At 61.3% G+C, this 115,059-nt stretch carries 106 protein-coding genes, 1 tRNA gene and 2 pseudogenes (1 of these 109 running past the window's edge); 40 read left to right on the forward strand and 69 right to left on the reverse strand.

The window, feature by feature from the left end:
* The 3 genes from DQ393_RS08350 to DQ393_RS08360 form a co-directional block, all read left to right on the forward strand.
* A protein-coding gene (locus DQ393_RS08350; RefSeq protein WP_112341297.1) for a cell division protein FtsX crosses the window boundary here: on the forward strand, positions 1–464 show its 3' portion. It extends 484 nt beyond the left edge of the window; 464 of the gene's 948 nt are visible here — the last part of the coding sequence; the start codon falls outside the window, past its left edge; its stop codon occupies positions 462–464.
* A 74-nt stretch (positions 465–538) separates the two neighbouring features.
* Positions 539–1,255 (forward strand): YdcF family protein, encoded by a 717-nt coding sequence (locus DQ393_RS08355; protein WP_432421993.1) that lies wholly within the window; start codon positions 539–541, stop codon positions 1,253–1,255.
* 99 nt (positions 1,256–1,354) lie between these two features.
* Complete coding sequence (locus tag DQ393_RS08360) at positions 1,355–2,158, forward strand: lysophospholipid acyltransferase family protein (protein ID WP_112341299.1); 804 nt, start codon at positions 1,355–1,357, stop codon at positions 2,156–2,158.
* 32 nt (positions 2,159–2,190) lie between these two features.
* Here DQ393_RS08360 and DQ393_RS08365 read toward each other — a convergent pair whose 3' ends face one another.
* Complete coding sequence (locus tag DQ393_RS08365) at positions 2,191–2,763, reverse strand: gamma-glutamylcyclotransferase (protein WP_112341300.1); 573 nt, start codon at positions 2,761–2,763, stop codon at positions 2,191–2,193.
* Between the two features lie 11 nt (positions 2,764–2,774).
* On the opposite strand from DQ393_RS08365, the gene DQ393_RS08370 reads away from it, so the two are divergent.
* Positions 2,775–3,788, forward strand: a complete 1,014-nt coding sequence (locus DQ393_RS08370; protein ID WP_112341301.1) for a DUF2125 domain-containing protein — start codon at positions 2,775–2,777, stop codon at positions 3,786–3,788.
* A gap of 101 nt (positions 3,789–3,889) precedes the next feature.
* On the opposite strand, the gene DQ393_RS08375 is transcribed toward DQ393_RS08370, so the two are convergent.
* The 3 genes from DQ393_RS08375 to DQ393_RS08385 all read right to left on the reverse strand — a co-directional run bounded on the left by DQ393_RS08375 (position 3,890) and on the right by DQ393_RS08385 (position 6,808).
* The gene (locus DQ393_RS08375; RefSeq protein ID WP_112341302.1) at positions 3,890–4,819 is read right to left on the reverse strand and encodes a prephenate/arogenate dehydrogenase family protein; all 930 of its coding nucleotides are present in this window, start codon (positions 4,817–4,819) and stop codon (positions 3,890–3,892) included.
* Positions 4,816–5,925 carry a histidinol-phosphate transaminase gene (gene hisC, locus DQ393_RS08380; RefSeq protein ID WP_112341303.1) on the reverse strand — a complete coding sequence of 370 codons (1,110 nt, stop codon included), beginning with the start codon at positions 5,923–5,925 and terminating at the stop codon, positions 4,816–4,818. Before hisC ends, DQ393_RS08375 begins: the two co-directional genes overlap by 4 nt.
* Before the next feature lie 103 nt (positions 5,926–6,028).
* Positions 6,029–6,808: a class I SAM-dependent methyltransferase gene (locus DQ393_RS08385; RefSeq protein WP_112341711.1), complete on the reverse strand. Its 780-nt coding sequence runs from the start codon at positions 6,806–6,808 to the stop codon at positions 6,029–6,031.
* Between the two features lie 53 nt (positions 6,809–6,861).
* Between DQ393_RS08385 and gloB the strand changes: the two genes are divergently transcribed.
* From gloB to DQ393_RS08405, 4 genes and pseudogenes are all read left to right on the forward strand, one after another.
* Positions 6,862–7,632: a hydroxyacylglutathione hydrolase gene (gene gloB, locus DQ393_RS08390; protein WP_112341304.1), complete on the forward strand. Its 771-nt coding sequence runs from the start codon at positions 6,862–6,864 to the stop codon at positions 7,630–7,632.
* Positions 7,632–8,057, forward strand: coding sequence for a cupin domain-containing protein (locus DQ393_RS08395; protein WP_112341305.1), 426 nt, complete (start codon positions 7,632–7,634; stop codon positions 8,055–8,057). The genes gloB and DQ393_RS08395 overlap by 1 nt, the downstream gene beginning before the upstream one ends.
* 134 nt (positions 8,058–8,191) lie before the next feature.
* The gene (locus DQ393_RS08400; RefSeq protein WP_112341306.1) at positions 8,192–9,349 is read left to right on the forward strand and encodes an esterase; all 1,158 of its coding nucleotides are present in this window, start codon (positions 8,192–8,194) and stop codon (positions 9,347–9,349) included.
* Positions 9,350–9,490: 141 nt separating this feature from the next.
* Positions 9,491–9,927, forward strand: a pseudogene (locus DQ393_RS08405) (VOC family protein).
* A 47-nt stretch (positions 9,928–9,974) separates the two neighbouring features.
* On the opposite strand, the gene yddG reads toward DQ393_RS08405, so the two are convergent.
* Both yddG and DQ393_RS08415 read right to left on the reverse strand, forming a co-directional pair.
* Complete coding sequence (gene yddG / locus DQ393_RS08410) at positions 9,975–10,874, reverse strand: aromatic amino acid exporter YddG (protein ID WP_112341307.1); 900 nt, start codon at positions 10,872–10,874, stop codon at positions 9,975–9,977.
* Positions 10,875–11,010: 136 nt separating this feature from the next.
* A complete protein-coding gene (locus DQ393_RS08415) occupies positions 11,011–11,787 on the reverse strand; it encodes a DUF3108 domain-containing protein (RefSeq protein WP_112341308.1) in 777 nt (258 codons plus the stop codon).
* Positions 11,788–12,024: 237 nt separating this feature from the next.
* On the opposite strand from DQ393_RS08415, the gene rpmB reads away from it, so the two are divergent.
* Together rpmB and DQ393_RS08425 are read left to right on the forward strand one after the other, a co-directional pair.
* Complete coding sequence (gene rpmB / locus DQ393_RS08420) at positions 12,025–12,324, forward strand: 50S ribosomal protein L28 (RefSeq protein WP_069612914.1); 300 nt, start codon at positions 12,025–12,027, stop codon at positions 12,322–12,324.
* Positions 12,325–12,441: 117 nt separating this feature from the next.
* Entirely contained in the window at positions 12,442–13,077 is a 636-nt protein-coding gene (locus DQ393_RS08425; protein WP_112341309.1) for a queuosine precursor transporter, read from the forward strand.
* A 46-nt stretch (positions 13,078–13,123) separates the two neighbouring features.
* Here DQ393_RS08425 and DQ393_RS08430 read toward each other — a convergent pair whose 3' ends face one another.
* From DQ393_RS08430 to DQ393_RS08445, 4 genes are all read right to left on the reverse strand, one after another.
* The gene (locus DQ393_RS08430) at positions 13,124–14,155 is read right to left on the reverse strand and encodes an esterase-like activity of phytase family protein (RefSeq protein ID WP_210260644.1); all 1,032 of its coding nucleotides are present in this window, start codon (positions 14,153–14,155) and stop codon (positions 13,124–13,126) included.
* Between the two features lie 74 nt (positions 14,156–14,229).
* Complete coding sequence (gene cobT, locus DQ393_RS08435; protein WP_112341311.1) at positions 14,230–16,131, reverse strand: cobaltochelatase subunit CobT; 1,902 nt, start codon at positions 16,129–16,131, stop codon at positions 14,230–14,232.
* Positions 16,132–16,250: 119 nt separating this feature from the next.
* A complete protein-coding gene (cobS, locus tag DQ393_RS08440; RefSeq protein ID WP_106999201.1) occupies positions 16,251–17,240 on the reverse strand; it encodes a cobaltochelatase subunit CobS in 990 nt (329 codons plus the stop codon).
* A gap of 308 nt (positions 17,241–17,548) precedes the next feature.
* Positions 17,549–18,169: a J domain-containing protein gene (locus DQ393_RS08445; RefSeq protein WP_112341312.1), complete on the reverse strand. Its 621-nt coding sequence runs from the start codon at positions 18,167–18,169 to the stop codon at positions 17,549–17,551.
* Between the two features lie 107 nt (positions 18,170–18,276).
* On the opposite strand from DQ393_RS08445, the gene DQ393_RS08450 reads away from it, so the two are divergent.
* The gene (locus DQ393_RS08450) at positions 18,277–18,564 is read left to right on the forward strand and encodes a BolA family protein (RefSeq protein ID WP_112341313.1); all 288 of its coding nucleotides are present in this window, start codon (positions 18,277–18,279) and stop codon (positions 18,562–18,564) included.
* Between the two features lie 19 nt (positions 18,565–18,583).
* Here the strand turns inward: DQ393_RS08450 and DQ393_RS08455 are convergent, their stop codons facing one another.
* The 3 genes from DQ393_RS08455 to DQ393_RS08465 are packed head-to-tail and all read right to left on the reverse strand — an operon-like array spanning position 18,584 to position 21,614.
* The gene (locus DQ393_RS08455) at positions 18,584–19,894 is read right to left on the reverse strand and encodes an HlyC/CorC family transporter (RefSeq protein WP_112341314.1); all 1,311 of its coding nucleotides are present in this window, start codon (positions 19,892–19,894) and stop codon (positions 18,584–18,586) included.
* Positions 19,894–21,024 (reverse strand): 3-dehydroquinate synthase, encoded by a 1,131-nt coding sequence (gene aroB, locus DQ393_RS08460; protein WP_112341315.1) that lies wholly within the window; start codon positions 21,022–21,024, stop codon positions 19,894–19,896. Before aroB ends, DQ393_RS08455 begins: the two co-directional genes overlap by 1 nt.
* Positions 21,021–21,614 carry a shikimate kinase gene (locus tag DQ393_RS08465; protein WP_112341316.1) on the reverse strand — a complete coding sequence of 198 codons (594 nt, stop codon included), beginning with the start codon at positions 21,612–21,614 and terminating at the stop codon, positions 21,021–21,023. Before DQ393_RS08465 ends, aroB begins: the two co-directional genes overlap by 4 nt.
* Positions 21,615–21,774: 160 nt before the next feature.
* Here DQ393_RS08465 and DQ393_RS33375 point away from each other — a divergent pair, with 160 nt between their 5' ends.
* From DQ393_RS33375 to DQ393_RS08485, 5 genes are all read left to right on the forward strand, one after another.
* Positions 21,775–21,942: a hypothetical protein gene (locus tag DQ393_RS33375; RefSeq protein WP_162943920.1), complete on the forward strand. Its 168-nt coding sequence runs from the start codon at positions 21,775–21,777 to the stop codon at positions 21,940–21,942.
* A complete protein-coding gene (gene xerD, locus DQ393_RS08470) occupies positions 21,939–22,928 on the forward strand; it encodes a site-specific tyrosine recombinase XerD (RefSeq protein WP_112341317.1) in 990 nt (329 codons plus the stop codon). Before DQ393_RS33375 ends, xerD begins: the two co-directional genes overlap by 4 nt.
* A gap of 63 nt (positions 22,929–22,991) precedes the next feature.
* The gene (locus DQ393_RS08475; protein WP_112341318.1) at positions 22,992–23,945 is read left to right on the forward strand and encodes an acetyl-CoA carboxylase carboxyltransferase subunit alpha; all 954 of its coding nucleotides are present in this window, start codon (positions 22,992–22,994) and stop codon (positions 23,943–23,945) included.
* 230 nt (positions 23,946–24,175) lie between these two features.
* Positions 24,176–25,471, forward strand: coding sequence for a L,D-transpeptidase family protein (locus DQ393_RS08480; RefSeq protein WP_112341319.1), 1,296 nt, complete (start codon positions 24,176–24,178; stop codon positions 25,469–25,471).
* Positions 25,464–25,697, forward strand: coding sequence for a sulfurtransferase TusA family protein (locus DQ393_RS08485; protein ID WP_112341320.1), 234 nt, complete (start codon positions 25,464–25,466; stop codon positions 25,695–25,697). The genes DQ393_RS08480 and DQ393_RS08485 overlap by 8 nt, the downstream gene beginning before the upstream one ends.
* A 158-nt stretch (positions 25,698–25,855) precedes the next feature.
* Here the strand turns inward: DQ393_RS08485 and DQ393_RS08490 are convergent, their stop codons facing one another.
* Together DQ393_RS08490 and DQ393_RS08495 are read right to left on the reverse strand one after the other, a co-directional pair.
* Positions 25,856–27,052, reverse strand: a complete 1,197-nt coding sequence (locus DQ393_RS08490) for a CobW family GTP-binding protein (RefSeq protein WP_112341321.1) — start codon at positions 27,050–27,052, stop codon at positions 25,856–25,858.
* A 15-nt stretch (positions 27,053–27,067) separates the two neighbouring features.
* Positions 27,068–28,234 carry a D-alanyl-D-alanine carboxypeptidase family protein gene (locus DQ393_RS08495; protein ID WP_112341322.1) on the reverse strand — a complete coding sequence of 389 codons (1,167 nt, stop codon included), beginning with the start codon at positions 28,232–28,234 and terminating at the stop codon, positions 27,068–27,070.
* A 193-nt stretch (positions 28,235–28,427) separates the two neighbouring features.
* Here DQ393_RS08495 and DQ393_RS08500 point away from each other — a divergent pair, with 193 nt between their 5' ends.
* The 3 genes from DQ393_RS08500 to DQ393_RS08510 all read left to right on the forward strand — a co-directional run bounded on the left by DQ393_RS08500 (position 28,428) and on the right by DQ393_RS08510 (position 30,418).
* Positions 28,428–29,588 (forward strand): M20 aminoacylase family protein, encoded by a 1,161-nt coding sequence (locus tag DQ393_RS08500; RefSeq protein ID WP_112341323.1) that lies wholly within the window; start codon positions 28,428–28,430, stop codon positions 29,586–29,588.
* Between the two features lie 122 nt (positions 29,589–29,710).
* Positions 29,711–29,787: transfer RNA gene (locus tag DQ393_RS08505), tRNA-Arg, on the forward strand.
* 124 nt (positions 29,788–29,911) lie between these two features.
* A complete protein-coding gene (locus tag DQ393_RS08510) occupies positions 29,912–30,418 on the forward strand; it encodes a GNAT family N-acetyltransferase (RefSeq protein WP_245430288.1) in 507 nt (168 codons plus the stop codon).
* A 61-nt stretch (positions 30,419–30,479) separates the two neighbouring features.
* Here DQ393_RS08510 and DQ393_RS08515 read toward each other — a convergent pair whose 3' ends face one another.
* On the reverse strand, positions 30,480–30,746 hold the full coding sequence (locus DQ393_RS08515) for a BON domain-containing protein (RefSeq protein ID WP_112341325.1): 267 nt from the start codon (positions 30,744–30,746) through the stop codon (positions 30,480–30,482).
* 199 nt (positions 30,747–30,945) lie between these two features.
* On the opposite strand from DQ393_RS08515, the gene dxr reads away from it, so the two are divergent.
* Entirely contained in the window at positions 30,946–32,139 is a 1,194-nt protein-coding gene (dxr, locus tag DQ393_RS08520) for a 1-deoxy-D-xylulose-5-phosphate reductoisomerase (protein WP_112341326.1), read from the forward strand.
* 105 nt (positions 32,140–32,244) lie between these two features.
* On the opposite strand, the gene hemA is transcribed toward dxr, so the two are convergent.
* The 4 genes from hemA to DQ393_RS08540 form a co-directional block, all read right to left on the reverse strand.
* Positions 32,245–33,456 carry a 5-aminolevulinate synthase gene (gene hemA, locus DQ393_RS08525; RefSeq protein WP_112341327.1) on the reverse strand — a complete coding sequence of 404 codons (1,212 nt, stop codon included), beginning with the start codon at positions 33,454–33,456 and terminating at the stop codon, positions 32,245–32,247.
* A gap of 218 nt (positions 33,457–33,674) precedes the next feature.
* On the reverse strand, positions 33,675–34,469 hold the full coding sequence (locus tag DQ393_RS08530) for an FAD binding domain-containing protein (protein ID WP_112341328.1): 795 nt from the start codon (positions 34,467–34,469) through the stop codon (positions 33,675–33,677).
* Positions 34,470–34,483: 14 nt separating this feature from the next.
* The gene (locus DQ393_RS08535) at positions 34,484–36,829 is read right to left on the reverse strand and encodes a xanthine dehydrogenase family protein molybdopterin-binding subunit (protein WP_112341329.1); all 2,346 of its coding nucleotides are present in this window, start codon (positions 36,827–36,829) and stop codon (positions 34,484–34,486) included.
* Positions 36,830–36,913: 84 nt separating this feature from the next.
* Complete coding sequence (locus DQ393_RS08540; protein WP_112341330.1) at positions 36,914–37,402, reverse strand: (2Fe-2S)-binding protein; 489 nt, start codon at positions 37,400–37,402, stop codon at positions 36,914–36,916.
* A 294-nt stretch (positions 37,403–37,696) separates the two neighbouring features.
* Here DQ393_RS08540 and DQ393_RS08545 point away from each other — a divergent pair, with 294 nt between their 5' ends.
* The 5 genes from DQ393_RS08545 (at position 37,697) to DQ393_RS08565 (ending at position 46,480) form a co-directional block, all read left to right on the forward strand.
* Entirely contained in the window at positions 37,697–37,996 is a 300-nt protein-coding gene (locus tag DQ393_RS08545; protein WP_069612891.1) for a glycine zipper domain-containing protein, read from the forward strand.
* A gap of 319 nt (positions 37,997–38,315) precedes the next feature.
* Positions 38,316–40,241 (forward strand): autotransporter assembly complex protein TamA, encoded by a 1,926-nt coding sequence (locus tag DQ393_RS08550; protein ID WP_112341331.1) that lies wholly within the window; start codon positions 38,316–38,318, stop codon positions 40,239–40,241.
* A gap of 65 nt (positions 40,242–40,306) precedes the next feature.
* A complete protein-coding gene (locus tag DQ393_RS08555; RefSeq protein WP_112341332.1) occupies positions 40,307–44,491 on the forward strand; it encodes a translocation/assembly module TamB domain-containing protein in 4,185 nt (1,394 codons plus the stop codon).
* A 326-nt stretch (positions 44,492–44,817) separates the two neighbouring features.
* Complete coding sequence (rocF, locus tag DQ393_RS08560; RefSeq protein ID WP_112341712.1) at positions 44,818–45,753, forward strand: arginase; 936 nt, start codon at positions 44,818–44,820, stop codon at positions 45,751–45,753.
* Between the two features lie 250 nt (positions 45,754–46,003).
* A complete protein-coding gene (locus DQ393_RS08565; protein ID WP_069612887.1) occupies positions 46,004–46,480 on the forward strand; it encodes a chemotaxis protein CheW in 477 nt (158 codons plus the stop codon).
* Between the two features lie 70 nt (positions 46,481–46,550).
* Here the strand turns inward: DQ393_RS08565 and DQ393_RS08570 are convergent, their stop codons facing one another.
* The 9 genes from DQ393_RS08570 to DQ393_RS08610 all read right to left on the reverse strand — a co-directional run bounded on the left by DQ393_RS08570 (position 46,551) and on the right by DQ393_RS08610 (position 56,844).
* The gene (locus DQ393_RS08570) at positions 46,551–48,212 is read right to left on the reverse strand and encodes an OFA family MFS transporter (RefSeq protein WP_112341333.1); all 1,662 of its coding nucleotides are present in this window, start codon (positions 48,210–48,212) and stop codon (positions 46,551–46,553) included.
* 103 nt (positions 48,213–48,315) lie between these two features.
* The gene (locus tag DQ393_RS08575; RefSeq protein ID WP_112341334.1) at positions 48,316–48,582 is read right to left on the reverse strand and encodes a formate dehydrogenase subunit delta; all 267 of its coding nucleotides are present in this window, start codon (positions 48,580–48,582) and stop codon (positions 48,316–48,318) included.
* Positions 48,572–49,399 (reverse strand): formate dehydrogenase accessory sulfurtransferase FdhD, encoded by an 828-nt coding sequence (gene fdhD / locus DQ393_RS08580; protein WP_112341335.1) that lies wholly within the window; start codon positions 49,397–49,399, stop codon positions 48,572–48,574. Before fdhD ends, DQ393_RS08575 begins: the two co-directional genes overlap by 11 nt.
* Positions 49,400–49,586: 187 nt before the next feature.
* The gene (fdhF, locus tag DQ393_RS08585; protein WP_112341336.1) at positions 49,587–52,466 is read right to left on the reverse strand and encodes a formate dehydrogenase subunit alpha; all 2,880 of its coding nucleotides are present in this window, start codon (positions 52,464–52,466) and stop codon (positions 49,587–49,589) included.
* A 5-nt stretch (positions 52,467–52,471) separates the two neighbouring features.
* A complete protein-coding gene (locus DQ393_RS08590; RefSeq protein ID WP_112341337.1) occupies positions 52,472–54,028 on the reverse strand; it encodes a formate dehydrogenase beta subunit in 1,557 nt (518 codons plus the stop codon).
* Positions 54,025–54,504 carry a formate dehydrogenase subunit gamma gene (locus DQ393_RS08595; RefSeq protein ID WP_112341338.1) on the reverse strand — a complete coding sequence of 160 codons (480 nt, stop codon included), beginning with the start codon at positions 54,502–54,504 and terminating at the stop codon, positions 54,025–54,027. The genes DQ393_RS08590 and DQ393_RS08595 overlap by 4 nt, the downstream gene beginning before the upstream one ends.
* A gap of 161 nt (positions 54,505–54,665) precedes the next feature.
* Positions 54,666–55,562: a LysR family transcriptional regulator gene (locus DQ393_RS08600; RefSeq protein WP_112341339.1), complete on the reverse strand. Its 897-nt coding sequence runs from the start codon at positions 55,560–55,562 to the stop codon at positions 54,666–54,668.
* Between the two features lie 70 nt (positions 55,563–55,632).
* Positions 55,633–55,971, reverse strand: a complete 339-nt coding sequence (locus tag DQ393_RS08605; RefSeq protein WP_112341340.1) for an ArsR/SmtB family transcription factor — start codon at positions 55,969–55,971, stop codon at positions 55,633–55,635.
* Between the two features lie 102 nt (positions 55,972–56,073).
* Positions 56,074–56,844 carry an SDR family NAD(P)-dependent oxidoreductase gene (locus DQ393_RS08610; RefSeq protein ID WP_112341341.1) on the reverse strand — a complete coding sequence of 257 codons (771 nt, stop codon included), beginning with the start codon at positions 56,842–56,844 and terminating at the stop codon, positions 56,074–56,076.
* A 99-nt stretch (positions 56,845–56,943) separates the two neighbouring features.
* Between DQ393_RS08610 and DQ393_RS08615 the strand changes: the two genes are divergently transcribed.
* Positions 56,944–57,717 (forward strand): DeoR/GlpR family DNA-binding transcription regulator, encoded by a 774-nt coding sequence (locus DQ393_RS08615; RefSeq protein WP_112341342.1) that lies wholly within the window; start codon positions 56,944–56,946, stop codon positions 57,715–57,717.
* 115 nt (positions 57,718–57,832) lie between these two features.
* A complete protein-coding gene (gene glpD / locus DQ393_RS08620) occupies positions 57,833–59,344 on the forward strand; it encodes a glycerol-3-phosphate dehydrogenase (RefSeq protein ID WP_112341343.1) in 1,512 nt (503 codons plus the stop codon).
* 9 nt (positions 59,345–59,353) lie between these two features.
* On the opposite strand, the gene soxR is transcribed toward glpD, so the two are convergent.
* Positions 59,354–59,818 (reverse strand): redox-sensitive transcriptional activator SoxR, encoded by a 465-nt coding sequence (gene soxR, locus DQ393_RS08625; RefSeq protein WP_112341344.1) that lies wholly within the window; start codon positions 59,816–59,818, stop codon positions 59,354–59,356.
* A gap of 74 nt (positions 59,819–59,892) precedes the next feature.
* Between soxR and DQ393_RS08630 the strand changes: the two genes are divergently transcribed.
* On the forward strand, positions 59,893–60,468 hold the full coding sequence (locus DQ393_RS08630; RefSeq protein WP_112341345.1) for an NADPH-dependent FMN reductase: 576 nt from the start codon (positions 59,893–59,895) through the stop codon (positions 60,466–60,468).
* Positions 60,469–60,638: 170 nt separating this feature from the next.
* Positions 60,639–61,850 (forward strand): acyltransferase family protein, encoded by a 1,212-nt coding sequence (locus DQ393_RS08635; protein WP_112341346.1) that lies wholly within the window; start codon positions 60,639–60,641, stop codon positions 61,848–61,850.
* A gap of 232 nt (positions 61,851–62,082) precedes the next feature.
* On the opposite strand, the gene DQ393_RS08640 is transcribed toward DQ393_RS08635, so the two are convergent.
* From DQ393_RS08640 to DQ393_RS08650, 3 genes are read right to left on the reverse strand one after another with little or no spacing between them, the layout of a single operon-like run.
* Entirely contained in the window at positions 62,083–63,204 is a 1,122-nt protein-coding gene (locus DQ393_RS08640) for a mandelate racemase/muconate lactonizing enzyme family protein (protein WP_112341347.1), read from the reverse strand.
* Positions 63,205–63,225: 21 nt separating this feature from the next.
* Entirely contained in the window at positions 63,226–64,725 is a 1,500-nt protein-coding gene (locus DQ393_RS08645) for an aldehyde dehydrogenase family protein (RefSeq protein WP_112341348.1), read from the reverse strand.
* A gap of 1 nt (position 64,726) precedes the next feature.
* Positions 64,727–65,872, reverse strand: a complete 1,146-nt coding sequence (locus DQ393_RS08650; RefSeq protein WP_112341713.1) for an iron-containing alcohol dehydrogenase — start codon at positions 65,870–65,872, stop codon at positions 64,727–64,729.
* A 116-nt stretch (positions 65,873–65,988) separates the two neighbouring features.
* On the opposite strand from DQ393_RS08650, the gene DQ393_RS08655 reads away from it, so the two are divergent.
* Positions 65,989–66,894: a LysR substrate-binding domain-containing protein gene (locus tag DQ393_RS08655; protein WP_112341349.1), complete on the forward strand. Its 906-nt coding sequence runs from the start codon at positions 65,989–65,991 to the stop codon at positions 66,892–66,894.
* Positions 66,895–67,130: 236 nt separating this feature from the next.
* On the opposite strand, the gene DQ393_RS08660 is transcribed toward DQ393_RS08655, so the two are convergent.
* The 6 genes from DQ393_RS08660 to DQ393_RS08685 form a co-directional block, all read right to left on the reverse strand.
* On the reverse strand, positions 67,131–67,538 hold the full coding sequence (locus DQ393_RS08660) for a F0F1 ATP synthase subunit epsilon (RefSeq protein ID WP_095436050.1): 408 nt from the start codon (positions 67,536–67,538) through the stop codon (positions 67,131–67,133).
* A 77-nt stretch (positions 67,539–67,615) separates the two neighbouring features.
* Positions 67,616–69,046, reverse strand: coding sequence for a F0F1 ATP synthase subunit beta (atpD, locus tag DQ393_RS08665; RefSeq protein ID WP_069613407.1), 1,431 nt, complete (start codon positions 69,044–69,046; stop codon positions 67,616–67,618).
* Between the two features lie 24 nt (positions 69,047–69,070).
* Complete coding sequence (locus DQ393_RS08670) at positions 69,071–69,955, reverse strand: F0F1 ATP synthase subunit gamma (RefSeq protein ID WP_015341388.1); 885 nt, start codon at positions 69,953–69,955, stop codon at positions 69,071–69,073.
* 28 nt (positions 69,956–69,983) lie between these two features.
* The gene (gene atpA, locus DQ393_RS08675) at positions 69,984–71,513 is read right to left on the reverse strand and encodes a F0F1 ATP synthase subunit alpha (RefSeq protein ID WP_069613405.1); all 1,530 of its coding nucleotides are present in this window, start codon (positions 71,511–71,513) and stop codon (positions 69,984–69,986) included.
* Positions 71,513–72,079: a F0F1 ATP synthase subunit delta gene (locus DQ393_RS08680; RefSeq protein ID WP_112341350.1), complete on the reverse strand. Its 567-nt coding sequence runs from the start codon at positions 72,077–72,079 to the stop codon at positions 71,513–71,515. Before DQ393_RS08680 ends, atpA begins: the two co-directional genes overlap by 1 nt.
* A 262-nt stretch (positions 72,080–72,341) precedes the next feature.
* On the reverse strand, positions 72,342–72,725 hold the full coding sequence (locus DQ393_RS08685) for a DUF4345 domain-containing protein (RefSeq protein WP_112341351.1): 384 nt from the start codon (positions 72,723–72,725) through the stop codon (positions 72,342–72,344).
* A gap of 259 nt (positions 72,726–72,984) precedes the next feature.
* Between DQ393_RS08685 and DQ393_RS08690 the strand changes: the two genes are divergently transcribed.
* Positions 72,985–74,040 (forward strand): nucleotidyltransferase family protein, encoded by a 1,056-nt coding sequence (locus DQ393_RS08690; RefSeq protein ID WP_112341714.1) that lies wholly within the window; start codon positions 72,985–72,987, stop codon positions 74,038–74,040.
* Between the two features lie 2 nt (positions 74,041–74,042).
* On the opposite strand, the gene DQ393_RS08695 is transcribed toward DQ393_RS08690, so the two are convergent.
* The 3 genes from DQ393_RS08695 to DQ393_RS08705 are packed head-to-tail and all read right to left on the reverse strand — an operon-like array spanning position 74,043 to position 78,431.
* Entirely contained in the window at positions 74,043–76,274 is a 2,232-nt protein-coding gene (locus DQ393_RS08695) for a primosomal protein N' (protein ID WP_112341715.1), read from the reverse strand.
* 49 nt (positions 76,275–76,323) lie between these two features.
* Entirely contained in the window at positions 76,324–77,460 is a 1,137-nt protein-coding gene (locus DQ393_RS08700) for an AAA family ATPase (protein WP_112341352.1), read from the reverse strand.
* A 26-nt stretch (positions 77,461–77,486) separates the two neighbouring features.
* The gene (locus tag DQ393_RS08705) at positions 77,487–78,431 is read right to left on the reverse strand and encodes a GNAT family N-acetyltransferase (protein WP_112341353.1); all 945 of its coding nucleotides are present in this window, start codon (positions 78,429–78,431) and stop codon (positions 77,487–77,489) included.
* Positions 78,432–78,678: 247 nt separating this feature from the next.
* Here DQ393_RS08705 and DQ393_RS08710 point away from each other — a divergent pair, with 247 nt between their 5' ends.
* On the forward strand, positions 78,679–79,614 hold the full coding sequence (locus DQ393_RS08710; protein WP_112341716.1) for a tyrosine recombinase XerC: 936 nt from the start codon (positions 78,679–78,681) through the stop codon (positions 79,612–79,614).
* A 148-nt stretch (positions 79,615–79,762) separates the two neighbouring features.
* On the forward strand, positions 79,763–80,854 hold the full coding sequence (locus DQ393_RS08715) for a TraB/GumN family protein (protein WP_112341354.1): 1,092 nt from the start codon (positions 79,763–79,765) through the stop codon (positions 80,852–80,854).
* Here the strand turns inward: DQ393_RS08715 and DQ393_RS08720 are convergent.
* From DQ393_RS08720 to sdhC, 19 genes are all read right to left on the reverse strand, one after another.
* On the reverse strand, positions 80,832–81,344 hold the full coding sequence (locus DQ393_RS08720) for a DUF2867 domain-containing protein (RefSeq protein WP_169645136.1): 513 nt from the start codon (positions 81,342–81,344) through the stop codon (positions 80,832–80,834). The genes DQ393_RS08715 and DQ393_RS08720 overlap by 23 nt on opposite strands.
* 101 nt (positions 81,345–81,445) lie before the next feature.
* Positions 81,446–84,307 (reverse strand): M16 family metallopeptidase, encoded by a 2,862-nt coding sequence (locus tag DQ393_RS08725; RefSeq protein ID WP_112341355.1) that lies wholly within the window; start codon positions 84,305–84,307, stop codon positions 81,446–81,448.
* A gap of 113 nt (positions 84,308–84,420) precedes the next feature.
* Entirely contained in the window at positions 84,421–85,827 is a 1,407-nt protein-coding gene (lpdA, locus tag DQ393_RS08730) for a dihydrolipoyl dehydrogenase (protein WP_112341356.1), read from the reverse strand.
* A 28-nt stretch (positions 85,828–85,855) separates the two neighbouring features.
* Positions 85,856–86,494: a LysE family translocator gene (locus DQ393_RS08735; protein ID WP_112341357.1), complete on the reverse strand. Its 639-nt coding sequence runs from the start codon at positions 86,492–86,494 to the stop codon at positions 85,856–85,858.
* An 18-nt stretch (positions 86,495–86,512) separates the two neighbouring features.
* Entirely contained in the window at positions 86,513–87,268 is a 756-nt protein-coding gene (locus tag DQ393_RS08740) for an SDR family oxidoreductase (protein ID WP_112341358.1), read from the reverse strand.
* Positions 87,265–87,786: a hypothetical protein gene (locus DQ393_RS08745; RefSeq protein ID WP_432421996.1), complete on the reverse strand. Its 522-nt coding sequence runs from the start codon at positions 87,784–87,786 to the stop codon at positions 87,265–87,267. The genes DQ393_RS08740 and DQ393_RS08745 overlap by 4 nt, the downstream gene beginning before the upstream one ends.
* Positions 87,787–87,788: 2 nt before the next feature.
* Positions 87,789–88,538: a DUF4241 domain-containing protein gene (locus DQ393_RS08750; protein ID WP_112341359.1), complete on the reverse strand. Its 750-nt coding sequence runs from the start codon at positions 88,536–88,538 to the stop codon at positions 87,789–87,791.
* Between the two features lie 15 nt (positions 88,539–88,553).
* Positions 88,554–89,789: a 2-oxoglutarate dehydrogenase complex dihydrolipoyllysine-residue succinyltransferase gene (gene odhB, locus DQ393_RS08755; protein ID WP_112341360.1), complete on the reverse strand. Its 1,236-nt coding sequence runs from the start codon at positions 89,787–89,789 to the stop codon at positions 88,554–88,556.
* Positions 89,790–90,034: 245 nt separating this feature from the next.
* Positions 90,035–93,019, reverse strand: a complete 2,985-nt coding sequence (locus DQ393_RS08765; protein ID WP_112341361.1) for a 2-oxoglutarate dehydrogenase E1 component — start codon at positions 93,017–93,019, stop codon at positions 90,035–90,037.
* 176 nt (positions 93,020–93,195) lie between these two features.
* Complete coding sequence (gene sucD, locus DQ393_RS08770; RefSeq protein WP_095432963.1) at positions 93,196–94,098, reverse strand: succinate--CoA ligase subunit alpha; 903 nt, start codon at positions 94,096–94,098, stop codon at positions 93,196–93,198.
* A 12-nt stretch (positions 94,099–94,110) separates the two neighbouring features.
* Positions 94,111–94,602 carry a DUF1579 family protein gene (locus DQ393_RS08775; protein ID WP_112341362.1) on the reverse strand — a complete coding sequence of 164 codons (492 nt, stop codon included), beginning with the start codon at positions 94,600–94,602 and terminating at the stop codon, positions 94,111–94,113.
* Positions 94,603–94,607: 5 nt separating this feature from the next.
* A complete protein-coding gene (gene sucC, locus DQ393_RS08780; RefSeq protein WP_112341363.1) occupies positions 94,608–95,801 on the reverse strand; it encodes an ADP-forming succinate--CoA ligase subunit beta in 1,194 nt (397 codons plus the stop codon).
* Between the two features lie 27 nt (positions 95,802–95,828).
* Positions 95,829–96,791 carry a malate dehydrogenase gene (gene mdh, locus DQ393_RS08785; RefSeq protein ID WP_015341411.1) on the reverse strand — a complete coding sequence of 321 codons (963 nt, stop codon included), beginning with the start codon at positions 96,789–96,791 and terminating at the stop codon, positions 95,829–95,831.
* A 180-nt stretch (positions 96,792–96,971) separates the two neighbouring features.
* Positions 96,972–98,135, reverse strand: coding sequence for a cell division protein ZapE (zapE, locus tag DQ393_RS08790; RefSeq protein WP_112341364.1), 1,164 nt, complete (start codon positions 98,133–98,135; stop codon positions 96,972–96,974).
* Positions 98,136–98,196: 61 nt separating this feature from the next.
* Positions 98,197–98,724 carry a protease inhibitor Inh/omp19 family protein gene (locus tag DQ393_RS08795; protein WP_112341365.1) on the reverse strand — a complete coding sequence of 176 codons (528 nt, stop codon included), beginning with the start codon at positions 98,722–98,724 and terminating at the stop codon, positions 98,197–98,199.
* A gap of 325 nt (positions 98,725–99,049) precedes the next feature.
* Entirely contained in the window at positions 99,050–99,829 is a 780-nt protein-coding gene (locus DQ393_RS08800) for a succinate dehydrogenase iron-sulfur subunit (RefSeq protein ID WP_004107862.1), read from the reverse strand.
* A 17-nt stretch (positions 99,830–99,846) separates the two neighbouring features.
* The gene (sdhA, locus tag DQ393_RS08805) at positions 99,847–101,703 is read right to left on the reverse strand and encodes a succinate dehydrogenase flavoprotein subunit (RefSeq protein ID WP_112341366.1); all 1,857 of its coding nucleotides are present in this window, start codon (positions 101,701–101,703) and stop codon (positions 99,847–99,849) included.
* Positions 101,704–101,710: 7 nt separating this feature from the next.
* Positions 101,711–102,091, reverse strand: coding sequence for a succinate dehydrogenase, hydrophobic membrane anchor protein (gene sdhD / locus DQ393_RS08810; RefSeq protein WP_112341367.1), 381 nt, complete (start codon positions 102,089–102,091; stop codon positions 101,711–101,713).
* A 65-nt stretch (positions 102,092–102,156) separates the two neighbouring features.
* Positions 102,157–102,555 (reverse strand): succinate dehydrogenase, cytochrome b556 subunit, encoded by a 399-nt coding sequence (gene sdhC / locus DQ393_RS08815; RefSeq protein WP_112341368.1) that lies wholly within the window; start codon positions 102,553–102,555, stop codon positions 102,157–102,159.
* Between the two features lie 302 nt (positions 102,556–102,857).
* Between sdhC and DQ393_RS08820 the strand changes: the two genes are divergently transcribed.
* Entirely contained in the window at positions 102,858–103,256 is a 399-nt protein-coding gene (locus DQ393_RS08820; protein ID WP_112341369.1) for a hypothetical protein, read from the forward strand.
* A 6-nt stretch (positions 103,257–103,262) separates the two neighbouring features.
* On the opposite strand, the pseudogene DQ393_RS08825 reads toward DQ393_RS08820, so the two are convergent.
* From DQ393_RS08825 to tsaD, 7 genes and pseudogenes are all read right to left on the reverse strand, one after another.
* Positions 103,263–103,913 (reverse strand): annotated as a pseudogene (locus tag DQ393_RS08825) (class I SAM-dependent methyltransferase); the annotation flags it as partial.
* A 16-nt stretch (positions 103,914–103,929) separates the two neighbouring features.
* On the reverse strand, positions 103,930–104,361 hold the full coding sequence (locus DQ393_RS08830) for an EVE domain-containing protein (RefSeq protein ID WP_112341371.1): 432 nt from the start codon (positions 104,359–104,361) through the stop codon (positions 103,930–103,932).
* 3 nt (positions 104,362–104,364) lie between these two features.
* On the reverse strand, positions 104,365–104,658 hold the full coding sequence (locus DQ393_RS08835; RefSeq protein WP_112341372.1) for a YciI-like protein: 294 nt from the start codon (positions 104,656–104,658) through the stop codon (positions 104,365–104,367).
* A 65-nt stretch (positions 104,659–104,723) separates the two neighbouring features.
* A complete protein-coding gene (locus DQ393_RS08840; RefSeq protein WP_112341373.1) occupies positions 104,724–105,158 on the reverse strand; it encodes a PIN domain-containing protein in 435 nt (144 codons plus the stop codon).
* Positions 105,155–105,454, reverse strand: coding sequence for a hypothetical protein (locus tag DQ393_RS08845; RefSeq protein WP_112341374.1), 300 nt, complete (start codon positions 105,452–105,454; stop codon positions 105,155–105,157). The genes DQ393_RS08840 and DQ393_RS08845 overlap by 4 nt, the downstream gene beginning before the upstream one ends.
* A 52-nt stretch (positions 105,455–105,506) precedes the next feature.
* Positions 105,507–106,496: an NAD(P)H-dependent glycerol-3-phosphate dehydrogenase gene (locus DQ393_RS08850; RefSeq protein ID WP_112341375.1), complete on the reverse strand. Its 990-nt coding sequence runs from the start codon at positions 106,494–106,496 to the stop codon at positions 105,507–105,509.
* Positions 106,493–107,590 (reverse strand): tRNA (adenosine(37)-N6)-threonylcarbamoyltransferase complex transferase subunit TsaD, encoded by a 1,098-nt coding sequence (tsaD, locus tag DQ393_RS08855; protein ID WP_112341376.1) that lies wholly within the window; start codon positions 107,588–107,590, stop codon positions 106,493–106,495. Before tsaD ends, DQ393_RS08850 begins: the two co-directional genes overlap by 4 nt.
* Before the next feature lie 84 nt (positions 107,591–107,674).
* Between tsaD and hemC the strand changes: the two genes are divergently transcribed.
* The 6 genes from hemC to DQ393_RS08885 all read left to right on the forward strand — a co-directional run bounded on the left by hemC (position 107,675) and on the right by DQ393_RS08885 (position 113,625).
* Positions 107,675–108,604, forward strand: a complete 930-nt coding sequence (hemC, locus tag DQ393_RS08860; protein ID WP_112341377.1) for a hydroxymethylbilane synthase — start codon at positions 107,675–107,677, stop codon at positions 108,602–108,604.
* 6 nt (positions 108,605–108,610) lie between these two features.
* Positions 108,611–109,339, forward strand: coding sequence for a uroporphyrinogen-III synthase (locus tag DQ393_RS08865; RefSeq protein ID WP_112341378.1), 729 nt, complete (start codon positions 108,611–108,613; stop codon positions 109,337–109,339).
* Between the two features lie 80 nt (positions 109,340–109,419).
* Positions 109,420–110,685: a COG4223 family protein gene (locus tag DQ393_RS08870; RefSeq protein ID WP_112341379.1), complete on the forward strand. Its 1,266-nt coding sequence runs from the start codon at positions 109,420–109,422 to the stop codon at positions 110,683–110,685.
* 15 nt (positions 110,686–110,700) lie between these two features.
* The gene (locus tag DQ393_RS08875) at positions 110,701–112,308 is read left to right on the forward strand and encodes a heme biosynthesis protein HemY (RefSeq protein WP_112341380.1); all 1,608 of its coding nucleotides are present in this window, start codon (positions 110,701–110,703) and stop codon (positions 112,306–112,308) included.
* Positions 112,309–112,421: 113 nt separating this feature from the next.
* Positions 112,422–112,907 carry a TerB family tellurite resistance protein gene (locus DQ393_RS08880; protein ID WP_112341381.1) on the forward strand — a complete coding sequence of 162 codons (486 nt, stop codon included), beginning with the start codon at positions 112,422–112,424 and terminating at the stop codon, positions 112,905–112,907.
* Positions 112,900–113,625, forward strand: a complete 726-nt coding sequence (locus DQ393_RS08885; RefSeq protein ID WP_112341719.1) for a glutamine amidotransferase — start codon at positions 112,900–112,902, stop codon at positions 113,623–113,625. Before DQ393_RS08880 ends, DQ393_RS08885 begins: the two co-directional genes overlap by 8 nt.
* A 67-nt stretch (positions 113,626–113,692) precedes the next feature.
* On the opposite strand, the gene DQ393_RS08890 is transcribed toward DQ393_RS08885, so the two are convergent.
* Positions 113,693–114,949, reverse strand: coding sequence for an MFS transporter (locus DQ393_RS08890; protein WP_112341382.1), 1,257 nt, complete (start codon positions 114,947–114,949; stop codon positions 113,693–113,695).
* Positions 114,950–115,059: the final 110 nt, after the last annotated feature.

The following is a 115,059-nucleotide window of genomic DNA, read 5'->3' on the forward strand; positions in this document are numbered from 1 at the left end:
ATACCACGGTCCTCATCGGCACCGGCGTACTGCTGCTGGTCTTCACCGCCATGGTGCTGACGGTGGTCTTCGCCACGCGCGGCGCCCTGTCAGGCAATCGCCACATCGTCGAAGTGCTGCATTTCGTCGGCGCCGAAAGCACCTTCGTCGCCAATGAATTCCAGAAGCACTTCCTGAAGATCAGCCTGAAAGGCTCCGCGGCCGGCAGCGCGCTCGCCGCCCTGTTCTTTGCCACCGCCGGCCTCCTGCAGAGCCATACGATCGCCACGCCGCAGACCGATCAGGCAACGGCATTGTTCGGGACGTTCTCCGTCGGCGCGCTTGGCTATATCGGCATCCTCGCCACTATGATCATCATCGCCTTGCTGACGACGCTGACCGCCCGTTTCACCGTCATGCGCACGATCTACGAGATCGACCTGATCCGTTCCGATCCCGGCAGGACGGATAGTGTCCAGAATTGACGCTTTGCGATGTTTTTTTACCGTCCGCCAGCCCGTTCCTTGCCGCAATTGGCGTATAGTACCGAATCATGAGCATGGATCTGACGACTCGCAAGACCGTGAGTTCGCAGCCGTTGCAGGAGCAATCCCGCAGCGATAGACCCGTGCGGCGCAGCTTGTTTCGCCGTCTCCTACGCTGGGGCGGGTTCGCCTTCATTTTCCTCGTCGCCATCGTTTTCGGCGGCTTCCTGCATTTCGCCGATTCGATCACCACCCTGAAGCCGCCGCTCGACCCCAAGGCCGATGCCATCGTCGTGCTGACCGGCGGCTACCAGCGGATCGATCAGGCGGTCGAGTTGCTGCGCACCGGTGCAGGCAACCGCCTGCTGATCTCAGGCGCACATCCGACCACGACGCCGTCGCAGATCCGCAAGCTGACACAGAGCTCCGTCAATCTGTTCAACTGCTGCGTCGACATCGGCTATGATGCCCTCGATACCATCGGCAATGCGCGCGAAGCAGCAAAATGGATCCATGCCAGAGGCTACAAGAGCGTTCTCGTGGTGACGAACAATTACCACATGCCCCGCAGTCTTGCGGAACTGAAATATGTCGATCCATCGACCGATTTCATCGCCTATCCGGTCGTCAACTCCGATCTCAAGACCAAGAACTGGTTCACGGATCCGAATGCATTGCGCACGATGATCTCCGAATATGCCAAGGTGCTGCTCGCGGGCGCCCGCAATCTGACCGGTCTCGGGCGGCCAGCCGGCTTGCGCTCGCGGCAGCCGATCGGTGACGATGACTAAGGTCGAAGCGAAACCACGCACCGACTTTTTATTGACGCCGTAATCGTGTAGGCAGACCTTCGAATGCCGGTGCCAAGCCGGTGCGCTGGGAAAGCCTCGATGATTATCTTGCGTTCGGTCCTGTTCAATACCGTCTTCTATGCCAATCTGATCATTCGCATGATCGTATTGACGCCGATCTATTTCCTGATGCCGCGCAAGGCGGCTTACGCGATTCCCAAGGCATGGGCGAAATCCAGCACCTGGCTGATGGAGAAGATCGTCGGCACCACTTTCGAGATCGAGGGCTTGGAAAATATCCCCAAAGGCAGCTTCATCTTCGCGCCCAAACACCAGTCTTTCTGGGACACGTTTGCGCTGCTCCCTTACCTCGACGATCCGGTCTATATCCTCAAGCGCGAGCTGATGTGGATTCCGCTCTTCGGCTGGTACGCGAAGAAGCAGCGCATGATCCCGGTGGACCGCAGCGCGCGCGGCAAGGTGATGTTCGACGTGTTGAAGCGCACGCGCGAAGAACTCGCCACCGGCCGCCAGCTCATCATCTACCCGGAGGGAACGCGCCGCCCGCCGGGCGCCGAGCCCATCTATAAATACGGCATCGCCCGCATGTATCGCGACCTTGGAATACCCGTCGTCGCCGTTGCCATGCATCCCGGCCTGTTCTGGCCGCGACGGACCTTCCGCAAATATCCGGGCCACTTCAAGGTACGCATCCTGCCGCCGATCGAGCCCGGATTGGATCCGGATGCCTTCTTCGCGCGTTTGATCGAAGAAACCGAAAAGGCGAGCGACGAACTGCTGGTCGAAACGATCACCGAAAACCCGCATCTGCCCATCCCGCCAACCGCGGCCCAGCGCCTGGCGGAGATCGGCAAGACGAAGCAGGTGACCGCAGCGGTTTGAGCTTCTGCGATGGCCCGCATGGGAAAGAATGGCTAGGAAGCTTTTCGCATCCGCTCCACTTCACCGACGACTTGTTCAAGCCAGTGATCGCGGATACCCATGTCGCGCAGATGCGTCAGCGTATTGAAGACATAGGCGTCGTTCGGCCCGGAGCGCCCGCTGGCGGCTTCCACCACGTGGGCCGCCTCGACCGCATCCAATGCGCCGGCATATTGCCTGTGGGCGCGATCGACGACATAGGTGACGGCTGCGGCGCGCCGGCCATCGGCGAGCCGGATCGGCAGCGTCTTTTCAAGGTAGACATTGGTGACCAGCTCACGCTCGCGCAGATAGGTCAGCACCTCCTCCCAATCGGAGGCCGGGACACGGAAGGCCATGCCGCGGCAGGAACCGCCACGATCGAGGCCGAGGACCAGGCCGGGGCTCGCCTCTGTGCCGCGATGGACCCAGGAACGGACGCAGAGTGAGCGACGATAACCGAAAATAAGGGCCTCGGCCCGTTCGTCATAAGCAAAGCCCGGATTCCACATGAGGGATCCGTAGCCAAACACCCAAAATTCGTCCATATCCAACGCCAAATCACTGTGAAGCTTCAGTCCAACCATTGGAGAACAACATGGCGGCGTCAAGCCAGAGCGTAACGACCGGTCGAGGCAAGCGTCTGTGGTTCATCCTGCTGGGGCTGGTGGTGGTCCTGGCCGGCCTCTACACCGGCGGGTGGTATTACGCGACCAATTTCGTCAGGACCAATGTCCTGAAGGCGCTCGGCCAGCAGAACAGCGCCGGCGTTGCCGGCAAATGCGAAAACATGGCCTTCAACGGCTTCCCCTTCTCCATCGGTCTGACCTGCGACACGGTGACGGTCGATAATCAGACGCGTGGCGTTTCGGCCAGTTTCGACACGCTCAGCGCATCCGCGCCGGTCTTCCAGCCCAACCATGTCAGCTGGAGCCTGAAATCTCCGGCCGAATTGCGCACGACCGCGGGCCTGACCGTATCGGCGGAATGGGCCGATCTGCAATCGAATCTCGTCGCCAAAGGCCGCGGCGTGGCGCAGACTCAGACCGTTATCAATGGGCTGAAGGCGGGCATCGTCTCCTCCTTCACCGGCCAAAGCGTGAATGTCACCGCCGCCCATACCGAGATGCATGCCAGCCAGAACGGCAGCGACTTGGATTTCGCGATCGGCGTCGAGAACGCCAATGCCGTCATCAAGGACTTTCCGCAGACCTTGCCGACCGCATCGACCAGCGCCAATGTGACGCTATCAGGCAAAGCCGGTCTGCTTGACGGCAGCGACCGCGAGGGGCTCCGCGGTAGCGCGGGCGTGCTGCATCAGGCGGTCATCGATATCGGTGACGGCCGTATCATGACGCTTTCCGGACCCTTCAATTTCGACGATGAAGGCTTTCTGTCCGGCCAGTTCAAGCTGGAGATCAATCAGATCGGCCCCTGGGGCGATAGCCTGACCGCCACGCTTCCCGCCGCCAAGAACATCATCAAGACGGCCACGAAGATGCTGAAGGCCCTTGCCAACGGCGCCGATAAGGTCTCCGTCGATCTCACCGCCGATCGCGGCCGCCTCTCGCTCAGCGGCTTCATCCCGCTCGGCAAGATCCCGCCGATCTGAAGTGTGAAGCTTTCCGCCTGGTGGATCGCGCCCTGCAGCGATGCGAAAATCCTGCGAGAAACCCAACACCTTCTCCCCGAGGGGAGAAGGCAGAAGAAGAGCTATTCCTTCGCATCCAGGGCATGACGGCCGAAGTCAGGCACGTCGACATCCTGTCCGGCTTCGACGATCGAGCGGCGAATGGCGCGGGTGCGGGTGAAGAGCTCAAAAATCTTGTCGCCGTCACCCCAGCGGATCGCACGCTGCAGCGATGCCAGATCCTCGGAGAAGCGTGACAGCATTTCCAGGATGGCATCGCGGTTGTGCAGGCAGACGTCGCGCCACATGGTCGGGTCGGACGCGGCAAGGCGCGTGAAGTCGCGGAAGCCGGACGCCGAATATTTGATGACTTCCGACTCGGTCACCGTCTCCAGATCATCGGCGGTCCCGACGATATTGTAGGCGATCAGGTGCGGCAGATGCGATACGATCGCCAGCACCTTGTCGTGATGTTCCGGATCCATCTCGTCGACACGGGAGCCGAGAGTTTCCCAGAAGGTACGCAGCGTCTTGATCGCGGCCTCGTCGGTGCCCGGAACGGGCGTGAAGATGCACCAGCGTCCCTTGAACAGCCCGGGGAAACCCGCATCCGGACCTGACTTTTCCGTACCTGCGAGCGGATGGCCCGGAATGAAATGCACGTTGGAGGGCATATGCGGCTGCATCTGCGCGATGACCGACGCCTTGGTCGAGCCGACATCGGTGACGATGGCGCCCGGTTTCAGATGCGCAGCTATTTCCTTGGCGACACTCTCCGAAGAGCCGACAGGCACGGAAACGATGACAAGATCGGCATCCTTGGCCGCTTCGGCCGAGGACAGCGTATAGCGGTCGCCGAGCTGCAGCTCCTCGGCACGCTTCAGCGTTTCGGCGCTGCGCGTCGAGATCACCACATCCTTGGCAAGGCCCAGCCGTTTGATGTCATGGGCGATGGAAGAACCGATCAGGCCGATGCCGATCAGCGCGATGCGGTCGAACTGGATCGTGCTCATGCCTTGCGTCCCATAAATTCCGTCAGCGTGTCGATGAGGCCGAGATTGGCCTCTTCCGTTCCGATGCTCATGCGCAGCGAATTCGGGAACCCATAGGCCCGGACGGCTCGCACGATATAACCTCGGCTGGTGAGGAAATCGTCGGCCTCGCCAGCGCGCTTGCCCTCGCTATCCGGAAAATGGACGAGAACGAAATTCGCGACTGATGGCGTGACCCTGAGCCCTATCGCCTCAAGCGCAGCAGTCACCTTCTCGAGCCAAAGCGTATTGTGCGCGACGGCCTTCTCCGTGAAAGCCTGGTCGCGAATGGCAGCGGCACCCGCAGCGATGGCAGCCGTGTTCAAGTTGAACGGAGCGCGCACGCGGTTGATTGCGTCGACGATATCGACGGGTCCGTACATCCAGCCGATGCGAAGCGCCGCAAGACCATAGACCTTTGAGAAGGTACGGGTCATGACAACGTTCTGATTGGCCGAAACGAGCTCAAGGCCTGCCTCATAATCGTTGCGGCGGACATATTCGGCATAGGCGGCATCAAGCACGAGAATGACATGCTTCGGCAGGCTTGCGTGCAGGCGGCGGATCTCGCTGACCGGGACATAGGTTCCGGTCGGATTGGCGGGGTTGGCGATGAAGACCATCTTGGTCTTCTCCGTGACGGCGGCGAGGATCGCGTCGACGTCGACGGTGCAATCCTTTTCCTTGACCGTGACAGGCGTCGCGCCGGCGGCCATGATCTGGATCTTGTAGACCAGGAAGCCGTGCTCGGTGATGATGCCTTCATCACCGGTGTCGAGATAGGTGTGGCAGAGCAGGCCGAGCAGCTCGTCCGAGCCGGCGCCGCAGAGGATATTGGCCACATTCAGCCCATGCACGTCGGCGATCGCCTGGCGCAGTTCCTTGGCCTGTCCGTCCGGATAGCGTTCGAGATGCCCGGCAGCGCCGCGGAAGGCTTCGATGGCTTTGGGGCTGGCCCCAAGCGGCGTCTCGTTAGAGGAGAGCTTGAACACGCGCGCAACGCCCGGTGCATGCTCCTTGCCCGGCACATAGGCAGCGATATCGAGAATGCCGGGACGCGGGACAGGCTTGCTCATTTCCATGCTCATGGGATCGACCTTGGGAAAGACCGGAAAAGTCCGGGTTATGACACCCCGTCGCATTAATGCGGAAACGCGGTTTTGTCGAGTGTCGGCGCTTAGCTGAAACCTATCAGGGGATGTCGCGCGTCGTCGGTATGCCGCGCGGTGCCAGAACCGGCACGAAGACGCGGCGCGAGGCACGGACGGCAACCGGCAGCCCCTGATAGAGCCGTTTCTGCGCCTCGACGATGATGACGCCGGAGAAAGCGGGCCAAAGGGTGCGGCCGACCCGCTCGAAGGCGCGGCGCAGCCGCAGCACCGTGCGCAGTTTGGAGGGCGGGAAGAACAAGGCCTCCGCCGTCGCACCCGGCGTGAAATTGGTCTCGCGCAGCAGCGACGTCAGCTGGCCGCGCGAATAGGGCCGGCCGGAGCCGAACGGCGTATGCTCCATGCGCGCCCAAACGCCGGTACGGTTCGGCACCACAATGACCAGCCGACCGCCCGGCGCCAGAACCCGCCAAAGCTCCTTCAGGGTCTCGCGCGGACTTTCGGCGAATTCCAGCGAATGCACCATCAGCACCCGATCGATCGAACTATCCGGCAACGGCAGTTCTTCGTCAAAGACCAACGCCGTCGACGATGCCGATCCCATCGGCCAGTTCACCGCACCCTGCCCCGCCGGCATGAAGGCGAAGGTGCGCTCGGTATCGGCGCGGAAGCGATCGAGATAGGGAACGGCATAGCCGAGGCCGACTAGCCGCTCCTCCGGCATGCGCGCCCAGATGGAGGAAAGCGCCATGGCAATCGACTGCTCCGCCAAGCGACCGAGCTCGGAATGATAAAACTGGCGGAGATCGACGATATCGGTATGCATCGAAACAAATGTTATCAGCCGAACGTTGGACTTCAAGGCCGATCGGCTTACATTCTGTACCAACGGAAAAGACGAGGACGATTTCGATCATGAAACCATTGGAGTTAGAGATATTTATCTGCCGTTCCGACAATTACGGCGTCTTGGTCCATGATCCCGAAACCGGGTTAACGGCGTCGATCGATGCTCCGGAGGCAAATGCGATCCTGAAGGCCGCCGATCGCCGCGGCTGGACGATCAGCCATATCCTGACGACCCATCATCACACCGATCATGTCGAGGGCAATCTGGCGCTGAAGGAACAGTTCGGTTGCGAGATCATCGGCCCGATCAACGAGGCCGTTGCCATTCCCGGCCTCGATCGTGCCGTCGCCGACGGCGATACGTTCGAGTTCGCCGGTCATACGGTCAATGTCATCGAAACGCCTGGCCACACCGCCGGCCATGTCTGCTATAACTTTGCCGACGACAAGCTGCTCTTTGCCGCCGACACGCTGTTTGCGCTGGGTTGCGGCCGACTGTTCGAACGGCCGGCAACGGATATGTGGGCCTCGCTGCAGAAGCTTGCGGTTCTGCCGGACGAAACGGCCGTCTATTTCGGCCATGAATATACCCTCTCCAACGCCCGCTTCGCGCTGACCATCGATCCCGCCAATGAGCGGCTGAAGGCGCGCGCCGCCGATATCGAGGCCTTGAGGGCGGAAGGCAAGTTCACCATTCCGACGACCCTGGCATTGGAGAAGGAAACGAACCCGTTCCTGCGCCCCGCCGATCCGGCGATCCGCCGCCATCTTTTGATGGAAAGCCGCAGCAATGACGAGGTCTTTGCCGAGATCCGCAAGCGCAAGGATAATTTCTGATGCAGGCAAAAGAGATTATCGAAACGCTTTCCATGCAGCGGCATCCGGAAGGCGGCTGGTACGTGCAGACGTTCCGGGACGAGAACGGCGGTGCGCGCGGCCACTCGACGGCGATCTACTATCTGCTTGAGGCCGGCGATCGCTCGCATTGGCATCGGGTACGCGATGCCGCCGAGGTCTGGCACTACTATGCCGGCGCACCGCTCGCCCTGCATCGTTCGGCCGACGGCAAGGCCAGTGAAAGGCTGGTTCTCGGCATGGACCTGGCGAAAGGCGAGCGCCCGCAGGCGATCATTCCGGCCAATTGGTGGCAATCGGCCGAAAGCCTCGGACAATTCACGCTTGTCGGCTGCACGGTCGCCCCCGGCTTCGAATTTTCGAGCTTCGAGATGGCCGCGCCGGACTGGAAACCCACCTCAGGCTGAACCTCCCTTGCCTTTGATTGACATCACGCGGCATGCGGCCAGACGGCGCGGGGCAACGGCCTTGAAAAAGCGTTGCGCTGTGTCAGCTTTACACGGGGGGAGTGAAAATTGATTCATCTGGAGGAGGTTTTTTCGTGCGTTTGTTGTTTCCTTTGCTCGTCGCGGCAGGCTGTGTCATGAGCGTTCCTGCCCTTGCCCTTGATGCACCGGCTTCGCCGCCGGCCAGCCAGCCCCTGAAAAACTTTGTCACCTCGGTCGAGAAGGATGGTTCGATCACCTTCCGCCTTTATGCGCCCTCGGCAAAGGCCGTTTCCGTCGTCCTCGGCTCACGCGATCCGATCGACATGCAACGCGGCGACGATGGCACCTGGAGTGCCAAATCCGGGGTCCTGAAGCCCGATCTCTATGAGTATTATTTCAACGTCAATGGTTTCCGCAGCATCGATACCGGCACCAACGCGCCGAAGCCGCAGCGGCAGGTCAATACCAGCCTGATCCTGGTGCCCGGCAGTATTCTTGATACCCGCAACGTGCCGCATGGCGACTTGCGGTTGGTGACCTTGCATTCCAAGGCGCTGGATTCGGAACGGCAGATGTATGTCTATACGCCGCCCGGCTATACCGATTCCTCCAAGCCGCTGCCGGTGCTCTATCTCTATCACGGCTTCGGCGACACCGTGGGGTCCTGGGTCCTCCAGGGCCGCGCACCGCAGATCCTCGACAACCTCCTTGCCGAAAAGAAGATCGAGCCGATGATCGTCGTGATCCCGGATACGGAAACCGACGTGCCGAATGCGATCGCCGAGAACTTCCCCGCTGCCGATCGTCGCGCGAATTTCTATCCGGCCAATGCCGAGGCGGCCGATCGCGAACTGACCGAAGATCTCATTCCATACATGAAGAAGCATTACCGGGTGCGGAACGACACCGATGGCCGTGCCGTTGCCGGCCTGTCACAGGGCGGATATCAAGCCCTCGTGTCAGGCCTTTCGCATCTCGACACCTTCGGCTGGGTCGCTACCTTCAGCGGCGTCAGCACGACGACCGTTCCGAACAAGAGCGTAGACACCGTGCTGAACGAGCCGGAAAAGATCAACAAGGCTCTGCGCAATTTCACCGTGACGGTCGGCAGCAAGGATCAGGTCGTCGGCAAGGATGTCGCCGGCTTGAAGGCGACGCTGGACGAGAAAAAGATCAAGCACGAATACCACGAATATCCGGATCTCCAGCATGAGATGGATGTCTGGCGGCCGTCGCTCGCAGCCTTCCTCGAAAAGGTCTTCAAGAAATAACAATCGGATCTGGCCGTAGACTCCTCATAGGCCCGTGCTCGCCTGGGGCATTTCCAGGAAGGTGCGAAGCGGTTTCCATTCGGAATGCGTAGCAAGCAGCTTGACGAGTTTACGGCCCAAGAGGCACTGGAGATTGGAAACATGGCACTCAAGCGGATGGACAACGTCGGAATCGTCGTCGAAGACCTCGAAGGGGCTATTGATTTCTTTCGCGAACTTGGTCTCGAGCTCGAAGGACGGGCCATGATCGAAGGAGAATGGGCCGGCGCATCACTGGACTGGGCGATCAGCGTGTCGAGATCGCCATGATGCACACACCGGACGGGCATAGCCGGCTCGAGCTCTCCCGCTTCCTCACGCCCCCTGTCGTCGCAGATCACCGCAACGCCCCGGTCAACTCTCTCGGGTACCTCCGCGTCATGTTCGCCGTCGACGACGTCGACGAGACGCTTGAAAGGCTCCGCACGCGCGGCGCGCAGCTTGTAGGCGAAGTGGTCCAATATGAAGATGCATATCGGCTCTGCTATATCCGCGGGCCTGAAGGGCTTCTCATCGGACTCGCTCAAGAACTCAGCTGACCGCAATCCGACGACAATGGGGAAGGAGATGACAGCGCGCGGCGGAGCTATTCCGCCGCTTCCGCCTGTGCCCGCAGGGCATCGTCCCGGCGCAGGATCATGCGATGGGCGGCCAGCACGGCGCCGCCGGTAATCAGCAGGCAGGCAAGCGCAATGCCCCAGCTCGGCGCGGCAAAACCGAAAAGCGTCAGGATCAGTGTCGATAGCAGCGGTGCGGCATAGCTTGCCGCGCCGAGGATCTGGATATCGCCATTCTTGACGCCGTAATCCCAGGCGTAGAAGGCGGCGCCGACCGGAAAAAGGCCAAGGCCGAGAACGGCGATCCATTGCGGTACGCCCTCGGGCCAGATGGTCTCCTCCAGACCAAGATGGCAGAAAAAGGAGAGAATCGATGTCGCCAAGCAGAAGATGGTAACGACATCGGTGGAAGCGGCCTCGAAGCGGCGCGTTATTAAGGAATAACCGGACCAGGTGAAGGCGCAGAGAAAGGCTGCGCCATAGCCGATCGCATAGGCGCTCTCGAAGTGAAAACCATTGCGACCGACGATCAGAACCGTGCCCGCAAGCCCCATCAGCGCGCCGACAATATGATACCAGCGCAGCCGCTCGCCGGGCAGCAGCGCCGAGCCGACGACAATCAACAGCGGCCACAGATAGGCAATCAAGCCCGCCTCCACGGCCGGCGCATGGCGCAACGCGGTGAAATAAAGGAAATGATAGCCGAACAGACCGGCAATGCCTGTGATCCAGACCTTGGCCGGCTGACGCAGGAGCTTCACTCGCTCAGGTCTCAGCAGGAGCACGACAATACCGGGGAAGCTGCCGATGGCAAAGCAGATGGCGAGCAGCTGAAAAGGTGGCATCGTGCCCGAGGCCACCGTCAAAAGCGCCAGAAACGACCACATCACAATGGCCGAAAAGCCCATCAATGTCGCGCGAAATTTCATCCCTGCCCTCAGCTTGCCGCTGCGGACGTCCCAAGCCCGCTAAAGCAACTCCACGAAAAATGCACAGCAATTTTCGTGGAGTTGCGTAGAAATAACTACGGGAATCGTCAAGCTTTTCCGTGAAACAGCAGCCGGTCTAGCTGCCGTATTTTACAGCCGTAATCGTCACCGTTCCGTATTGCGTCGGGATGCGGACGTAGACAGGAGCGTAGACATTCATGGTATCCGCCTTGGCGAACCAGATCTCCATATCATCGCTCTTCGCAAGATAAAGATAGTCCTTGCGGGTGCTCTTGTAGCCGCTCTTCGGCGTGAAGCGCACGCCGCAGGCAATGGTCTTGCCCTTGAAGCCCTCGGTCGAGAACGGATGCGATCCCTTCGGCGACAGCTTCAGATCCATGCGCATCTCGCCGTCGAAGACGGCCAGCGTCTGGTTGCAGAGGTTGAGGCTGGGCGTGATCGGGAAGATCATGCCGGAAATCGGATCGAGCACGGATTTCAGGTCGCCTTCCGTGATGGGAACCCAGGTGTCTGGCCGTTTCGGCTCGGGCGTGATCGTGTTCGACGTCACATTGCCATTGGTATAGGCGACATCATAGGTGCGCTCTCTCTTGCCGCTCTTGTAGAAGAGCGTGTAGTGCGTCGCCTGCAGCTTGGTGTCGTTGACGACGCCGGCCACATCCGTCCTGGCGTCGATGGAGGTGACAAGATCGGCAAGACCCGCGGACGTGATATCGCCGCGGATAGTGAACTGCTTGCCGGTGACTTCCGTCTTGAAATCCGCCCTGGCGATCGGCAGGCCGGCCAGCGAAACGCGATAACGCGTTTCATGCCGCAGCACATCGGCCAATGCCATCGACGGCATCGACGCGATAATCGCTGAAATGAGAAGCCACTTCCGAATTTGAACCATGATCAAGGCCTTCAACGAGGATCAGGCAAGTTATATAGTTGCTTTGCTCGCCTGCTGCGAGCGTCAGACAACAGCAGCTTTTTGACGGAATTGCGGGAAAAGACAAGGTTTGGCTTGACGCGGCCGGCCTCTCTGACTATAGAACCGCAACTTTCCAATTATGGCCTGTTGGATTGCGCGTCGGGCTTTGCCCGGGATGTCTACCCGATGGCCAAGAAAAACAAAAGTAGGTGTACCATGTCCCGCATGTGCGAATTGACCGGCAAGGCCGTCCTCGTGGGCAACAACGTTAGCCACGCCAACAACAAGACCAAGCGTCGGTTCCTGCCGAACCTCTGCCAGGTCACGCTGATTTCCGACGTTCTCGGCCAGCGCTACCGCCTGCGCGTTTCCGCTGCAGCGCTCCGCTCGGTCGAACATCGCGGTGGTCTGGACGCTTTCCTCCTGAAGGCAAGCGAAAACGAACTCAGCATGCGCGCTCGCCTGCTGCGTCGCCAGATCGTCAAGAAGTCTGCTGAAGCTGCTGTTGCTGCGTAAGCAGCTCTAGTACTTCACGATTTCATACCGACTAAAAGGCTTGCACGGATGATATCCGGACAAGCCTTTTTCCATGTTCGGTTTGTTTCAACTGGTGGCATCTCCCAGGATAAAAAAATGCTGACGATACGTCATACCCTTATCTACGTTCTGCTGATGACGCTGGTCGTCGTCGCCTCCAACATCCTCGTGCAGTATCCGCTGCAGGCGACACTCGCCGGCATCAATCTTGCGGATATTCTCACCTGGGGTGCCTTCACCTATCCGGTAGCCTTCCTCATCACCGATCTGACCAACCGCCAGTTCGGTCCCAAGGCCGCGCGTAAGGTCGTCTTCGCTGGCTTCGTCGTCGGCGTCGCGCTGTCCTTCTATACGGCGCAGCCGCGCATCGCGATCGCCTCCGGTTCGGCCTATCTTGCCGGCCAGCTGCTCGATATCTCGGTCTTCAATCGCCTTCGCCGCATGGCCTGGTGGCGCGCGCCGCTGTTCGGCTCGCTTATCGGCTCGATGCTCGATACGCTGATCTTCTTCTCCTTCGCCTTCGCACCCTTCTTCGTCTTCTTCGGGCCGAACGATCCCTTCGCGATCGAATGGGCTCCGATCCTCGGCGCGTTCTCTTCGTCGGCGCCTCGCTGGATCTCCTGGGCCATCGGCGATTTCTCGGTCAAGACCACGGTCGGCCTCGTCATGCTGCTGCCCTACGGTGCGCTGATGAACGTGCTGAAGCCGATGTCGCAGGCGCCCACCGCCTAACGGCGATGATCGGAAGCGCGCCGGCATCGGCGCGCGACGACATGTTTCAGTTCTGGCTGAGAAGATTTTCCTCGTGCAGGCGAAACTCCAGCATCAGGCTGCGCTGCAGGATCGAATGATTGTCATCCGAGACCAGGATGAGATGCAGTGAGCCGTCGGCGGCGCGGAAGACGTCTATGCCCTCCATATTGTCGATCTGATCTCTGCTCCCCGCCTCGAAGATCACATCGCCGTCCACGACTGTACCCGGCTTGATATCCGCACCGGCGATACGGCGGATACGCAAGCCAAGGCCATGTATCAAGCCGAAGCGCCGCTCCAGCAGCAAAAGATCCCCATCAGGCAAGAAGACACCGTCGCTGACATTGAAGCCATCATGATGCCGAACGGCAAACCGGCCCTGGAATGGCCCATCCAGAACGGCAGCCGGCATATTGCCCTGATCGTCCAGACTGTCTTCAGCGACGACGACGGCGCCCCCCGCAAGCGGGCCTGACTTTGGAGCGATCATCAGCGCCTCGAGGCTTCGATTGGCGCGCAGCTGCCATCTCGGGATCGGCAGCGGGATGGTGCCGTCAGGCGGCGAAATCTCGAAGCCCGGATCGGGATAGATATCGACACGATGATATTGCTCGTAGCTGACAAGGACACGGTCGCCGCGCAACGCCAGCCCTTCGGCATCCAAATCCCCTTTACCGGTATCTGTGCCGCCGTCACGGTCGATCATCGGCAAGATCTGCACATCACCGATGCCCCTCAGCCGGCCCGCCTCGTCACGTTCGACAGCGCCAGTGAGCCAGTGGCCGGTATCGAGCACAGAGATGAAATGCCGTTGGTCGGCGCGAAAGCGAATGGCCGAGATGGCGCCGAGAAGCGGATTGTCCGAACTGAGCTCAAGGCCGCCGAGGAACTCCAGCGAACCGAAGTGTGATTGATCAGAGCCGGACCTGAAGGTGGAAATCACCTTTGCCTGGACGGCAGCCGGACCAGCCTCGTCGGAATCACTCGCGAAACTGCAGCCTGCAAGCAGGCCGGCAAGCACGGCTATCAGGCAGGCCCATCGCCCGGCAACGGGCAAGCCCCAGGGACCAGCGATGCCGGATGGAAAGGGCAGCGGCCATGAGGCCGATGCCACGGGACGCCGAGGCGGGCTCAGCTGGCGCGACGCATGCGCGAGCGCGGCATGCTCGTCTGATCTTCGAACAGCGAGGCAAGCTGTTCCGTCATGGCGCCGGCAAGCTCGTCGGCATCGACGATGGTGACGGCGCGGCGATAGTAGCGCGTGACGTCGTGGCCGATACCGATCGCCAACAACTCCACAGGCGAACGCGTCTCGATCTGATCGATGACGGCACGCAGATGCCGCTCCAGATAATTGCCCGGATTGACCGACAGCGTGGAATCATCGACCGGCGCACCATCCGAGATCATCATCAGGATGCGGCGCTGCTCTCGGCGCCCGAGCAGGCGATTATGTGCCCAGATCAGCGCCTCGCCGTCGATATTCTCCTTGAGCAGCCCCTCGCGCATCATCAGTCCGAGATTGCTGCGCGCCCGCCGATAGGGCTCGTCCGCGGACTTGTAGATGATATGGCGCAGATCATTCAGCCGGCCCGGCGTCTGCGGCTTGCCGCTGGCAAGCCACTTTTCGCGCGCCTGTCCGCCCTTCCACGCCTTGGTGGTGAAACCGAGGATCTCGACCTTGACTCCGCAACGCTCCAGCGTACGGGCAAGAATATCGGCGCAGGAGGCGGCGACCGTAATTGGGCGGCCACGCATGGAGCCGGAATTGTCGATCAGCAGCGTCACGACCGTATCGCGGAACTGCGTATCGCGCTCCATCTTGAAGGACAGCGCCTGCATCGGGTCGATGATCAGACGCGGCAGGCGTGCCGGATCGAGGTAGCCCTCTTCCAGATCGAAGTCCCAGGAGCGGTTCTGCTGCGCCATCAGGCGACGCTGCAGACGATTGGCGAGCCGGCCGACGGCGCCCTGCAGATGCGCAAGCTGCTTGTCGAGGAAGGCGCGCAGGCGCTCGAGCTCTGCCACGTCGCACAGTTCCTGTGCCGTCGTGGTTTCGTCGAACTCCTCCGTATAGACGTGATAGTCGACCTTCTCGTTGAAATCGGCAAAGGGCGTATTCGGACGGCGGGTTTCACCCGGCGTTTCCGAGTCTTCATCACCCTCTTCGCTCATGTCGTCGTCGGAGATTTCGCCGCCGTCTTCGGTCGCGCCATCTTCCATCTGCTCGTCGGAGGCTTCGCTATCCTCGGCCGGAGCGGCATCGGCGCCTTCGTCTTCCTTGACGTCGTCGTCGTTCTGGTCCTCGCCGTTCGGCTTGTCCTCTTCGCTCTGCTGGTCTTCGCTGTCGGGCTCCGACTGCTCGTCACCATATTCCTCGGCCATCTCCATGGCCGTCAGCATGTTGCGCACGATACGGGCAAAGCTCTGCTGATCGTTGATGGACGACAGCAGAGTGTCGAGCTCGCCGCCGGTCTTTTCCTCGATGAAGGGGCGCCAGAGATCGAGCACCTTGCCGGCGCTTTCGGGCGGCTTCTGCCCGGTCAGCTTCTCGCGCACGATCATCGCCATGGCTTCGCCGATCGGCGCATCCTCGCGCCGCTCGATGCCGGAAAAATTCGCCTTGGCGTATTTTTCCGTATTCATGGAGTTGAGGTTGGCGGCAACACCGCTCATGCGCAGCGAGCCAATCGATTCGACACGCGCCTGTTCGACCGCATCGAAGATCGAGCGGGCGTCCGCGCCTTGCGGCGCCATGACGGCATGCACGCGGGCATCGTGACAGGCAAGCCGCAGGGCCATCGAATCGCCAAGGCCGCGGGTCACCGCGAGCTCATGGGCTGTCGGCCGTTTCGAAAGCTCCGGCAAGCGGATGCGCTCGCCGGTCATCCCCGGGCGTTCATTGGCAAAGGCCACCTCGACCTCGGCATCGCCGGCGATCGAGCGGACACAACCGGTGATCGCCCGGCGCAACGGCTCCATGTCCACCGGGGCACCCGGCTTCGCTTTGGAATTATCTCCGCGACCTGACATGATGTATCGGCTTTTCCCTAAAGCAATTCCAGAAAAAATGCAGAGCATTTTTCTATCCGGAGTTGCGCCAAAACAAAAAGATAGAACGTTTTCGCGATTCGAAGAAAAGCGGAAATGTTCTAGGCTTCCAGCACGATATTGGCGGCACTTTCCTTCAGCTCGACGCCGAAGGCGCGCTGATAATGCTCAGCAACGAGCGGACGCTCCAGCTCGTCGCACTTGTTGAGGAAGGTGACGCGGAAGGCAAAGGCGACATCTCCGAAGATTTCCGCATTCTCGGCCCAGGTGATGACGGTACGCGGGCTCATGACGGTCGACAGATCGCCGTTCATGAAGGCCGCACGCGTCAGATCGGCGACGCGCACCATCTTGGAAACGGTATCGCGGCCCTTGTCGGTACGGAAGGACTTCACCTTCGCCAGCACGATATCGACTTCGTTGTTGTGCGGCAGGTAATTCAGCGTCGTCACGATCGACCAGCGGTCCATCTGCGCCTGGTTGATCTGCTGCGTGCCGTGATAAAGGCCGGTCGTATCGCCCAGGCCGATCGTGTTGGCGGTCGCGAACAGGCGGAAGGCCGGGTGAGGACGGATGACGCGGCTCTGGTCGAGCAGCGTCAGGCGGCCAGAGGACTCCAGCACGCGCTGGATGACGAACATCACATCCGGGCGGCCGGCATCATATTCGTCGAAAACGAGCGCGACATTGTGCTGATAGGCCCAAGGCAGGATGCCGTCCTTGAATTCGGTAACCTGCAGGCCGTCCTTGACGACGATCGCATCCTTGCCGACGAGATCGATACGGCTGACATGGCTGTCGAGGTTGATACGCACGCAAGGCCAGTTGAGGCGCGCGGCGACCTGCTCGATATGCGAGGACTTGCCGGTGCCGTGATAGCCCGAGATCATCACGCGGCGGTTATGCGCGAAGCCGGCGAGAATGGCGAGCGTGGTCTCGCGGTCGAAGAGGTAGTCCGTATCCAGATCGGGCACGTAGGCGCTGCCCTGGCTGTAAGCGGGCACGCGGATATCGGAATCGATGCCGAAGACTTCACGGACCGAAACGGTGGTATCGGGGATCTCGGAAATATCAAGGTCAATCTTGCTCATCATGTCTCCAGGGCGGGTGCCTCTGACCCTACCATATCAAACTCAGCCGATTTATCCGAAACGCCGCAGCTTATTGCCCGCATCCGTTCGGTCGGAACAGCGGCGATACTTCTCCGGGACTAAAGCAAAATCTCGGCGCGATAATATGATCGCTTGCGAGCATCCTTGAACAGAGTCCCGGACAAGAAACGCCGCGTCCGGAAAGTTGGCCGAGGTGCAGCCAGCCAAATGCGCACCCTGCCGCGGTTGCCCGCAGCTTCAGCCGATTTGGACCATACCTGATTGAATGCGGAGAGCAAGGACAGGAATTAACAAAAACCGTTCTGCTTCAATAATTGATAGGCCTGAATAACCGCGCGAAAACGCTCCTCCGAGCCGCGGTCGCCGCCATTGGCATCGGGGTGGTGCATTTTCACCAATTCCTTGTAGCGGCGCTTGATCTCCGGCGCCGTGGCGGTGGCGCCAAGCCCCATCGTATCGAAGGCCTTCGCCTCCAGCGTCTTCAGCTTGCGCTGCTGGGGGAAACGCGGCCCCCGGCCCTGCCCCTCCCCTTCCTTGACGAAACCGAAGGGATCGCGGACGCGGGAATAGGAGCCGGAGCGGATATCGGATTGAAGCGGGCTGTTGCGGGCAGCCTTGTTGACCCCGACCGTCCAGGTCGGACGATGGCCGGTAATCGCTTCCTTCTGGTAGCGCGCGATCTCGCCGTCCGAGAGGCCGGAGAAATAATTGTAGCCCTTGTTGTATTCCTTGACGTGCTCGAAGCAGAACAAAAAGAACTGCCCTTCCGCATTGCGCCCGACCGGGGCGCGATGCGTACCGTGCTTGTCGCAGCCGTCCCACTGGCACGTCGGCGGACCCTGCTCGGGCTCCTGCGCGCGCTTGCGGCGAGTACGGATGCGATCGAAATATTTTGAATCAAGTCTCATGGCGTCCTAATTATGGGGCCTTGGATACCCCACAACAAGAATTGACAAACAGGAATGTTACAGGCTTTGTGGGAGCCTTTTTTCGAGAGCGAGGTCGACGCGGGAATATGGAAACGACACTGCAATCCCGCATTGAACGGAAGCTCAGCGACGCTTTCGCGCCCGAGCGCCTTATCGTCATCAATGAAAGCCATCTGCATGCCGGCCATCAGCCCGACATGACAGGAACCGGCGAGACCCATATAAGAATTCGCATCGTTTCTGCCAAGTTCACGGGCATGCCGCGCCTTGCGCGCCATAGGGCGATCAACGAATTGCTGAAGCCGGAGCTTGATGCCGGCCTGCATGCATTGGCCGTAGAGCCGGCAGCTCCAGGCGAGGCTGTGCGCTGGTAGTCCATCGATGAGATAGCTCCTACGGAGCCTTCGCCTCTTCCGTCTCGGCGGGACGGATGCGCAGTTTGGTAATGCGGTTCTTTTCCCGCTTCATAACGATGAAGCGCTTGCCGTAGAAGGTGAACGCCTGACGCTCTTCCGGAATGGTCATCGATTCGTGGATGACGAGACCGGCAATCGTCGTCGCCTCTTCGTCGGGCAAGTGCCAGTCGAGCGCACGATTGAGGTCGCGAATCGGTACGACGCCATCGACGACGATCGAGCCGTCGGCCTCCTGCCGCACGCCCTGGATGTCGAGGTCGTGCTCGTCGGCGATATCGCCGACGATCTCCTCCAGAATATCCTCCAGGGTAACGATACCCTGCACCTCGCCATATTCGTCGACGACGACGGCGAAATGCTGTTTGCGGCGCAGGAAGGCGTTGAGCTGATCCTCGAGATTGGTGCTGTCGGGCACGAACCAGGGTTTTTGCGCGATCTTCACGATATCGAGATTTTCCGGCTCGATATTACGTTCCGCCAGCGCCCGCAGCAGGTCCTTGGCGTGCACGACGCCGATGATGTTGTCGATGGTGCCGCGCCAGAGCGGCATGCGCGTATAGGGGCTGTCGAGGATCGCACGCACGACCACTTCTGGCGGATCATCGGCATTGATGGCGCGCATCGCCGTGCGATGCACCATGATGTCGGACAGTTCCAGCTCGCCGAGGTCGAGGACGCCACCCAGACGGTCACGGTCGGCCTTGACCACGGAACCCTCACGGTGAAGCAGGTCCACGGCGCCGCGCAGCTCCTCATGCGCCGACAGCATCGACACTTCACGGGAGAGATTGACGCCGAAGATGCCCAGGATCTGGCGCACGATGGCATTGACGACGCTCGAGACAGGCCCGACGACGACGACGAAGAGGCGTATAGCGCTGGCGACGTTCAGCGCGAAACGGTCCGGCGTCGCAATGGCCCAGCTCTTCGGCAGAACCTCCGCGAAAATGACGAGGATAACAGTCATGGCGGCGGTGGCGATCGCCACGCCGGAATTGCCGAACAGACCGAGGAACAAGCTGGTCGCAAGCGAGGACGACAGGATGTTGGCGAGATTGTTGCCGATCAGCAGCGCGCCGATCAATCGGTCTCGACGCTCTATCAAGAGCCGCACGATGCCGGCCCGCCTGTCGCCGTTGGCTTCCAATGTGTGGATACGGCTGCGCGAAGCCGCCGTCAGCGCTGTCTCCGAGCCGGCAAAGAAGGCGGAAAGCAGCACCAGGGCCACGATCGATATAATCTCGGGCCAATATTCCCACAGAACAGCCAGCGTGCCCTCGACGGTCATCAGGGATGTTTTTCCTTCAGGAAGCTCAGGACTTCGGACGACGGCACATCGTCCGCAACGAAGGACTGGCCGATGCCGCGCGTGAGGATGAAGGTGAGCTTGCCGCTCTTGACCTTCTTGTCCTGCGCGATCGCGTCCATCAGCGTTTCGGCCGGCGGCAGCGCGCCGGGAATATCGCCCATCCGCGTTGGCAGGCCCACGGCCTTCAGATGCGCCTCGACGCGCTTGGCATCATCTGGGCTTGCGAGATTAAGGCGCGCGGAAAATTCATGCGCCAGCACCATGCCGATCGCAACACCCTCGCCATGCACCAGCCGGCGGCTGTCATAGGCGGTGGCTGCTTCGAGCGCGTGGCCGAAGGTGTGGCCGAGATTGAGCAGGGCGCGAGGCCCGTTTTCGCGCTCGTCGGCGACGACGACATCGGATTTCGCCTGGCAGCTTGCAGCAATCGCCTCGATGCGGGCCGCCCCGCCGGCAAAGACTTGCCTCCAATTGGCCTCGAGCCAGGCGAAGAAATCCGGCTTGTCGATCAGGCCATATTTGGCGACCTCGGCGTAACCGGCGCGGAATTCACGTTCGCTGAGTGAATTCAGCACATCGGTATCGGCAAGGACGAGATCCGGCTGGTGAAAGACGCCGATGAGGTTCTTGCCGTGACGGGTGTTGATGCCGGTCTTGCCGCCGACGGACGAATCCACCTGCGACAGCAGCGATGTCGGCACCTGGACGAAACGAACGCCGCGGCGAACGATGCCGGCGGCAAAGCCCGAGAGATCGCCGATGACGCCGCCGCCAAGCGCGATGACCGCATCGTTGCGCTCCACACGTGCCGTCAGCACCGCATCGCAAACGGTAATCAGATGCTCGAAGCTCTTGGTCTTTTCGCCTGCCGGCAAGACGAGGCTGGAGGCCTGGATGCCCGCAGCCTCGAGGCTGGCGACCAACGCATCGAGATAGTGTGGCGCAACATTTTCATCCGTAATGACGGCGGCCTTGCGGCCCTTCAGCCGCGCGGCAATCTCACGCCCCGCGCGGGCAATCAGGCCGGGGCCGATCAGGATGTCATAAGCGCGCTCGCCGAGAGGCACGCGCACGAGACGCTCTGACGAGGCCGGTGTGATCGCATTCATGGTATTTTGCTTTCTGCTTTCTTTCCCTCGGCGATGGCGGCAAGGACTTCCTTGACCATGATTTCCTTGCTCACATCGCGGGACAGAACCGTAAAATCGGCTTCCGCATAGATGGGGTAGCGCGCATTCATCAGGTTCTCGAGGGTTTGTTTCGGATTCTCGGTCTTCAGCAACGGCCGTGTGTCGCGCTTGTTGACGCGCTCCCACAAGACGTCGAGATCGGCCTTCAGCCAGACGGAAAGGCTGCCGCGCTTGACGTGCAGGCGCGTGCTCTCATTGATGAAGGCGCCGCCGCCAGTGGAGACGACACGCGGTCCACCCTTGAGGAGCCGCTTGATGACGCGAGTTTCCAGCGCCCGGAACTCCTGCTCGCCATAAGCAGCAAACAGTTCGGCGATGGTCATGCGCGACACGCGCTCGATCTCGACATCCGTATCGACGAAGGGAATGCCTAGCTGCTGTGCCAAAAGCCGGCCGACCGAGGATTTGCCCGCACCCATCAATCCCACGAGGACAAGATTGCGCTGACCCAGCGCAGCGCGCGCCTTGTCTTTGAGGCTTTCGGCAAGGGTCAGGACTTGTTCACTCATCGGCCCATTCACAATTTCTTTGGAAACGGTATCGTCAAATGCACCGGTAGCGTCAAGACGCCGCTATCGTAAACATGTCTGCAATATCCTTCAGCTAACCCTTGAAGGACATAATTATTGCGCATCGCCGCGCCAATGAACGGCGAAGGAGATTTTTCGAATGCCAACCCTGTTTCGCTTCCTTGTCATCTGCGCGGTCATCGCCGGATCGATATATGGAGCGATGTGGGCACTCGTGCTCTTTGTCGATCCGCAGCCGCGCGATGTGACGATCCGCATTCCGCCGGAGCGCCTCAATCCGCCGACGACGGGATCGCTGAAGCCATGAGCACACCGGCCACGAACGCAAAAACCGGCGCGCGCGATCTGGGGCGCGTGCACCTGGAGGCCTTCCTGGAAATGATGAGCGCCGAGCGCGGCGCTGCGGTCAACACGCTGCAATCCTATCAGCGCGATCTCGACGACCTCCATTCCTTTCTGTCCGGCCTCGGCGTCCGTTTGGCCGAAGCCAGTGCCAACGATCTCGGCGCCTATCTTTCCAGCCTGTCGAGCCAAGGCTTCAAACCCTCGTCGCAGGCACGACGGCTCTCAGCCATGCGCCAGTTCTACAAGTTCCTTTATGCGGAAGGGTTGCGCACGGACGATCCCACCGGAATTCTCGATGCGCCGAAGAAAGGCCGCGCCCTTCCGAAGACGATGGGCGTCGACGAGGTGACGAGGCTTCTGACCCAGGCCGAGCAGGAAGCGGCGGTCGAAGGACCGGACCGGCTGCAGCGACTGCGCATGCTGGTGCTTCTGGAAATGCTTTATGCCACCGGCATGCGCGTCAGCGAGCTCGTTTCTCTGCCGGCGAAGGTGCTGGATCAGGAGGGGCGCTTCCTGATGATCCGCGGCAAGGGAAACAAGGAACGGCTGGTGCCGCTGTCGCAATCCGCCATTTCGGCCCTGAAGACCTATGGACGGCTGCAGACGGAGATTGCGGCAAATGCCAAGCAGCCCTTGCCGGAGAGCCCATGGCTCTTTCCAGCGGCCTCCAAGCAAGGCTATTTGCCACGCCAGGTCTTCGCGCGCGATCTCAAGGATCTTGCCATTCGGGCGGGCCTGACACCATCGATGATCTCGCCGCATGTGATGCGCCATGCCTTCGCGAGCCATCTTCTGGCCAATGGCGCGGACCTGCGCGTGGTGCAGGAACTTCTCGGTCATTCGGATATCTCGACCACGCAAATCTACACACATGTGCTGGAAGAACGCCTTCATCAGCTCGTGCAAACGCATCACCCCCTTGCCAAACAGGCAAAAAAACAGGATTAGGACCGGCACACAGGCTAAAGCCGCCGTCTCTCGTCACGGGCAAAAGGATCGGAAACGCACCTCATGCACAATTATCTCGACTTCGAAAAACCCATCTCGGATCTCGAAGGCAAGATTCACGAGCTCAAGAAACTGGCGAGCGAAGACGAAAGCATCGACACATCGGACGAAGTCGGGCGGCTTGAAATCCGCGTCCGCGAGGCGATGGCCGACATCTATTCCAAGCTTAATGCCTGGCAGAAGACACAGGTCGCCCGCCATCCGCAGCGCCCGCATTTCGTCGACTACGCCAGCACCCTCTTCACCGAATTCACGCCGCTGGCCGGCGACCGCAAATTCTCCGAGGATGCCGCCATCCAGGCAGGTTTCGCCCGCTTCCGCGGACAGCCGGTCGCCCTCATCGGCCAGGAAAAAGGCAACGACACCAAGAGCCGCCTGAAGCACAATTTCGGCAGCGCCCGGCCGGAAGGCTACCGTAAGGCGATCCGTATCCTGGAAATGGCCGACCGTTTCCAGTTGCCCGTCATCACGCTTGTCGACACGGCCGGCGCCTATCCCGGCGTCGGCGCGGAAGAGCGCGGCCAGGCAGAGGCGATCGCGCGCTCCACCGAAATGTGCCTTGGCGTGAAAGTGCCGCTCATCTCGATCGTGATCGGCGAAGGCGGTTCGGGCGGCGCGATCGCGATTGCCACCGGCAACCGCGTCTACATGCTCGAACATTCGATCTACAGCGTGATTTCGCCCGAAGGCGCGGCCTCGATCCTGTGGCGCGATTCAACGCGCGCCAAGGAAGCCGCGACCAACATGAAGATCACCGCCGAAGATTTGAAGAGCCTCGGCATTATCGACGGCATCATCCCCGAACCCCTCGGCGGCGCGCACCGCGATCCTAACACGGTGATGGCCTCCGCCGGCGAGACGATTGCGAACGCGCTCGGCGAGCTTTCCAGCCGTTCCGGCGAACAGCTGCGCAACGACCGGCGTCAGAAATTCCTTTCCATGGGCCGCAATCTCTAAGCCACATTCGGAAAAAGTGATCGCTAAAAACGGGGATGAGGCCAAACCTTGGCCACATTTCCGTTATCGAAGCTTTTATGGCAAAGAAAAGCTTGCCGACGCGCTGCGGGCAGGTCATAGGCTGGTAAGGAATTTTCAAGTATAAACCGCCTATGATTCCGTTTCATGCTTCGAGGGGAGTGGCGAAACAGATCAAGCTGCCGCTCTTCGCATTTATGGGCTAAGTCAGAATGCGCATCCGTCACCTTGCCTACGTCTCATTGATGGCGCTGTCACTCGCCGGCTGCAACGATGCGCTGGACACGGCGTCGGTCGACCTGTCGACGGTCAAGAACAAGGTCGAACAACCGCTTCCGAGCCATATCCTCGCCGATATGACGAAGAAGGGCATGGACCGCAACTCGCCGATCATGATCCGCATCTTCAAGGAAGAAGGCGTGATGGAGATCCTGAAGGCGAACCAGAGCAATCGCTTCGAAGTCATCGCCGATTACAAGATCTGCGCCTGGTCCGGCCGTCTCGGCCCGAAGGTGAAGGAAGGCGACCGGCAGGCGCCGGAAGGCTTCTATATGCTGACGCCGGCCAACCTGAACCCGAATTCGAAATATTACCTCGCCATCAACACCGGTTTCCCGAACCGCTACGATGCCGCCAATGGCCGTACCGGCAACAATCTGATGATCCATGGCGCCTGCTCTTCGTCCGGCTGCTATTCGATGACAGATCAGCAGGTGCTGGAAATCTACGCCTTCGCGCGCGACGCTTTCAAGGGCGGCCAGAAGGCGATTCAGCTCGAAGCCTTCCCCTTCCGCATGACGGCGGAGAATATGTGGAAGCACCGCCTCAGCCCCAATATCGACTTCTGGAAGATGCTGAAGGTCGGTTACGACAATTTCGAGGTCACCAAGCGGCCGCCCGAGGTCGAGGTCTGCGAGAAGAAATACGTCTTCAATCAGCAGGCCAGCGGACCGTTCAATGCCGGCGGAAAATGCCCTGTCATGACCACGCCGCCCGCCCTGCAGGTGGCGCTTGCGACCTATGACAAGCAATACCAGGCCGATTATGCCATGGCCTCGAAGAAATTCGACGGCATGGCCTGGTACGATCCGACCGAAGCCGAGCGCAAGGCCATCGTCGCCAAGCAGCGCAAGGGGCACGATCTTGCCTATGCTCCCACGGGCACCGCGCTTGCCGCCGGCAAGATGATGAAGGTCGCCGATCTGGAATCGATGGTATCCAACCAGTCGGCGCAGCAGATTGCGCGGGGCGGCACGGTGGCGAGCCCGACCGCCAATCCGTCGACCGCAAGCATCCGAGTCGCGACCGCAGCTCCCGAGGCGACTGCCCAGCAGCCGAGCGGCCCTGTGGTGGCAGCCAATATGCCGGCCAATGTGCCGATCCCCATGGCAAACCCGATGAACCAGGCCGTCAATCCGCTCGCCTACGCGCCGCCTCCGCCTGTCGAGACCGCGCAGACGGAAGCCAAGAAGCCGCCTTTCTGGAAGTTCTGGGCCAAGAGTGAATAGCTCGGATAACGGGATCTATGATCTGCGCGGGCTGAAATGCCCCTACCCGGCGATCAAGACGGAGAAGCGCTTGCGCGGCATGGAAAGCGGCGCGACCTTGACCGTCGAGACGACCGACCCGCTTGCCGCCATCGATATCCCGCATCTCTGCAATGAGAAGGGCCACACGCTTCTCCTCAGCGAGAAGACGGAAAGCGGCCATCGCTTCGTGATCCGGAGAGGGTGACGACCGGGGTCATCCTTGTGGTTCGAGAGTCGCTACGCTCTCGCCTCACCATGAGGGCAATCGCATATGAGGCAGGTACGCTGCCGCACACTCCTTCTCCCCACTGGGGAGAAGGAGCTTTCAGAGCGAGGCGGATTACCAGATATCAAAGGCTGAAACTAAAATTTCATCCCCGGCACGGCGAGCGGATTGTCCTCCAGCGCCGCCCTGTCCGGCGTATCGACGCGCGGCTTGCTGAGGAAGGCGTCGAACAGGCCCTTCACGAAATCCTCGGGCAGATCCTTGGTGATGATGACCATGCGCGTCCGCCGGTCTTCGGGATCGGGCCAGGCCGGCAGCCGAACCGGCGCATGGAAGATGTTCTGCACGCCATGCAGAACGACAGGACGCTCCGGCCGGTCCGATACGGCAACGATCGCCTTCATGCGCAGGAGCTTTTCGCCATGCGCCGAACGAAGGAGGTCGATGAACATTTCGAGCGCTGTGGGATCGATGGGCTGCGTCTCGACGATCGAGAAGGATCGGATCGAGCCGTCATGGCGGGTGACATCATGGGCGTGCTGATGCCGGTGGCCGTGGTGATGCGCATGATGGTGATGGTGGTGTCCATGATCGCCGTGATGATGATCATGGTCGTGGTGATCGTGCTCATTATGGTGATGATGATCGTCGTCCGCTTCCAGCTCGTCCTGCAGCCAGCGGCCGACATCGGCGATCTTCGAGGCCGGGTCGTAAAGGCCGTTGACGAGAACGGCGACGCGGCCGGCCTCGTCGCTATCGGCATTCAGGATCTGCGCACGCGGATTGAGCGCCCTCAGCCTGCTCTCCAGCTGCGCTTCCGGCACGGCGCCGGCGATTCCGGTCTTGGACACGATCAAGCGGTCCGCAACCGCTACCTGTTTGCGCGCTTCTTCGTGATTGTCGAGCGTCTGCAGCCCATTGACCGCATCGACGACGGTAACGACGCCATCGAGGTCGAAATTGGTCGCAATGATCGGATTGCCCATGATCGACTGCATGACGGGAGCAGGATCGGCAAGGCCGGTCGTTTCGATGACGACGCGCTTCAGCGGCCGGATGCGGCCGGTTTGCATCGCGTCCATCAGGTTCGCCAGCGTATCCACCAGCTCGCCGCGCACCGTGCAGCACAGGCAGCCATCGGAAAGCTCGATGATGGCATCGCCGGAACTCTCGACCAGCAGATGATCGATGCCGACATCGCCGAACTCGTTGATGATGACGGCCGCATCGCGCATGGCCTCATCCTTGAGGATGCGGTTGAGCAGGGTCGATTTACCCGCACCGAGGAAGCCGGTCAGGATGGCAACCGGCACTCTTTGCTGCGAAACGCTCATGATTCCTGTCCGATATTAGAAAGTGGGACGCGGCATGGGGATAGGCACACCGGATGCACCGCCGGAAATGGCGATTTTGCTGTCCCTGATTGCCTTGTCGCCTCTGGCCGCGACATCGTCCTTGTCGCCCTTGGCGGCAGTCGCGACATCCTGGCCGCCGATCAGGCCGGCATAGACGAAATTGGGCTCGTGATCCATTTCATGAATATAGGGCGACTGCACCTTGGTGCGGCCGAAGGGATCGCGGGTCTCGCTGCGCGCCTGCGCGCCCTTGGTGCTGCAGATGTCGGCCGTCACATCGGCGACGTCGGCTGCAAGCGGCGCATCGGGCCTGAGGGTCGCCAGCGTATCGCGGGTGGACAACTGGTTCTGGAAGCCTTTTTCCAGGAGATTGGCGGAATCGTCGGCGCGTGCCGCCAGGCTGTCGGTTCCGAGCACGACCGAGATCAGCGTGCGGCCGTTGCGGGTTGCCGATGCGATCTGGTTGAAACCGGCCGCGCAGATGAAGCCGGTCTTCATGCCGTCGGCGCCGTCGAAGCGGCCGATGAGCATATTGATGTTCGGCACCTGCTTCACGCCGTTGGTGAAGCCCTCGAGCGAGAAATAGCCGGCATATTGCGGGAACTCGCGGCGTAGCGCGACGCTGAGGATCGCAAGATCGCGCGCCGTGGTATATTGCCCCTTGCCGGGAAGGCCGTTCGGGTTGATGAAATGCGAGTCGCGCATGCCGAGGCGGGCGGCTTCCGCATTCATCAGCGCCACGAAGCCCTGCTGCGAACCGCCGACCGTCTCTGCGACGGCCATGGCGAGATCGTTGGCCGATTTGACCAGCATCATCTTCAAGGCGTTGTCGAGCGTCATCTTCTGGCCCGGCTTGAAATACATCTTCGCGGGCGGCTGTGCCGCCGCAAGCTTCGACATGACGACGGGCGTATCGAGCCTGACCTGGCCGGATTGGATGGCCCGGAAGGTCACATAGGTCGTCATCAGCTTGGTGAGCGAGGCGGGATACCAGCGTCGAAACGCCTCCTGCTGGTCGAGAACACGTCCCGTGCTGACATCGACGAGAATATGCGGATTGGCTGCGGCTGTGCCAGCAGCCGACAGGAAAAGCATGGATGCTGCTGCGGCCATAGGAGCGAGCCGCAGGGCGGCATACAAACGATTCTTCTTCGTCGGCACGATCTATCCTTCAGAAGTCCGGAATTTTCTCGAAAGCTTCGTCTATTTAACCTATATGGCTAGGAGAAGGCAAAGGCGATTGACGACTTTATTTGCCGTCAGCACACCGCAAAGGCCGCTATAAGCTGGTCAGGGCCGTGCGGCGGATCCGTGAATTGAACCAGAATCGATATTGAGCAGCAGGAAAATCAGCATGCCGATCTTGAACAGGGCCGCAGAACTCCAGGGCGAAGTGACCGAGTGGCGCCGCCATATCCATGCACATCCGGAACTCCTCTATGCCGTTGAGAATACGGCCGCCTTCGTGGCCGAAAAACTGCGCGCCTTCGGCGTTGACGAAGTGGTGACCGGCATCGGCCGCACCGGCGTCGTCGGCCTGATCCGCGGCAAGGCTTCGGGCCGCACGATCGGCCTGCGCGCCGACATGGACGCCCTGCCGCTGACCGAGATCACCGGCAAGCCCTATGCTTCAGAAACACCAGGGAAGATGCATGCCTGCGGCCATGACGGCCACACCGCCATGCTGCTGGGTGCCGCGAAATACCTCGCCGAAAACCGGACCTTCAACGGCAATATCGCCGTCATCTTCCAGCCGGCCGAAGAAGGCGGCGCCGGCGGCGACGCCATGGTCAAGGACGGCATGATGGAGCGCTTCGAGATCGCTGAGGTCTACGGCATGCACAACATGCCGGGCCTGCCCGTCGGCCATTTCGCCATCCGCAAAGGCCCGATCATGGCGGCGACGGATGAATTCACCGTCTCCATCAAGGGGCTCGGCGGCCATGCGGCCATGCCGCATAAAACGATCGATCCGATCGCCATCGGCGCCCAGATCGTTTCCAACCTGCAGCTCATCGCCTCGCGCAGCGCCGACCCGCTGAAATCCGTCGTCGTCTCCGTCACCAAGTTCAACGCCGGCAACGCGCATAACGTCATCCCGAACGATGCGAGCTTCGGCGGCACGGTGCGCACCCTCGATCCCGAAATGCGTGACCTCGCTGAACGGCGCTTCAAGCAGATCGTTTCCGGCATCGCCGCGAGCCACGGTGCAGAGGCCGAGATCGAATTCCACCGCAACTACCCGGTCACCTTCAACCATGCCGACGAAACCGATCACGCAATCGCCGTCGCCGAGGAAATCGCTGGCGCGGGCAATGTCATCCCGAATATCGACCCGATGATGGGCGGCGAGGATTTCTCCTACATGCTGCTCGCCCGTCCCGGCGCCTTCATCTTCGTCGGCAACGGCGACAGCGCCGGCCTGCACAATCCGGCCTACGACTTCAACGACGAAGCCATCGCCCACGGCATCTCCTACTGGGTGCGGCTCGCCGAACAGCGCCTCAACGCCTGAGGCCTGCCTCGATACCTCCGCGTGGTCTTTAAGGCTGCGCGGAGCCCGCTCAAGACAGATTGTCTCCACGACGCAAAAAGGCTTGGCTTCGGGCCTTGGCTTTTGTATGGATCATGCCGAGTGGTCTCGTAGCTCAGCAGGATAGAGCATCAGATTCCTAATCTGAGGGTCACGCGTTCGAATCGCGTCGAGATCACCATTTTTCAGCTTAAATGATGATCGCGTGATCGAGATTGGGAAAACACCAGAGTTCAGCGCGCACAAGTGATTTAACCCTTGTAGAGCCAAGCCTGCTCAATTTGCGGGGTTTCGAACGAGCGCTCATGCGCGGATGGTCGCCCGATCCACGGCGCCAGCATGACAAGTCGTTTATCGAAACTGAACTGACGATACTCAGGAAAGACAGATCAGCTTTCGTCGCCCGTACTATATCGAATGAAATCGTCGCCACAGCGATATCGAATCGGGAACATCAATGCCTTGTTTCCCGCCCGTTCTGGATCTGGGATGGAGGCTTTTGCGGCTACATCACATTCCGCTATTTGGCCGGAACGACCGAACTGCCCCTACATGTGCCGGGTCATGTGGGCTATTCGGTCGTTTCTTGGAAACAAGGTCGAGGATATGCAACGCAAGCACTTCGGCTTTTATTGCCAATAGCAAGGAACGCTGGCTTTGCCAAAGTCAGCATCGTTTGCAACGACGATAACCTCGCTTCGAAGCGCGTTATAAAGAAAGCGGGCGGCGTGCTTCGCCATATAGGCACCCACGCATCGGATTTTCCAACCGTATCGAAGCTGTTCTTCGATCTGACGACTATTTGTATTTGAACGCGCCCTGCCGTGAGCCTCCATAAGGGCGCAGCGTAAGCGTGAACTTAAAGTCCAGATATCACCCCACAGCGATCCTGTTCCTCACCAGCCGCACGCCGGGAATGGATTCCGCAACCGCGGTCGCCCGCTTCACCTCCTGGGAAGTCGCGACCGAACCGTGCAGACGGATTTCCTGGCCTGCCGCAATCACGGTGACATCGGAAGCATCGATTCCGCCGGCAACGGCGAGCGCGTTGGCAACCGCAGATTCCAGCGCCGAGCGCCTGGCCTGGTCGTTTTCCAGATAGAGCTCCATGCCATGAAACGTCGCCGCCTTGAAAACCATTCATCGTCCTCCGCATTCAGGTGGTCGGAAAACGCGGCAGTTTGCATTTGGTTCAATGGAGATCGAAAAAAATATGACTAATTCACACACTCGCTTTTCGCGGGTGCTGGCAGAGGAGCGGTTGCATGGCTGCGGACTTGCCGCTCCACGCAATCCCCTGTAGAGCCTTGGGGGAACAGCAGCAAATGCGGATACCTGAATGAATACCGGCAGCAAGGCGCGTCGCCGCCTGACGATATTGGGTTCGACCGGCTCCATCGGCCAGAATACGCTCGACGTCATCGCCCAGCTTGGCGGACGTGACGCCTTCGATATCGCCGCGATCACCGGGCATGACAATATCGGCCTGCTGGCCGAGCAGGCCAAGGCCTGCGGCGCCGCTTTCGCGGTGACGGCCAATGAAGAGCGCTATCAGGAGCTGAAGGATGCGCTCGCCGGGACAGGCATTGTCGTCGGCGCGGGCAAGAATGCCTTGATCGAAGCCGCTTCGATGCCCTCGGATTGGGTCATGGCGGCGATCGTCGGCACCGCCGGTCTTGCGCCGACGCTGGCAGCTGCCCGCCGCGGCGGCGATATCGCGCTCGCCAACAAGGAATGTCTCGTCTCGGCAGGTGATCTCTTCGTGCGCGCCGTTGCCGAGGGCGGCGGCCGGCTGATCCCCGTCGACAGCGAACACAGCGCCATCTTCCAGGCACTGGAGGACGATCAACAGCACGCGGTCGAACGCATCATCCTCACCGCGTCCGGTGGCCCCTTCCGCACCTGGACGCGCGAGCAGATGGCCAATGTCACGCCGGCGATCGCGCGTGCCCATCCCAATTGGTCGATGGGTTTCAAGATCTCCATCGGCAGCGCCTCCATGTTCAACAAGGCGCTGGAGATGATCGAGGCCAAGCACCTGTTCAATGTCCGGCCCGATCAGATCGAAGTCGTGGTCCACCCGCAATCCGTCATTCACTCGATGGTCGGCTATACGGACGGCTCCATTCTGGCGCAGCTCGGCTGTCCCGACATGCGCACCGCCATCGGCTATGCGTTGGCTTACCCGGCCCGCACCAGGCTCAGCGTCGACCGGCTGGATTTCGCCAAGCTCGCCCGACTGGATTTCGAGGCGCCGGACGAGGTTCGTTTCCCGGCCCTTCGCCTTGCCCGCACCGCACTGGAACGCGGCGGCCTCCAGGGCGCGATCATGAATGCGGCCGAAGAGATCGCCTTCCACGCCTTCGTCGATGGCCGCATCGGCTTCCTGGAAATGGCCGATATCGCCGAGGCTGTCATGGACGAGATGATCGCAACCGGCAGCGCCGAGACCATGGATGCCGTCTTTGCCGCCGACGCCGAGGCGCGCAGCCGTGCCGCCGTGCTCATCGCCCAGCGGGAAAAGGCTGCGTAACGCGTAAGTAGTCGCTTACAATTTATGGCAGCTTAACAGCACACCTGGCTCATCCGCCGTTCCAATTTCTGGCAGAAACCCCTGGGCTCTGAGAGGAAGCTTTCCTTACGCAACGGCCCTTGCGAGCGCACAGCGCGACCAGAGCGCATGCAGCGCACCGACCAGCTGCTCGATATCGCCATCCGAATGCAGCGGCGTCGGCGTGATGCGCAAGCGCTCGGTTTTCTTCGGTACGGTGGGATAATTGATCGGCTGCACATAGACGCCGGCGTCGAGCAGCAGATCCGAAATCCACTTGCACTTGGCGGCATCGCCGACCATGACCGGAACCACGTGGCTCGGGTTCGGCATATGCGGAATGCCGGCCGCATCGAGTTGTGCACGCAGCCTGCGCACGCGATCCTGATGGCGCATGCGTTCGAACTGGCTGACCTTTAGATGCTGGATAGAGGCGACGGCGCCCGCAGCCAGCGCCGGCGGCAGCGAGGTCGTGAAGATGAAGCCGGAGGCAAACGACCGGATGAAATCACAGAGTGCGGTCGAAGCGGCGATGTAACCGCCCATGACGCCGAATGCCTTGCCGAGCGTGCCTTCGATGACGGTCAGGCGATCCATCAGTCCCTCGCGCTCGGCAATACCGCCGCCGCGCGGGCCGTACATGCCGACGGCATGCACTTCGTCGAGATAGGTCATCGCGCCATACTTGTCGGCGAGGTCACAGATTTCCCTGATGGGGGCGATATCGCCATCCATGGAATAGACGCTCTCGAAGGCGATCAGCTTCGGCGCCTTGGGATCGGCAGCCTTCAACTTGGCTTCGAGATCGTGCAGATCGTTATGCTTCCAGATGACCTTGTCGCACTTCGCATAGCGAATGCCTTCGATCATTGAAGCGTGGTTCAGCGCATCCGAGAAGATGATGAGATCGGGAATGCGTGCGCCAAGCGTGCCGAGTGTCGCCCAATTGGAGATGTAGCCCGAGGTGAAGATCAGCGCGGATTCCTTGCCGTGGAGATCGGCGAGTTCCTGCTCGAGCAGAACATGGTAGTGGTTGGTGCCAGAAATATTCCGGGTGCCTCCCGCACCCGCGCCACAGTGATCGATGGCTTCTTTCATCGCCTCAATCACCTTGGGGTGTTGGCCCATGCCGAGATAGTCGTTGGAGCACCAGACGGTCACTTCCTGCGGGCCGTTCGGGGTATGTCTGACAGCGCGCGGGAAATTGCCACGGCGGCGTTCCAGATCTGCGAAGACCCGGTAGCGGCCTTCATTGTGAAGACCTTCCAGCTCGCCTTTAAAAAATGCTTCGAAATCCATCATCTGCTCCAGTACCGTGCGACCGTTTTCGAGAATGCCGGTTCACACGTCAACCCCTCCGCATTGCTTTCGCGCCCGCTGCGGCAAATGGCCACTAATTTTGAATAATTCCAGACAAGAATAACCATTCACGTCAAATTGACAATCGAAACCGTGCTGGAAACACTCTATCCGGAGCGGCGGGTAAACCCCGCCGCTCCGGCCTGTTCATGGCGAATCTAGACAGCAGCCACGGCGCGCTTGGCCATGACCTTGATCAGATTGGCGCGATATTCGGCCGTGGCGTGCAGGTCGGAGAGCAGCGCCGATGGGTCCACTGTCACGCCGGTAACTGCGTCCGGCAGCCAGTGGACCGCAAGCGCCTGTTCCAGTTCGGCATGGCGGAACACGCCGTCCGCGCCGGCACCGGTAATGGCAACGCGCACGCCCCCTGCCCCCTTGGCGACGAAGACCCCCGTCAACGCATAGCGCGAGGCGGGATTGGGAAATTTGGCATAGCCTGCCCGCTCCGGCGCATCGAAGGCGATGGAGGTGATAAGCTCCGCCCCTTCCAGCGCCGTCTCGAACAGGCCCCGAAAGAAGTCGTCGGCCGCGATCTGGCGGCGATCGGTGACGATGGTGGCATTCAGCGCCAGCATAGCCGCCGGATAATCGGCGGCCGGATCATTGTTGGCGATGGACCCACCGATCGTGCCCATATGCCGGACATGCGGATCGCCGATCATGCCGGCAAGATCGCAAAGCGCCGGACAGACCGTGCGGATCGCTGCCGAAGAGGCAACTTCCGCATGGGTGGTCGCCGCGCCGATCGTGACCCTGCGGCCATCGACACGGATTCCCTTGATCGAAGGGATATGCCTGAGATCGACGAGATCGCTCGGCGATGCCAGACGCTGTTTCATGGTCGCGATCAGCGTCATGCCACCGGAGACGTATTTGCCTTCGTCGGCATCAGACAGAAGCTTCACGGCTTCGTCGACCGAGGAGGCGCGATGATAATTCGTTGCGTACATGTCCTGTCCTCCTCTCAGCCAGCAGCCCGTGCCGCTTCCCACACCTTGAGCGGTGTGGCCGGCATGGTCAGCGTGTTGTTGCCGATCGCATCGGTGATGGCATTTATCAGCGCCGGCGGGGAGCCTATGGCGCCCGCCTCGCCGCATCCCTTCACGCCCAGCGGATTGTTCGGGCACGGCGTATTCTGGTGCGAAAGCTGGAAGGACGGCAGATCGTCCGCGCGCGGCATGGTGTAGTCCATGAAGCTTGCCGTCAGAAGCTGGCCGCTCTCGTCGTAATGCACGCCTTCCAGCAGCGCCTGGCCGATACCCTGCGCGATGCCGCCATGCACCTGCCCCTCGACGATCATCGGATTGATGATGTTGCCGAAGTCGTCGGCCGCGACGAACTGCACGATCTCGGTCTTGCCGGTCTCCGGATCCACCTCCACCTCGCAGATGTAGCAGCCGGCCGGGAAGGTGAAGTTCGCCGGATCGTAGAAGGCGGTTTCCTTCAGGCCCGGCTCCATGCCGGCGGGCAGGTTATGCGCGGTGTAGGACGCCAGCGCCACCTGGAACCAGGGCAGCGATTTGTCGGTGCCCGCCACCTTCACTTCGCCGTTCTCGATGACGATATCGCTTTCGTCTGCCTCCATCAGATGCGCGGCGATCTTCTTCGCCTTCGCCTCCACCTTGTCGAGCGCCTTGACGACGGCGGACATGCCGACGGCGCCCGAGCGGGAGCCATAGGTGCCCATGCCCATCTGCACCTTGTCGGTATCGCCATGGACGATGGAGACGCTGTCGATCGGCACGCCGAGCCGGTCGGCGACGAGCTGCGCGAAGGTGGTCTCATGTCCCTGCCCGTGGCTGTGCGAGCCCGTGAGCACTTCGATGGTCCCGACCGCGTTCACCCGCACCTCGGCGGATTCCCAAAGGCCGACGCCGGCACCGAGCGCGCCGACGGCCTGCGACGGCGCAAGGCCGCAGGCCTCGATATAGCAGCTCATACCGATGCCGCGCTTCATGCCGCGGGCGGCTGCCTTCGCCTTGCGCGAAGGAAAACCATCCCAATCCGCCTGCTGCATGGCGGCATTGAGCGAGGCCTCGTAGTCGCCGGCATCGTAGTTCATGATGACGGGCGTCTGGTGAGGGAAGGTGCGGACAAAATTGATCCGCCGCAATTCCGCCGGCGAGACGCCGAGTTCGCGCGCCGCCGTTTCGACCGTACGCTCCAGAAGATAGGTCGCCTCCGGACGTCCCGCGCCGCGATAGGCATCGACCGGCACGGTGTTGGTATAGACCGTGCGGACATTGGCATGAATCGCCGGGATCGCATACTGGCCTGACAGCAGCGTCGCATAAAGATAAGTCGGCACGCACGAAGAGAACAGCGACATATAGGCGCCGAGATTGGCGATCGTGTCGACCTTCAGCGCCGTGATGCGGTTCTGCGCATCGAAGGCCATCTTGACCTTGGAGACATGATCCCGGCCATGGGCGTCGGTCAGGAAAGCTTCCGTGCGGTCGGCCGTCCATTTCACCGGCACGCCGGTCTTCTTCGATGCCCAGAGGCAGACGATTTCCTCCGGGTAGATGTAGATCTTCGAGCCGAAGCCGCCGCCGACGTCGGGCGCGATGACACGCAGCTTGTTTTCGGGGGCGACATTGTAGAAGGCGCTCATGACCAGCCGCGCCACATGCGGGTTCTGGCTCGTCGTGTAGCAGGTATAATGGTCTTCGGCCGCATCGTAGATGCCGAGCGTGGCGCGCGGCTCCATGGCATTCGGCGAAAGCCGGTTGTTGTGGATCTCGATCTCGGTGACATGGGTTGCCTCGGCAATCGCCTTGTCGGTCGCCGCCGCATCGCCCAGTTCCCAGTCGAAGATCAGGTTATCGGGCGCTTCCGGATGGATTTGCGGCGCGCCCGCTTTCAGCGCATCCACCGCCTCGACGACGGCGGGCAGCTCCTCGTAATCGACCGCCACGGCCTCCGCGGCATCGCGCGCCTCGCCGAGACTGTCGGCAACGACGATGGCAACCGCGTCGCCGACATAGCGCACCGTATCGGCCGCCAGGGGACGCCAGGCGCCCATCTTCATCGGCGACCCGTCCTTGGAATGGATCATCCAGCCACAGATCAGGTTGCCGATACCATCATCAAGCAATTGCTTGCCGTCGAACACGCCGATCACGCCAGGCATGGCCAAAGCCGCGGTCGTATCGATGCTTTTGATCTTTGCATGCGCATGCGGGCTGCGGACGAAATAGGCATATTTCATGCCCGGCGTCACCATGTCGTCGGTGTAGCGCCCCTTGCCCGTCAGAAATCGCTTGTCTTCCTTGCGCGCCACGCGCGCACCAATGCCTTCCACGCCCATCACATCCTCCCATCGGGGTTGCGGGCCTGGCATCACGCCAAGACGACGATCATCGGCGCTCTGCCAGACGGTCTCGGTGAAACTCTATTCAGCCGCCTGCTTGGCGGCATTCATCTCGGCATTGGCTGCAAGCACCGCCTTGACGATGTTGTGATAGCCGGTGCATCGACAGATATTGCCCTCGAGTTCGCTGCGAACGGTCTTTTCGTCCAGCTTGCCGCCGTGACGATTGATCATGTCGACCGATGCCATCACCATGCCCGGGGTGCAGAAGCCGCATTGCAGGCCATGATGCTCCTTGAAGGCGGCCTGGACCGGGTGCAGCTCGCCATTGGCGGCCAGACCCTCGATGGTTGTGATCTTGGAGCCGGAAGCCTGAACGGCCAGGATCGAACAGCTCTTCACCGACTTGCCATCCATGTGGATGACACAGGCGCCGCACTGACTGGTATCGCAGCCGACATGGGTTCCGGTCAGGCCGAGTTTTTCCCTGATGAAATGGACAAGCAGCGTACGATCCTCGCACTCGCCGCTGACCGAACGGCCGTTCACCGTCAAAGTCACCTTTGCCATATTTTCCTCCTCGCCTCTCCTCCAGAGGCAAGCGGCATCATTTGACTTTTTTGCAGTCCAATCAACCTCTACTTTAGAGCAGTCGCGGATTTTCTGCTTCGCGCCGTCGTTTTATTCTCCGGATACGAAGCGGCCTATGTTCGGCAACAAAAAAACTATTGGCAGCCAATGGACAATCATATTTTGCACGATATTTTTCATCATTGCAGGACTGAAAGACAGCCCATCGTGGTGGAGCTGAAGAATGGGACGACGTTGGCCGGGGTTCGGCTTAACTAACGTTGGAGAGAGTCAATGAAGAAAGTTCTTATGCTCGCATTGGTCGGCTTGTCTATCGCAAGCTGCACGCCGACCGAACAGGGCGCAGGCATCGGTGCAGCATCCGGCGCCATCATCGGCGGCGCAGTCACCGGCAACGTCCGCGGTGCGGCGGTCGGCGCGGCCATCGGCGGCGTCTCCGGCGCCGTTATCGGCAGCGTCCAGGAGCAACCCGGCCAGTGCTACTACCGCGACCGCTATGGTCGCCGCTACATCGACGATTGCCCGCGCGGCGGCTATCGCGGTGGCTACGGCGGCGGTTACGGCGGCTACTGATCGATCCCAGTACGGCGTTTTCGAAAGTCCCGGACCGCAAGTCCGGGACTTTTTGATTCCGGCCGATAAAAGGTTGTGACACCGACCCCAAACCCGCCTGCCACATGGCCGGGACACCCCTTGGAAACTATTTTTCAGACCGCTCGAATATATGGAAATCTGGCGGAAACATCAGCGTTTCACCCAAATAATGGGCATATTTTCCACGTTTTTACTTCAAAAAGGTACACCTGAGAGATTTTTGCCTCTATGGTGGCCGCGCGTTAACTCCCGGGAAACGTCAAACTGAGTAAGTTCTCATGTAACCGTAAAGCGGCGTATGCATAAAAGAACTGAACCGAGGAAGAGTATTGCGTATCGGCGGGCAGGAACCGTGGCAGCGGTTGCGGCAGTGCTTGCGCTCGGTCCAATATGTGCCGGAAATGCCTTTGCATTTAAACTCTTTGGGATAAAGCTCTGGGGAGAGGACGAAACGGCGGACCAGGTTTCCGATCCCGTTCGCTACACGGTCGATTTCAAGGCCGACAATCTCGACAAGGATCTGAAGGACGCGTTGAACGACAGTTCGATGCTGATTGCCGACGAGAAGAAGCCCGTATCCGGCGATCTCGGCGTCGTCGTAAAGGCGCGTGACGATCGCGACCGGCTGATCGCCGTCCTCTATGAAAAGGCTCGCTACGGCGGCGTGGTTACCATCACCATCAACGGCACCCCGCTCGATGCACTGCCACCGACGCCGACCTTCAGCCGCGCCAAGCCGGTCGCGGTGACCATCGCCATCGATCCGGGCCCGGTCTTCAAACTCGGCAGAGTAAGCCTTCAGGGCGACGCCGCCAGGCTGGACCCGGCGAATTACGGGCTCGTGCGCGGCGGCGATGCAGGCTCTCTGACGATCCTGAAGGCCGGCGACAAGATGGTCGCCGATTTCAAGAACGAGGGACATCCGCTCGCCAGACTCGACAAGCGCGACGTCATCGCCGACCATGCGACCGACACCGTCGACGTATCGCTGAAGGTCGAAAGCGGCCCCGTCGCTCCCTTCGGCAATGTCGGCGTTACCGGCCAGAAATCGGTCGACCCGGATTTCATCAAGCGCTACGCCCGCATCAATGAAGGCAAGCCTTACTCTCCCGACGAATTGAAGAAGGCGTCGGACCGTTTGAGAAAACTCGGCGTCTTTTCCAGCGTCACCATTCGCGAGGCAGACAAGCTCGCGCCGGATGGCAGCATCCCGACGACTATTGAAGTCTCGGAAGGCAAGCAGCGCTTCTTCGGCGTTGGCGCACAATATTCCACCATCGACGGTTTCGGCCTGCAGGGCTATTGGGGACACCGCAACCTGACCGGCCGCGCGGATTCGCTGCGCATCGAGGGCTCCATCTCCCGCATCGGCGAGACGACCGATGTGGGCCAGTTCGATTACACGGCTGGCATCACCTATGTCAGACCCGCCACTTTCTATCCTTCGGCGACCTTCACGGCCGGCCTCAAGCTGCAGAGCCTGCATCCGGACGCCTACGACGCCAATACAGCGACGGCAAGCGGCAGCCTTGCTTATGAAATCAACGATCAGGATACCGTCTCCGCCGGCGGCGAGATCTCCTATGAATCGGATACCACCGACGCCTTCGGAAAACACAATTATCTGACGGTCGCGATCCCGCTCGAATATGTACGCGACACGCGCGACAACAAGCTGGACCCGACGGAGGGTTATCGCGCGTCTGTCGGCGCCAAGCCGAGCTATGAAGCGATGGGCGGCACGATCTTCAGCTCGTTCGAGGGTTCCATCACCGGCTACAAGGGCATCGGCGCCAACGACAACGTCGTCTTTGCCGGCAAGCTTGCGGCCGGCTCGCTGCTGGGCGCGAACAATATCGAGGATATTCCGGCCACACGGCGCTTCTATGCCGGCGGCGGCGGCTCGGTGCGCGGCTACGGCTATCAGGAGATCTCACCCTATAATTCCAATGGTGACGAAACGGGCGGACGCTCCTATGTGACCGCCTCCTTCGAAGCCCGCGTGAAGATCACCGATACGATCGGCGTCGTACCCTTTGTCGACATGGGAAGCGTTACCGACACCGCCTTCCCGGACTTTTCCGATCTGCGCATTGGCGCTGGCGTCGGCCTGCGCTACGCTACGCCCTTCGGTCCGATCAGACTCGATGTCGCCGTTCCATTGAAGAAATATGACAATGGCACATCTTATGGCATCTATGCCGGCATCGGTCAGGCCTTCTGACAAGCCGTATAGTTGTCGCGGACGTTTCAGCACACGGTTACAAAATTGAGGTTACTGTCGCTTTCATGAGCATATTGATTCGAATCCTCGGGAGATTGGTACGCTGGATCGCTTACGCGGTCGTGGCGATCCTTTTGCTCGTGATCGCGGCTGTGCTCATCGTCGGCCTCGTCCCCTCCGCAACGACCTATGCCGTCGACCAGGTGGCAAAGCTCGCCTCGACACCCGACCGCACCATTACCATCGCAGCGCCTTCCGGGCTGCTCGACGGAAACCTGAGGGTTGGTGCCATTACGGTGGCAGACACGAAAGGCGTTTATGCTAAGGTCCAGAACCTTGCCGTGGATTGGTCCCCGCTGTCCTTGCTGACAGGCACGTTCCACGCCGATCGTATCGCCGCCGATGTCGTTGATTTCCAGCGTCTGCCGGTTTCGACGGCAGCCCCCGCGCAGGAAACGCAAACGGCAGGCAGCAGCGGGTTTTCGCTGCCGATCGCCGTCAATATCGACGCAATCGCGCTGCCCGATCTTCGCGTTGGCCAGGCAGTCGCCGGACAGGATTTCGTTCTGGCCGCCGATGGCAGCGTCAAGGCAAACAGCAACAGCATGGGTCTCATGCTGAATGCCAGCCGCCATGATGTGCCCGATGCCAAGCTTTCCGCCGATATCGCCTTTGCGCCGGCGGACAACCAGCTGAAGCTGAAGACGCAGATCTCCGAGCCGCGCGACGGCATGCTGGCGGGCCTCCTGCATCTGCCGGGCGGCCCGGCGATCAACATTGATCTTTCGGGCGATGGCCCCCTCTCCAACTGGGCCGGCAAGCTGCAGGCAGCGCTGGACGGCAAGCCGACGGTCGCCATCAACGGCCATCACAGCCTCTCGGCCGACGGCCTGCATCATATCGACGTCAAGGGTGGCGGCGACGTCGACTCGCTGCTCCCGCCGACCATGCGGCCGCTCTTTGCCGGACAGACCACCATCGATCTCTCGGCAACCTTCGACGGCAAGGGCAAGATCGATATCCAGACCGGCAATCTTGCCACCGGCAGCGTGGTGCTTGCCGCATCCGGCACGCTGGATCCCAACGGCAACAACAGCCTCAATGCCAATCTGCTCGGCACTTCCGGCCCCGTCGACTTCCGCTGGCCGATGGAAGACGGCGAATTGCGCGCGCTGATTTCCCGCGTCGATATCGCGCTGACGGGCGCGGCGCAGTCGGTGAAGATCGATGCGAAGGCGGCTCTCGACAGCGCCAGCACGCCGCAGGGGCAGATCGGTCAGGTCAATCTCAGCGCCAGAAGCGACGCTTTCAATCTGGCCTCCATGTCCGGCCCGCTGCAGCTCCGCCTGGTCGTCGGCCAGACCGCCTTCCTCAGCGCCGATCTCAACCGTCTGATCCGGGCGCCGATCGCGCTGACCGCGCCTCTGCAGCTCTCGCCCGACACGATCGGCTTCAACAATACGACGTTGGAAAGCGCCAGCATCGGCGGCACCGTCAACGGCAAATATACGCTGTCTTCGAAGGCGCTGACGGGCAATTTCAAGCTCTTCGCCCTGCCCGGCGTGCTGCCCGACGGCGTCTCGGACAAGTTCGAGGGCACGATTTCGCTGGAGGGCCAGGTCGCCGGCACGGTGCCGACCAAGATGACGCTCTCCAACCTTGCGGTGAAATCCAATGTTGCCGAGATCAACGGCAATCTCGCGCTCAACGACCAGTCGCTGACCTCGGATCTGTCGGGCAAGCTGCTCGACCTTTCCAAGCTCATTCCAAACGCCGAAGGACAGGCCGATTTCGGCCTCAAAGCCAAGGGACCGGTGACCGCTCTCGGCATTGACGCGACCGTCAAGGCCGTCAACGTGAAACTGGCGGGACGGCTGCTCGATACGCTTGATATCGGCGTGACCGGCACCGCCGATCCCAAGGCCCCACAGGCAAACATCCAGGCAAATGGGGCTATCGACGGCAAGCCGATCCGTATCGCCGCCGACGCCGTTTCAAAGGACCGCCGCACCAGCATCCCATCGTTATCGGCCGAGATCGGTACGAACAGGCTGCAAGGCAAGCTGGATCTGTCGCCGAGCTTCGAACCGTCAGGCGCGCTGACATTCGATCTGCCGGATCTGAGCCTCCTTGCAGCCCTCGCCGGACAGAAGGCCGAGGGTGATCTCAAGGGCTCGCTCGATATCGCCAGCGCCCATGGAAAGACCGGCCTGAAGATCAACGCCAGCGGCAATGGCATCCGGCGTGACGATCTCGTCATCGCCAAGCCGGCTGTCGTGCTCACCGTCGACGACCTCAAGGCCTTCTCCGCCAATGGCAGCATCCGGGCGGATACCATAGCCTCCGGCGCCAACCGCATCACCGGTCTCGGCCTGACCTTCACTCAGCAGGGCAGCCGCACGGACTTTGATCTGAAATCCACATACGACAGCGCGCCGCTGACGACGCGTGGCAGCGTCGAGACGTCTGGCGACCAGACGACGGTGAACCTCGACTCCTTTGCCGGCGCCCCGCGCACCATACCGGTGAAGCTGGCATCGCCGACCAAGATCGTCATCAAGGATGGGATCGCATCGCTGAACGGCCTGGCCCTTCAGACGGGCGGCGGCTCGGTGACCGTCGACGGCACCGCCGGTCAGACACTGAACATCAATGCCAAGATCGCCAACCTGCCGGCGAGCCTTGCCAATGTCTTCGCGCCTACCCTTGCGGCAGAAGGTGTCATTTCCGGCACGGTGGCGGTCACCGGCAAGGCGACCTCGCCTGCCGTCGTGTTCCAGACAAACTGGTCGGGCGCGGCGACGAGCCAGACGAAATCCGCCGGCCTCGCCGCACTCGGCATCAAGGCGGACGGCAAATTCGCCGACAATGTCGTGACCATCAATACCAACCTGACCGGCCAGAGCGGCCTCGCACTCAACGGCGGCGGCACTGTCGCCATTGCCGGCAGCAAGGCGATGGCGCTGAAGTTTTCCGGCAATGTGCCTTTCGATGCACTTGCCGGCCAGCTCGCCGCCCAGGGCCTGGTCATGACGGGAACGGCGAAGATCGACATGCAGATCGGCGGCACGACGGCAGCACCGGCCATCACCGGCACGATTACCGCCGACGGTGCCAAGCTGGTCGATGTCCGCCGGAACCTGACCCTCAACGGCCTTGCTGTCACAGTGAGCCTCGACGGCAAGCAGGCCGTTATCTCGCGGCTCAGCGGCAACCTGTCGAGCGGCGGCAGCATTTCAGGCAGCGGCACGGTCGGGATTGCCCCGGATAGCGGTTTCCCGGCCGATATCCAGATGAAGTTCAACAACGCGACCTATGTCGACGGGACGCTGGTGGCCGCGACCATCAATGGCACGCTCGGCGTCAAGGGTCCGCTGCTGACCGCACCGATGCTGACGGGCAATCTGAGGATCAACAAGGCGTCGATCACGGTGCCTGAAAAGCTGCCGGCATCGCTCTCCGAGATCAACATCAAGCACAAGAATGCCCCGGCTGCGGTCAACGCTCAGTTCAAGGATCAGAAGCCGGAGGGACCGCGCAGCAAATCGACCACCCTCGGCATCGACCTGCAACTCGATGCACCCTCGCAGATCTTCGTGCGCGGCCGCGGCATCGACGCCGAACTCGGCGGCAGCATCACCGTGCGCGGCACGGCAGCGGAGCCTGTGGTATCCGGCGGCTTCACCATGCGGCGCGGTCGTCTGACCGTCCTCAGCCGCCGGCTGGACTTCACGGATACCAGCAAGATCACCTTCGGCGGCGACCTGACTCCCGCGCTCAACATGGAGGCGACCTCGACGGTAAGCTCAACCACCATCACCGTCGATGTCACCGGTCTCGCGACCGATCCGCAAATCAGCTTTTCCTCCTCGCCGGCGCTGCCGCAGGACGAGGTGCTGGCGCAGCTGATCTTCGGCCAGTCCATGTCGAAACTATCGGCCATGCAGATCGCCCAGCTTGCCGATGCCGCAAGCCAGCTCGCCGGCGGACGCTCCTCATCGCTGTTCGAGGGGTTGCGCAGCCATCTCGGCGTCGACGATCTCGATATCTCGACCGATGCGAACGGCCAGGCGCAGGTGGGCGCCGGCAAATATATCAACAAGCGCACCTATATCGAACTGCAGCAGGGCGCCTCCAACAACACCAAGGCCATCATCAATTTCAACGTCGGACGCGGCGTGAAGCTGCGCGGCGCGGCAGGATCGGACGGCGCCGGAGAAGCCGGTGTCGTCTACGAGCATGAATATTGAGGGATCGCGCGGCATCTGTTGATGCCGTTGAGGAGCCTGATCCGGCGTAGCATCTCATCGAAGGAGCCGAGATCGCATTCAGATCGTCCATATGCTGGTCATTCTGTGCAATCGGACTGATCAATCTGTCGAAACCCAGTTGATTTTGGACAATTTTCCATCTTTTTGCTGTCATCCAGACAATTGATAATGCACGCCACCATAATTCAGACCGGTTCGGCTCGTCAGGGACTCTCCGAGCTGAACTATCTCTTTGTTTTCATGCCGTCCCGGGCAAAGCCGCTGCTGGCTTTTCCGGAAACGCTCTAACCTTCGGAGCAATGCCGATGAATACGCAATCCACTCCCGTTACCTTGATCGGCGTTCCCCTGGAGGAAGGTTCCGGCCGCCGCGGCGCCGGTATGGGTCCGACGGCGCTCCGCATCGCCGGCATCGAAACCACGCTGTTCGAGCTTGGCCATCGCGTCACCGACAGCGGCGACCTGCATCCTGTTCCGGCAGCGGACCTCCCGGAGCATCCACAGGCCCATAATCTGAAGATCGTCGGCGCTTTCACCCGAGCGTTGGAAGCAAAGGTCTATGATGTTGCGTCATCGGGCGGCTTTCCGCTGATCCTGGGCGGCGATCACAGCCTGTCCATGGGCAGCGTCTCCGGCATGGCGCGTCATGCAGCGGAGGTTGGTCGCCCGCTCTTCGTGCTCTGGCTCGACGCTCACTCCGATTTCAATTCGCCGGCCACCTCGCCATCAGGCAATATTCACGGCATGCCCGTCGCATTTTTCTGCGGTGAAGCCGAGATAGAGGGCGTTCTGCCGGCCGGCCGGCCATTGGTCGACCCGAGCAGGGTCTTCCAGGTCGGCATCCGCTCCGTCGATCCGCACGAGCGCGAGGAAATCCGCGAACACGGCGTCAACGTCTTCGACATGCGTTCGCTCGACGAGCAGGGTGTCGCCGCCATCATGCGCAAGGTGCTCGATACCGTCAGCGCCGCCAACGGCCTGCTGCATGTCAGCTTCGATGTCGATTTCCTCGACCCGGATATCGCACCGGGTGTGGGCACAACGGTGCCAGGCGGCGCCACCTATCGCGAGGCGCATCTCATCATGGAGATGCTCTCCGACAGCAATCTCGTCTCATCGCTCGACCTCGTCGAACTCAACCCCTTCCTCGACGATCGCGGCAAGAGCGCCCGCGTCCTGGTGGAAATGGCCGCAAGCCTCTTCGGCCGCCGCATCTTCGACCGCCCGACACGAGCCGCCTGAGGCGCTGTCCGGCTGGCAGAGGAATCGGTGGTGGATTGCTGGCGGGCGAGCATTCCTATCTGGGGCCACCCTCGTCCTTCGACGGGCTCAGGATGAGAAAGGAGTGAGCCCCTTCTTCGCTATAGCTACGTTCTTTGCCAGCCTGTCCAGTCGAAACCGCTTGTATAGATTTAGGTTTGAGCAATCTTCTTGCTCTATCGTGCCAATAACGCGCCGCATTCGGCGTCAGAGTTCAACGGGAAGAACGTTCATGGCCACGATCAATTCCACCAGCTTCAGCGGCGAAACTCTGGAGATCATTGCCTTCCGGCTGCATGATCAGGAATTCTGCGTCAAGACCACCACGATCCGCGAAATTCGCGGTTGGGCACCGTCGACTCCGATCCCGCATGCGCCGGCAGATGTTATCGGCGTCATGAACCTGCGCGGTTCGGTAATCCCGATCATCGATCTCGCCTATAAGCTCGGCATGCAGAGCACGGTCGCTAATGAGCGTAGCGCCATTGTCGTCGCCGAAGTGCACAACATGGTCATCGGTATGCTGGTAGACCGCGTCTCCGACATCCTGACGATCGCCTCCAGCCAGGTACAGCCGGTGCCGGAAGTCACGGCATCTTTCGATCGCGCCTATTGCGAAGGCATCATCGCCACAGAGAACGGAATGATCTGCTTCCTGAACCTCGCCAAGATGTTCAAGGAAAACGAAACGGACGAACTCGCCGCCTAACTTCGCAGGTCGATTTTTTTGAAGCCGCTCCGGCCTTTCGGGGCGGCTTCGTCATTTTCCGAAGGGTCGCTTAGCCGAACAGCGCGTAAGTGCTCCTGATCGTCACCCATACGCCCCAGAGCAGCGGAATACCGACGATCGCCCAGGCGATCAGTGCCTTGCCGTCGAAGCCACCGGTGCCGATGCCGAAGGAGCCAGTGGGGCCTGCATTGGCGGCAGCGGTCTTTGCCTGCAACGCCGCCACCTCTGCGTCCGACATGAACCACTTGTCGGCAAGCGGTCTCACCAGCGAATTGGCGATCAGCCCCAGAGCCAGCATGCCGGCGAGGATATACATGGTGAAGGTATAGAGCTGGGCGCCTTCGACGCCGGCCGCCTTCTGTGCCTCGCGGATATAGTTGACCACGACAGGACCGATGATCCCCGCCGTTGCCCAGGCCGTCAGCAACCGGCCATGGATGGCGCCCACGAACTGAGTCCCGAAAATATCGGCGAGATAGGCGGGAACGGTAGCGAAACCGCCGCCATACATCGACAGGATGATGCAGAGCGCGCCCACGAACAGCACCTTGCTATGGATACCGGCGGCCCAGGGAGCCAGGACATAGAGCGCAATGCCGATGACGAAGAAGCAATAGTAGGTGTTCTTGCGACCGATCTTGTCGGAGAGCGATGCCCAAAAGAAGCGGCCGCCGATATTGAAGAGGGACAGCAGCCCGGCAAAGCCGGCGGCTATGCCAGCGACGGTGGCGACCTGATCCTTGCTGAGATCGGCGAATTTCACATCCGGCAGGCCAATCAATGCGCCGCCGAAGATCTCCTGCAGCATCGGCGAGGCCATGCCGATGACGCCGATACCGGCCGAGACGTTGAGGCACAATACTGCCCAGATCAGCCAGAACTGCGGGGTTTTGTGAGCATCGCGAAGATGCACATGCTTCGTGGTGATCATCGAGCTCTTGGCGGCAGGGGCTTTCCAGCCCTCGGGACGCCATCCGGCCGGCGGCAAACGATAGCCAAAGGCACCGCCCAGCATGAAGACGAAATAGATCGCGGCCATGACGATGAAAGTCTGCCAGACGCCGACAGCGCCATCCGTTCGGAAGTGGTTCATCAGCAGGCTCGCAAGCGGCGCTCCGATCATCGCGCCGCCGCCGAAGCCCATGATCGCCATGCCGGTCGCCATGCCGCGCCGATCCGGAAACCATTTGATCAGCGTCGACACCGGCGAGATATAGCCGAGGCCGAGCCCGATACCGCCGATGACGCCAGCCCCAATCCACATGATCCAGAGCTGGTGGAAGATGACGCCGATCGCGGCAATCAGGATGCCGCCGCACCAGCAGCAGGCAGCAACGACGCCGGCCTTACGCGGCCCGGCCCGTTCCAGCCAGCCGCCCCAGATGGCGGCGGAGGAGCCGAGCAGCACGAAGAACAGCGTATAGATCCAGCCGAGGTCGCTGACGCGCCAATCGCAGCTCGTCGTAAACAGGGCGGTCAGGAGATTGAGATTTGCGCATTCGGCCGATGGCGGAGCCGAAGCACCGAGCGCCTTGGAGAGCGGCAGCCAGAAGACGCTGAAGCCATAGGCCATGCCGATGCAGAGATGGATTGCCAGTGCCGCCGGCGGTACGAGCCATCGGTTGAAGCCCGGCTTGGCGATGATTCGCTCACGGTCGAGCAGACCGGCCGTCACCGTGCGCTCGGAAATATTCGTATCAGCAGCCGTCATGAACAACTCCTCCTTGGCCCAAAGACAGCACCTCTTCCCGTGACGGGAATTACACGTGCGGGTGGATTCTCCCTCTCCATCCCTTCATCTTGTCACTTGGATACTAAGCCGACTTGATATCCTCAACGGGTGGCGGCCTGTGGATCAACGAAGCCGCCTCAAGCACCAGCGGGCTCAGCCCGCTGTCGCCATGGTCGATGATTGCGAACAGCTGTCTCCGCATGCGCGGCTCCCAGAACTTGTTGATGTGCGTCGCCACACCCTGCACCGCCTCGCCCGCCGGTTGTGTCTTGAAGAAGGTGGCGATCTGGTTCGCCATATAGATGAGCTTGGTTTCGGTCTTGCCGTGCGGCGTTTCCTCAGGCGACATCGGCGATGCTCCCTGTGATGATGCGATGCGGATGGGTGAAAATCTCGAAATCGTCGCCGCGCACCAGCGCCACCAGCGTCATGCCGGCTTCGTCGGCCGTGCGGATGGCAAGCGCCGTCGGGGCGGAGATGGCGACAAGCACGGAGCTGCCCAGGATTGCTGCCTTCTGCACCATCTCGACCGATAGCCGGCTGGTGACCGCGACCACACCATCCGCGCCCTTATGACCAGACCGGATGACCGCACCGCAAAGCTTGTCGAGCGCATTGTGCCGGCCGACATCCTCGCGCACGGCAAGCAGACCCTCGGACGGGATATAGAAGCCAGCGCCATGCACGGCGTGAGTCTCGCGATGCAGCGGCTGGGCGTCGTTCAGAAGCGCGACCGCGCGGACGATATCCTTCTGCGTCAGCTTCAAAGCGACCTTGGAAACGTCAGGCACCTTGCGCACCGCCTGCTCTATCGATTCGATGCCGCAGAGGCCGCAGCCGACGGGGCCTGCCATATGGCGACGGCGCAGCCGCAAGGCATCCGCGGCATCGTCGACGAGAATGATCTGCACGTCGATCCCTTGCTCGTCTTCGATCGGCTCGATCGCAGCAATCTCACTCACATCGGTGATGATGCCCTCTGTCAGGCTGAAACCGACGGCAAAATCCTCGATATCGGCGGGCGTCCCCATCATGACCGCATGCGACGTGCCGCCATAGGAAAAAGCGATCGGCACTTCCTCGGGAACGATACGGGAACCGGACCGCACCAAGCCGTTGCGACGGGCGGTTTCGGGGACGGTGGTGGTGGGAGGGAATTTGGTCATTATCCGGTCTCCCCTTCTCCCCCTCGGGGAGAAGGTGGCGCGAAGCGTCGGATGAGGGGGGCGAGGAGCGACGGCTCCGAGCGTCCTGAGCGCAAGCGAAGGCCCATTCTTCCCGTGCGGAAAGACCCCCTCATCCGCCCTGCGGGCACCTTCTCCCCAAGGGAAGAAGGAGAAAGCATCCTCAAACTCACTCCGCAGCCTCCATCTTCCCGACAATACGCCGCGACTGCCGAGCCTGTTCATCATACTCGACCTGCCACTGCGACGGACCGTTCGACGGCGAGACCTGCACCGCCGTCACCTTATATTCCGGACAGTTCGTCGCCCAGTCGGAATAGTCTGTCGTAATGACATTCGCCTGCGTATCCGGATGATGGAAGGTGGTGTAGACGACCCCGGGGGCCACGCGGTCGGTAATCAATGCCCTGAGCGTCGTGTCGCCGGAGCGGCTGCTGAGCCGGATCCAGTCGCCTTCACGGATGCCGCGCTGCTCGGCATCGTGCGGATGGATCTCCAGGCGATCCTCGGCGTGCCAGACGACGTTCTCGGTACGCCGCGTCTGGGCGCCGACATTGTACTGGCTGAGAATGCGCCCGGTCGTCAGCAACAGCGGGAAGCGAGGGCCGGTGCGCTCGTCGGTCGGGACATATTCGGTGCGGATGAACTTGCCCTTGCCGCGCACGAAGCCATCGACATGCATGATCGGCGAGCCGAGCGGGGTCTTCTCGTTGCAGGGCCACTGCACCGAGCCCATCTTGTCCAGATAGTCGTAGGAGACGAGCGCGAAGCTCGGCGTCGTCGCGGCGATTTCGTCCATGATCTCGGAGGGATGCGTGTAGTTCCAGCCGAGACCCATGGCCTGCGCCATCTTCTGCGTCACTTCCCAATCGGCATAGCCGTTGCGCGGGGTCATGACCTTGCGCACGCGGTTGATGCGCCGCTCGGCATTGGTGAAGGTGCCGTCTTTTTCGAGGAAAGTCGAGCCGGGCAGGAAGACATGCGCGTAGTTGGCTGTCTCGTTCAGGAAGAGGTCGTGGACGACGACGCATTCCATCGCGGCAAGGCCGGCCGCCACATGCTTGGTATCCGGATCGGACTGGAGGATATCCTCACCCTGGATGTAGATCCCCTTGAACGTGCCTTCGACGGCGGCATCCAGCATGTTCGGAATTCGCAAGCCCGGCTCGTTGTTGAGCTTCACGCCCCAGAGCTTTTCGAAGATATCGCGGGTCGCATCGTCCGAGATGTGGCGATAGCCCGGCAGCTCGTGCGGGAAGGAGCCCATGTCGCAGGAGCCCTGCACATTGTTCTGTCCGCGCAGCGGGTTCACGCCGACGCCTGGACGGCCGATATTGCCCGTCACCATGGCAAGGTTGGCAATCGCCATGACCGTGGTCGAGCCCTGGCTGTGTTCGGTAACGCCGAGGCCATAATAGATCGCGCCATTGCCGCCCTTGGCAAAGAGACGAGCGGCTCCGCGTACGAGTTCCGGAGAAACGCCGGTGTATTTTTCTGTTTCCTCCGGGCCGTGCTGCGGCTCGGAAACGAAGGCAGCCCAATCCTCGAATTCGGACCAGTCGCAGCGCTCGCGGATGAATTTCTCGTCGAACAGGCCTTCGGTGACGATCACATGTGCCAGCGCCGTCATAACGGCGACATTGGTGCCGGGCTTCAGCGGCAGGTGATAGCTGGCTTCGACATGCGGTGTGCGCACCAGATCGATCCGGCGCGGATCGATGACGATCAACTTGGCGCCCTGGCGCAGCCGCTTCTTCAGCCGCGAACCGAAGACGGGATGACCGTCCGTCGGGTTGGCACCGATAACGATGACGACATCGGAATGCTCGACGCTGTCGAAATTCTGCGTGCCGGCCGAGGTTCCGAACGCCTGGCCGAGGCCGTAACCTGTGGGAGAATGGCAGACGCGGGCGCAGGTATCGACATTATTGTTGCCGAAACCGGCGCGCACCAGCTTCTGCACCAGAAAAGTCTCTTCATTGGTGCAGCGCGAAGACGTGATGCCGCCGATGGAATCGCGGCCATACTGATATTGCAGCCGCTTGAACTCGGTGGCGATATGGGCAAAGGCCTCGTCCCAGGTCACTTCGCGCCAGGGATCGGTCACCTTCTCGCGGATCATCGGGTTGAGGATGCGGTCCTTGTGGGTCGAATAGCCATAGGCGAAGCGGCCCTTGACGCAGGAATGGCCGCGATTGGCCTGGCCGTCCTTCCAGGGCACCATGCGCACCAGCTCCTCGCCGCGCATTTCCGCCTTGAAGGAACAGCCGACGCCGCAATAGGCGCAGGTGGTGACGACCGAATGCTCCGGCTGGCCGATCGAAATGACCGATTTTTCGGTCAGTGTCGCGGTCGGGCAGGCCTGCACGCAGGCGCCGCAGGAAACGCACTCGCTGTCGATGAAACTCTCATGCATGCCGGGCGAGACGCGCGAGCCGAAGCCGCGTCCCTCGATCGTCAGCGCAAACGTACCCTGTACTTCCTCACAGGCCCGCACGCAGCGCGAGCAGACGATGCACTTCGAGGGATCATAGGTGAAATAAGGGTTCGACTCGTCCTTCGGCATCCATTTCAGATTGATGTCGCCATTGTTACGCGCCTTGACGTGGTTGTCGCCCTCGTAGTCGTAGCGCACATCGCGCAAGCCGACGGCGCCCGCCATATCCTGCAATTCGCAATCGCCATTGGCGGCGCAGGTCAGACAGTCGAGCGGGTGGTCGGAGATATAAAGCTCCATCACGCCGCGGCGGATATCCTTCAGCCGGCCGGTCTGCGTGTGAACGACGAGGCCGGGTGCCACAGGCGTCGTGCACGAGGCCGGCGTGCCGTTGCGGCCTTCGATCTCGACGAGACAGAGGCGGCAGGAGCCGAAGGCATCGACCATATCGGTGGCGCAGAGTTTCGGCACCTGAATGCCTGCTTCCATCGAAGCGCGCATGATCGATGTGCCCTCGGGCACCGTGATCTGGCGCCCATCAATGGTCAGCGTCACCATGGTTTCGGAGGTGGAGGCCGGCGTGCCGTAATCGATTTCTGGAACGAGGGACATGGGTCTTACTCCGCCGCTTCAATCAAGGGAGCCGGAGAAAAATCCTCCGGGAAATGGGTCATCGCGCTCATGACGGGATAGGGCGTGAAGCCGCCGAGTGCACAGAGCGAACCGAACTTCATCGTGTTGCAGAGATCGGCGAGCAGAACCCGGTTCTTCTCGGGCTCGATCCCTCGCGCGATCTTGTCGGCCGTCTCGACGCCGCGCGTCGAGCCGATGCGGCAGGGCGTGCACTTGCCGCAGCTTTCGACTGCGCAGAATTCCATCGCGAAACGCGCCTGCTTCAGCATGTCGGCGGTATCGTCGAAGACGACGATGCCGGCATGGCCAATGAGACCGTCCTTGGCCGCAAACGCTTCATAGTCGAATGGCGTGTCGAATAGGGCGCGCGGGAAATAGGCGCCAAGCGGCCCACCCACCTGCACGGCCTTCACCGGTCGGCCTGTCGCCGTGCCACCGCCGATGCGGTCGACGATGTCGCCGAGCGAAAGGCCGAAGGCCGTCTCGTAAAGGCCGCCATATCTAACGTTGCCGGCGATCTGCAGCGGGATCGTGCCGCGCGACCGACCCATGCCGAAATCGCGATAAAAGGCAGCACCCTTGTCCAGGATGACGGGGACAGAGGCGAGCGAGATCACATTGTTGATGACGGTGGGGCAGTTGAAGAGGCCCTTATGCGCCGGCAGCGGCGGCTTGGCGCGCACGATGCCGCGCTTGCCCTCGAGGCTGTTCAAGAGTGCCGTTTCCTCGCCGCAGACATAGGCGCCGGCGCCGGTGCGGATTTCCATGTCGAAGGCTTTGCCCGAGCCGAGCACGGATGCGCCGAGAATACCGGCCTTGCGCGCGATTTCGACCGCCTCCGTCATCGCGGCGATCGCATGCGGATATTCCGAGCGCGTATAGACGAAGCCCTTGGTCGCGCCCGTCGCGAGGCCTGCGATCGTCATGCCCTCGATCAGCACGAAGGGGTCGCCCTCCATGATCATCCGGTCGGCGAAAGTGCCGCTATCGCCCTCGTCGGCATTGCAGACGATGTATTTACGGTCACCCGGCGCATCGAGCACCGTCTTCCATTTGATTCCGGTCGGGAAGCCCGCACCGCCACGGCCGCGCAAGCCGGAATCGGTGACGTCCTTGACGATGTCGCCAGCCGCCATATCGATGGCGCGGCGCAGCCCCTTCAGGCCACCATGAGCTTCATAATCCTGCAACGAAAGCGGGTCGGTGATACCGCAGCGGGCAAAAGTCAGGCGGGTCTGTTCTTTGAGGAATGGGAGGTTTTCGACCTCCCTAAGACAGAGCGGATGCTCGCCGCCTTCGGCGAGCCCGGCATCGAACAATGCGGAGACATCCTTGGCCTTCACCGGTCCATAGCCGATGCGCTTGCCGTCGATCTCGACTTCGACCAGCGGTTCGAGCCAGAACATGCCGCGCGAGCCGTTGCGCACGATGCGCGCATCAAGCCCGCGTTTGGCAATTTCCTGCGTGACGGCTTGCGCCACTTTCTCCGCACCGAGCGAAAGGGCGGCGGCATCGCGGGGAATATAGATGGTGAGCGTCATTGGCGTGCCTCCTTGACAAGGTCGTCGACGCTTTCGCCGTCAAGTCGGCCATAGAGCTCGCCGTCGAGCATCGCAGCCGGAGCGCAGGCGCAGAGCCCAAGACAGTAGACCGGCTCCAGCGTCACGCTGCCATCGAGCGCGGTCTGATGGAAATCGATGCCCAGGAGCCGCTTGATACGCTCTGCCAGCGCATCGCCGCCCATCGACTGACAGGCCTCGGCGCGACAGAGCTTCAGGACATGACGGCCGGCGGGATGATCGCGATAATCATGATAGAAGGTCATGACGCCATGCACTTCGGCGCGCGAAAGGTTCAGTGCCTTGGCGATCAGCGGCAGCGCATCCTGCGGCACATAACCGAATTCTTCCTGAATCCCGTGCAGGATCGGCAAAAGCGGCCCATCCATCGATTTCATGCTGTCGATGATGGTGCCGGCGCGGGTTGCGACATCGCCCGCAGCCTGATTCAAACTCATTAGCAGCCTCCCGCGCATAGTTTCCGAAAATCGAAGGCGAATCTTCGGAAAAGGCCTATGCGGCATTTCCTCCTGGCGCGCGATCGACACGCCACAACGATAAGCTCGCAGGGAGAGGGCAAAGGATCAATAATGCAGTCCCGTCATTCGATAGGAATTTTCTATCGATTTTTATTCTCTTCCGCGAGCAATCTCGCCTCGTGCAACAAGGCGGAGACGAGGGGCGTAAAAGGTTCGCGGTGTGTGGCGACCAAGCCGACGAGATGCTCGGCGTCGGGTTCCGTGATCGGGATCTTGTGAATATCGGCCGGAAAACCGAAGGAATCAGCAATATTCTTCGGCATGATGCTCGCCCAGCGACCGGTCTGCACATGCGAAAACAGCACGATCATCGAATTGGATTCCAGCGTCGGCTTTGCCGTTGCGCCTGCCTCGGCAAGATGCCGATTGATGATGCGGCGATTCTGCATGTCGGCAGTCAATAGACAAAGCCGAAGATCGCCGACCTCCTTCCAGGTGACGGTCTTGCGCTCGGAAAACGGGCTGCCCGCCGCCGTGATGAGGTGATAGCGCTCGGCATAGAGCGGCACGCTGGTGACACGGCCGAGCGGCTCGTTTTCCAGATAGGTGATACCGGCATCGATCTCGAGATTTTCAAGCAGGCTCAAAACCTGCAGCGAATTGCGCGATAGAATGGAGAAGGTGACGTCCGGATGCCTTTCCTGGAAAGGCGTGGTGATTTTCTGCACCATCGCAAGCGCTGTCGGAATGGCGGCGATGCGGATATGGCCGGCAAGGCCCTTGCGTGCCGCTCGCATTTCCTCGCGCATGGTGCGGCTGTCGCCGACGATACGGCGCGCCCATTCCAAAACGCGCTGACCCTCAGGCGTCAGTCCCTGGAAGCGGGAACCGCGGCTGACGAGCATCACGCCCAGCTGGTCTTCCAGCTGCCTGATCGCCGCCGACAAGGTCGGCTGCGTCACGCCGCATTCCTCGGCCGCACGGCCGAAATGCTTCTGATTCGCCAGCGCGATGAAGAATTCCAGCTTGTCGATCATCCCGCTCTCCCGAAACGAAAGAGTTAGACCGGCAGCCCGGTGAACGCAACATGCGAGGCTGCTTCAAACCTCAACGTTCGCCCCGACAGAATGCCTTCTGCAACGAATCGACCACGGCGCAGATTTCCGAATGCGCAACGGCGTAGTGAATGAGTCGCCCTTCGCGGCGCGTATCGACGAGCTTGTCCAGACGAAGGCGTGCCAGATGCTGCGAAACGACGGCCTGTGGCAGATCGAGAAGGGCCTCGAGTTCCATCACTGTTTTCTCCCGCTTGGCAAGCATGAAAAGGATCGCCAGGCGGGTTTCGTGGGAGAGTGCTTTCAGCAGGACACTCGCCTTTCGAGCTCTGTCAGTCATTTCCTCGACATCATGCTCTGCGGCACCGCCTTGCGGTGGAGACGACAACATATCACGGCCTCTCGTGAGAACTCACACAGAGAAATGCTTATAATATTATCAAATCAAAAGCTGATTGAGAAAGATACGGAAAACCAAAAAAGGTCCGTTTTTTCAGCAGATAAGCTGGCCGCCATTGATCTCGATCACCTGTCCGGTGATGTAGCCGGACAACGTCGGCGCCGCCAGGAAAAGATAGGCGGGCGCACAATCCTCCGATGTGCCCAAGCGCTGCAGCGGGATCGATTTGCGCGTCTGCTCCAGTTTCTCCCTGGACGAATAACGCTCGTGAAAGTCGGTCGATATCGTGCCGGGCGAGACGCAGTTCACTCGAATGCCGTCCGGCGCCAATTCGCGCGCCAAGGCTTTCGAATAGGTCGAGACGAAGGCCTTGGAGGCAGAGTAGATAGCGGAGCCGGGACTGCCGCCGGTCAGCGCAGAAATCGAAACCGTGTTGACGATCGCCGCCTGCCCGGCAGCCCGCAGCAGCGGCAGCAATCCCCGCGTGACCTCCACGACGGAGGTCTGATTGAGATGAACGATCCCTTCATACTGCTCATCCGTCAATTCACCGGCTGGAAAGCGCCCGACCATGGTGCCGGCATTGTTGACGAGGACGTCGACGCGGTCGAAACGCTCGCCGGCGGCGCTGACGAAATCCCGCGTGCCGTGGCCGGTGGCGAAATCGCCGGCAATGAGGAAGGCGCGGCGGTCGGCTTCCGCTTCCATCAGGAAATCAGGCAATTCGCGATCGGCATCCCGGCCGATATGGACAAGCACACGCGCGCCGCAATCGAGAAACTGCCTCGCGACTTCCAGCCCAATACCGCGGCCGGCGCCGGTGACGACGACGTTGCGATTTTCGAATAGCTTCGGATGAAACACGATAACCTCCTAAACCGCACTCAATTCGCGCGTCGGTAATTGCGGAATTTTCACTTTATCATATGATGACGAAAAAACGAAAGAAAGGGAGCGAAAACCATGTTCCTATCCGGACGTCAGACGGAGATCCTCGACATCGCCAAGGCGGAGGGCCGTGTGCTGGTGGAGGAGCTGGCGTTGCGCTTTTCGGTCACGCCGCAAACCATCCGCAAGGATCTCAATGATCTCTGCGATGGCCGCGTATTGTCGCGCGTGCATGGCGGCGCGATCTTTCCCGGCGGAACCGAGAACGTGAAATACGAGGCACGCCGCTCGATCGCCGCGCCCGAAAAGCAGGCGATCGGCCGCGCCGCCGCCAGCATGATCCCCAACAACAGCTCGCTTTTCATTAATATCGGCACGACGACGGAAGCGGTCGGCGAAGCCCTGCTCGGCCATCACGAGCTGATGGTCATCACCAACAACATCAATGTTGCCAATAAGTTGCGGATTTTTCCATCCATCGAAGTCGTCATTGCCGGCGGTGTCGTACGTGGCTCGGATGGCGGCATCGTCGGCGAGGCCGCCGTCGATTTCATCAGACAGTTCAAAGTCGACTATGCCGTCATCGGCGCCTCCGCGATTGATGCCGACGGCGCGCTTCTCGATTTCGATTTTCGCGAAGTGAAAGTGGCGCAGGCCATCATCGCCAATGCCCGCCACGTCATTCTCGTCGCCGACAGCACCAAGTTCGAACGAACCGCCCCGGTTCGCATCGGCCATCTGTCGCAAGTCCACACCTTCGTCACCGACGAATGCAGCATTGAATCCGTACGATCCATCGCGGCAGAACATGACGTGCGCCTCATCGAGACCGACCGCCGGCCGGGCTAAGCGGCTCGCTTTCCGTCAAGAAACGTTCGTTTGACATTCGTATCTGTTTCGCTTTAGATGGATTAGTTTCGATTTTCCATCTTCACGGGGATGGCTGACCTTTGCGGAGGGGCGGGTGAGCGAACAGGTCTACGATATTTTCGTTATCGGCGGCGGCATCAACGGCTGCGGTATCGCCCGCGACGCTGCTGGACGCGGCTACAAGGTCGCGCTCGCCGAGATGAACGACTTTGCCTCCGGCACATCATCCGGCGCCACCAAGCTCATCCACGGCGGCCTGCGTTATCTCGAGCATTATGAATTCCGCCTTGTGCGCGAATCGCTGATGGAGCGCGAAGTGCTCTGGGCGATGGCACCGCACATCATCTGGCCGATGCGCTTCGTGCTGCCCTATCACAAGGGCGGCATCCGGCCGGCCTGGCTCATCCGGCTCGGCCTTTTCCTCTACGACCATCTCGGCGGCCGAAAACTGCTGCCGCCGACCGCGACGCTGGACATGAAGACGGATCCCGCCGGCAAGCCGCTGAAGGCGCTCTTCACCAAGGCTTTCGAATATTCCGACGGCTGGGTCGACGATGCCCGCATGGTAGTGCTGAACGCACGCGATGCGGCCGACCGCGGTGCGACGATCATGCCGCGAACGAAGGTGATTTCCGCCCGCCGCGACGGCACCACCTGGGCGATCGAAACGGAAGATACGATCAGCGGCCAGAAGCGCCGGTTTCGCGCGCGCATGCTGGTCAATGCGGCCGGTCCCTGGGTCGATCATGTCCTGTCCGATGCCTTCGGCAAGAACCAGGTGCACAATGTCCGCCTCGTTCAGGGCAGCCACATCGTCGTACGCAAGAAGTTCGACGACCCCCGCGCCTATTTCTTCCAGAACCCGGACAACCGCATCATCTTTGCCATTCCCTATGAACAGGATTTCACTCTGATCGGCACCACGGATCGCGACTACAAGGACGATCCCAAGGATGTGAAGATCACCGAGGAGGAAACCGCCTACCTGTGCAACGCCGCCAGCGAATACTTCAAGGAGCCGGTGCGAACCGAGGATATCATCTGGACCTACTCGGCCGTGCGCCCGCTTTATGATGACGGCGCATCCAAGGCACAGGAGGCGACACGCGACTACGTGCTGAAGGTGGAGGGCGAAGAAGGCCAGGTTCCGCTGCTCAATGTCTTCGGCGGCAAGCTCACCACCTATCGCCGGCTGAGCGAGCATGCGCTGGAAAAGATCGGCGAATCCATCGGGCTGAAAGGCACGCCCTGGACGGCCAGGAGCTCGCTGCCGGGCGGCGATTTCCCGGCTCGCGGCTATGACGCCGAAGTCTCGAAGCTGAAATCGCGCTATCCCTTCCTCGCCGACCAGCACGCGCGCCGCCTCATCCGGCGCTACGGCACCCGGGCCGCGATGATCCTTGGCGACGCCAAGGCGATTGCCGATCTCGGCCGCTGTTTCGGAAGCGATCTTTACGAGGCTGAGGTGCGTTACCTGATCGAACAGGAATGGGCCTATAGTGCCGCCGACATTCTCTGGCGCCGCTCCAAGAAAGGGCTCTACCTTTCGAAGGAAGAAGCCGCCGTTCTCGAAAGCTACATGGCCGAAAGCCGCGTCCACGCCTGAGCGTGCAATTCACTCTCCGGGATCGAGCAGCCGCGGTCCCGCCCCCTCCTCGGAAAGCCGGTCCCAGGGATTGCGCAAGGGGCAGCTGTCGAGCGAGAGGCAGCCGCAACCGATGCAGCCGTCCAGCTGATCGCGCAGTCCCTGCAGGCGTTTGATCCTGGCGTCGAGATCGTCCTTCCACACTTCCGAGAGCGCCTTCCAGTCGGCCGCGGTCGGCGTGCGTCCCTGGGGTAAGGCTTCCAGCGCCGCCTGGATCTCGGCAAGCGGAATGCCGACGCGCTGCGCCACCTTGATGATGGAGACTCGCCGCAGCACCTCGCGCGGATAGCGCCGCTGGTTGCCGCGGCTGCGATGACTCTCGATCAGCCCTTTCGCCTCGTAGAAATGCAGCGCGGAGACCGCCACGCCGCTGCGCGCCGCCACCTCGCCGACGGTCAGCTGCCTGGAAAATTGACCAGGTTCGATTTTTCCCATTTTACGCTATTGACCTCAACTTTACTTGAGGTTTTATAACGCCAGCTCCGAACCGCGTAAAGCAGGAGCAAGACATGACAGAAAGAACCCGGCTGGCGATCATTTATGGCAGCACGCGTCCGGGCCGGCTATGCGACCGGGTGGTCAACTGGGTCGCTCGGGAACTGGCACACTATCCCCTCATCGACATCGATCTGATCGACCCTCTCGAGTTCGACCTGCCCTTCCAGCATGATCGCGAGCATCCCGGCGTTGCCGCGCTTTCAGCGCGGCTTTCGGAGGCGGATGCCTTCATCGTCGTCACGCCCGAATACAATCATAGCTTCACAGCCTCGCTGAAATTCCTGCTCGATCTCGTCTATGAGCCGTGGCACGGCAAGCCTGTCGCCTTCGTTTCCTATGGCGGAATTTCCGGCGGGCTGCGCGCCGTCGAGCAATTGCGGCTCGTTTTTGCCGAGCTGCATACCGTCACCGTGCGCGATACGGTCAGCTTCGCCAATCCCTGGGGCAGATTTGCCGAGGATGGCACGCTTGAAAACCCGCTGGACGCCCGGAAGTCGCTGGTGCTTCTAGTCGCGCGGCTGAACTGGTGGAGCAACGCTTTGAAGCCCGCGCGCTCAACGCGCCCCTATCGCTCCGTCGCCGCCTGATCCTTTTTCCAACATCCGAATCCGGTCTCTCGTTTCTGGCAGGTACGGGAGACCGGTCGACGCCCGGACCTTGCACCACAGGTTCGGGCGTCGTGCTTTCATGCATCTGCCTTGCCGAAACCGCCGCGATGACCTAACCCAATGGAGACGGAGTTTCGGCGGATACGGGAATGGAGAACGGAAGACGTCTGGGAGGAGCGGATTTCATGCGCGCTGTCGCATGTCTGATGGTGCTTGTTCACCATCTCGTGCTTCGCATGAATTTCTACAAGATCCCACCGGATCTGGACATGACCTTCATAATCGCGCGCTTCGGCAATCACGGCGTCTCGGTCTTCTTCGTCCTCAGCGGCTTTCTGCTTGCCCGCCCCTTCTGGCTGGCGCTGGATAGAGCCGAATCCCTGCCTTCGCTGAAGATCTACGCCATGCGCCGCGCCGCACGCATCCTACCGGGTTTCTGGTTTGCTCTGACGGTCGGCTTCCTGATCAGCTTCACCATCTACGGCTTTCCGCTCGATGGAGAGCTGGTCGGCCGCTACATCTCCGGTTTCTTCCTGATGAGTCAATGGCACTGGCGCACCTTCTTCCCGGTACAGGGCGATGGGCCGCTATGGTCGATCCCCTTCGAGACGACCTGCTATGTGCTCTTGCCGATCGGTTTCCTGCTGCTGTTTCATCCGAAACCGAGATCGCGTTCCATTCTTGTCAGCCGCCTGCTCTGGATCGGCATCATTGCGATATCATTGATCGGCCATTGGCTTGTCGTCACCTATCTTCCAACGGACACTGCCGGGCGCGGATGGCAGTATGGCTTCCAGGGTGGCGCCAAGGAATGGATGCCGCGTTACAATCCCATCGGCTTTTTCGCGATATTCGCGATCGGCGCGCTGGCCGCCGGAATCCAAACCATCCTCCCGGCGCGGCGCTCGGCAATCTATGACATCATCGGCGCGCTCGCGATCGTCATGGGCGCATGGCAATTGCCGCAGTCGATCGGCGGCGCGGGAGAAGGCTATGCCTGGCTCGGCATTCCCTACCAATTCCCGCTGCTTCCCCTCGCGGTCGCGATCGCGCTTTGTGCGCTTCCGCAATCGCTGCTGCTGGCAAAGCTGCTCGACAATCCCGTGAGCCGTTATGTCGCCACCGTCTCCTTCGGCGTCTACATTTGGCAGGATATCGTGCTGACCTTGATGCCTCAGCTCTTTCCCTCATCCTTCGGCGCAGGTTCGGACGACGTTCTCGGCGGCTGGATGGTCTCAAGCCTGATCGCAACCGCCATCATTTTTGCCATCGGCACGCTGAGCTATGTGCTGCTCGAACGCCCCGTCATTCAGTGGGCGCGGACACGGGAAGGCAAAGTCATGCGACCTGTCGCTGCGTGATATAGGCCATCGCCCATGAGACACGTCGGCGGCGCGCTCCCCTTCTCCCCTCGGGGAGAAGGTGCCGTCAGGCGGATGAGGGGGAGCTCCCAAGAGCACGAAAATCCCCGCACCCAAATCGCTCAACCCCCTCATCCGACCCTTCGGGCCACCTTCTCCCCAAGGGGAGAAGGAGCTGCGGTGTTCACGCACCTCACATGCCAGGCCTTGCTATCTAATTCAGCAGATGCCTTCAGATACGCGTCGCCTTCAGCCGCTCCTCATCGAGAACGATGCCGAGGCCTGGTGCGGCGCCGAGATCCAGCCAGCCGGCCTCATGCTTGAGCGGCGAAGCCATCGGATAGTCGCGGCGGGCTTCGCTCCATTCCGGATTGTCGTAGGGATATTCGAGCCAGGCGGCGTCGGCGACGCCCGCGGTCAGATGCGCATTGGCGAGAACCCCGATGCCGTTCGTCCAGGAATGCGGCGTGAATTGCACGCCCGCCTCGCGCGCCTGATAGACCAGCCGCCGGCAGCCCGTGATGCCGCCGACGAGCGCGACATCGGGCTGGATGACGTCGAAAGCGCGCTCCTCGATGATATCGCGAAACTCGTAGAGCTCGCGCGTCATCTCGCCGCCGACGATTCTGACCGAGGTTGCCTGTTTCAACTCTTTCATGCCCTTGCGGTCGGAGCGATGAAGCGGCTCTTCCATCCAGTAGACGCCGAGCCGCTCCAGCTCCCTGGCGACAGCAAGCGCATCCTTGAAGGTCCATGGCAAGGTCGTATCCCAGGGCATTCGCCAACCCTGATTGCAGTCGACCATCAGCTCCAGCCGGTCGCCGACGCGGGCGCGGATCGCTTCCAGTGCCTTGACGTCCTCGCGCCAGCCGCCACGACCGCCCGACGACGAGGAGAAGCGCACCTTCATGGCAGGGAAGCCTTCATCGATATAACGCTCGGCCTGATCCGCCATGGCAGAGGGCTCGCGCAACACGCCGGAGGAGGCATAGAGCCGCACCCGGCTGGCACGGCCGCCGAGCATCCGCCAGACCGGCTCGCCGGTAATCTTGCCGGAGAGGTCCCACAGCGCCAGATCCATCGGCCAGCAGCGGCCATAATGGAAGTTGATATGCGAGAGGACTTCATAGTGCCGTTCGACGTGCCGGGGATCCTGCCCGATGAACAGATCCTCATGGCCCTCGAAACCCTTCATCAGATCGCCGGAGCCGATGCCCTCGCGGCCTTCATCGTCTCGGACGCGCACGATGGTCGCATCGAAATGCCGGCGTGGACGGCCATCCCAGCTCGCCTTGAACGCCGGATCGAGCGGCAGGCGATGATGGGTGATCTCGATGGAAACGATCTTGCTCATGGTCGTACCTCCCTACAAACCTCAGCCGAACTGCTGCCAGATCGTCTTGTAGTCGCAATATTTGTCGATCGCATGCACCGAGCGGTCGCGGCCGAAACCGGACTGCTTGAAGCCGCCGAACGGCGTCGCGAAATTCGACATGTCATAGGTGTTGATCCACACCGTACCCGCATGGATCTCCTCGGAAAAGCGATGAGCGCGATCCATGTCCCTGGTGAAGACGGCGCCGGCAAGCCCATAGATCGTGTCATTGGCGATCTTCAGTGCCTCCTCCTCTGTATCGAAGGGAATGGCGGCGAGCACGGGGCCGAAGATTTCCTGCCGTGCCAGGCTCATGTCGTTGGTCATGTCGACGAAGACACCCGGCGAGACATAATAGCCGCCTGTCTCGCTCATGACGCGCTCGGCACCGAAGGCACGGCGCGCGCCTTCCTTCTCGCCGGCCGCGATCATCGCCAGCACCTTGTTCATATGCTCTTCCTCGATCAGGGCGCCAATCTGCGCTGCAGGATCGAGCGGATGCTTGAGGGCGATATCGGATCGGGTGACAGCCTCGATCTTCGCGATCAACTTGTCCTGCACCGAACGCTGCACGATCAAACGGGTCGACGCATGGCACGTCTCGCCAGAATTGTAGAAGCAGCCCCAGGCAGCCGCGACGGCGGCCGCATCGAGATCGGCGTCTTCAAAGACGACCAGCGGTGATTTGCCCCCAAGCTCGAGTGCCACCCGCTTGACGTTCGATTGCGCCGCATAACCCATGATCAGCTTGCCGACTTCGGTGGAGCCGGTGAAGGCGATCATGTCGACGTCCATGTGCAGCGCCAGCGGCTTGCCGGTTTCCTCTCCGTAACCCGTCACCACGTTGAAGACGCCAGCCGGCAGGCCGGCTTCGACGGCAAGCTCGGCAAGCCGAATCGCGGAAAGCGAGGACTGTTCGGCCGGCTTCAGCACGACGGAATTGCCAGCCGCGATCGCCGGCCCGAGCTTCCAGGCATCGATGATCATCGGATAATTCCAGGGCGTGATCGCCCCGATGACGCCAAGCGGCACCTTGCGCACCAAGGCCCGCGCATTCGGGCCGGTCGGCGCAATCTCGTCATACATCTTGTCGATCATTTCGCCGTAGAACTGGATGCCGTCGGCGCAGAGCCGCACATCGACACCAAGCGACGCCATGACCGGCTTGCCGACATCGATCGTCTCGAGCATGGCCAGCTCGTCACCATGGGCGCGGATGAGATCAGCCCATTTCAACATGATCTTCTTCTTTTCGAGCGGTTCCTTCTTGCGCCAGATACCGCTCTCGAAGGCAGCGCGAGCCGAGGCAACGGCAGCGTCGACGTCAGCGGCATTGCCGCGCGCAAGCTCAGCGCCGGGCTTGCCGTCCATCGGCCGAATGCGGATAAAAGTCTCGCCGGATGCGGCGGCACGATGGGCGCCGTCAATGAAGTGCCGTCCTTCGGGCTTGAGGCCGGAGAGAACGCTTTCCCAATAGTCGCGCGTGTAATTCTTGGTCATTTCAGATTCCTTTCGGCAGCGCCATGACGGCGGCAGCAAAGCGATCAATATCGGCATCCGTCACGTCACGGATCGTCGAACGCCGCATGGGCTGATTTTCGATCGCGCGCATCTCGCGGGCGAGATCGGTTTCGTTGAACGGCTTGAATGCAGCCGGCAGCGCGCGCACGATGCCGCAGCGATCCATCCAGTCGGAGACGAAAGCGGGAAGTTCGGCGGCTTTATCGAGGCCGCAGGCCTTAGCCGCGGCATTCAGATCTGCGGTATCGGCCTCGACGAGCCATGGCAGCGTCACCTCGAAGCCCAGCGCCGTCGCAAGCCCGTGATGGACAGGGCCGAGGCCGGCGAGCGCATGGCTGATATTGTGGGCAATCGCCGTGCCGCAATTGTCGATGGCAATGCCGGCAAAGCAGGAGCCGAGCAGCACGTCGCCCCGCGCCGCCATGTCGTCGGACTGCTTGACGGCAGTCTCGAGAGCGCCGGTGATCAAACGCAGCGCCTGATGCGCATAGAATTGCGCACCGCGATGCGTGTTGCGATTGGTGGCTGCTTCGAAGGCATGAATGAAAGCATCGAGACCGCACCATGCAGTGAGATTAGCAGGCAAGGTCTTCGTCAGCGCCGGATCGAGGATGACGAGGTCAGCCTTCGTCTCCGGTCCCCAGATCCAGAGCTTCTTGCCCTCAGGCCCGGCAAAGATATTCGTCGCCGATGTCTCCGAACCCGTCCCGGCCGTGGTGGGGATCATGATTTTCTTCAGCGGGTTTTTCGGCAGGGGATTGGCGGCGAGCGCGTAATGCATCGGATCCTTGCCCGACGCGATGCAGCAGGCGACGATCTTGCCGATATCGAGCGCCGAGCCGCCGCCGATGCCGATCACCATATCCGCGCCCTGCCCCGCCACGATCGCCGCATGCAGATGCGCAAGCTTCGGCTCGCCGGCAAAATCGGAGAAGACCCGCGTCTTCACGCCAGCTTCGGCAAGCTCGGCGCTGACCTCTGCGGCAAGACCCGACTGCGCCAGAAAAGCATCGATGACGAGCAGAACGGTGCGAACGCCATCGAAGGATTTGACCGCAGCGGGAAGGCCGGAGAGCACACCGTCGCCGAAACGAATGTCAGGAATGGCGGAAATGGAAAAGGACACGCGGGATCCCCTTGGAAAGCGGCCGAAAATGATGCCACAATCCTGCATCACAATTTCAGATCTTCAAATCCGGGCAATTATCGGGAATATTGATGATTTGAAGTCATGGAGATCGGATGCTGGAGAAAATACCGCTGGAGGCCTTCCGCGTATTCGACGCGGCCGCGCGCGCCATGAACTTCTCCCGCGCCGGCCGCGAGCTCAACATCACCCAAGCCGCCGTCAGCCGCCGCGTCAAGGGACTGGAGGATCATCTCGGCGCGACGCTCTTCACCAGGCGCGGCCGAAATCTGGCGCTGACACCGGACGGCGAGCGGCTATTCCAGCGCGTCCGCGCCACGCTGGAATATCTGGAGGAAAGCCTGGAGCCATTTCGCACAGGAACAGGCGAAATCATTTCGATCGCGGCCAGCGGCTCTATCTCCCATCTCTGGCTCGGGCAACGGCTGCGGGATTTCGGCAAGGAGAGCCCCGGCATCTCCGTGCGCCTGCTGACGACCGACGTTCATTCCGAACTCGCCTCGGAAAACAACGATCTCATCATCATCTATTCCACCGGCGAACATCCGCGCTGGAGCCTGACGCCACTTTTCAACGAGGTGCTGGTCCCGGTTGCCTCGCCGGATTATCTGGTAGCTCGCGGCTTAGACCCGCAGACGCTGACGGCAGTCGACATTGCCGGGCTCGATCTCATCGATTACGAGCGCGCCAACGCCCACTGGATCAGCTTCCGCCAATGGTTCGGCCGGATCGGTGACCCCTTGAAGGGCAAGCTGCCGCGACCGCGCCTGTCCTTTTCGACCTATATCATGGCAGTGGAGGCAGCTCTCAGGGGCGAGGGCATAGCGCTTGGCAGCCTCGGCCTCATCGAGGAATATCTACAGTCAGGCACCCTCGTCCCCGTCGGCAATGATCGCGTCGAGAGTGGCTTCGGTTATTATCTGGGTGCACCGCGCTTTCGCTCGCTCTCTCCCGAGGCGGCACAGCTATACCGCTTTCTGTTGGAGGGGCAACAGGTCTGATGCGGCTTCGGAAAAATTCCGGCTACCCTACAGGGCAACCGCATGTGAAATCGTTGCCTCCCCACCTTCTCCCCGCTGGGGAGAAGGGATTGCTGAGCTGACACGCCTCATATGCGACTACGCTAACTTCCCCGATCATGACTTACCGAACAGCAGCACCAGCAAAGGCATGACATCACAACAAAAAAGCGGCCCAGAGGACCGCTTTCATCTCACTCATCGCTGTTCGGATCTTATCAATCCTGCGGGATCGAGCCGCGCAGATGCGAGAGTTCCATGATGAAGTGCTCCAGGCGCGATTTGTGCTCATGATGCTCGGCATCTTCAAGCTCGGCCTTGGCGGCATTGATGCGGCGGTCCAGCTCGTCGCGGCTCATGTCTTCGACCGGAACGGCGGATTCGGCAAGCAGCGTGCAGCCGGTCGGCAGGATGTCGGCGAAACCGCCGAAGACGACGTAGTCCTGCTTCTTGCCCGAAGCCGAATGCACCTTGACGACGCCCGGTTTGATCGTGGTCATGGTCGGCGCATGGTTCGCCATGACGGTCATCTCGCCTTCGCTGGCGGGGATGACGACATCGATGACCTGTTCCGACAGCAGCAGGCGCTCCGGAGAAACCAGTTCGAAATTGAAATTGTCAGCCATGGCCCGTCACTTCTCGATTGTCTTATTCGCAAGGCAAAGGCGCGCGGACAAGGCCGCGCGCCGATGGATTGGCCTGATCAGGCAGCCAGTTTCTTGGCCTTTTCGATCGCTTCGTCGATCGAGCCGACCATGTAGAAGGCAGCTTCCGGCAGGTGGTCGTATTCGCCGTTGACGAGGCCCTTGAAGCCCTTGATCGTGTCTTCGAGAGCGACGAGCTTGCCCGGCGAACCGGTGAAGACTTCGGCGACGAAGAACGGCTGCGACAGGAAGCGCTCGATCTTGCGGGCGCGGGCAACGGCCAGCTTGTCGTCTTCAGACAGTTCGTCCATGCCCAGGATGGCGATGATGTCCTGCAGGGCCTTGTAGCGCTGCAGCGTCGACTGAACCTTACGGGCAACTTCGTAATGCTCTTCGCCGACGACCATCGGGTCAAGCATGCGCGAGGTGGAGTCGAGCGGGTCGACGGCCGGGTAAATGCCCTTTTCAGCGATCGAGCGCGACAGAACGGTCGTTGCGTCCAGGTGGGCGAACGAAGTTGCCGGTGCCGGGTCGGTCAAGTCGTCGGCCGGAACGTAAATGGCCTGAACCGAGGTGATCGAACCCGTCGTCGTCGTGGTGATGCGTTCCTGCATCTGGCCCATGTCGGTTGCGAGCGTCGGCTGATAGCCCACGGCCGAAGGAATACGGCCGAGCAGAGCCGACACTTCCGAACCAGCCTGCGTGAAGCGGAAGATGTTGTCGACGAAGAACAGAACGTCCTGGCCTTCATCGCGGAAGTTTTCAGCAACGGTCAGACCGGTCAGAGCGACGCGAGCGCGGGCGCCCGGCGGTTCGTTCATCTGACCGTAAACGAGCGCGGCCTTGGAGCCTTCACCGCCGCCGTGCTTGTTGACGCCCGATTCGATCATTTCGTGGTAAAGGTCGTTACCTTCGCGGGTACGCTCACCCACGCCTGCAAACACCGAGTAACCACCGTGCGCCTTGGCGACGTTGTTGATCAGTTCCATGATGAGAACGGTCTTGCCGACACCGGCGCCGCCGAACAGGCCGATCTTGCCGCCCTTCGCATAAGGAGCGAGCAGGTCGACGACCTTGATGCCGGTGACGAGGATCTGCGCTTCCGTGGACTGCTCGACGTAGGACGGAGCTTCCTGGTGGATGGCGCGCTTCTTGGAGGTGTTCAGCGGACCTGCTTCGTCGACCGGCTCGCCGATGACGTTCATGATACGGCCGAGCGTCTCATGTCCGACCGGAACCGAAATCGGTGCGCCCGTGTCCTTGACCGGCTGACCGCGAACCAGACCTTCGGTCGAGTCCATGGCAATGGTGCGGACGGAATTTTCGCCGAGGTGCTGTGCGACTTCGAGAACCAGACGATTGCCGTTATTGTCGGTTTCAAGCGCGTTCAGGATCGCCGGGAGCTCGCCGTCGAAAGCAACGTCCACAACGGCGCCGATAACCTGAGTAACCTTACCGACAGAACCTGCGGGGGTAGCTGCGTCAGCCATATTCTTACCCTCTTTTCCCTAACCTCAGAGCGCTTCCGCGCCCGAAATGATTTCAATCAATTCCTTGGTGATCTGTGCCTGGCGCTGACGGTTGTAGTTCAGCGTCAGCTTGTTGATCATCTCACCAGCGTTGCGCGTCGCATTGTCCATCGCGCTCATCTTGGCGCCCATCTCGCCGGCGACGTTTTCGAGCAACGCGCGGAAGATCTGAACGGAGATGTTGCGCGGGATCAGGTCCGCGAGGATCGAAGCCGCATCCGGCTCGTATTCATAGACGGCGCCCTTGTGGGCCGCATCTTCTTCGACGACGGCGGGAGCCGAAGCCGGAATGAGCTGCTGTGCCGTCGGGATCTGGCTGATCACCGACTTGAATTCGGAATAGAACAGCGTGCAGACATCGAATTCGCCGGCTTCGAACATCTCGATGATGCGCTTGCCGATGGCGTCGGCATTGTCGAAACCGATGCGCTTGACGTCGCGCAATTCCTTGCGCTCGACGATCAGCGAGGCGTATTCGCGGCGAAGGACGTCATAGCCCTTCTTGCCGACGGTGAAGATCTTCACCGTCTTGCCTTCGGCCAGAAGCTTGCGGGCATGATCGCGGGCAAAGCGCGAGATCTGCGAATTGAAACCGCCGCACAAACCGCGCTCGGCCGTGCAGACGACGAGCAGATGCACATCGCTCTTGCCTGTTCCGGTCATCAGCAGCGGCGCGCCGTCAGCATCGCTGACGGCAGCCGAGATATTGGCCAGAACAGCGGCCATGCGCTGCGAGTAAGGCCGGGCGGCCTCGGCCGCCTCCTGCGCACGCCGAAGCTTCGCCGCGGCGACCATTTTCATCGCCTTGGTGATCTTCTGCGTCGCCTTGACGGAGGCGATCCGGTTTTTCAGATCCTTGAGTGAAGGCATCCTTGATCCGTCCTAGAGCTTGGCCCGATTACGCGAAAGACTTGGCGAAGCTGTCGAGAGCAGCGGTGAGCTTGCCCTTCGTCGCGTCGCTGATGGCCTTTTCGGTACGGATGGTGTCGAGGATGTCCTTGCCTTCCGAGCGGAGGTACGACAGCAGGCCCTGCTCGAACTTACCGACCTGAGCAACAGGCAGCTTGTCGAGGTAGCCATTGACGCCGGCGAAGATCACCGCAACCTGCTCTTCCGTCTTCAGCGGCGAGAACTGCGGCTGCTTCAGGAGTTCGGTCAGGCGAGCACCACGGTTCAGCAGGCGCTGCGTCGCCGCATCGAGGTCCGAACCGAACTGGGCGAAGGCGGCCATTTCACGATACTGGGCGAGTTCACCCTTGATCGAGCCGGCAACCTGCTTCATCGCCTTGATCTGAGCGGACGAGCCGACGCGCGAAACCGAGAGACCGACGTTAACGGCCGGGCGGATACCCTGATAGAACAGGTCGGTTTCAAGGAAGATCTGGCCGTCGGTGATCGAGATCACGTTGGTCGGAATGAAGGCCGAAACGTCGTTGCCCTGCGTTTCGATGACCGGGAGAGCGGTGAGCGAACCAGCGCCCTTCTCGTCGTTCATCTTTGCAGCGCGCTCGAGGAGGCGCGAGTGCAGGTAGAAAACATCGCCCGGATAAGCTTCGCGGCCCGGCGGGCGGCGCAGCAGCAGCGACATCTGACGGTAGGCAACGGCCTGCTTGGAGAGGTCGTCATAACCGATCAGGGCGTGCTGGGCGTTGTCACGGAAGTATTCGCCCATGGCGCAGCCGGCGAACGGAGCCAGGAACTGCATCGGAGCCGGATCGGAAGCGGTCGCCGCAACGATGATCGAGTACTTCAGAGCGCCGCGCTCTTCGAGAACCTTGACGAACTGCGCAACAGTCGAACGCTTCTGGCCGACGGCGACGTAGACGCAGAAGAGCTTTTCGCTGTCCGGACCGTTATCCTGAATGGACTTCTGGTTCAGGATCGTGTCGAGGATGATGGCGGTCTTGCCGGTCTGACGGTCACCGATGACGAGCTCGCGCTGGCCGCGGCCAACCGGGATCAGAGCGTCGATGGCCTTGAGGCCGGTCGACATCGGCTCATGAACCGACTTGCGCGGAATGATGCCCGGAGCCTTGACGTCGACGCGCGAACGGCGGGTCGCATTGATCGGGCCCTTGCCGTCGATCGGGTTGCCGAGCGCGTCGACAACGCGGCCGAGAAGTTCCGGACCGACCGGAACATCAACGATCGCGCCGGTGCGCTTGACGGTGTCGCCTTCCTTGATGTCACGGTCGGAGCCGAAGATAACCACGCCGACATTGTCGGCCTCGAGGTTCAGCGCCATGCCGCGGATACCGCCGGGGAATTCGACCATTTCGCCGGCCTGAACATTGTCCAGACCGTAGACGCGGGCGATACCGTCACCGACAGAGAGAACCTGGCCGACTTCGGAGACTTCAGCTTCCTTGCCGAAGTTTTTGATCTGATCTTTCAGAATTGCGGAAATTTCCGCGGCGCGGATATCCATCAGCCGACCTCTTTCAATGCAAGCTTAAGGGTGGAGAGTTTGGTGCGAAGGGACGTATCGATCTGACGCGAACCGACCTTGACGATCAGGCCGCCAAGGATCGACGGATCGACGGTGACGGCAATCGTCACGTCCTTGCCGGTGACGCCCTTCAGCGCCGCCTTCAATTCATCTTCCTGCGCCGGGGTCAGCGCATGGGCCGAGGTGACCTCGGCGGAAATCTCGCCGCGATGCTGGGCGGCGATGATGCGGAAAGCCTTGATCATGCCCGGCAGCGCAAAAAGGCGCCGGTTGCTGGCCACAAGCTTCAGAAAATTGGTGACATAGGCACCAAAGCCGACCTTCTTTGCCAGCGCCTCGATCGCGCCGACCTGCTCTTCAGCCGAAAAGACCGGGCTGAGGACGAAGCGCTTCAGATCGTCGCTTTCATCGAGCATGACTTGGAACCGATCGAGATCGGCGGTCACCGCCGGTACGGCAGCCTCTTCAAGGGCCAATTCGAACAGCGACGAGGCATATCGTTCTGCAACGCCAGAAACATGCTGGGATGTGTCTGCCACGGGCACAAAATTCCCTGATTTCAACCCAAGAACCGAACTTCCGGGTGACGGAAGCCATATGTCCTTGAATTCGTTTTGATTTCCCCCAGAAATCAGCAGGAGTGCGCTCCCACCTCATCCGAAATTCGGGGTTCGTCTAACATAGGATATTGAGACTCGCAACACGCGTAATCGACGAATACGCCATTCGGGCGAATTTATGATGGCAAAATTCAAAAAGCATGGGGATAGCGCGGCCGAAAAAGCCCGCATCGGCGCCATTTTCAGCTCAAATGTAGCCGAGACCGTAGAGAAAAGGTAGCGCAGCAAGAATCGCCTGCACAACCAGAAGGAGAAGGCTCAAAAATACACTGCCCCGATCGGACATCAGCGACAGGATGCGACCGAACACCGCGACGCCGAAGGAAGCACCGAGCGCGAGATAGATCATCGGCTGCGCAAGCAGGATCGCCACCAGCCCGAAGCCAACCATGAAGCCGCCGGCGGAGCGCGCCTCCGCATAGGCCTCCGACCGGCCCTCCTTCACCTGCAGCCTGAGGAAGCGGTAGGTGTAACCCGGCGCAAACATCAGGAAGAGGCCGATCAGCGCCGTGGCGGCAGCCGAACAATAGGCAAGCCGCTCGCCGAATTCTGTCGGAAAATAAAGCTCCATCGGTCGCCCTCAAATCAGCCCAAATCAAATCAATCACAGGAGGAGATCGACATATGGCATGAAGCGCAGGAAGAGGGAATACGGAATGAAAGCACTTCGTCGCAGGATATGCGTAACTGCGTTAATGTTTTGAAAATACGTAGATTATCCCTTTTTTTATGTTATTCTTGAGGAAAGGGGATAATTTGCCGCTGACGCCGCCTCTTTGCGGAGGAGAATTTATCCCCTTTTAGCAAGATATTTTTCCAAAAGGGATAAATTGTTTTATTTCAGCGAATTAAAGAGCGATCAAATAAGGCAGACCATCGATACGGAGCAGCTGTTCGAGGCGTGGCTTGCCGTAAATGCCGAGTTGTCCCATCGATTTGCAGGCGCCATGGCGTGGAAAACGGTTTCCGGACGCGACTACCTTTATCGCAAGGCAAAGACCGCATGGAAATCACTTGGCCCACGCTCTTCCGACACTGAGCGAACTTACCACCAATTTCATGAGGGAAGAAACGAACGTCGGCAGCACTTGGCCACATTATCAACCAAGCTCGACGAAATGGCGGCCATCAATCGAGCTATGCGACTTGGCAGAATGCCATTAACAACCGCGCGTATTCTGCGGGCGCTCAATAGGGCCGATCTTATCGGTAGCGCTCTGGATATTGTCGGCACGAATGCGCTTTTTCTCTATGAGAGACTTGGCGGCATCAGGATCGACAGCGGCCTTCTCGCAACCGGCGACATCGATCTGCTTTTCGACGCGCGAACAAACCTCAATCTTTTGCGAAGGAATATCGGCGCGGAAGGGTTGATGGGTATCCTACGCACTGCCGACAAATCGTTTCATTCACTTGGTAAGCGGAGTTTCCGCGCGGCAAATAAGGATGGATATCTTGTCGATTTGATCGGCCCCATGCCATCGCATCCCATTAGCAATTCAAGACCCGCCAGTATTGGTCAGAATGAGGATGATCTGGCTGCCGTCGAAATAGAGGGCCTGCAATGGCTGGTTAATAGCCCTAAGGTGGCGGCCATTGTCCTTGATGAACGCGGCTACCCCGTACAATACACCTGCCCCGATCCTAGAAGTTTTGCCTTGCACAAGCTTTGGCTTTCACGCCGGGAAGATCGTGACCCACTGAAGAAACTCCGCGATGAAGCGCAGGCTCATGCGGTCGCAGACATGATAGGCCGTTATCTGCCGCATCTTCGATTTGAAGACCCCGTACTCGGCGCTATTCCGAAGGGCCTGCGAAAGTTGTCTCATGAGTTGGAACAAACAGTCTCGAAGTCGCCAGACGATAAAATCGAGCCGAATTGGTAGCCTCACAGAAAGCTTTGCGGATCGATATCGAGCTGCACCTGCACGGAGCCGCGCTCCTTTGGGGATTGCGCCAGCATCGCGCGCAGAAAACCCTGCATGTCGGAATTGCGCCGGCCGTGCACGAGCAGTCGGAAGCGATGGCGGCCGCGCACCAGCGCGATCGGCGCTTCTGCCGGACCGAGCACCGAAATACCCGAAACCTGCGGCGCCGCATTGCGCATGCCGCGGGCGTGGGTTTCGGCATCCTGCCTCGTGTCGGCCGAGACGATGATCGAGGCGAGCCGGCCGAAGGGCGGCAAGATGGCCCTCTCCCGCTCCGAAATCTCCCGCTCGTAAAAGGCGCTGGCATCGCCCGAGACGATCGCCTGCATCACCGGGTGTTGCGGCTGGTAGGTCTGCAGCAGACCATGGCTCTTGAGGCCGGTTCGCCCGGCGCGTCCTGTCACCTGCGACAGGAGCTGGAACGTCCGCTCGGCGGCGCGCGGATCGCCATTCGCCAGGCCAAGATCCGCATCGACGATGCCGACCAGCGTCATCAGCGGGAAATTGTGTCCCTTGGCGACGAGCTGCGTACCGATGACGATATCAGCCTCGCCCTTGGCAATGGCGTCGAGCTCCAGTCTCAGCCGCTTGACGCCGCCCATGATGTCGGAGGAGAGCACGATCGTCCGCGCCTCGGGGAAATGCCGCTCCACCTCTTCCGCGATACGCTCGACGCCCGGACCGCAGGCAACGAGATGGTCGAGCGTGCCGCATTCGGGGCAGGCCTCCGGCGTGCGCTCGGCATAGCCGCATTGATGGCACTGGATCTGGTTGCGGAAGCGGTGCTCCACCAGCCAGCTCGAACATTGCGGGCACTGGAAGCGATGACCGCAGACGCGGCAGAGCGTCAGCGGCGCATACCCGCGCCTGTTGAGGAACAGCAGCGCCTGCTCGCCCTTGGCAACCGTCTTACCGATCGCGCGGATCATCACGGGCGAAAGGAAGCCCCCGCGCTCTGGCGCATGCCGGCGCATATCGATCAGATGCAGGTCGGGAAGAGCCGCATCGCCAAAGCGCGTCGGCAGGTGGATTGTCGTGTAGCGCCCGCTCTGGCCGTTCACCTGACTTTCCACTGATGGGGTCGCCGAGACCAGCACCACGGGAAAATCACCGATGCGGCCGCGCACCACGGCCATATCGCGCGCATTATAATAGACGCGATCCTCCTGCTTGTAGGCAGGGTCATGCTCTTCATCGACGATGATGAGGCCGAGATCCTCGAAAGGCAGGAAGAGCGCCGAACGCGCGCCAGCCACGACCCGCACCTCGCCGGTGACCGCCTGGCGCCAGACTTTCTCGCGCATGCGCGGCGCAAGATCGGAATGCCATTCGGCCGGCTTGGCGCCGAAGCGATCCTGAAAACGCTCCAGAAAGCTTGCCGTCAGCGCGATTTCCGGCAGCAGGATCAGCACCTGCTTGCCACGCCTCAGCGTTTCGGCGATGGCCTCGAAATAGACCTCCGTCTTACCGGAGCCGGTAACGCCGTCGATCAGGGAAACCGCGAACTCGCCCTTGCGGACATCGGCCAGGATCTCATCGGCCGCATCCTTCTGCGGCCCCTGCAGCCGCGACGCGGTGAATTCCGGATCGGGCTTGGCGACGACGGGCGGCGGCGGCAGGAAGATGGTCTCGAAAATGCCCTGCGCGATCAGCCCATCAATAACGCTGGTGGACACACCCGCCGCATGCGCGAGCCCGGTGCGTGTCCACGACAATCCATCGGCGGCAATCTCCATCACCTTGGCGCGAGCCGGCGTCAGCCGCTCCGGCTGCCCGCCGATGAAGCGCAAGCCTTCGATCATCGGCTCGGGGTCGAAGGCGGCCGGCGCTCGAAGCGCCATGCGTGCCACCAGCCCCGGCGGCGACAGCGTATAGGCGGCAACCCAATCGATGAAATCGCGCATATGCTTGCCGAGCGGCGGGCAATCGAACACATGGCTGATCGGCCGAAGCTTCTTCGGATCGACACCGCCATCATCCTCGCCATCCCAGACGACGCCGATCACCTGCCGCGGCCCGAGCGGCACCTGCACGACCGAACCCGGCTCCACCGCCAATCCCTCGGGCACGGCATAGGAATAGGCCCGCGGCGCCGGCATCGGCACGAGAACGGGAACCGTACGGCTCATCATAGACTTCGCGGGCGCCGCCTCGAAAAGCGCACCGAACAGATCGGAAGAATCTTTGCTCATTGCGCCAGACCATGCCCCGGACAGACAAAAAAGAAAACCCGGATTGCCGCTACTCGTCGTCATCATCGATCTCGCCAGTCGACCTCATGCCGTCGATCCAGGTGGAGCCGTCCTCGCGGATCACCCGGCGCGGCTTCGCGCCGCAGCGTTCGCGCACGGCCTCGGCCAGACGTTCGGAATGGGTAACGATCCAGATCTGGCTCGTCTTTGCGGCCTCAGCGATCATGTCGGCAAGCGGCACCAGCATGTCGGGATGCAGGCTCGCCTCCGGCTCGTTGAGCGCGATCAGCGGCGGCAGGCGGTAGGACATCAAGGCGGCGGCGAGACCAAGGAAGCGGATCTGGCCATCGGAGAGCTCGCGCGGCTGGAAGACGCGATTGGGAAACTCGGGCAGCATCAGGCCGAAATCCGCCGTTTCCTGTGGCTCCGGCACCACGAGCCGCGCCCCTCCGAGCGCTGCGGCAAGAACCCGGTCCAGCTCGACAGTATCCTCGCGCGTATGGACGAGGGTTGCGAAAACGGCGGCGATATTGGCGCCATCCTCATCCAGCATGGGAGACGTCACGGCAAGGCAAGGCGCACGCAGTGGCGAGCCGCGATCTGTGCGGAAGCCGTGGTAGAATCGCCAGGCGTCAACGGCGCGCCGGAACGTGCCGACCTCGGGAAAATGACCGGCATCACCCAGCAACGCGACCGCCGTTTCGGAAGTCAGGGCGTTCTCGGGATGCGGCTGCATGCGGCCGCTCACGCCGCGCACGGAAATGCCTGGCCCGTCGCGCTTCATCATCGTCACCGGCCGCCGCCCGGTCTCGACCGAAAGCTCCTCGGCCTTGACCTGCGGCTCCAGCGGAAAGCCGGCGGAGGCGCAGGGCGGCCGCATGCCCGCTTCGATCCAGTAACGGAACGTCGCCGCCCGTTCCATGTCGAGCAGCTCGATATCGAAGCGGATACGAGGGGACTCATGCGAACGCCGCTTGCCCGACCACATGGCCGAGAACATCCCGCCTTCGCTGGAGATTTCATGCGCCAGCCGGCCACGAACCGCCGCCTGCACGAGCTGCAGCGAACGATAGAGATTGGACTTGCCCACCCCGTTCTCGCCGATGAACAGATTGACATCGGAAAGATCCATGCGGATCGAGCGCAGGGAACGATAATTCCGGGCAAACATGGAGCGTAGCTGCATGCCACGCGGTTTAGCCGATTCCCCTGTCAAAGAGAATGCGAAACCAGGGGTTCATCCTGCTTTGGGGGCACAAGCGGCGAGAAGGTTGCGTTTCCATCCGCTGCAAGATCGAAGACCGTATGCTTCTCCAGCGCCTTCGTCACCTCGTTGACGTCGCCGTCCAGATGCTCGACGGGGATGAGATTGCCGACAAGGAAATCGAACCGGTCGCCGCGCTTGTTGAGCAGCTCGTGGAAGACGGTCATGTCGCGCAGCTCTGTCGACCATTTGGCGAACCAGTAGAACAGGCCGGAATTGCGCGCCGTCAGATGCACGGGCAGGATCGGCAGATTGTATTTCCGCGCCAGACCCACGGCCGAGGTCTTCCACGGCCGCTCATTCAGCTTGCCGTTCGCCCAATAGGCGATACGGCCGGATGGGAAGAGCACGGTGACCTTGCCCTCCGCCACGGCACGGTTGGTCAGCTGCAGCGTCTCGCGCGTCTTCGGCTTGCTCTTATATTCCTCGCGCCACTCCACAGGGATGATCATCTCGGCAAAGCGCGGGTTGACGCGTACCGCATCGCGATTGGCAAAGATCATCATATCGGGCCGGCGCGATTTCAGAAGATCGAAGACAGCGACGCCATCGGCAATGCCTGTGGGGTGATTGCTGACGAGGATGAAACCGCCCGAAGCGGGAATGCGGTCGGCATGGGTCACGCCGATATCGAGCCGCAGCAAGTCGCTCATATATTCGAAGCACTGGAAGCCCGAAAGCTTGGCGACATCATCGGCGAATTCGATCGCCTTGTTGTAGCGCAGCAGCGTGTAGAGAAACGGGCGCATGAACGGCCAAAGCGGATTGCGCACGATTTTTTGCCCGCGCTCTGCGATCAGAGTATCGACAATATGCCCGGGCTGACCCTGGGACACCAAAGCGATTGCTTCTGCAATCTGTCCCAGTGCAGTTATCGACCCGCGGCGTGCCATGAAGTGTCCTGAATGGTTGGGAAATATTCTATCGCAATCGAATATGATCGAAGCATGACAAGCGCCTCGCATATGGAAGGCGAACCATCCGAGATTCGGAATCGACCATATGCAGTTTCATTGAAGTCGAGCTGCATCCCCGTAGCACGAAAGGAAAACGCGCCGGAAGCAGCGGGAAAGTTAGCGATTCCATAACCTTCCTTCCTTCAAAGTGGCAGAAGGAATCCGAATTTCAAGGGGTTTTCCACTGAACGAGTTGTTGATCATCGCCGACCCAGGGTTGATGGCGGAGCGCGGCCGCTGGCTCGACGCGCTCGGCCGGGAACGACGGCTCGCGGCTCACACGTTGAATGCCTATGAGCGCGATACGCGGCAGTTTTTGACGTTTCTCACCGGCCATCTCGGCGGTCCGGCGACGATCGCCGATATTCGCGACCTGCGCCCCGCCGACTTCCGCGCCTTTCTTGCCGCGCGCCGAAAAGATGGAGCCGGCGCGCGTTCGCTCGGGCGCAATCTTGCCGGGGTTCGTTCGTTGTTGCGCTACCTCGAAAAGAAGGGTTTGGTCAACGCCGCCGGTGCTGCCGCCGTGCGTTCGCCGAAGCAGCCGAAATCACTTCCCAAGCCGCTCTCCGACAAGCAGGCGATCACCGTCGTCAGCGATGAGGCGCAGCTGCACGAGGAACCATGGATCGCCGCGCGCGATGCGGCGGTGCTGACCCTGCTTTATGGCTGCGGCCTGCGCATTTCCGAAGCACTGGGTCTGAAGCCGCAGGATTTTCCGCCGGGCGCAACCTCGCTGCGCATCACCGGCAAGGGCAACAAGACCCGGCTGGTGCCGTTGCTGCCGATCGTTGTCGAAGCGGTCGGCCACTACCGGGCGATTTGCCCGTATCATCTCGACGCGGACGGCCCGCTCTTTCGCGGTGCGCGCGGCGGCAAGCTGCAGCCGGGCATCATCCAGCACGGCATGCAGAAATTGCGCAGCGCCTTCGGCCTGCCGGATACGGCGACGCCGCATGCCCTGCGCCATTCCTTCGCCACCCATCTGCTCGCCGGCGGCGGCGACCTGCGCACGATCCAGGAACTGCTCGGCCATGCGAGCCTCTCGACGACGCAGGTCTATACAGGCGTCGATTCCTCACGCCTGCTCGAGGTCTACGACCGCGCTCATCCTCGCGCGTAAGGCCTGTTCGCACGTGTAAGAAAAGATTAACTCCTTGCGTTAAGGAAATCTCCGTCTCGTGCGCATAAAGCAGAACCATGTCTCGGCATGCCTCCCGAAAGCCGCTTTCGAGCGTTAGGGATCACGCCTCTGCGAACGGAAGATTTTGATGATTTCTGCCCTCGGATCCAGGACGATGCGGTCGACGAAACCGGCACTCGGCGATATCCTACTTTGGCTTGCCACGGCTATTCCGTTGATGCTGGCGATCCTGCTGATCGCGACGATGCTGACGCTGCAGCAGGCGCATGCGGAAGGCGCAATCTCCGATAGCTGCGGCGGCAAGGATCTCATGGCCGAACTTCAAAAGACCGATCCAGCCAAATATGCCTCCATCATCGCCGCCGGCGACAAGGTGGAGAATGGCAAGGGCATCTTCTGGAAGATCGAAAAGCCCGGCCTGAAGCCGTCATGGCTGCTCGGCACCATGCATGTCTCGGATTCCCGCGTGCTCACCATGCCGAAAGGTGCAGCCGACGCTGCTGCGGGAGCCGATACGATCATCGTCGAATCCGACGAGATCCTGGATGACAAGAAGGCGGCCCTTGCGCTTTTTTCCAATCCTTCCCTGACGATGCTGACCGACGGATCGACGATCAGCGAGCATCTGTCGCCTGAAGACAATACCCGGCTCGAAGCCGGTCTGAAGGAGCGCGGCCTGACGCTCGCCGCCGTCTCGCGCATGCAGCCCTGGCTGATCTCGAGCTCCTTCGAAATGACCGGCTGCGAGGTCCGCCGCAAGGCAGCTGGTGCAAAGTTTCTCGACCAGAAGCTCGCCGGCGATGCCGCCGCCGAGGGTAAGAAGGTCGTGGGCCTCGAAACGCTGGCCGAGCAGGCCAAGGCCATGAGCGATCTGCCGATCGCGCTGCATCTGAAGTCGCTGATGCAGACGCTCGAAATGGGCAACAAGATCAACGACGTCAACGAAACCATGACCGGCCTTTATCTCGCCGGCAATATCGGCGCGATGATCCCGATGCTGAAGGTGATCGAACCGGACCAGAAGATCACGGACGACGATACCGCCGCCTTCGAGCAGCGCATCATCCTCGATCGCAACAAGGTGATGGCCGAACGCGCCGCGCCGGTTCTCGACAAGGGTAATGCCTTCATGGCCGTCGGCGCACTGCACCTCGTCGGCGACCAAGGGCTCGTTGCGCTGCTGCGCAAGCAGGGCTTTACAGTGACGGCTGCGAACTGACCGCTTGCATCCGCTTACCCAAATTGGCAAGCGTCGTCGCGACGATCAGCCGGTGGAATGGCGTGATGATGGCGAGATAGATCCGGCCAAGCAATATGTTCCGCCGGACGAGCGTCGTGGCATCGATCAGCCGGCATCCCTGATCGTCATCACGCACGTCGATGACGACGCGAAAATCGAGATGCCGATCGTCGAACCCGAGCACGACCTGATTGTCGGATTTGCTGACGACGGGAAAGAAGCCGATCTTTTCCAACTCCTCTGCTCGAAGATCGCTGGTGGATCTCAAGCCGAACAACCCCGTTACCACATCGCGCACTCGTATCAGCAACCGCACCCAATATGGAAAGCGGCTGAGCATCGTTCGGGCGGCAGCAATGGCCGTCAGGTCCGAGTTCGGGATCTTCAGTTCGTAGCAGTCAGCCCAATCGGCATCCGGCAATGCGGGATGCGGCATAAGGGGCTTCACCATCAGAGGCCTTGCGGACATGGTTTCATCCGTCTTTATTCGACGTCTGAAGGCTACCACACATTGCGATGCGACCCGATCGGCAAATGCCGACTGCGGCAATTTGGCGGGCAGATAATGGACTAACGCACCGCCGATCCACCGGCCGGCAATATCTTCATCCGCCAGGAGGTTGCCGGCTTCAGATAGGTGGTCGCGATGGCGCGAACGTCCTGTGCTGTTACAGCCTGGTAACCGCCGATGCCGCTGCGAATCCGTTCGAGGCGACGCGGATCCGTCTGGGCGTTCTGCAGGCTTTGAAGCCAGTAGCTGTTGGTCTGTTGCGACCGTTTGACCTCCTCGATGATCGGAGCCTTCGCGCGCGTCAGCTCATCCGGCGAGACATCTCCGCTGCGCAGATCGCCGGCGATCTTGTCCACTAGATCGAAGAAGTGATCCAGCTTGGCCGGCGTCGTCTCGACATAGGCGTAGGCGAAGCCATAGCCCGGAATCGACCTCGACAGATCGACCTCGCTTTGCGGACTATAGGTTGCTCCCTCGGCGAGGCGGAACTGGTCGATCAGGCGATTCTGCAGGATCGCCCCGGTCACATTGGCGGCCGCGGCTCTCGGCAGATCCGAGAGAAAATCGCCGATCGGCATGGCGACGGCTGCGCCGGCATTGTCGCTTCGACCGTCGTGAAGCCGGATGACCGGCTCCGTGGTCGGTGCGGGAAAATGCACATCGGCGCCATCCACCTGGCCTTGTGCGTCGCTGCGCGGCGGCAGCGCGCCGAAGGTCTCGGCCGTCATGCGAATGGCATCGTCGACCTCGACGTCGCCGGCGATGATGACCTCGATCGGTCCCTTGGAAAGGAGCGGCTGCAGAAGCGTCTCGAAATCTTCCGGCTTGGCATCGAGCAGTTGCGACCGGTTCGGGAATACCCAGCGCGGATCGCCGGAATGCAGGAGACCGGGCAATTCGCGGCCGACCACGCTGCCCGGCGTCGCCTGAAGCTGATCGAGACTGTTCAGATAGGCCTGCTGCACCCGCTTGAAGACGTCCGGACGATAGGCCGGATCCGAAGCATAGGCCGTCAGAAGCTGCAATTGCGCCGCCAGATCGCGCGGCCGCGTGGCACCCTCGAATTTGAAGGTGGCATCCTGGATAGCAAAGTCATTGCCGACGACCTTTTCGGCAAAAGCCTTCTGCATATCGTCATAGCTGATGGCCTTCAGGCCGGACAGCGGCAGCGCCGGCGCCGCCCAGATCGGCAACGGACGGTCCCGCGGCAGATCCAGCCGGCCGTGGCCGATATTGGCCCGCACCAGAACTTCGTCGAGACGGTACTTGGTCGGCTTTACGGTCAGGCGGACGCCATTGGCAAAGCGAACCATGATAATGCCGAGATCGTCGACCGACCGCCGTTCGACGACGGTCCCAGACTGCCCAAAATTAGTATAGGGCCATGCGACCGCGGCCGCCTGTTCCGGCGCGGTGACCGCAACGGCGCGCGACTCGGCATAGGCCTTCTCGACGGCGGTATTGCCACCCTCGGGCATTTGCGGGATTTGCAGCACGAGCTGCGGACCGTTGCCGGAGAAAACGCGCTGAAGAGTTTGATTGACTTCGCTGGCGCTCAGCCCCTTCATCGCGGCATCGAACAGCGTGAGATCGTCGGCAGGTGAGGTGAAAACCAGGTTCTCGCCGACGCTCCAGGCAAGCGATCCGGCGATATCCGGGCTGGTGCGCGTCGCAGCTCCGCTCGCTGCAGCCTGCAGCGTGGAGCGATATTCGGCAATTTCCCGATCGATCTCGCTTTGGTCGGCACCGAACTGCGCAAGACGGCGCTGCTCCTGATCGATAGCTGCCAGGGCAAGCTGCCACTTGGTGGGATCGCTATCGGCGGCAATCATCGCGACATGGGCCGATTTGAAGAAGTCCTGCGCACCGGCCTGCGCGCTAACGAAGGGCGGATTGGGCTGCTGCGCCAGAAGGGATAGACGCTGGTTGAGAACGGCAAGGCCGATATCCTCCACCAGCTGCGCGCGGCGCTTGGCGACCATATCCGGCGAGGCATCATAGGGCCGCGTCCAGGCAAGTTGCACGCGGGTCGCACCGCCAGGCACGACGACTGTGCCGACCCGCTTTCCATAGCTTTGGAGAGTACCGAGGTCAGGGTCGGCGGGCGCCGCGCTGGCGGCGGCCCAATTGCCGAACCGGTTGCGGATATCGGCTTCGATGGCGGCGGCATCGATATCGCCGACGACGATCAGCGTGGCGCGATCCGGGCGATAATAGCTGCGGTAAAAGTCTCGGACGAGATCGACCGGAGCATTGCGGATGATATCGGTCTTGCCGACGGGCGGGCGCTGCGGCACACGCTGCCCTGGCAGCAGCTGAGCAAGCAAACCGGTGCCGCCACGATATTGCGGCGTGTCGCGCAGTTTCTCTTCCGAGAGAATCACTCCCCGCTCGCGGTCGAAGGCGCCGGCATCGAGCGTCAACTTGCTGGCCGTCTCCCGCATCAGCATCAATCCGGTCGAGACCGTCTCCGGATTGGCTTCGGGAAGATCCAGCGCATAAACGGTTTCGCCGTAGCTTGTGGAAGCGTTCGTATCCGCGCCGAAAGCCAAACCCAGGCGCTGGAGGGTGCGCACCATCTCGCCTTCAGGAACATGGGTCGAGCCCTTGAAGGCCATATGCTCGAGGAAATGCGCCAGACCCTGCTGATCGTCGCGCTCCTGCAGCGAACCGGCGCCGATACGGAAGCGGATCGCCACCTGGCCGGCCGGTGTCGCATTGTGCATGACGGCAAAGCGCATGCCGTTCGGCAAAGTCCCGAAGCGGATTCCTTGCTCCACCGGCAGATCGCTGACCGCCTGAGGCCAGCCCGCGGCCAGCGATTCGGCATGCACAGGTGCCGCAACGGTAACGAGGAATGCAAGCGCCGTCGCAACGAAAAGTTTCAGGGATGGGTAAGCGGCTGGGTTTTGACGTGACATGCTTGCTTTGTCGGTGAGAACGATTGGATGATGCGATGCACGGGAGCTCTGTACATCGCATCATCAGGCAAGCATTGCAATCCCGGCGCTTGTCGCGCCGGGATCGTCCGATCTTACATATGGATCGGTTTGAAGAAGGTCGCGAGCGCGGCTTCCTTGACGGCTTCCGACATGGTGGGATGCGCGTGGCAGGTGCGCCCGAGGTCCTCCGACGAACCGCCGAATTCCATCAGCACGGCGATCTCGTGGATCATTTCGCCGGCGCCGAAGCCGACGATATGACCGCCGAGAACGCGATCCGTTTCCTTGTCGGCGAGGATCTTGACGAAACCGTCCGTCGCCAGCATGGCACGGGCGCGGCCGTTTGCCGAGAACGGGAACTTGCCGACCTTGTAGGCGATGCCCGCGGCCTTCAGCTCTTCCTCGGTCTTGCCGACGGAGGCGACTTCCGGCTGCGTGTAGACGACGCTCGGAATGACGTCATAGTTCACATGGCCGGCCTGGCCGGCGAGGATCTCGGCAAGCGCAACGCCCTCGTCTTCCGCCTTATGTGCCAGCATCGGCCCCTTCACGACGTCGCCGATGGCATAGATGCCGGCGACGTTGGTCTTGAAGTGGCCATCGATCTCGACGCGGCCGCGATTGTCGAGCGCCACACCGGCTTCCTCGAGGCCGAGGCCTGCCGTGTACGGCTTGCGGCCGGTGGCGACGAGAACGACATCGGCATCGAGCACGACCTTGTCGCCGCCCTTGACCGGTTCAAAGGTGACCTTCGCGCCGTTGCCGGTTTTTTCGACTCCGACGACCTTGGCGCCGAGATGGAATTCGATACCCTGCTTGGCGAGCATGCGCTGGAACTGCTTGGAGACTTCGCCGTCCATGCCGCCGAGGATGGTGTCGAGATATTCGACGACGGTGACCTTGGCGCCGAGACGGGACCAGACCGAACCGAGCTCAAGGCCGATGACGCCGCCGCCGACCACGATCATCTTGCCCGGAACCTTGTCGAGCGCGATGCCGCCGGTCGACGAGATGATGACCTTCTCGTCGATCTCGAGCGGCACGCCCGGGATGCCGGCGACGTCGGAGCCGGTGGCGATGACGATATTCTTGCCTTCGATCTCGGTGACCTTGCCGTCGTCAGCCGTGACGGAAACCTTGCCGGCCGAAACGATCTTGCCGGTGCCCTGGAAGGCATCGATCTTGTTCTTCTTGAACAGGAAGGCGACGCCGTCGACGTTCGACTTCACGGTCGCATCCTTGTGCGCCAGCATCTTTTCAAGATTGAGCTTCGGTGCGGCGACTTCGACGCCGAGGGCATCCATGCCATGGCCGGCATGATGGAACACTTCGGAAGCGTGCAGCAGCGCCTTGGACGGAATGCAACCGACATTGAGGCAGGTGCCGCCATAGGTCGCGCGCTTTTCGACGACCGCGACCTTCAGGCCGAGCTGCGCTGCCTTGACTGCGCAGACATAGCCGCCGGGGCCGGTTCCGATAATGATCACATCGTAGGACATTTTTTAATTTCCTTGTTTTGTATCTGTTTTAGTCGGTCGCCCGTGCCAAGGCGAGGCGGATGCCGAAGCCGACGAGCGCCGCTCCGGTGATGCGGTTGAACCATTTGCCCGATGCGATGAAGCGATCGCGGACCGGCTTGACGGTGAAGAAGGTGGAAACGCCGGCAAACCAGGCGACCAGCGCCGTTGCCATGCCGATGCCGTAGCTGAATTGGATGAGCGCCGGCGTATCGTGATGGACGAGCGTCGAAAACAGCGACAGGAAGAACAGCACCGGCTTCGGGTTCAGCGCATTGGTGATGAAGCCCGTCGCCAGGCAGCGCCAGACCGAAACGGGCTTGCGGTCTTCCTCGGTGATCTCGACATCCTTCACCTGAAAGCCGGATTGGCGGAAGGACTTGAAGCCGAGATAGACGAGATAGAGAACGCCGGCCCATTTGATCAGGCTGAACAGGACAAGCGACTGCGACACGATCAAGCCAAGGCCAAGAATGGTGTAGCTGATGTGGAAGAGCAGGGAGAAGCCCATGCCGAGCCCCGTCATCATGGCGGCGCGGCGGCCATGCACGATGCTCTGGCGCAGGATCACGGCGAAATCGGCGCCCGGAACGACGATGAAGATCGAGAACACCGCCATCAGGCCGAGAAATTCGAGAATATACTGCATGTCATCCATCCGTTCTGATCAGCGGCCACCGCTCACATCGAGCACGGCACCCGTTATATAGGATGCGTGCGGGCTCAAGAGATAGAGGATGGCGTCGGCAACCTCATCGGCCGTTCCCGCCCGTTTCATCGGCAGTTGCGGCGCGATATCGCGCGCCCGATCCGGCAGGCCGGCAGCTGCATGGATATCGGTATCGATGATGCCCGGCCGCACTGCATTGACGCGGATGCCTTCCGCCGCCACCTCGCGCGCGAGCCCCACCGTGAACGTATCGATCGCGCCCTTGGAGGCGGCATAGTCGACATATTGCCCGCCGCCGCCAAGCGTTGCCGCCATGGAGGAGAGATTGACGATCACGCCACCCTTGCCGCCATGCCGGGTCGACATGCGGCGCACGGCTTCGGCGGCCGCCAGCATCGAGCCGGTGATGTTGATGCGGAACATGCGGTCGAGCCGCTCCGGCGTCATCTCGTCCAGGCGCTGGATGGTGTCGACGATGCCGGCATTGTTGACGAGTCCGTCGATGCGGCCGAAATGCGCGTCGACTTTGGCAAACATGGCTTTGATATCCTCGGGCTTGCCGACATCGGCGGCGATTGCAATCGCCTCACCGCCGGCCTCGCGGATCGTTGCCACCACAGCCTCGACCGCATCCTTGTTGGACGCATAATTGACCGCCACGGCCCAGCCATGCTGAGCGGCTGCCAGACAAACCGCAGCGCCGATGCCGCGGCTGCCGCCGGTCACGAGAAGCACAGGTGTATCGTCGGTCATTGATTGCATCCTTTCAGACTAAGGACATCCCAGGGCGCGACAGTCGCCTTGCCCTTGCCCCAGAGGGACGACTTCTGGATCGAAGGACCAAGTGCCGGCAGGAACAGCCGGTCTGCAGCGCTCTCGCCTTCCGCCGGCAATGCCCGGATATGGCCCTTCAGATCGGAGGCGTAAACCATGCCCTGCCAGACGGTACAGGCCCGGAGATCCGCGCCGGTGACATCGCCCTCGGGGCATTCGAACATGATCCGGCCATCGGCGCGCAGCCGATCGTCACTGCGCATCACGATGCCTTCGGCCACGATGGTGGTATTGCGCACGGCGAGCTTGAACCTGTTGCTGACCGATGATTCCGAGCCCATCGGCTCGAACCGCAACTCATAGGCATTGTCCATATCGACGTAGACGGCCTTTTCCTGCACGCATTCTTCCGCATGGACAGAGACGGGAGCAACCACACAGGCGAATGTTATCAAGGGCATCGAGGCCAGCCGTGCCATCATGTTCTCAGCCGGCATGGTCATTCCCCTTCCGGCTCATGCCGGCCATCGGCATTTTCAGTCACGCCGAAATCGGTAAACAGAACGAGCGGCCGGCCGCGGGCATCGAGCCCCCAGAAGACCGGATAGAAACCGTCGCCCCAGCCGCTCCAGAAAATGGCGACGTTGCCGCGCTTACCGGATACCGGCCGATGCATGACGTAGCTGTCGCTGTTGGCGCTCAGTTCGGACGCGAGAACATCATCATAATAATTGACGTCGGACGACGCCTTCTCCAGCTGGATCTGCTTTTCGCGTTCCTGGATCAGCGCATAGGTGTCGGCATCCATATAGCAGCCGAGACCGGCATCGACCGGATAGCCGAAGAATTCGTCATTCTTCAGCGAATTGATATCCTGGCCGGGGATTACCGCCAGTTCCCAGCGCACCGGCCTGCCCTCGGCAAAGCGCATGCTGGCTGCGGCGATGCGGCCGAAAGCCTGATAGAGAGTGACGGGATAATCACCGGGGGAAACGGTGCGAGTGAGCGCCGGGCGATCAGGCCCGACGAGCGGATCGCTGGCGACGATGCGCCCGGAAGTCAGCTCGACCTTGCCGATGCGCAGCATGCTGATCGAGCGGGCCGCAAGATCGGCGTCGCCAAGCGACGCCAGATCGAGATTGCTGCTGAACTTGGAAATGTCGATCTCGGCCGCCGTAGCCGACGATGGCACCCATGCGGCGACGGCACACATCAATCCGCGCAGCATCCGCATGGGCCATGTCGACATGATCCAACGCTCCCCTTAGAGATCGAGAACGAGACGTTCCGGATCTTCCAGGCTTTCCTTGACGCGCACGAGGAAGGTAACCGCTTCCTTGCCGTCCACCATACGATGGTCGTAGGAGAGCGCCAGGTACATCATCGGGCGAATAACGACCTGACCGCCGATGGCGACCGGACGCTCCTGGATCTTGTGCATGCCGAGAATGCCCGACTGCGGCGCATTCAGGATCGGCGAGGACATCAGCGAACCGTAGACGCCACCATTGGTGATGGTGAAGGTGCCGCCCTGCATGTCGGCCATCGACAGCGAGCCGTCGCGGGCAGCCTTCGCCAGACGGCCAAGCTCCTTCTCGACTTCAGCGATCGACATCTGGTCGGCATCGCGGATAACAGGAACGACGAGGCCCTTGTCGGTGCCGACAGCCATGCCGATGTGGCAGTAGTTCTTGTAGATGATGTCGGTGCCGTCGATCTCGGCGTTGACAGCAGGCAGTTCCTTCAGCGCGTGCGTAACGGCCTTGGTGAAGAAGCCCATGAAGCCGAGCTTCACGCCATGCTTCTTCTCGAAGACGTCCTTGTACTTGTTGCGCAGGTCCATGACAGCCTTCATGTCCACCTCATTATAGGTGGTGAGCATGGCGGCGGTGTTCTGTGCATCCTTGAGGCGGCGCGCAATCGTCTGGCGCAGGCGCGTCATCTTCACGCGCTCCTCGCGATTGACATCCTCGACGGCGGTTGGGGCACGGGCGGCAACGGGCGCAGCCGGTGCGGCGGCCGGCGCCGAAGCAGCCTTGGCGACAGCGGCGATGGCATCACCCTTCAGGACCTGGCCGCGCTTGCCGCTGCCTTCGACCTGATCGGCGGAAAGATTGTTTTCGGCGAGCAGCTTGGCTGCAGCCGGTGCCGGCGGCATGGAAGACGCCGGAGCGGAAACGGCAGGCGCTGCAACCGGTGCAGCCGCGGCCGGTGCCGGAGCAGCCGGTGCGGCAGCCTGTGCCGGAGCGGCGGCAGCGCCGTTGCCGGCGGAGATCTGGCCGAGCAGCGCGCCGAGGCCTACGGTTTCGCCGGCCTGGGCAACGATTTCGGAAAGCGTGCCGGCGGAAGGTGCCGGAACTTCGATCGTGACCTTGTCGGTTTCAAGTTCGAGAAGCGGCTCATCAGCCTTGATGGCATCGCCGACCTTCTTGAACCAGGTACCGACGGTCGCTTCGCTGACGGATTCGCCGAGGGTAGGAACGCGGATTTCAGTGGCCATTGTTCAAATCCTGATTTTCGTCATTTTGAGTTAGATGGAATTCCGGCGACAGAGGACCGGCGGACGGGTGACACACCGCGACGCTGGCGCCCGGACAACATCAGCGGCCGACCGGGCTTTTGCTTGATCGTGGCGATAGGCTGCATGTTGCTGCATGACGGCCATCTTCTCCCCCGTCGCATCAAGCGGAAGGCTGGAGCGCGACGACGCGATTTTCAAACGAAAACGCGTCATCGCGCAACCCCTCACCCGCCGAGCGCGTCCTCGAGGAACGCCGCAAGCTGCGACAGATGCTTGGACATCAGGCCCGTCGCCGGAGAGGCGGCGGCCGGACGGCCGGTGTAGCGAACGCGCTGGTACTTGGCATCGATATGGGCAAGCACCCATTCCAGATAGGGATCGATGAAGGACCATGCGCCCATGTTCTTCGGCTCTTCCTGGCACCAGACCATTTCCGCATTGCGGAAGCGGCTGAGCTCGTTGATGAGCGCCTTGGCCGGGAACGGATAGAGCTGTTCGATGCGCAGCAGGTAGATATCGTCGATGCCGCGCTTCTCGCGCTCTTCCAGGAGATCGTAGTAGACCTTGCCCGAGCAGATGACGACGCGACGGATCTTGTTGTCCTTCTGCAGCTTGATCGGGCCATCCTTGATCACTTCCGCATCGTCCCACAGCAGGCGATGGAAGGAGCTTTCGCCCGCCATCTCCGTAAGCGTCGACACGGCGCGCTTGTGGCGCAGCAGCGACTTCGGCGTCATGAGGATCAGCGGCTTGCGGAAGTCGCGCTTTAGCTGACGGCGCAGGATGTGGAAGTAGTTCGCCGGCGTCGTGACGTTGGCGACCTGCATGTTGTCTTCTGCACAGAGCTGCAGGTAGCGTTCCAGACGGGCCGAAGAATGTTCCGGACCCTGGCCTTCATAGCCATGCGGCAGCAGGCAGACGAGACCGGACATGCGCAGCCACTTGCGTTCGCCCGACGAGATGAACTGGTCGAAAACGACCTGTGCACCATTGGCGAAGTCGCCGAACTGGGCTTCCCAGAGGGTCAGCGCATTCGGACGGGCGAGCGAATAGCCGTATTCGAAGCCGAGAACCGCTTCTTCCGAGAGCATCGAGTTGATGACTTCGTAGCGGGCCTGGGTCGGCGAAAGATTGGCGAGCGGAATGTAGCGCTCTTCCGTCTCCTGATCGTAGAGAACCGAATGACGCTGCGAGAAGGTGCCGCGTTCGCAATCCTGACCGGACAGGCGGATCTTGTGGCCTTCGACGACGAGCGAACCGAATGCCAGGGCTTCCGCCATGGCCCAGTCGATGCCTTCGCCTGTCTGCACCATGTTGGCGCGGTTTTCCATGAAGCGCTGGATGGTGCGGTGGGCGTGGAAGCCAGCCGGGATTTCCGACAGCTTGCGGCCGATTTCCTTCAGCGACTTCATCGGCACGGCGGTCTTGCCGCGGCGCTGCTCGTCGGCATTGTCGGCCGTGTGCAGGCCGGACCACTCGCCGTCAAGCCAGTCGGCCTTGTTCGGCTTGTAGGACTGGCCGGCCTCGAACTCCTGCTCGAGGTGGGCGCGCCAATCGGCCTTCATCTTCTCGACTTCGCCTTCGGTCAGCACGCCTTCGCTGATCAGACGCTGCGAATAGATCTGCAGCACCGTCTTATGGGCGCGGATGACCTTGTACATGTTCGGCTGCGTGAAGGACGGCTCATCGCCTTCATTATGGCCGTAACGGCGGTAGCAGAAGAGATCGACCACAACGGGCTTGTGGAACTTCATACGGAATTCGGTCGCGATCTTCGCGGCATAAACAACCGCTTCCGGATCGTCGCCGTTGACGTGGAAGATCGGCGCTTCGATCATCTTGGCGACGTCGGACGGATAGGGCGACGAGCGCGAGAAGGCCGGATTGGTAGTGAAACCGATCTGGTTGTTGATGATGACATGCATCGTGCCAGCAACGCGGTGACCGCGCAGGCCGGAGAGGCCGAGGATTTCGGCAACAACGCCCTGGCCGGCGAAAGCCGCGTCACCATGGATCAGCAGCGGCACGACCTTGGCGCGTTCGGAGAGCGGGATGATATCGCCGTCCCACTGGGTGGCGCCCATGTCCTGCTTGGCGCGGGCCTTGCCCATGACCACCGGATTGACGATTTCCAGATGCGACGGGTTTGCCGTCAACGAGACGTGCACCTTGGCGCCGTCGAAATCGCGGTCCGAGGAGGCACCGAGATGGTACTTCACGTCGCCCGAACCTTCGACTTCGTCAGGCGCGTAGGAGCCGCCCTTGAACTCGTGGAAGATGGCGCGGTGCGGCTTGCCCATAACCTGGGACAGCACGTTCAGGCGGCCGCGATGGGCCATGCCGAACACGGCTTCCCTGAGACCGAGCTGGCTGCCGCTCTTCAGGATCTGTTCGAGCGCCGGGATCAGCGATTCGCCGCCGTCGAGGCCGAAGCGCTTGGTGCCCTTGAACTTGACGTCGAGGAACTGCTCGTAGCCTTCGGCTTCGATGATCTTCTGGAGGATGGCCTTCTTGCGCTCGGGATTGAAAGCGATGCCCTTGTCCGGCCCTTCGATGCGCTCCTGAATCCAGGCCTTTTCCTCCGGGTTGGAGATGTGCATGAATTCGACGCCGAGGGTGGAGCAATAGGTGCGCTCAAGGATCTCGATCATCTCGCGAAGGGTCGCGAATTCGAGGCCGAGCACGTTGTCGATGAAGATCTTTCGGTCGAGGTCGGCCTCGGTGAAGCCGTAGGCTTCCGGCGACAGCTCCTTGTAGTCTTCAACGGGAGCGGCGATGCCGAGCGGGTCGAGCTTGGCGTGCAGATGGCCGCGCATGCGATAAGCGCGGATCATCATGATGGCGCGCACGGAATCGCGCGTCGCCTGCAGGACATCGGTTGCGCTCGCCGGCGCGCTGGCGGTTTCGGCCTTCGCCTTCAGCTTGGTTTCGATAACCTTCTCGACAACGCCCCAATCGCCGTCGAGCGCGGAAACGAGATCGCCCTTTGCCGGGATCGGCCAGTTCTTACGCTGCCAGGAGGCGCCCTTGGCCGCCCTCTTCACGTCGTCGGGGCTATCCTCGAGCGCCTTGAAGAAAGACCGCCATTCGTCGGTCACCGACGAAGGATCGTCCTCGTAGCGCGCATAAAGCTGCTCGATATAGGCAGCGTTGGCGCCATCCAGGAACGAGGTGATCTGAAATTGCTCGTTGGCTTCTTGCCTTGCCATGGTGAATCTGCGGGCGCTCTCGCCCGTCTCCCAACTTGTTTGCATTGCCGGTTTTCGGGGTTCCCGGCGACCGTATTTCATCTGAGGCCATCAAGGCCGTCGGTATGCACTTGCGAATGTCTAAACCGGACGGGACAAGGCGTCTGCCGCCCCGTCCGGCCTTGCTATAGGTAGGCTCAGCCCTTCAGGACTTCCACCAGCGTCTTGCCGAGACGCGCCGGCGACGGCGACACGCGGATGCCTGCCGATTCCATCGCCGCGATCTTGTCTTCCGCGCCGCCCTTGCCGCCGGAGATGACAGCGCCGGCATGGCCCATCGTGCGGCCGGGAGGTGCCGTGCGGCCGGCGATGAAGCCGACCATCGGCTTCTTGCGGCCCTTCTTGGCTTCGTCCTTGAGGAACTGTGCGGCGTCTTCTTCCGCCGAGCCGCCGATTTCGCCGATCATGATGATCGACTTGGTTTCGTCGTCGGCAAGGAACATTTCCAGGACGTCGATGAATTCGGTGCCCTTGACGGGGTCGCCGCCGATGCCGACAGCCGTTGTCTGGCCAAGGCCTTCATTGGTGGTCTGGAACACGGCTTCATAGGTCAGCGTGCCGGAACGCGAGAGAACGCCGACGGAGCCCTTCTTGAAGATGGAGCCCGGCATGATGCCGATCTTGCACTCGTTCGGGGTCAGGACGCCCGGGCAGTTCGGTCCGATCAGGCGCGACTTCGACTTGATCAGGCGATCCTTGACCTTGACCATGTCGGCGACCGGAATGCCTTCCGTGATGCAGACGATGAGCGGGATCTCGGCGTCGATCGCTTCGAGGATCGCAGCTGCGGCGCCCGCCGGCGGAACGTAGATGACCGAGGCGTTGGCGCCGGTAGCGTCCTTGCCTTCGGCGACGGACTTGAAGATCGGCAGCTTTTCGCCGTCCTTGCCGGTCCAGGTTTCACCGCCCTTGGAAGGATGGATACCGCCGACCATCTTCGTGCCGTGATAGGCAAGCGCCTGTTCGGTGTGGAAGGTACCGGTCTTGCCGGTCAGGCCCTGAACCAGAACCTTGGTGTCTTTGTTGATGAGAATAGACATGCGAGGCCTTTGTTACGAGAGGTTGGAAGACGCGGAGGCAACGCGACGGTACAAGCCGCTGACGACCTCCTGCCATGTATCGCTGCCGGCGGGCGAGAACGTGACGCCCATGCGGTAGCAGTCTTCATTTTCGAACTGAAAGAGAGTGCGTTGTTGACCGCGCGGCGAGACCTTGGTCAGCACAAGCTTGTCGTCGATCCATTCGCCGGAAGCCGGCGCGGCAGGCGTAAAGCCCACCGTATCGAACTGATAGAGCTTGTAGGCCTGATCCGCAGCGTCGAAGCCGAGAATGTTCCGGGCTTCGAACGATGTGGCGCCGTCCCGCTTCTGGACATAGCGCTGTTCGACGAAAAATCCGCCGAACAGACACTCGGCCGTGAGCTGCGCGGTTGCCGTGCCTTCCTTCGTCCAGGCCGAAGCCGCGACACGCTCCTCCCCTTCCCAGGTGCCGGCAAAGGCACCGAGGCGAAGATGAGCAGCCGTTGGAGCGAAGGAAGCAGCCATCCCGATCAGCCCTTGACTGCCTTCACGATCTTCTGGGCGGCATCGTCCAGGTCATCTGCGGAGATGACGTTGAGACCGGATTCGTTGATGATCTTCTTGCCGAGCTCGACATTGGTGCCCTCGAGGCGCACGACGAGCGGAACCTTCAGACCGACTTCCTTGACGGCTGCGAGCACGCCTTCGGCAATGACGTCGCACTTCATGATGCCGCCGAAGATGTTGACCAGAATGCCCTGGACAGCCGGATCGGCGGTGATGATCTTGAAGGCGGCCGTGACCTTTTCCTTGGTAGCGCCGCCGCCGACATCGAGGAAGTTCGCCGGCTCAGCGCCGTAGAGCTTGATGATGTCCATGGTTGCCATGGCGAGACCGGCGCCATTGACCATGCAGCCGATGTTGCCGTCGAGGGCGACATAGGCGAGATCATATTCGTGGGCCTGGATTTCCTTCTCGTCTTCTTCCGTCGTGTCGCGCAGCGCGCGGATATCTTCATGGCGGAAGAGCGCATTGCCGTCGAAGGAAACCTTGGCGTCGAGAACGCGAAGGCGGCCATTGGTCATCACGATCAGCGGGTTGACCTCGAGGAGCGCCATGTCCTTTTCGACGAAGGCCTTGTAGAGGATCGGAAAGAGCTTGGCGGCATCTTCGCGGGCAGCACCCTCGAGCTTCAGCGCGTCGGAAAGGGCAGCCGTGTTGGCAGCCGTCACACCCGTCGACGGGTCGATGGCCACGGTGATGATCTTTTCCGGCGTGTCGTGCGCGACGGTCTCGATGTCCATGCCGCCTTCGGTCGAAACGACGAAAGCAACCTGACCGACGGAGCGGTCGACGAGGATCGAGAGGTAGAGTTCGCGATCAATGTCGGCGCCGTCTTCGATATAGAGGCGGTTGACCTGCTTGCCGGCCGGCCCGGTCTGCTTGGTCACCAGCGTGTGGCCGAGCATTTCCTTGGCGTTGGCGACAACATCGTCAACGGACTTGGCGAGGCGAACGCCGCCCTTGGCGTCCGGGCCGAGTTCCTTGAACTTGCCCTTGCCACGGCCACCAGCGTGAATCTGGCTCTTGACGACGTAGAGCGGGCCGGGGAGCTGCTTGGCAGCGGCGGCGGCTTCATCGGCGGAGAAGATGGCAACGCCGTCCGCGACGGGGGCGCCATAGCTCTTCAACAGCGCCTTGGCCTGGTATTCATGAATGTTCATGGGTCTATCCCTGTTGGAAGGCGGAAATTACTTCAGCGACGGCGCGATCGTGGCGCAGGCTTCGCAAAGACCCGCAACGGCTGCGACCGACTTGTCGAAGGCTTCCTTTTCGGCCTTGTTCAGGTCGATCTCGATAACGCGCTCGATGCCGCCGGCACCGATGACGGTGGGAACGCCGACATACATGTCCTTGACGCCATACTGGCCATCGAGGTGCGCGGCGCAAGGCAGGACGCGCTTCTTGTCCTTGAGGTAGGATTCAGCCATGGCGATGGCGGAAGCGGCCGGAGCGTAATAGGCAGAACCGGTCTTGAGCAGGCCGACGATTTCGGCGCCGCCGTCACGGGTGCGCTGGATGATTTCTTCGAGGCGCTCGGCGGTCAGCCAGCCCATGGTGACGAGGTCGGTCAGCGGAATGCCGGCAACGGTGGAGTAGCGGGCGAGCGGAACCATCGAGTCGCCGTGGCCGCCGAGAACGAAGGCCGTGACGTCTTCGACCGATACGTTGAATTCTTTGGCGAGGAAGAGGCGGAAGCGCGACGAGTCGAGCACGCCGGCCATGCCGACGACCTTGTTGGTCGGCAGGCCCGAGAACTTCTGCAGCGCCCAGACCATGGCGTCGAGCGGATTGGTGATGCAGATCACGAAAGCGTTCGGGGCATACTTCTTGATGCCGGCGCCGACCTGCTCCATGACCTTGAGGTTGATGCCGAGAAGATCGTCGCGGCTCATGCCCGGCTTGCGGGGAACGCCGGCGGTGACGATGCAGACGTCAGCGCCTTCGATCGCGGAATAGTCGCTGGCGCCGGTGAGGTTGGCGTCGAAGCCTTCGACCGGGGAGGACTGGGCGATGTCGAGGCCCTTGCCCTGAGGAATGCCGTCCGCGATGTCGAACAGGACGATGTCGCCCAGTTCCTTCAGGCCGGCGAGATGCGCCAGCGTGCCACCAATCATGCCAGAACCAATAAGTGCGATCTTGTTGCGCGCCATTTCGGTGTATCCTTTGCGATCAAAATCCGTGGCGGGATACCGTGAAAGGCATCCACAATAGCCGCCAATCGCATAGACCCAAAGGGCGAAATTGGCAATTGATTATTTTGAGATCAGGAATTTCAATCGGTTAGATCGAAAATGTCTTACGTAAACGTAAGACATTTCGTCACCAAATTGTTACTCGGCGGCACGTCTGGCCGGAGTCTGAGCCAGATATTCGGCGCTGCGCATCTCGAATAGCCGCGACGCTGTGCGGTCGAATTCGAAGCCTTCCGTCCCCCGCCGCTCCTCAAGCAAATCTTCCGGCATGGCAGCCGCGGAGACGTAAAGGCGGATATTATGATCGTAGAGCGTATCGATCAAAATGATGAAACGCTTCGTTTGGTTCCGCTTGTCCGGGCCAAGCTTCGGCACGTGATCGAGAAAGATCGTATCGAAACGCTCGGCGATGGCGAGGAAATCGGCAGGCCCGAGCGGCGCGTCGCAGAGATCGGCGAAGGAGAAGCGTGCCATGCGATCGACGGAAAGCGGCACATGGATGGAGCGCCCCTTCATGGGGATTTCCATCGGCTGCGCCTTGCGCCCGTGCAATGCCTGCATCCAGGAGGCGTCCATCGCCATGTCGGCGCGTTGGTCAAGCGGAGTGAGATAGACAGGCTGGCTGTTCAGCTTTTCCATGCGGTAATCGGTCGGCGAATCCAGCGTCACCACATTGACATGCTTCTTCAACAGATCGATGAAGGGGAGGAAGAGGCCACGATTGAGCCCGTCGCGATAGAGATTGTCCGGCTCGACATTCGACGTCGCGATCAGCACGCAGCCGAGCGAGAACAGCTCGGAAAACAGCCGTGAGAGGATCATCGCATCGGCAATGTCGGTGACGGTGAATTCATCGAAGCACAGCAGTTCGGCTTCGGCGTAGAGATCGGCTGCAACAGGCGGTATGGGATCGGACTGCTTAGTCTCGCCATTCTTGAATTTCAGCCGCTGCGCCGCAATGCGATTGTGCACATCGGCCATGAACTCGAAGAAATGCGCCCGGCGCTTCTTCTGGCAGGGCGCCATCGAGAAGAACATGTCCATCAACATGGTCTTGCCGCGTCCGACGCTGCCGTGAATATAAAGGCCTTTGATCGTCTCGGCGGACTTCTTGCGCGCGGCAAACATCCAGCCGAGCGCGCTGGATTTGGCAGCCGGCCGCTTCCGCTTGAGATCGGCAAGCACCCGGTCCAACATTTTCGCCACATCCATCTGCGCCGAATCCACCTGAAGGGATCCGGACGCCGTCAGCGCCTTTAGCTGTTCGCAGACGCTGAGCGAGTAATCTGGCATGGGCTGCATGGGGAAATATCCGCCTGTGCAAATGGGGTGCATCCAAGGGACGCCGCCCCTTCAAATAAGCTTATCGGCTGAGGCTGAGCGGCTGGCCGGAGGCGGTCGAGCCGTCAAAGCGGGAATCTGCTGTCTTGTAGACCGTGCCGATCGTCGAGCCGTCACGATTTTTCAGGAGAACCTGCTTGCCGGAAACTTCCCACGAACCCATCGAGGTCAGTTCGCCGGCGCAACCGCGCGTACCGCCGCGCGAGCCGCCGCCGAGATTCGTCAGCGTCAGGAACATGTCGCAGCTCGATCCGCCATTGCTGACCTTCCAGCTGCCGACCATCGATTCCTTCGTAACATCCATGGCGGAAGCCGCCATCGCCTGCTGCTGCGCGGGATTGGCCCCATTCGGCGCGCTCGCCGGAGCAGCCGGGAATTGCGAGCCGTTACCGGCGCCCGGGGGCGGAAGCTGGCTGGACTGGACGGAAGGAACAGGCTGAGCCTGCAGTGGTGCCGGAGACGAATAACTGTCGTTATTGTATGCCGTGCGCTGGCAACCGGCAAGCGACAGGCCAATCGCCGCAGCCGTCACTGCATATCTAAACTGCATCATCACACTCCTAGTTGATTGTCCACCGCTGACATCTGCGAAGTCATGTTTAATGATGTCCGAATTATCGTATTTCACTTTGGTTAATCAAGTCGATACCGCTACAAATTGCCGTAGGCGATAGCTGGACAAGAATCGGGTGGTTTCAAGGCTAATCTCTGCCAGCCTCGCCCAAAATGGATGCAGGTGGCAAATTTCGCCGTCCTGACCGATCTCATCCGAGACGGATGATATCTCATCTCGTCTGGCGGCCACTCGGGCGCTTCGGCAAATCTGCCGAAGCATTATCTCCTCGTTCGCGGTCAAATGGCCGGAAACGGCGGGCTTAAACCCGCCGCTCGACCATCATCTTCTTGATTTCGGCGATTGCCTTGGCCGGGTTCAGACCCTTCGGGCAGGTCTGAGCGCAGTTCATGATCGTGTGGCAGCGATACAGGCGGAAGGGATCCTCAAGGTTGTCGAGGCGTTCGCCCTTGGCTTCGTCTCTGGAATCGATCAGCCAGCGATAGGCCTGCAGCAGGACGGCCGGGCCGAGATAGCGGTCGCCGTTCCACCAGTAGCTCGGACAGGAGGTCGAGCAGCAGGCGCAGAGAATGCATTCGTAAAGACCGTCGAGCTTCAGGCGGTCTTCATGGCTCTGCTTCCATTCCTTGGCCGGCGGCGGCGAGACCGTCTTCAGCCAGGGTTCGATCGAGCGGTGCTGCGCGTAGAAGTTCGTCAGATCGGGCACGAGATCCTTGACGACGGGCATATGCGGCAGCGGGTAGACCTTCACCGTGCCCTTGATCTCGTCCAGACCCTTTGTGCAGGCGAGCGTGTTGGTACCGTCGATGTTCATCGCGCAGGAGCCGCAAATGCCTTCGCGACAGGAGCGGCGCAGCGTCAGCGTCGGGTCGATCTTGTTCTTGATGTAGAGCAGACCGTCGAGCACCATCGGACCGCAGTCGTCGACATCGATATAATAAGTATCGATGCTCGGGTTCTGGCCATCATCCGGGCTCCAGCGATAGACGCGGAATTCGCGCGTATTCTTGGCGCCGACCGGCTTCGGCCAGACCTTACCTTCGCGCATCTGAGAGTTCTTGGGGAGAGCGAGTTCAACCATGGTCAGTTCCTCTCAGATCAGTACACGCGTGCCTTCGGCTCGATCTTGTGCGGATCGATGCCTTCGGCGATCAGGTCGGTGTGAACCGGACGATAGTCGAGCTTCACGTCGCCTGCCTCATTGACCCAGGCGAGCGTATGCTTGCGCCAGTTTTCGTCGTCGCGGCCGGCGAACTTGCCCTCGGTATAGTCCTCGCGGGCATGCGAGCCGCGGCTTTCCTTGCGGGCCTCGGCGCCGTAGATCGTCGTGATGGCGTTGGCCATCAGATTGTGCAGCTCCAACGTCTCGACAAGGTCGGAATTCCAGATCAGCGAGCGGTCGGTGACCTTGATGTCAGGCAGCTCCTTCCAGATCTCCGAAAGGCGACGGCAGCCGGATTCCAGCGATTCCTGCGTACGGAACACGGCCGCGTCTTCCTGCATGGCGCGCTGCATCTTCTCGCGCAGTGCTGCCGTCGGCGTCGAGCCGCTGGCATGGCGCAGGCGATCGAAGCGCTCCATGATCTTGTCGCAGGCGGCAACATTGACCGGCGGAACCGGGCTGTTGCGGTCGATGACCTGACCGGCGCGGATGGCGGCGGCACGGCCGAAGACCACGAGGTCGATCAGCGAGTTGGAGCCGAGGCGGTTGGCGCCGTGCACCGATGCGCAGCCGGCTTCGCCGACAGCCATCAGGCCCGGCAGCACGCGCTCGGGATTGCTGCTGTCGGCATTCAGCACTTCGCCCCAATAGTTCGTGGGAATACCGCCCATATTGTAGTGAACGGTCGGCAGGACAGGGATCGGATCGCGGGTCACATCGACGCCGGCGAAGATACGCGCGCTCTCGGAAATGCCGGGCAGGCGCTCGTGCAGCACGGCCGGATCGAGATGGTCGAGATGCAGGAAGATATGGTCCTTGTTCTTGCCGACGCCGCGTCCCTCGCGGATTTCCAGCGTCATGCAGCGCGAAACGACGTCGCGCGAGGCAAGGTCCTTCGCCGAGGGAGCATAGCGCTCCATGAAACGCTCGCCCTCGGAATTGACGAGATAACCGCCTTCGCCGCGCGCGCCTTCGGTGATCAGGCAGCCCGAACCGTAAATGCCGGTCGGATGGAACTGCACGAACTCCATGTCCTGCAGCGGCAGACCGGCGCGAGCCACCATACCACCGCCGTCACCGGTGCAGGTATGGGCAGACGTCGCCGAGAAATAGGCACGACCGTAGCCGCCGGTCGCCAGTACCACCATCTTGGCGGCGAAGCGATGAATCGTGCCGTCATCGAGGCACCATGCAACGACGCCGGTGCAGCGGCTGCCATCATCGGACATGATGAGGTCGAGCGCGAAATACTCAATGAAGAATTCCGCATTGTTGCGCAGCGACTGGCCGTAGAGCGTGTGCAGGATAGCGTGGCCGGTACGGTCGGCGGCAGCACAGGTGCGCTGTACCGGCGGCCCCTCGCCGAAATTCTGCATGTGGCCGCCGAACGGGCGCTGATAGATCTTGCCTTCTTCGTTACGCGAGAAGGGCACGCCGTAGTGCTCGAGCTCGTAGACGGCCTTCGGCGCTTCCATGACCATGTACTGCATGGCGTCGACATCGCCCAGCCAGTCGGAGCCCTTGACGGTGTCGTAGAGATGCCACTGCCAGCTGTCCGGCGTCATGTTCTGCAGCGAGGCGGCAATGCCGCCCTGGGCTGCGACGGTGTGCGAACGGGTGGGGAAGACCTTGGTGATGCAGGCGGTGCGGAAGCCCTGTTCGGCCATGCCGAGCGTGGCGCGCAGACCCGCGCCGCCGGCGCCGACGACGATCACGTCATAGGAGTGGTCGATATACTTGTAGGCTTTCCCGTTCTGAGCGGGCCCATTCTGAGCAGAAGAGTTCGGTGCCATGATGCAATTATCCTACGAACGCGATCTTCAGAATGGCGAAAAGACAGAGCCCCGCCACGACGACCGCGAAGAACGTGTTGAGCATGAGAAGGACGATCTTGCCGAATTCGCCGTGGACATAGTCCTCGATGATAACCTGCATGCCGATCTTCATATGAATGATGGCGGAGATCACCATCAGGCCGAAGATGACGGCGACGATCGGGTTCGAGATCGCATGCACGACTTCAGCGTAGGGCGCGCCGGCATAGATTAGCAGGAAGATGACGAAGAAGAGAAAGAGCGGAACGTTGGCAACGGCGGTCAGGCGCTGGCGCCAGAAATGATCGGTACCTTCCTTGGCGGAACCGAGACCGCGGACTTTGCCCAGGGGAGTGCGCATATCCATGAGAAATATCCTTTAAAGCATGATCCCGAAAGGCATCCGAGCGCTTCCGGAAGCGGTCATGCCAATCAACCCAGCCGGATGACGATGCCGATGATCCAGACCAAAGCGGTCAGACAGATCGAGCCGACGAGCGTGGCCTTGGCCATCCTGGTCGAAACGGCGGGATCGAAACCATGCCCGAGATCCCACACGAAATGGCGCAGACCGCCAAGCATGTGGTGCAGCAGCGCCCAGGTGTAGCCAAGCAGGATGATACGGCCGATGATCGTGCCCATGATCCAGTTGACCAGCTCGAAATAGCCCTGGCCCGTCGCCGCGGCGATCAGCCACCAGGCGACCAACAGCGTGCCGAAGTAGAGCGCGCCGCCGGTAATGCGGTGGACGATCGACATGACCATGGTGGGGATGGGTTTGTAAATTTGCAGGTGCGGCGACAGAGGCCGGTTTTGTGTGACGTTCGCCATCAGAACCTCGCGGCGTTACGATACGCTTAGAACCCGGTTATCCGGGGCAACGCCCTTACAAAGACATGTAGTGTGCGTTGCATCATTGCGACCATTAATCACCCGGACGCCTATCGACAAGCACAATTGATGCCTGCCTCGAATTTAATCGATTCGGATCGCTCTGCACTTTAGCGGGTATGCAGAGACGAGCTTTCCAATCCGGGCCGTTTACCATTTCATCAACCCTGGCGTGGACTTCGTTGCGGTCTTGGGGCAATCTGTCGTTAAGATTTCATTAACCGGCCGAAGCGGAGCGAATCATGAAGCCGCATCTTTTCAAGGCAGCAGCGCTCGTTTTGGCGGCAGCAGCCACTCTTTCCTTCGCCCCGGCCTCGGCGGGCGACTACCGCCACTGGCATCATCACGATCGCTCCGGCTTGGTGCACCTGAGCCAAATATCCCAGCCCCAGAGGCGCGAGCAGCAACCTACCCGGATCGTCATCATGGAACGGCATGACGCGGCAAACGCCGGCAGCTATGCCGGCTCGGCCGATGTCTATCGGGCCGATGGCGGCACCTATGTTATCGGCTATGGCGGCTACAATCCCTATGCCCGCCCCGCCGCGATTCAGCCGAGGCCAAAGGCGAAAGTCATCGATGTCCGCTATGCCGCCAACCCCTGCTCATACGAAGCGGGCGTCTGCGTCATCCGGCACTGACGATCTTTACCCGGCAAGAAATCGCCAAACCGTCGTTTTCTTGACTTCGCTATCCTCGAGTGCCCGCGTGACCGGCACTTGATAGATTGCCTGCGCCTCCAGGCAGTCCTTCGGAAGATAGGCCCTGCCGGGATCGCCGACCAGAACGGTCTTCCCGTCGCCCGCCAAACGTCTTAGCCAGGGAACGAGGCTCGCGGCAAAATCGCGATCATAGAAGACATCGCCGGCAAGAATGACGCCCTCATCCACGGCCTGCCCGATCATATCGTCGCCGGAAAAATCCAGGGCCACACCATTTTCAGCAGCATTGAGCCGGATCGCCGTGCCGGCCCATGGATCGATATCGACGGCCAACACATGTCGCGCACCCGCACGTTTGGCAGCAATCGCGACAAGCCCGGAGCCGCTCGCAAAATCCAGCACTGTTCTGCCGGCAACGATCTCCGGATGATCGAGTATATAGCGCGCCAGACCCTGGCCGCCGGCCCAGGCAAAGGCCCAGAAGGGCGGCGGCAGGCCGATCGCTTCCAACTCCTCCTCCGTCTTCAGCCACAGCTCATGCGCCTCGCTTGCCAGATGCAGCCGGATTTCCGGCACATGCGGCGGCGCCATGAGGCTGGTATTGGCACGGATGAAGCTCTCGGGATCGGTTTTCACTCAACCTCCAGTCGGATCAGACCGGCGGATTGTCCAGACCGCCCATGCGGCAGACTTCCAGCCATTCCTCATCCGTCACGGGCTGCACCGAAAGCCGCATGGAGGTGACGAGCGACATTTGCGAGAGCTTCGGATTGGCCTTGATATCCTTGAGCGACACCGGGTTCGGCATATCACGGACGGCGCGGATGTCGACACATTCCCAGCGCGGATCGTCCTTGGCGGTCGAATCCGGATGCGCGAGTGCGCAGACCTCGACGATACCAACGATTTCGAGCCCGTCATTGGAATGATAGAAGAAGCCCTTGTCGCCGATCTGCATGGCCCGCATGTTGTTCCGGGCGAGATAGTTGCGCACGCCGGTCCATTCGGTGCCTTTTGCGCCCGCATCCTTCTGCTGCTGCCAGGACCAGGAGGACGGCTCGGATTTATAAAGCCAGTGCGCCATCTCTCATGCCTCCGGATTGTTGAAGACCCAGTTGAACGGCTTGATTTCGACGCTCTCGAACAGGCCGGCCTTCGTATAGGGATCGGCATCGGCAAGCGCCTTGGCCGCCTCGATGTTCTCGGCATCGACGACCACGAGACTACCGTTCGGCTTGCCCTCCGCGTCCAGGAAAGGACCGGCCATCTTCAGCGTCCCTTCGGCATTGAGCTTGTTCAGATGCTCCAGATGCGCCGGACGCGTCTCCATGCGAACATTCAGATGACCGGGCTTGTCCTTGCAGACAAAGGCAAACAGCATGGTTTAATTCTCCCAAGAAAATCGAAACTATTGATGGCGATGGATAAGGCCTTACTTGCGGCACGTCATCTTGTTTCTGCGCGAAGGGGGTTGATGATATCGAGGCCCCAAAAGTCTTTTTCGTTGTCCGTGGCCAAAACACAATCGTTCACGACAGCTATAGAGGCGATAATCATATCAAAGGCATTTCTTGGGCGCCCAATCGACCGCCCTTCGGCCATGAGTTGCGCCCAGATCAATCCAGCGCGCTCGTCAAAAGGAAGGATTCGCCCGGCAAATACTGTCTGCGGTCCTGCAAAGCTTGAAAACCATGCTTCCAGCAAACTGCGCCTGCGACCCGCTGGCATGATTAAAATACCGCGCCGAATCTCGGCCACCACGAGAGATGGAACAAATAAATCGTCATCCGCTTGCTCCGCATACCATGCCAAAAGCGCCTGCGAAGGCTCCGGTTTGATCGCATTGCTAACAATGTTGGTATCCAGCAGGTAGCGCGTCACAGATCGATCTCACGCGGCTCGGTCCGCAGCCGTTCGAGATCCAGTTCAGCATCTTCGAGAGGAAAACTTCGGAGCGCGGCAATGACACCGCCCTTTTTTGAAGGCTCTTTCGAGATCGTCTTGGTGACGACATCGCGAATGCGGGCCGCTTCGGCACCATCCTCGGCCAAATGCCGTGCCAGCGAGCGAAGGAGCGCCTTATCCTCATCGAGCCCCAGCACCTCGAAGCGTGCCAGACCGCGCTCGCCAAGACGGGAGCGGTAATTCTGCACTGCGCGTCTCTGCGAGCTGGTCATCAAGGTCTCCTATATATCCAGTAATATATCCAGAGATGCCTTGTTATTCAACCTATTCCGTGGTGATCGGCCGCGTCATCAATTGCCCGATGGCTGTGGCTATGTCGAGCTTGCCGTCGATGATGGCGGACACCGCGTCGGTGATCGGCATGTCGATGCCGAGTTCGTGGGCGAGCCGCGAAGCGATGGAAGCGGCATAGGCGCCTTCGACCAGCGCGCCATGCGTCGGATCGCCAGCCTTGCCTTCACCCAGCGCGATACCGAATCGCAGGTTGCGGGATTGATGGCTGGTGGCCGTCAGCACGAGATCGCCAAGACCGGAAAGCCCGCGCACGGTCTCGGCTTTGCCGCCCTTGGCCGCAACGAAGCGAGACATCTCGGCAAGACCGCGGCTGATCAGCGCCGCACGGGCGGAATCGCCGATCCCGCGGCCCTCGACGATGCCGCAGGCAATCGCGAGCACATTCTTCAAGGCACCGCCGAGCTGCACGCCGATGCGGTCATCCGAGGCGTAGAGGCGGAAGGTCGGGCCGGAAATCGCCTGGGCAAGCCGTTCCGCCACCGCCATGTCTGCGGCAGCGATCGCCATGGCAGTCGGCAGGCCCTTGGCGATGTCGGCGGCAAAGCCCGGCCCGGAAAGAACGGCGATAGCATGCTCCGGCAGCTCCCGCTCCAGCATGTCGGTCAGCAGATCGCCGGAAACCTTGTCGATACCCTTGGCACAGGTGACGACGACGGCATCCTTGGCGAGGTAAGGCCCATAATGGCGGGCAGCATCGGCCTGTGCCTGCGAGGGCATGGCGAAGAGAATGATGCCGGCATTGGAAACGGCATCCGCCTCGGCCGAAAACCCCAGCGAATCCGGCAGCTCGACCCCGGGCAACACGGCATCATGCATGCGATCGGCGGCGAGATCCGCCATCAGACCGGCCTTGCGGCCGACGAGGGTGACGTCGCTGCGGCCGGTCAATGCGATGACGGCGGCAAGCGCCGTGCCGAAAGCGCCGGCGCCGATGACTGCGATCCGCTCGTTGCCGCTCATGCCTTTGCTCCTCGTTTGCCGTGTCCGAGCAGGGTTTCCGCCTTCTGATCCAGCGGCCAGCGCGAGCGCGGCTGCACATCGAGATCGTCAGGCACCGCTCCCGTCGCCATGCGCTCCAGTCCCGCCCAGGCGATCATGACGGCATTGTCCGTACACAATCTCAATGGCGGCGCGATGAAGCGGAAGCCATTGGCATCGCAAAGCTCCTGCAGCGTGCGGCGCAGTTCGAGATTGGCAGCGACACCACCGGCCACGACAAGCGACGGCTTTTCCTCGGTCTTCGGGAACTCCGTCTTGAAGCGTTGCAGGCCCCGGCCGATGCGATCCTTCAGCGTGCGCGAAATTGCCTTCTGGAAGGAGGCGCAGATATCGGCGATATCCTGCTCGGTGACAGGAGCAATCGCCGTGGCCGCCTGCCGCACCGCCGTTTTCAGGCCGGAAAAGGAAAAATCGAGGCGCGTCTCGCCGACCAGCGGCCGCGGAAGATCGAAACGGTCCGGATTGCCGTTCTTGGCGGCTGCTTCCACGGCCGGGCCGCCGGGATAGGGCAGCCCCAGAAGCTTGGCCGTTTTGTCGAAGGCTTCGCCGAGCGCATCGTCAATGGTCGTGCCCCAGCGCTCGTATTCGCCGACGCCGCGCACCAGAATCAGCTGCGTGTGGCCGCCGGACACGAGCAGCATCAGATAGGGAAACGCAAGTCCGTCCGTCAGCCGCGCCGTCAGGGCATGGCCTTCCAGATGGTTGATGGCGTATAATGGCTTGCCTGTCGCCCGCGAGATCGCCTTGCCGGTCATCAGGCCGACGAGCAGGCCGCCGATGAGGCCGGGACCGGAGGTGGCGGCAATGGCATCGACGTCCGAGAGCGACACATTGGCGCGTTTCAATGCTTCGTCGATCAGCGTATCGAGCGCCTCGACATGCGCCCGCGCGGCGATTTCCGGCACGACGCCGCCATAGGCGCTATGCTCGTCCAATTGGCTGAGGACGACATCGGAACAGACCATGGGCGTGCCGTCATCCCGGCGCTCGACAATGGCCGCGGCGGTTTCGTCGCAGCTTGTTTCGATGCCGAGAATACGAAGAACGGATGCCATGGAGAAAGTTCGTTGCCTACAGGTCGATTGCGGTAAAGCGGAAATATGGTTACGGGAACTGTCGGTAACAACGGATCAAAGCGGATGCAAACAAAACCTTTCCGGATCGGCACGCGCGGCAGCCCGCTGGCGCTCGCCCAGGCGCGAGAAGCGCGCGACCGCCTGATGGCGGCCCACGGCCTTCCGGAGGAGATGTTCGAAATCGTCGTTCTCACCACCAAGGGCGACCGCATCACCGACCGCTCGCTCGCGGCAATCGGCGGCAAGGGCCTGTTCACCGAGGAGCTGGAAGAAAAACTGACGTCGGGCGAGCTCGACTTCGCCGTGCATTCGGCCAAGGATATGGCGACGAAGCTGCCCCAAGGCCTCGGGCTTACCGCTTATCTGCCGCGTGAAGATATCCGCGATTCCGTCATCGGCCGCACCGCGCCGAAACTGATCGAGCTGCCGTACGGCGCCACCGTCGGCTCGGCATCGCTGCGCCGCCAGGCGCTGATCCGCCGTCTGCGCCCGGATATCAATGTCATCACCTTCCGCGGCTCCGTCCAGACGCGTCTGCGCAAGCTGGAAGAGGGGCAGGCCGACGCCACCTTGCTGGCGCTTGCCGGGCTGAAGCGGCTTGGCATGGTCGAGGTCATCACCGATATTCTCGACCCCGATGATTTTCCGCCGGCACCCGCGCAAGGCGCAATCGCCATCGAAAGCCGGATCGACGATCAGCGGATGAATAACCTGCTCGCTGCCGTCAATGACGGGCCGACCTTCGACGCCGTATCCTGCGAACGTGCCTTCCTGGCGGCACTTGACGGTTCCTGTCGCACGCCGATAGCCGGCTACGCAATTTGCGAAGGCGATCATCTGCGCTTCTTCGGCATGATCCTCACTCCGGATGGCAGGCAGGTACACACAACAACTATCGAGGGCCACCGGCGCGATGCCGAGGCACTCGGCGTCAATGCCGGCCAGGCGATTCGGGCCGAGGCCGGCAGCACCTTCTTCGAAGACTGGACCTGATGAAAGATGCGCGTCGTCGTCACCCGCCCCCAGCATTCGGGTGAACGCACCGTGCGGCGACTGGCGCAGATGGGGCACGAAGCCCTCCTGCTGCCGCTCGCGGAGCCCGTGCATCATGTCGCAGAAGCAGGGCGGGCGCTCCTGAACACGCGGGGCGCCATCGCCGTCACCAGTGCCGAAGCGATCCGCACGCTTGCATCATTAGGCGCGGATCTGGCGCCGCATTTAGGTCGCCGTCTTTTTGCTGTCGGAAAGGTGACAGCAAAGGAAGCCGCCGATCTCGGATTCAGCAATATCGCCATGTCCGAAGGTGGCGGCGCCGAGCTTGCCACCTTGATATCAGGCCATCCGGCCAGCCTAGGTGGGAATCCCCTGCTCTATCTCGCCGGCTCCCCGCGGGCGCCCGGTTTCGAAGCCGGATTGACGGAGCTGCAGCTGCCTTTCGTCACTGTAGAATGCTACAGGATGCATGGCATCACTCCCGAAAATGCCGTTCTTCGCCGGCTTTTTACAGACGCCCGCGCCGATGCCGTGCTGCTTTACTCTCATCAAACGGCACAGCGCTTTTTCGGCCTACCTTTCGTCCGGGAAAATCCGGAAGCCTTCGCCGAAACGCGATTCCTCTGCCTGAGCGAAGCGATCGCCGAAGCCGTTCCGGCGCGGATGCATTCCCAAACCGACATCGCCGACATGCCGAACGAAGACCGGCTTCTGTCGTTCCTGATCCAGGCGTAACGCCGCAATTTTGATCTAAGGCCTTTCCATAATCGTCTTGTCTGTCTAACTTCGTTGCAGCGCATAATAAAGAGGACCTCATGGTATCGCGAAAACCGCCTAACCATTCGAAGCCCAACGACGAACCGGTCACGATCGACCTGGAAGCCGAAAAAACAGCGCAGGACGCAGCTCCGGAAGACGTGACGGAGCGCAGTCATGATGAACCTGGCTCCTCCTCCGCCAATGAAGTGGAAATGCCGCTCGAAACGGACAAGGAGCCGCTTCCCGAGGGATCCCAGGAGTCCATCTTCGCCGCCACTCCGGAAGAACGGCAAACGACGACACAGCAGGCAGAGCCTGAGCCTCCTCACGCCGACCGGCCGCAGCAGCCGCCGCGCGAAGGCTCGACCTCGGGCCTTATTGCGGCCGGCATTGTCGGCGGCCTGATTGCCCTCATCTGTGCCAGCGCCTTGCAATATGCCGGTTTCCTGCCCGGCAGCCGCGCCGCCAAGGACAATTCTGCCGACATAGCCGCATTGAATGCAGAGATCGACGGGCTCAAGCAGAACATCGCCAATCTCGCTACCGCGCCGGCGGCCAAGCCCGACGAGACGCTAGCAGCCCGCGTCGCAGCGCTGGAGACAAGCGTAGCCAACGGCACGTCTGCGGGCGGATCGGGCGGGGCGACAGGCGCAGCATCCGACCAGAAGATCGCGTCGCTGACCGGCGAAGTCGAGCAGCTGAAGGCGGATCTCAGCAAGGCGACCCAGAGCCAGGCAACCTCGGATGCCGAAGTCAGCAAACGTCTCGACGACGCCGAAAAGAAGCTGAGCGGACCGAGCCAGGAAAGCGCTGTGGCCCGCGCCATTGCCGCAGCTGCGTTGAAGGCGGCGATCGACCGCGGCGGTCCCTTCCAGCCCGAGCTTGATACCTTCGCCAATGTCGCGCCGGACGATCCTGCCGTTGCCGATCTCAAGAATTTCGCCCAAACCGGCGTGCCCTCCCGCGCCGACCTGATCCGCCAGGTCTCCGATGTTGCAACCGCAATCGTCGCAACGGCACAGACGGACGATCCGAACCAGAGCTGGAGCAACCGCCTGATGGCGGGCGCCAAGTCGTTGGTGCAGGTCCGCCCCGTTGGCAATGTCCCTGGCGACAGCATCGATGCCATCGCCGCCCGCTTCGAGGACAAGGTCAGGAATGGCGATCTGCCGGGCGCGGTTACCGAATGGAACGGCCTGCCCGATGCGGCCAAATCGGCCTCGGCCGCCTTCAAGCAATCGCTGGAGGCCCGCATCCGCGTCGAGGATCTGGTAAGCGACGCCCTGTCGAAGGCGATCGCCAATACCGGGAAACAGAATTAAGGACGGAGTATAGCAATGATCAGACTGCTTATCTTCGCTATTCTTGTCCTGGCCCTCGGCTATGGTTTCTCCTGGCTCGCGGATCGTCCCGGCGATCTCTCACTGGTCTGGGAAGGCCAGCTTTACCAGACGAAGCTGATCGTCGCCGCCGCAATCCTGATTACGCTCGTCGCGGCCGTCATGATCCTCTGGTGGTTCGTGCGGCTGATCTGGACCTCGCCGCATTCCATCACCCGCTATTTCCGCGCCCGCAAGCGCGATCGCGGCTATCAGGCGCTGTCGACGGGTCTGATTGCAGCCGGCGCCGGCAATTCTCTGCTCGCCCGCAAGATGGCGGCTCGCACGCGCGGCCTTATCCGCGCCGATCAGGAGCCGCTCATCAACCTGCTTGAGGCCCAGGCCGCCTTGATTGAAGGTAAGCATGACGAGGCCCGTCAGAAGTTCGAGCAGATGGCCAATGATCCCGAAACGCGCGAACTCGGCCTGCGCGGCCTCTATCTCGAAGCCAAGCGCCTCGGCGCACATGAAGCAGCGCGGCAATATGCCGAGAAGGCGGCCGACCAGGCGCCCTACCTGCCCTGGGCGGCTCAGGCGACGCTGGAATATCGCAGCCAGGCCGGCCGCTGGGATGACGCCATCAAGCTGCTCGACCAGCAGAAGGTTGCCCATGTCGTCGACAAGACCACGGCCAATCGTCAACGCGCCGTGCTGCTGACGGCACGCGCCGACGACAGGCTGGAGAGCGATCCCGCCGGCGCGCGCGACGATGCGCTGGCGGCACTGAAGCTCGTGGACGATTTCGTGCCCGCAGCGTTGATCGCTGCCAAGGCGCTCTTCCGCGAAGACAAGGTGCGCAAGGCCGCCTCCATCCTTGAGCAGGTCTGGAAGGCGCATCCGCACCCCGAGATCGGCAGGGCCTATGTACGAGCCCGCAGCGGCGATTCCGTGACCGATCGCCTGAAGCGCGCCGAACGGCTGGAAGCGATCCGCCCCAACAATGTCGAGGCGCTGCTGCTGACCGCAAAGGCGGCGATGGACGCCGGCGGTTTCGCAAAGGCCCGCGCCAAGGCCGAAGCCGCCGCGCGGATCGATGCGCGCGAAGGCGCCTTCCTGCTTCTTGCCGACATCGAAGAGGCCGAAACCGGCGATCAGGGCCGCGTCCGCCACTGGATGGCACAGGCATTGCGCGCGCCGCGCGATCCGGCCTGGGTCGCCGACGGTTTCGTCTCGGACAAGTGGCTGCCGCTGTCTCCGGTCACCGGCCGTCTCGATGCGTTCGAGTGGAAGGCACCCTTCGGCCAGATCGAAGGTCCCGTGGAAGAGGGTTCGGCCGTTTCGGTCGATGCGGCGCTGAAGTCGCTGCCGCCGGTGCGCGAGGCCGCCTCCGCAACCTCGGCGGCGAGGCCAAGTTCACCGAAAGTTGCATCGCCGGCGCGCGATACTTATGTCATGGAATTGGAGCCCGCCGTGGTGAAGGCCGCGCCGAGCGCACCCGGGGCAGCGCCGAAACCGGCGCAGCAGGACGAGGAACCTCGGCCTTTCTTCGGCGGTGCGCCGGACGATCCGGGCGTCAAGGATCACAAGCCTGAACCGGAACCCAAGACACGGCTCAAGCTGTTTTAAGGCAATTCCGGCAAAATCGCGCAGCGGTTTTGCGTCCGGAATTGCGTGAATGCAAAAAGATGGGGCATGGTGACCCAAGCACCCTGCTCGGCCTGCTTTGAGAATGGAAACGCATGTTCGAACGCTTTCAGGAATTTCTTCATAACCTGACCCAAGACCATCCCAGATCCGGCTTTGCACCCGACGACCCACGTGTCGCGGTGGCGGCGCTCTGTATCCAGGTGATGGAGGCGGACGGCAAGATCGAGAACAGCGAGAAGAAAAGGCTGCGCAAGCTCCTGAAGGACCAATATGGTCTCGATGGCCGCCAGCTTGATGCGCTGATCGCCGCCGGTGAGGAAGCCGAAAGCGAGGCGGTTGATTACTATCGCTTCACCTCGGATCTGAAGCGTCATCTCGACGGTACCCAGCGGCTGGAATTGCTCGGCATCCTCTGGGATATCGTCTATGCCGATGGCGAGCGCAGCGAGATGGAAGACCATGCGATCTGGCGCATCGCCGACCTCATGGGCATTTCCGACCGCGAGCGCATCATGAAGCGCCAGGAAGCAGCCGCACGCGCACCCGGTTCCAGGGTGGAGACAGGCAATGATGATTGAAGCGCCGAGGAACACCGGCCGCGCGATATTGATCGTCCTGCATCAGGAGCGCTCCAGCCCCGGCCGCGTGGGCCAGATGCTGCTGCAAAAAGGCTTCGATCTCGATATCCGCCGTCCGGCCCTCGGCGATCCGCTGCCTCCGACACTTGAGGCCCATGCCGGCGCCGTGGTCTTCGGCGGCCCGATGAGCGCCAACGACCCGGACGAGTTCATCAGGACCGAGACCGACTGGCTGAAGGTTCCCCTTAAGGAAAACCGGCCCTATCTCGGCATCTGCCTTGGCGCGCAGCTGCTCGCCCGCCATCTCGGCGCCAAGGTCAAGGCCCGCGACGACGGCAAGACCGAGATCGGCTGGTATGCCCTGCAGCCGACGGAAAAGGGCCGGCTGCTGATGCACTGGCCGCAGATGGTCTATCATTTCCACCGCGAAGGCTTCGAGCTGCCGCACGGCGCCGACCTGCTGGCGACGGGCGAGACCTATCCCAACCAGGCCTATCGCTATGGCGCCAATGCCTGGGGCCTGCAATTCCATGCGGAGCTCACCCGCGCCATGATGCAGCGCTGGGTCGTGCACGGCGAACATCGCTTCTGCATGCCGAACGCCCAGCAGGGCCGCGAGCATCTCGAAGGCCGCATGATCTTTGACGCAGCTCTCAAGACCTGGCTGTCGGAATTCCTCGATCTCGTCTTCGACGGCAAGCAGGCAATGGCCGCCTAAGGGCCTTCGCCTGACAAAAATGCTCGCTCGACATCATCGAAAATTTCGGTGAGCCGATCGCAGCAGCTCAAACCGGCTGCGGCTCGCTCTCGCGGTCGGGCGCATTGAGGCTATCGATCCGGCGGAGCTGCGGGAAACCCGTGGCCCAGAGGATGGCGACCGTCAGCGTACCGAGCCCGCCAATCACCACGGCTGGGATCGCGCCGAAATAATGCGCCATGGTGCCGGCGCGGAATTCGCCGAGCTCGTTCGACGCACCCACGAACACCATGTTGACGGCATTGACGCGGCCACGGACATGATCCGGCGTCCAGAGCGTAATCAGCGTTTCGCGCACATAGACGGAGATCAGGTCGGATGCACCCATGACGGCGAGAGCCGTTATCGACAGCCATGGCGTATGCGAGATGCCGAAGATCAGCGTACCCACGCCGAACATGGCAACGCCGGCAAACATGCAGATACCGGCGCGATTGCGGATCGGATAGGTTGCCAGGAAAAGGCCCATGGCGATCGCGCCGAAGCTTGGCGCCGCGCGCAGCATGCCGAGACCCCACGGCCCGAGCGTCAGGATATCGCGCGCATAGATGGGCATCAGCGCGACGGCGCCGCCGAGCAGCACGGCGAAAAGATCAAGCGAGATCGCACCGAGCACCACTTTCTCCGACCAGATGAAGCGGAAGCCGGCGAGCATCTCGTTCAGGCTGCGCCGCTCATGCGCGGTGCGCTGCTGCGGCTTCGGGATCAGGAAGGTCAGCACCGAACCGGCCGCAAAGAAAAGCACGGCTACGGTATAGGCGACATTGGCCCCGATGCCATAAAGCAGGCCGCCGGCAACAGGACCGAGGATGGCGGCCGCATCCCATGACATCGAGTTCCAGGTGATGGCATTCGTCAGGTCTTCGGGCGGGATCAGATTGGGCGCCAGCGACTGCATGGCCGGCGTCATGAAGGCGCGTTCTATGCCGAAGACCGTGAGGATCAGAAAGACCGGCAGCGGCGCGAAGGTGCCCGATACGGTCAGGAACAGCAGGGCAGCCGCACAGAGGGTGCCGACGAAAATGCAGATCGCGGAAATCCGCCGCCTGTTGTAGCGGTCCGCAGCCGTGCCCGTCACCAGGATCAGCAGCAGCGACGGCAGGAACTGAACGAGGCCGATCAGACCGAGATAGATCGGTTGGCCGGTGTGCTCATACATCTGCCAGCCAACGGAGACACTGACGACCTGCGTGGCGAAGGCCGTCAGAAACCGCGCAAAGAAGAAATAAGTATAGGCAATGTGCCTGAAGGCGGCAAACCGGTCGCCGCTGGCGGCAAATGACATGGGACGAGACTTTCCCGACGCGAAGACCAGCGTAAACGCCTTCATCCGCCTTTTAAACATGATTCAACATGCTTCGGAGCATGGGACTTGCCCGTTTAGTCGCCAATGTC

It is taken from the genome of Martinezella tropici (genome assembly GCF_003287875.1).
GTDB lineage: Bacteria > Pseudomonadota > Alphaproteobacteria > Rhizobiales > Rhizobiaceae > Rhizobium > Rhizobium tropici_C.

Coding starts and splice junctions, on each gene's coding strand:
- DQ393_RS08600 (WP_112341339.1), bottom strand. CDS start 55,562: ATGATCGACAAGCTGGAATTCTTCATCGCGCTGGCGAATCAGAAGCAT.
- DQ393_RS08375 (WP_112341302.1), bottom strand. CDS start 4,819: ATGAGCACGATCCAGTTCGACCGCATCGCGCTGATCGGCATCGGCCTG.
- DQ393_RS08655 (WP_112341349.1), top strand. CDS start 65,989: ATGCTGGAGAAAATACCGCTGGAGGCCTTCCGCGTATTCGACGCGGCC.
- DQ393_RS08570 (WP_112341333.1), bottom strand. CDS start 48,212: ATGACGGCTGCTGATACGAATATTTCCGAGCGCACGGTGACGGCCGGT.
- cobS (WP_106999201.1), bottom strand. CDS start 17,240: ATGAGCAAGATTGACCTTGATATTTCCGAGATCCCCGATACCACCGTT.
- DQ393_RS08630 (WP_112341345.1), top strand. CDS start 59,893: ATGACAGAAAGAACCCGGCTGGCGATCATTTATGGCAGCACGCGTCCG.
- DQ393_RS08735 (WP_112341357.1), bottom strand. CDS start 86,494: ATGCAGTATATTCTCGAATTTCTCGGCCTGATGGCGGTGTTCTCGATC.
- DQ393_RS08880 (WP_112341381.1), top strand. CDS start 112,422: ATGTTCGAACGCTTTCAGGAATTTCTTCATAACCTGACCCAAGACCAT.
- yddG (WP_112341307.1), bottom strand. CDS start 10,874: ATGAAATTTCGCGCGACATTGATGGGCTTTTCGGCCATTGTGATGTGG.
- DQ393_RS08820 (WP_112341369.1), top strand. CDS start 102,858: ATGAAGCCGCATCTTTTCAAGGCAGCAGCGCTCGTTTTGGCGGCAGCA.
- DQ393_RS08445 (WP_112341312.1), bottom strand. CDS start 18,169: ATGAGACTTGATTCAAAATATTTCGATCGCATCCGTACTCGCCGCAAG.
- tsaD (WP_112341376.1), bottom strand. CDS start 107,590: ATGGCATCCGTTCTTCGTATTCTCGGCATCGAAACAAGCTGCGACGAA.
- DQ393_RS08865 (WP_112341378.1), top strand. CDS start 108,611: ATGCGCGTCGTCGTCACCCGCCCCCAGCATTCGGGTGAACGCACCGTG.
- DQ393_RS08765 (WP_112341361.1), bottom strand. CDS start 93,019: ATGGCAAGGCAAGAAGCCAACGAGCAATTTCAGATCACCTCGTTCCTG.
- DQ393_RS08365 (WP_112341300.1), bottom strand. CDS start 2,763: ATGGTTGGACTGAAGCTTCACAGTGATTTGGCGTTGGATATGGACGAA.
- DQ393_RS08490 (WP_112341321.1), bottom strand. CDS start 27,052: ATGAGCGTTTCGCAGCAAAGAGTGCCGGTTGCCATCCTGACCGGCTTC.
- atpA (WP_069613405.1), bottom strand. CDS start 71,513: ATGGATATCCGCGCCGCGGAAATTTCCGCAATTCTGAAAGATCAGATC.
- DQ393_RS08455 (WP_112341314.1), bottom strand. CDS start 19,894: ATGACCGTCGAGGGCACGCTGGCTGTTCTGTGGGAATATTGGCCCGAG.
- lpdA (WP_112341356.1), bottom strand. CDS start 85,827: ATGTCCTACGATGTGATCATTATCGGAACCGGCCCCGGCGGCTATGTC.
- atpD (WP_069613407.1), bottom strand. CDS start 69,046: ATGGCTGACGCAGCTACCCCCGCAGGTTCTGTCGGTAAGGTTACTCAG.
- DQ393_RS08575 (WP_112341334.1), bottom strand. CDS start 48,582: ATGTCGCCTGAGGAAACGCCGCACGGCAAGACCGAAACCAAGCTCATC.
- DQ393_RS08850 (WP_112341375.1), bottom strand. CDS start 106,496: ATGAGCGGCAACGAGCGGATCGCAGTCATCGGCGCCGGCGCTTTCGGC.
- DQ393_RS08615 (WP_112341342.1), top strand. CDS start 56,944: ATGTTCCTATCCGGACGTCAGACGGAGATCCTCGACATCGCCAAGGCG.
- rocF (WP_112341712.1), top strand. CDS start 44,818: ATGAATACGCAATCCACTCCCGTTACCTTGATCGGCGTTCCCCTGGAG.
- hemA (WP_112341327.1), bottom strand. CDS start 33,456: ATGGATTTCGAAGCATTTTTTAAAGGCGAGCTGGAAGGTCTTCACAAT.
- DQ393_RS08705 (WP_112341353.1), bottom strand. CDS start 78,431: ATGGCACGCCGCGGGTCGATAACTGCACTGGGACAGATTGCAGAAGCA.
- DQ393_RS08795 (WP_112341365.1), bottom strand. CDS start 98,724: ATGCAGTTTAGATATGCAGTGACGGCTGCGGCGATTGGCCTGTCGCTT.
- mdh (WP_015341411.1), bottom strand. CDS start 96,791: ATGGCGCGCAACAAGATCGCACTTATTGGTTCTGGCATGATTGGTGGC.
- DQ393_RS08465 (WP_112341316.1), bottom strand. CDS start 21,614: ATGAGTGAACAAGTCCTGACCCTTGCCGAAAGCCTCAAAGACAAGGCG.
- DQ393_RS08800 (WP_004107862.1), bottom strand. CDS start 99,829: ATGGTTGAACTCGCTCTCCCCAAGAACTCTCAGATGCGCGAAGGTAAG.
- sdhC (WP_112341368.1), bottom strand. CDS start 102,555: ATGGCGAACGTCACACAAAACCGGCCTCTGTCGCCGCACCTGCAAATT.
- gloB (WP_112341304.1), top strand. CDS start 6,862: ATGAAACCATTGGAGTTAGAGATATTTATCTGCCGTTCCGACAATTAC.
- sucC (WP_112341363.1), bottom strand. CDS start 95,801: ATGAACATTCATGAATACCAGGCCAAGGCGCTGTTGAAGAGCTATGGC.
- DQ393_RS08565 (WP_069612887.1), top strand. CDS start 46,004: ATGGCCACGATCAATTCCACCAGCTTCAGCGGCGAAACTCTGGAGATC.
- DQ393_RS33375 (WP_162943920.1), top strand. CDS start 21,775: ATGCCAACCCTGTTTCGCTTCCTTGTCATCTGCGCGGTCATCGCCGGA.
- DQ393_RS08870 (WP_112341379.1), top strand. CDS start 109,420: ATGGTATCGCGAAAACCGCCTAACCATTCGAAGCCCAACGACGAACCG.
- DQ393_RS08830 (WP_112341371.1), bottom strand. CDS start 104,361: ATGGCGCACTGGCTTTATAAATCCGAGCCGTCCTCCTGGTCCTGGCAG.
- DQ393_RS08720 (WP_169645136.1), bottom strand. CDS start 81,344: ATGTCCGCAAGGCCTCTGATGGTGAAGCCCCTTATGCCGCATCCCGCA.
- DQ393_RS08715 (WP_112341354.1), top strand. CDS start 79,763: ATGATTTCTGCCCTCGGATCCAGGACGATGCGGTCGACGAAACCGGCA.
- dxr (WP_112341326.1), top strand. CDS start 30,946: ATGAATACCGGCAGCAAGGCGCGTCGCCGCCTGACGATATTGGGTTCG.
- DQ393_RS08555 (WP_112341332.1), top strand. CDS start 40,307: ATGAGCATATTGATTCGAATCCTCGGGAGATTGGTACGCTGGATCGCT.
- DQ393_RS08550 (WP_112341331.1), top strand. CDS start 38,316: ATGCATAAAAGAACTGAACCGAGGAAGAGTATTGCGTATCGGCGGGCA.
- DQ393_RS08500 (WP_112341323.1), top strand. CDS start 28,428: ATGCCGATCTTGAACAGGGCCGCAGAACTCCAGGGCGAAGTGACCGAG.
- DQ393_RS08875 (WP_112341380.1), top strand. CDS start 110,701: ATGATCAGACTGCTTATCTTCGCTATTCTTGTCCTGGCCCTCGGCTAT.
- DQ393_RS08415 (WP_112341308.1), bottom strand. CDS start 11,787: ATGGTTCAAATTCGGAAGTGGCTTCTCATTTCAGCGATTATCGCGTCG.
- DQ393_RS08695 (WP_112341715.1), bottom strand. CDS start 76,274: ATGAGCAAAGATTCTTCCGATCTGTTCGGTGCGCTTTTCGAGGCGGCG.
- DQ393_RS08670 (WP_015341388.1), bottom strand. CDS start 69,955: ATGCCTTCACTCAAGGATCTGAAAAACCGGATCGCCTCCGTCAAGGCG.
- DQ393_RS08540 (WP_112341330.1), bottom strand. CDS start 37,402: ATGGCAAAGGTGACTTTGACGGTGAACGGCCGTTCGGTCAGCGGCGAG.
- xerD (WP_112341317.1), top strand. CDS start 21,939: ATGAGCACACCGGCCACGAACGCAAAAACCGGCGCGCGCGATCTGGGG.
- DQ393_RS08740 (WP_112341358.1), bottom strand. CDS start 87,268: ATGACCGACGATACACCTGTGCTTCTCGTGACCGGCGGCAGCCGCGGC.
- DQ393_RS08595 (WP_112341338.1), bottom strand. CDS start 54,504: ATGAGTTTGAATCAGGCTGCGGGCGATGTCGCAACCCGCGCCGGCACC.
- DQ393_RS08590 (WP_112341337.1), bottom strand. CDS start 54,028: ATGACGCTCACCATCTATATTCCCCGCGATGCCGCCGCCCTTTCGCTC.
- sucD (WP_095432963.1), bottom strand. CDS start 94,098: ATGTCTATTCTCATCAACAAAGACACCAAGGTTCTGGTTCAGGGCCTG.
- hisC (WP_112341303.1), bottom strand. CDS start 5,925: ATGAGCATGGAAATGAGCAAGCCTGTCCCGCGTCCCGGCATTCTCGAT.
- DQ393_RS08660 (WP_095436050.1), bottom strand. CDS start 67,538: ATGGCTGACAATTTCAATTTCGAACTGGTTTCTCCGGAGCGCCTGCTG.
- DQ393_RS08360 (WP_112341299.1), top strand. CDS start 1,355: ATGATTATCTTGCGTTCGGTCCTGTTCAATACCGTCTTCTATGCCAAT.
- DQ393_RS08700 (WP_112341352.1), bottom strand. CDS start 77,460: ATGCAGCTACGCTCCATGTTTGCCCGGAATTATCGTTCCCTGCGCTCG.
- DQ393_RS08510 (WP_245430288.1), top strand. CDS start 29,912: ATGCGCGGATGGTCGCCCGATCCACGGCGCCAGCATGACAAGTCGTTT.
- DQ393_RS08890 (WP_112341382.1), bottom strand. CDS start 114,949: ATGTCATTTGCCGCCAGCGGCGACCGGTTTGCCGCCTTCAGGCACATT.
- DQ393_RS08775 (WP_112341362.1), bottom strand. CDS start 94,602: ATGGCTGCTTCCTTCGCTCCAACGGCTGCTCATCTTCGCCTCGGTGCC.
- DQ393_RS08535 (WP_112341329.1), bottom strand. CDS start 36,829: ATGGGCGTGGAAGGCATTGGTGCGCGCGTGGCGCGCAAGGAAGACAAG.
- DQ393_RS08750 (WP_112341359.1), bottom strand. CDS start 88,538: ATGTCGACATGGCCCATGCGGATGCTGCGCGGATTGATGTGTGCCGTC.
- sdhA (WP_112341366.1), bottom strand. CDS start 101,703: ATGGCACCGAACTCTTCTGCTCAGAATGGGCCCGCTCAGAACGGGAAA.
- cobT (WP_112341311.1), bottom strand. CDS start 16,131: ATGTCAGGTCGCGGAGATAATTCCAAAGCGAAGCCGGGTGCCCCGGTG.
- hemC (WP_112341377.1), top strand. CDS start 107,675: ATGCAAACAAAACCTTTCCGGATCGGCACGCGCGGCAGCCCGCTGGCG.
- DQ393_RS08475 (WP_112341318.1), top strand. CDS start 22,992: ATGCACAATTATCTCGACTTCGAAAAACCCATCTCGGATCTCGAAGGC.
- fdhF (WP_112341336.1), bottom strand. CDS start 52,466: ATGTCCCTCGTTCCAGAAATCGATTACGGCACGCCGGCCTCCACCTCC.
- DQ393_RS08530 (WP_112341328.1), bottom strand. CDS start 34,469: ATGTACGCAACGAATTATCATCGCGCCTCCTCGGTCGACGAAGCCGTG.
- DQ393_RS08745 (WP_432421996.1), bottom strand. CDS start 87,786: ATGCCGGCTGAGAACATGATGGCACGGCTGGCCTCGATGCCCTTGATA.
- DQ393_RS08480 (WP_112341319.1), top strand. CDS start 24,176: ATGCGCATCCGTCACCTTGCCTACGTCTCATTGATGGCGCTGTCACTC.
- DQ393_RS08885 (WP_112341719.1), top strand. CDS start 112,900: ATGATTGAAGCGCCGAGGAACACCGGCCGCGCGATATTGATCGTCCTG.
- DQ393_RS08640 (WP_112341347.1), bottom strand. CDS start 63,204: ATGAGCAAGATCGTTTCCATCGAGATCACCCATCATCGCCTGCCGCTC.
- soxR (WP_112341344.1), bottom strand. CDS start 59,818: ATGGGAAAAATCGAACCTGGTCAATTTTCCAGGCAGCTGACCGTCGGC.
- DQ393_RS08545 (WP_069612891.1), top strand. CDS start 37,697: ATGAAGAAAGTTCTTATGCTCGCATTGGTCGGCTTGTCTATCGCAAGC.
- odhB (WP_112341360.1), bottom strand. CDS start 89,789: ATGGCCACTGAAATCCGCGTTCCTACCCTCGGCGAATCCGTCAGCGAA.
- DQ393_RS08395 (WP_112341305.1), top strand. CDS start 7,632: ATGCAGGCAAAAGAGATTATCGAAACGCTTTCCATGCAGCGGCATCCG.
- DQ393_RS08685 (WP_112341351.1), bottom strand. CDS start 72,725: ATGGAGCTTTATTTTCCGACAGAATTCGGCGAGCGGCTTGCCTATTGT.
- DQ393_RS08725 (WP_112341355.1), bottom strand. CDS start 84,307: ATGTCACGTCAAAACCCAGCCGCTTACCCATCCCTGAAACTTTTCGTT.
- DQ393_RS08355 (WP_432421993.1), top strand. CDS start 539: ATGGATCTGACGACTCGCAAGACCGTGAGTTCGCAGCCGTTGCAGGAG.
- DQ393_RS08425 (WP_112341309.1), top strand. CDS start 12,442: ATGCTGACGATACGTCATACCCTTATCTACGTTCTGCTGATGACGCTG.
- DQ393_RS08835 (WP_112341372.1), bottom strand. CDS start 104,658: ATGCTGTTTGCCTTTGTCTGCAAGGACAAGCCCGGTCATCTGAATGTT.
- DQ393_RS08605 (WP_112341340.1), bottom strand. CDS start 55,971: ATGTTGTCGTCTCCACCGCAAGGCGGTGCCGCAGAGCATGATGTCGAG.
- fdhD (WP_112341335.1), bottom strand. CDS start 49,399: ATGACCAAATTCCCTCCCACCACCACCGTCCCCGAAACCGCCCGTCGC.
- DQ393_RS08370 (WP_112341301.1), top strand. CDS start 2,775: ATGGCGGCGTCAAGCCAGAGCGTAACGACCGGTCGAGGCAAGCGTCTG.
- DQ393_RS08635 (WP_112341346.1), top strand. CDS start 60,639: ATGGAGAACGGAAGACGTCTGGGAGGAGCGGATTTCATGCGCGCTGTC.
- rpmB (WP_069612914.1), top strand. CDS start 12,025: ATGTCCCGCATGTGCGAATTGACCGGCAAGGCCGTCCTCGTGGGCAAC.
- DQ393_RS08515 (WP_112341325.1), bottom strand. CDS start 30,746: ATGGTTTTCAAGGCGGCGACGTTTCATGGCATGGAGCTCTATCTGGAA.
- sdhD (WP_112341367.1), bottom strand. CDS start 102,091: ATGGATATGCGCACTCCCCTGGGCAAAGTCCGCGGTCTCGGTTCCGCC.
- aroB (WP_112341315.1), bottom strand. CDS start 21,024: ATGAATGCGATCACACCGGCCTCGTCAGAGCGTCTCGTGCGCGTGCCT.
- DQ393_RS08450 (WP_112341313.1), top strand. CDS start 18,277: ATGGAAACGACACTGCAATCCCGCATTGAACGGAAGCTCAGCGACGCT.
- DQ393_RS08845 (WP_112341374.1), bottom strand. CDS start 105,454: ATGACCAGCTCGCAGAGACGCGCAGTGCAGAATTACCGCTCCCGTCTT.
- zapE (WP_112341364.1), bottom strand. CDS start 98,135: ATGCAGCCCATGCCAGATTACTCGCTCAGCGTCTGCGAACAGCTAAAG.
- DQ393_RS08645 (WP_112341348.1), bottom strand. CDS start 64,725: ATGACCAAGAATTACACGCGCGACTATTGGGAAAGCGTTCTCTCCGGC.